The sequence below is a fragment of the Roseobacter sp. SK209-2-6 genome (genome assembly GCF_000169455.1).
In the GTDB taxonomy this organism is placed as follows: domain Bacteria; phylum Pseudomonadota; class Alphaproteobacteria; order Rhodobacterales; family Rhodobacteraceae; genus Pseudophaeobacter.
This window is the reverse complement of record NZ_AAYC01000003.1, coordinates 109,874-219,458: the sequence shown is the minus strand read 5'-3', so window position 1 is coordinate 219,458 and position 109,585 is coordinate 109,874. Positions and strand designations below refer to the sequence as shown.

The following is a 109,585-nucleotide window of genomic DNA, read 5'->3' as shown; positions in this document are numbered from 1 at the left end:
CTGCCCAAATTGTGCGTGCACAATCGGCACCGGGCTACGCAGAGACCCTGGCGGGGATTGACGCAGCTGCGATCACTTCGGTGGCCGATCTGCGAAACCTGCCCGTCCTGCGGAAGTCAGACCTGAGCAAGGCCCAGGGGGCCAATGCACCCTTTGGCGGCTTTACGGTCAAGCCTGCCAGCGGCTTTGCCCACATCTTTCAGTCTCCTGGCCCAATCTATGAGCCGGGTGGCGCGGATCATGATTGGTGGCGCATGGGGCGTTTCCTGCATGCAGTAGGGATCGGCCAGGGTGATGTGGTACAGAATTGCTTTGGCTATCATCTGACACCTGCCGGCATGATCTTCGAGAGCGGCGCCCGCGCCGTTGGTGCCGCGGTTCTGCCTGCTGGGACCGGCCAAACCGAGCTGCAGGTCACAGCAGCCAGGGATGTTGGTGCCACCGCCTATGCCGGCACCCCCGATTACCTCAAGGTGATCCTGGACAAGGCGGAAGCCATGGGTGTGAAGCTCGGCTTTACCAAGGCCGCTGTCGGCGGCGGGGCCCTGTTCCCCTCCTTGCGCCAGGAATATGCGGATCGCGGTATCACCTGCCTGCAGAGCTATGCGACGGCTGATCTGGGCAATATCGCCTATGAGAGCGCGGCGATGGAAGGGATGATTGTCGATGAGAAGGTCATCGTGGAAATCGTCACTCCTGGTACAGGCGTTCCGGTGGCACCCGGTGAAGTTGGAGAAGTTGTGGTGACAACCCTCAACCCCGATTATCCGCTGATCCGCTTTGCAACCGGTGACCTTTCAGCCGTAATGCCAGGGCTGTCGCCTTGCGGTCGCACCAATATGCGGATCAAGGGCTGGATGGGTCGGGCTGATCAGACCACCAAGATCAAAGGCATGTTTGTCCGCCCCGAGCAGGTTGCCGCCCTGGTCGAAAAGCATGACGAGATCGTCAAGGCCCGCGTCATCGCAGCCCGCGATGGCGAAATGGACACCATGACGGTGCAAATCGAAGCTCAGGCCGGTGATGAGGTCACCTTTGGGAAATCCGTGATTGAAGTGCTCAAACTCAAGGCGCGGATCGAGGTGGTGACCCCCGGCGCCTTGCCCAAGGATGGCTTGGTGATCGAGGACCAGCGTAGCTACGATTGATAAGAAACTCTGGCTCTGTGACTGGACCGAGCCAGAGAAGTGAATCCCCTGCACCTTTTTGGTGTCGTCTCGCCCTCAGGATGCCTCTGGCGCCTGGGGGTTCCTTTTTTAGCGGCAACCGCTGGTGGCTGGATGATACATCACATCTGTTCTTAGAACATATTTTGTACCCGACAAAACGGGGTCACCACGATGAGATATCGGGTGATGGAACAAGAGTGCTTTGCCGGGTTCTGGCGCAATCGTGAAATCCGAGAACACATGGCTAGAAAAGACATCGGCAAAGCGAGTTCCGCCGCCCTCAAATCCCTGGTTGAGGTAAATCAACAACGTGAACTGACTCTCTTGACCGTCTGCGGCCCGGTATGAGCCGTCCTGGTGCCAATCAAAGAACTGCCCTGGCTGGTATCGGTAAAGGCGGAATCTATCGTTCAGTCCCGCTGCGTCTCGCCCTTTGAAATTTCTGGGCACCAGATTTCGTGCATCCTGCCACAGCTGGGCAGAAAGTGTTGGAAGATCGCGGATCACCCGTGTGTTGTTTCGGATTTCCGAAACAACTTGGGTTCCTGTTTCGCTGGTGATCGGAGCAGAAGCAAAGCCAAGCGCCTCTGCTTGTTTGATCTGTTCAGCACAAAGATCAGTGGAAAGGAAATTAGGTATCTCGGACACAAGGTGTCCGAGGTTTTCGGGAATAGTCATGTTCAAGCTCTTGCAAAATGGACGGGAAAAAAGACGCTGATGCCCAAGCGATCAACGGTTCCACCCACGTAGACCTGCGGCGTGAACCGCAGTTTTGTTTGTGTATTGAACTACCATTTTTGTTAAATGCCAGAGTTGTGGGGGGCAATCAAGGATCAGGCCACCGAAAACTTGGCAGAAAGTTCCCCGCGGGATTTCGCTGGAATTTCCGACTGAAATGATCGAAATAGGGTGAAACAGCCAAGAGCCCTGCCAATGACATCGATAAGCGAGAGCCAAGACTATTCCCCAAAGGGAAGTAAGCGGGGACATAAGGCTGGCGGCAGTGCTTTTGCCTTTCTTGCCTGGTTCGTGGCTTTGTCTTGTGTGTTGCCAATGTTGGCAGTGGCGCTAGCAGCACTCACGGGTGGGACCGATACCATACAGCATTTGGTAGAGACGGTTTTGGCACGCTATGCGCTGACAACCGTTGCCCTTGTTGCGATGGTGTCTGTTGGAACGCTCCTCTTGGGGGTCGGGGCCGCCTGGCTGGTGACGATGACACGCTTTCCGGGGGTGCGGTTTTTTGAAGTGGTGCTGGTCTTGCCCCTGGCATTCCCGGCCTATGTTCTGGCCTATGCCTATACCTTTATCCTCGACCACCCAGGTATTGTGCAGACCACATTAAGAGATGTGACAGGCTGGGGCCCACGGGATTACTGGTTCCCGGAGATCCGGTCGCTGGGGGGAGCTGCCCTGATGCTGGTTCTGGTTCTTTACCCCTATGTTTATCTTCTGGCGCGGGCCGCTTTTTTGCAACAAACAGGCGGGGCTTTTCTGGCCGCCCGCGCGCTTGGGAAAAGTGCGTTTTCTGCCTTCTGGAGCGTCAGCTTGCCGATGGCGCGTCCAGCGATTGCCTCAGGGGTTCTGCTGGCGGTGATGGAGACGATCGCTGATTTTGGAACCGTGTCATATTTCGGTGTTCAGACCTTTGCGACGGGGATCTATACCAGTTGGTTCTCGCTGGCGGACCGCAGCGGTGCGGCTCAACTGGCGCTGTGTCTCTTGAGCTTTGCCCTGATGCTCGCGGTTCTGGAACGCTCCACCCGTGGCAAGGCCCGTTATCACCAGGCGGGAAAGCGACATACGACAATGCCGCCTGCCGAGCTAAAAGGAATTGGAGCGCTTGGGGCCTGGGTGCTCTGTGCCGTTCCAGTGGTGCTGGGCTTTGCGCTGCCGGTCTTTATTCTGTTCAATATGGGTCTGCAGTCAGAGCAGGACCTGTTCAGCCGCCGCTATATCGGTTTCTTGCAGAATTCGCTGTTGCTGGCGACGGTTGCGGCGATACTGACGGTGATCGCGGCGATTTGCCTTGGCTTTTACCAGCGTCTGCGGCCGGGCCGGGTGTCTTCCACCGCGGCCTATATGTCGCGCTTGGGCTATGCGGTGCCTGGCGGGGTGATTGCAGTGGGGCTGATGGTGCCCTTTGCCGCCTTTGACAACGTTCTGGACGCCTGGATGCGGGCCAATTTTGAGATCCGCACCGGGCTGTTGATCACCGGGTCTATCTGGCTCTTGGTTGGGGCCTATATGGTGCGCTTTCTGGCGGCGGCACTTGGCGCTTATGAGAGTGGTCAATCCACGGTGCATGCCAATATGGATGCGGCGGCGCGTTCGCTGGGGCAGGGGCCCATGGGCATGCTGCGCCGGGTGCATCTGCCGATGCTGACCCCCAGCCTGCTGACGGCGTTGCTGATTGTCTTTGTTGACGTCATGAAAGAACTGCCGGCCACGCTGATCATGCGCCCCTTCAACTATGACACCCTGGCGGTGCAGGCCTATCGGCTGGCATCGGATGAGCGGCTGGAGGGCGCGGCCGTGCCCTCGCTGGTGATCCTGGCCGTGGGTCTCTTGCCGGTGATCCTGATCTGCCGCCAGGTGGGGCGCCGCTAACGGACTGTCCGGCCCGGGTCTAACTCTGCCACCAGGCTTCGATCTCTTCGCGGCTGATCTGATCGGCAGGGCCGAGGGCCACCAGCTGGGTGGCCTCGGCCTCGCATCGCTTGGCTTCGACATTCTGGCCGACGATATGCAACGCATAGGCGCCGCCGCTGGTCAGGACAAAGCCCTTCATCCGGTAAAGCCCCTTGGGGCGTGATGCAAGCTTATCCCCCAAGGCGCGCCTGTCCACCGGATCGCGGCTTTCATGCTGCCAAGTCGCAAAGGCAGGATGGGCCGCGACGGGACGACCCTGAGGCAAGGGAATGACATCAAAGAGCAGCTCTGCCAGCGGTGCATGGTCCAACAGGCGTAGCCCCCTTGCCGGGATCTCTTCCAGCTCTGTGCGCAGATTGCTGTCCAAATCAGCGAGTTTGCTCACCAGTACCAAATCTGCGGCCTTGAGCTGCTGGCGCACCAAAGGGGCCACGGCCTCATCCGCCAGCAAGTCCTGAATGTTCTGCCCATCGGCGATAGAGACAATGCCGCCATAGCTGAGTTCTGGAACGCTCTGGATTGTGTCGGCGATTGAGGCCGGGTCGGAGACCCCACTGGCTTCGATCAGCACATGATCGGGGCGGTCTTTCTGGATAACAAGTTTACGCAGCGCCATCTGCAGGTCCTGATCCATGCTGCAGCAGACGCAGCCATTGGTCAGTGCAATGGTGCCGCCTTCCTCGCTTTGGATCAGGGCGTCATCGATGTTCACGGCGCCAAAATCATTGGCGATGACCATCAAGTTCAACCCGTGATCCTCTGCCAGAAGGCGGTTGATCAATGTGGTCTTGCCAGCTCCAAGATAGCCGCTGAGCACGGTTACAGGCAGTCTCAACATATCGGTGGTCCTTCTTTCACCCGCCAGGTCGGTCAGCGGCCCTCATCCGGCTGAGCTATAGGGAGAGACATTGCCAAGGTCTAGCCACAGCAGCAGTCCCCGGCCTGAACCGGTGGACAAGGCGTTGTGCCGTAAGAGCAGAACACGCAGCAATCCCCAGGGCGCGGCTTTGGCAGGGTCCCGCAGGAAGTGCAGTCATAGAACCACTGGCAGGCGTCCTGCGGCATTTTGCAATCTTCGCAATGGCCATATTCGGGACAGCTCAGGAGGGAGCGCGTTTCGATTTGCATATGCTCAGCATGCCGTGTTGAGCCCGCTCAGCCAAGAGGTTTGAAAAGATAGGTGGTGCTCTCAAAGATCTCTTCCTCTGGGTGGCGGCAAAAGCCGGGAACGACCCCCGCCACCTGATATCCCATGCTCTCATAAAGCTGCTGGGAGGGATCGCCGGTTCGGGTATCAAGCAGCAGCAAGGTCTTGCTGCGGATCCGGGCCTCCGCCTCCGCCGCTTGCATGAGAGCCCGACCTAGCCCGAGGCGTCGCGCTGCGGGATGCACCAGCAGCTTGGCGACATTTGCACGATGGGGTTGGTTCGGAGGGAGGTCCAGATCCAAGAGGACAGTGCCACGCAGCTGCTGGTCGACAAAGGCCCCAAAGAGGATAGCTTGGCCAGCTGCGACAGCTGGGAAGATCTTATCCTGCCAGAATTGGGTCGCATCCTTGGGCGCAAAGGGCCGTATGAATCCCACGCTGGCGCCGCCCAGAACCGTGCTATGCAGGATACCACTTAGGTCCTGCTTGTGCTTGCCCCATTCATCGGGTTGGATCTGGCGGATGACCTGGGACATGAAAACACCGTGGGTTGCTGCAAAAGAGTTTACTGTATCCGTAATCGTCATATTCGGCGCAGAGAAGCAGGTGGCAGTAGCCCAAAAAGAAAAGGCGCAGCGTGAGCCGCGCCTTGCCTGAATTTTCAGCTAACAAGCCTGAGTTTGCTTATTCCCAGCCCGCTTCGTTAAAGATCTTCTGCGCGGTGGGAATGTTCTTGGCAACTTCAGCCAGGCTTACATCGTCGGGTTTGAAGTGACCCAGGGCCGCGATGCTGGGGGCAAGACCCACGCCAGGAACGCCGGGGTATTCGTCATTGCCAGCAGAGAAGTATTCCTGTGCCTGGTCAGAGGCGAGGTACTCCAGGAATTTGATCGCGTTCTCCCGGTTTGGCGCATGCGCTGCAACACCTGCTCCGGAGAGGTTCATATGCGCGCCCTCGGCATCCTGCGCGGGGAAGATCCAGCCGATCATGTCGCGGCTGTCAGAGACACCTTTGACATGTTTGCGAATGGAGCGTGCGAAGTAATAGCTGTTGCCAACAGCGATCTCACATTCGCCAGAGACAAGGCCACGAAGCTGGTCGGTGTCACCCCCCTGAGGCGCGCGCGCCATATTGGCAACAACGCCATCAGCCCATTCGGCGGCTTTTTCTTCGCCGTGGTGTGTCACGATCGAGGCCAGCAAGGTCTGGTTATAGGTGTTGGAGGAGGAGCGGATGCAGACTTTGCCAGCATAGGCCGGATCTGCCAGATCCAGATAAGTGCGTGGCGGGTTTTTCAGGTCGTTTTTGTCATAGAAGATGATCCGCGCTCGCTGCGAGAGGCCAAACCACTGGTTGTCGCTGTCCTGCAGATAGGCGGGGACGCGAGCTTCCAGAGTGTCGCTCTCGATGGATTGCAGGATGCCTGCATTCTTGGCGCGCGCCAGGCGCGAGGTGTCTACGGTCAGCAATACATCAGCTGGGGAATTTGCACCCTCTGCCTGCATCCGGGCAATCAGCTCATCCGCCTTGCCTTCGATCCGGTTGATGGTGATGCCGGTGGCTTCTTCAAAATCGGAGTAGAGGCGTTCGTCAGTGTCATAGTGGCGCGAAGAGTAGAGGTTCAGCTCACCTTCTGCTGCGGCACTGGTTGCGAGGGCACCGACGAGGGCGCTGGCGAGGATGGTGGAGGTTTTCAACATTGCGAATCCGTATTGCTTGATGTCCAGTCTGGACGGGCGCGAGTTTCCGACTGAATTAGTCAATTATAGAAATGGACGGAAAAGGAAAGCAAAAACTGACAAAAAGCATCGGAAAGATTGCCGCAGTATTCATTTGGTGATTGCAGCAGGTCGGGTTTCACAGAGATGAAACAGGGATGATGAGGGGAAACGGGGCAATAAGCACAAAAAAACCGCATCCGAGGATGCGGTTCCTTCGAGTGGCGAGATCTTAGTCTCAGCCCTGGCGTGCTTTAAAGCGCGGCTGTGTCTTGTTGATGACGTAGACGCGGCCCTTGCGACGCACAATGCGGCAATCACGGTGCCGGTTCTTGAGCGAGCGGAGCGAGTTCTTGACTTTCATAGCCATTCTCCTGTTCTGCGGCGCGAACCAGCGCCTGGGTTTGCGGGCGTTTCGACCCCTAGGCCAAAACAGTGAATTCGATGGTGGGCGGTACAAGGATCGAACTTGTGACCCCTTCGATGTCAACGAAGTGCTCTACCGCTGAGCTAACCGCCCACTTTAGCCTTTACGTTTCCTGCCCCTTAGAAGCTAAAGGGGCGCGGGATGCCGCGCCGGTGAGGGGGTCTATAATAAGAGTCGCGAAGGGGTGCAAGAGCTTTTGACGCGAGAAATTTCCGCTCTATGTTGTTTTCAGGATCACAGAGGCAAAAACAGGTATGACAGAGACCGCATTTCAGGTGATTTCGCCAGCAAAATGGACCTCTGCGGTGATTTTTGCATCTCCTCATAGCGGCGATGACTATGATTCTGCTTTTCTGAAGTCCTCTATATTGGATGCGCATCAAATCCGCAGTTCCGAGGATGCCTTTGTGGATCAGCTTTTTGCGGAGGCACCGCGATTCGGCGCGCCTCTGCTGCGGGCCCTGAAACCCCGGGCCTATCTGGATCTCAATCGCGCCGCCGATGAACTGGATCCCGCCCTGATCGATGGGGCCCCTCGGCGCAATCAGAACCCTCGCATTGCATCAGGTCTGGGGGTGATCCCGCGGGTGGTGGCCAATGGGCGGGCGATTTATCGGGGTAAATTACCACGAGATGAGGCGGCCCACCGAATTGATCAGGTCTGGCACCCCTACCATCAGGCCTTGGCGAAATTGCTGCAAGAAGCCCGGCAAAGATTTGGCCAGGCGGTTCTGGTGGATTGCCACTCCATGCCGCACGAGGCGGTGACAACCCTGCCGACCCAAAAAGGAGGCCTGCCCGAGGTGGTGCTTGGGGATCGTTTCGGGTCATCGGCCGGGGCGCGGATCATTGACCACATCGAGGAGGCCTTTGTTAAAGCCGGGCTGAGGGTGGTACGCAACGCGCCCTTTGCCGGTGCCTATATCACCCGAACCTACGGGCGTCCTTCGCGCAACCAGCATGCGGTGCAGGTGGAGATCGACCGGGCGCTTTACATGGATGAAAGCCGCATCAGACCAAGTGCTGATTTTACCGCCTTTCAGTCCCTGATTACCGAAGTCACGCAGCAGATCACCTTTCTGGGTAGAGAAGAATTGCCCCTAGCGGCGGAGTAGCGATATAAGCGTATTCGAGTTCGCCTAGGTCTGCTTCGAGCCCGTCTTGACGATCTTCCGCAATGCGGCGAATGTCTGTTGTCGAGGATAATAGCAGGAACAAGACATCTGCTGACAAAATACATCATTGCCGGTACCAGGGCGTTTCAATCTAGGAGGTCATATGATGCGTATCAGTATTCTGGCACTTGCCATGTTTTCTGGTGCTGGAGCAGCAACGGCAGAGGTTGGTCAGTCTATCTCTATAAGGATCGACGCAGCGGGCAGTTTCAATTCGGAGACATATGTTTGCGAACAGGGAGAGCCATTCTCCGTTCAATATGTCAATTCGGGCGCAAATGCGCTCGCTATTGTCCCGATCGATGATGAGGTTCGGATTTTTGTGAACGTAGTTTCCGCATCAGGTGCAAAGTATGTCTCGGGTTCGCATGTGTGGTGGACAAAGGGCGATATGGCGACTTTGGAAAACGCAATGCAAGCAGGAAACATTGAGAACTGCCAGGTGCAAGATGCCGATCTGCCGGACTGACGAAGGGACATGAACTCTGCCCGAACCGCGGGCCATGCTTATGATCTTTTGCAACGCGCAGAACGCTGTTGGTCGGACTCTCATTTTTCAAGAGCGGTCATTGATCCTATCGAGACAAAAGGTAACTCCGTCCGGCAAACCGGTCGCGGGGGACTGCAGACAGGCGCTTCAGCGCAGGGCGCGGCCTTTTAGGATTGCGTCATTGCCGAAGCGTTTGCGGATGGCGTCGGTGGCACGTTCTGCCTCAGCGCGTTTGCCTGCCATGGGATCCAACAGGTCGCCGCTGGTGTCGGCCCGCGCCTCTGGGACAAGTTCGGAAATCCCGCAACCCAGCAGGCGGTAGGGCCCCTCATCCCCGACCTGATCCAGTAACTCGCGCGAACGACGGTAGATCGTGTCCGCCAATTGCGTCGGGCTGTGCAGCGAGATGCGCCGGGTGAGAGAGGAATGATTGGCGCGTTTCAGTTTCAGGGTCACCACGCGCCCGGCCAGGGCTCTGGCTTTCGCTCTATCTGCGACCTGTTCCGCCAGGCGCCAGAGATGCCCATCCAGTACCTCCATATGGGCGGTGTCTTCAAAAAATGTAGTCTCCTTGGAGATCGACTTTACCGGCGCATGGGCCGAGACCCGTCGCCGGTCCTCACCACGTGCCAGATGCCAGAGGCGTTCACCCATGCCACCAAAGCGTTGCTGCAGGTCCAGTTTCTCCCAGCGCAGAAGGTCGGAGAAATAGCGGATGCCCGCCTTGTCCAGGCTGGCCTGAGCGGCAGGACCGATGCCCCAAATCAGACGCACAGGCTTATCGTGCAAGAATTCCGATGTTTCAGCCTTACCAATCACCGAAAAGCCGCGTGGCTTATCCAGATCAGAGGCAACTTTGGCCAGAAATTTGTTGTGGCTGAGGCCAATTGAGCCGGTGATGCCCAACTCATCCTTCATGCGCTTGACCAGGCGGGCCAGCATCACGGCGGGCGGTTTGCCATGCAGTTTTTCCGTGCCGCTCAGATCCATAAAGGCCTCATCCAGGGACAGGGGCTCTACATCCGGCGTCAGCTCATCCATCATTGCCCGCACTGCGCGGCTGACTTCGACATAGACAGACATGCGGGGCTTGATCACCTCTGCATCGGGGCAGAGTTTCAGCGCTTGAAACATCGGCATTGCCGAGCGCACCCCACGGATGCGGGCAACGTAGCAAGCCGTAGAGACCACGCCGCGCTTGCCGCCACCAATGATCACCGGCCTGCTGGCTAGGTCAGGATTGTCGCGCTTTTCCACGCTGGCATAGAAAGCATCGCAGTCCATATGAGCTATGCTGAGAGAGAAGAGCTCCGCATGGCTTTTGATCCGCGGGCTGCCACACTGGGGGCAACGCCGTTGCGGAGCAATTTGTGTAAGGCAGTCGCGGCACAGGGCTTGCATGGATCCGACCAAACCGTATCAGTTGCGGAGGCTATGCCCATTTTACCCGGCATCCACAATATTGTCTTTACCGCTTTCCCCCTGCATATGAGGAAGCATGGAGTTCTCCGGTGCCAAACTTGCCCTGTTCATTGGGGATGACTTGCTTGTTGTTCAGCGGGACGACAAGGCAGAGATCCCCTACCCGGGGCATTGGGACCTTATGGGAGGTGGGCGCGAAGGAGAGGAAAAGCCTGAGGACTGCGCGCTGAGAGAGGCCTGGGAGGAAGTGGGGCTAAAAATTCCCGAAGGGGATATTTGTTGGTCCAGATCCTATTCTAGACCGCGGGGACTTGTTTGGTTCTTTGTCACCCGTCAACCGCCAGAACTGGTTAAGCAGATAAAGCTGGGGGATGAGGGTCAGTGTTGGTCTTTGATGGCACCAGAGGATTATTGCGGCCACGAGTTGGCGGTTCCACATCTGGCGCAGCGGTTGCAGGATTACCTGGATGAAGCAGGAACTGCGTAGCGGTTGAAATCTGATTGAAGGCTCCAAAGAAAATCCCCCGCGGGTTAGGCGGGGGCAGGAGACGAAACTCAGGAAGAGGTTTTCGTCTGGGGAGTGTCTTGCCCCTAGAATCCTTGATTTGGCGCGGTTTCGCAAATTTCGCGGCTGCAGCAATGGCGCGGTTTCCATAGATATGTGACATTCCTGTGACGTGACAATTTGGCACAGAAATCCATGTAAAACGTGGTTTTTCGTTCCACTTGAATAAGTTGACCTTACGTAAATTCAGCAAAAACGCTTTTGGCTGCCCTAAAAGATACATTAGGCACCATGTTTTTATTCCGCCTAAATTTTGTGCATTTTGGTTTGGGTATACCAAAATAGAGGCAGAAGCGGGCCGAATACCCGCACGAGCACCAAATGGGCTAGATCGGTTTATCCTCGATTAGGATGGCTTGCTTGCTGGTTTTGCAGCTCTTGCAGGATCGATTGTGCCGCTGTGCGGGGATCTTCAGCCTGCCAGATCGGTCGGCCCACAACGATGTGATCGGCGCCATCTGCAATGGCTGTTGCCGGGGTGGCGACACGTTTCTGATCACCGAGGGCAGCACCCGCCGGGCGCACACCGGGGGTGACGATCAGCTTTCCTGCGGCTTCCGGCAGGGCGCGGATCAGGGCGGCTTCCTGCGGGCTGGCAATTACCCCATCGGCGCCAGCTGCAAAGGCATTGCCCGCACGCTCCTGCACCAGATCGCGGATCTCACCTTCTTTGATCAGGGCGCCGTCCAGGTCGGCGCGGTCCAGCGAGGTGAGGATGGTCACCGCCAGGATCTTCAGATCCTTGCCCGCCGCACCTTCCTTGGCGGCTTTCACCACATAGGGGTCGCCATGCACGGTCAGGAAATCCAGGTCGAACTGCGCCAGCCCGCGCACTGCGTTCTCGACGGTGGCGCCGATGTCAAAGAGCTTCATATCCAGGAAGATGCGCTTGCCCTGCTCCTGTTTCAGCTCATTGGCCAGGGCGAGGCCGCCGCCTGTCAGCATGCCCAGCCCGATCTTGTAGAAAGAGACCGCATCGCCCAGTTGTTCCGCCAGTTTCAGCCCCGACAGGGCGTCCGGCACATCCATGGCAACAATCAGGCGGTCGTCGGCTGTGGTCTGGGTCATGGGGCGCTCCGGTTTTTGCTGCAGGGATTGGCGCTGTCCTACTGCGGCTATGGCGGAGGGGAAAGCAAAAAATCCCCGCAGCAGGGGCGCTGTTTTGCGCCATATCAGGGAATTTGCAGCAATTTTGGCGCATTATCATCTTGAAGAGGCGGCAAGACCTCCCAAATAATTCTGTGAGGCCTGAAACGGGGCGTGCCGCTAAGCGGGCGCCGCCAACTGAACCGGGCGCTTGATAAAGGAGAGTAAGATGGACTTGAACAAGTTCACTGAGCGGGCACGGGGATTCGTGCAGGCGGCGCAGACCATTGCACTGCGCGAAGGGCACCAGCGCATGGTTCCCGAACACCTTCTGAAAGCACTGATGGATGATGACCAGGGGCTGGCAAGCAACCTGATCTCCCGTGCGGGCGGCACTCCGGCCCGTGTGGTTGAGGCGGTTGAGGCCGCCGTTGGCAAACTGCCCAAAGTGAGCGGCGATGCTGGTCAGATCTATCTCGATAGCCAAACCGCGAAGGTGCTGGATGAGGCCGCGAAACTGGCGGAAAAGGCGGGCGACAGCTTTGTCCCAGTTGAACGGGTGCTGATGGCGCTCTGCATGGTGAAGTCCAAGGCCAAGGAGGCCCTGGCGGCCGGCGATGTCTCGGCGCAAAAGCTAAATGAGGCCATCAACGATATCCGCAAAGGCCGCACTGCCGACAGTGCCACCGCCGAGGACGGCTATGAGGCGCTGAAGAAATATGCCCGCGATCTGACGGAGGCGGCGCGCGAGGGCAAGATTGATCCGATCATTGGCCGGGATGAGGAAATCCGCCGCGCCATGCAGGTTCTGAGCCGCCGCACGAAGAACAATCCGGTGCTGATCGGTGAACCAGGTGTTGGTAAAACCGCGATCGCCGAGGGCATGGCCCTGCGCATCGTCAACGGTGATGTGCCTGAAAGTCTGCGCGATAAGCAGCTCCTGTCCCTGGACATGGGCGCGCTGATTGCCGGTGCAAAATACCGCGGCGAATTCGAAGAGCGCCTGAAAGCGGTGCTGACCGAAGTCACCGAGGCGGCTGGTGAGATCATCCTTTTCATTGATGAGATGCACACCCTTGTGGGGGCCGGCAAATCCGACGGTGCCATGGATGCGGCCAACCTGATCAAACCGGCGCTGGCGCGCGGGGAGCTGCACTGCATCGGCGCCACCACCCTCGATGAGTACCGCAAATACGTGGAAAAAGACGCGGCCCTGGCACGGCGCTTCCAGCCGGTGATGATCTTGGAGCCGACGGTGGAAGACACCGTCTCGATCCTGCGCGGCATCAAAGAGAAATACGAACTCCACCACGGGGTGCGCATTGCTGATGCGGCCTTGGTCGCAGCGGCAACGCTATCGAACCGCTATATCACCGACCGCTTCCTGCCCGACAAAGCCATCGACCTGGTGGATGAGGCGGCCAGTCGCCTGCGCATGCAGGTGGACAGCAAGCCAGAGGCGCTGGACGCGCTGGACCGTCAGATCCTGCAGATGCAGATCGAGGAAGAGGCGCTGAAGCTGGAAGATGATGCGGCCTCCAAGGATCGGCTGGAGACCCTGCAAAAGGAGCTTTCCGAATTGCAGGAGGAAAGTGCCGAGATGACCGCACAGTGGCAGTCCGAACGCGACAAGCTGGCCGGGGCCCGCGATCTGAAAGAACAGCTCGACAAGGCGCGTGCGGAACTGGAAATCGCCAAGCGCGAAGGTAATCTGGCCAAAGCCGGGGAGCTCTCCTATGGCGTCATCCCTGGGCTGGAAAAGCAGCTGGGCGAGGCCGAGGCCCGCGAAGAGCAGGGCGTGATGGTCGAAGAGGCCGTGCGCCCGGCGCAGATTGCTGAGGTGGTCGAACGCTGGACTGGCATCCCGACAACCAGAATGCTGGAAGGTGAGCGCGAAAAACTCCTGCGGATGGAGGATGAGCTGCATTCCCGCGTCATTGGCCAGAACGCGCCGGTGACGGCGGTGGCCAATGCGGTGCGTCGGGCGCGCGCGGGCCTCAATGATGAGAACCGTCCGCTCGGCTCTTTCCTGTTTCTCGGTCCGACCGGCGTCGGCAAGACCGAGCTGACCAAGGCGGTGGCGGAGTTCCTCTTTGATGACGACTCTGCCATGGTCCGGGTGGATATGTCCGAGTTCATGGAGAAACACGCGGTGGCCCGGCTGATCGGCGCGCCTCCGGGCTATGTCGGCTATGATGAGGGCGGGGTCCTGACTGAAGCGGTCCGCCGCCGTCCCTATCAGGTGGTCTTGTTTGACGAGGTGGAGAAAGCCCACCCCGACGTGTTCAACGTGCTGCTGCAGGTGTTGGATGACGGTATGCTGACCGATGGCCAGGGCCGCACCGTGGACTTCAAGCAGACGTTGATCATCCTCACCTCCAACCTCGGCGCCCAGGCGCTGAGCCAGCTGCCGGAGGGGGCCGATGCCTCGGATGCGCGGCGGGACGTGATGGATGCGGTGAAGGCGCATTTCCGGCCTGAGTTCCTGAACCGTCTGGATGAGACCATCATCTTTGACCGCTTGGCGCGCAAGGATATGGACGGCATCGTCGAGATCCAGCTTGCCCGCCTGGCCAAACGGCTGGCTGCGCGCAAGATCACTCTGGAGCTGGACAAAGGCGCCAAGACCTGGTTGGCGGATGAGGGCTATGACCCGGTCTTTGGGGCGCGCCCCTTGAAGCGTGTCATTCAGCGCGCGTTGCAGAACCCGCTGGCGGAGCTCTTGCTGAGCGGTGACGTGAAGGACGGCGATATCGTACCAGTGAGTGCAGGCGCCGAAGGCCTGTTGATCGGAGACCGATTAGGCACTTCGGAACGCCCCAAGCCGGATGACGCAGTGGTCCACTAGGATCATGTGTGGCTCAAAAATACATAGGCCCGCCAGAGATGGCGGGCTTTTCTTGTTGGATGACGGCTAAAAGGATCCGCTACGCTGGACGGTATTATGTCGGGAGCTTCTATGGAGGTCGCTACCCGCGCGATGTCCGGTAAAATCTTGCGGGAATGCCGCATCGCTTTGTCATTTTGTGCGTAAATCCTCCGCACTTTTTCATGTTCACTTTGGTTTTTGCGCAAAACCCGCGCGACTCTATGGATATTACTTCAACAAACGCAGGTGCAGAAAATCACAGGAGCCACGACATGTATGTTTACCAATCCATCGCTCAATCCCTTACCGACCATGGGCAGGATACGATGTTCGGGCTGATGGGTGATGCCAACCTCTTTATGGTGGATCACTATGTGCGTGAAGGGGGCGGCAATTTTGTCCCTGTAGCCTATGAAGGGAGCGCGGTCCTGATGGCGCTGGCTTATGGACGCGTGGCGGGAAAGGTTGGGGTGGCGACGGTTACCCACGGGCCGGCCCTGACCAATTGCATTACCGCCTTGACCGAAGGTGCCCGTGGTCATGTGCCTATGGTGCTCTTGGCAGGGGACACCGCGGTTTCGAACCCGCATAACCTGCAAAACATCGACCAGCGTGAGACGGTCAAGGTGACCGGCGCGGGGTTTGAGCAGATGCGCTCACCTGAGACGGCCTCTTACGATGTGGCCCATGCGATTTACCGCGCTCAGGTGGAAAAGCGCCCGATTGTTCTGAACATGCCTACAGATTTCATGTGGCAGGAGATTGAAGAGCATGTGAGCCATGTCTTCCCCGCTTTCAATGCGCCGGCCTATGTTCCCGAAGGCGATGATCTGGATGAGGCCGTGGGCATGATCGCAAGCGCGAAGCGCCCAATCATTCTGGCAGGCATCGGTGCCATTGGCGCCATTGCAGAGATCACCGCTCTGGCCGATCGGCTGCAGGCCCCGCTGGCCACAACACTGAAGGCCAAGGGGATGTTCAATAGCCATCCCTATAACATCGATATCTTTGGCACCCTGTCCACCCCGGCCGCCTATGAGGCGATTGGCAAAGCGGATTGCATCGTTGCCTTTGGGACCAGCCTGCATCAATTCACCACCGACAAAGGGGCGCTGATGAAGGGCAAGCGGGTGGTGCAGATCAACGATACGGTTGCCGAGGTCTCAAAGAACTTCCATCCGGATGCGGCTCTTGTTGCGGATGCCGGTTTGACGGCAAAGAACATTGTTTGGTGGCTGGATGAAGCGGAGATCCCAGGTAGTGGCTTTACCGCAGAATTGGACATGGAGGTGCTGACCGCCCATCCCAAAGGTAAGCCAGAGAAGGCAGAGCCTGGTTATGTGAATTTTGAGTATGCGCTCGACCGATTGGAGGAGACCCTGCCCAAGGAGCGTTTCCTTACCACCGATGGGGGGCGCTTTATGACCGAGGTCTGGTGCCGCCTTTCCGTGCCAGACGCCGAGAGCTTTATCGCGACAACAAATTTCGGCTCCATCGGGTTGGGACTACAAGTTGCAATCGGGGCAGGCTTTGCGGTGCCCAATCGGCCCGTTGTGCTGTTCACCGGAGATGGTGGTTTCATGATGGGTGGGATCAATGAGTTCAACACTGCAGTGCGCATGAAGCAGGATCTGATCGTTGTTGTTGCCAATGACAGTGCCTATGGCGCTGAACATATCCAGTTTCTGGACCGCAAGATGGACCCGGGTCTCTCGATGTTTGATTGGCCCTCTTTTGCCGAAGTTGCAACAGCGCTGGGCGGCAAAGGGGTCCAGGTCACTTCTACAGAAGAGCTGGAAACAGCAATCCAAGCGATAGAATCCCGCGACTGCCCGCTTTTAATTGAGTTGCGGCTAGATCCGAACGATGTGCCCCGTATGCGGCTCTGAGCCACTCTGTGGTTGGACGCACCTTGTTTCACAAGTTGAAGGTCAGAGGCGGGATGTAGTCCGCTAGATGACGCAATTTCGCTCGTTGACTTGTTTCGCCTTAATCTACGCTGCATTGCCCCTCAGGCGGGTTTGTTTGATCAACTGCGAACCTGCCTCTGGCCGAATTTGGATCGATTGCAATGGTCTGATTGGACCGTTGCAGTTAGAATTCTGGGGCCTGGCTTTAAATACTTTCACATTTTATCAGTATGTTAGTGTCACGGGCTGCCCGGCGCGGGGTCTTTTTCACTGCTTGAATAATACTCATCCGCGCGCTGGATCTGATGCAAACCGGCACCAGTTTTTGCGATTTGAAGGGGGAGGTGCCTTTGTTTTCAAACTGCTTGCTTGAGCTGTTGCCACAATTTGTGCACAAATGGGGCAAAATTGAGGCACGCACGTCTTTGAGAAAAGGGGTGCATCAAGTTGGAACACGGCCACGGCAAAGTACCGTCCGGTCCAGTTTGAAGGGAAACAGACGCAGTGTTTGCTCGCATAATAGGTGCGGCGGCCCGCGGAGTATTGGTTGCATTGCTGATTGCTTTGCCATCGTTGCTTTTGCCGGTGTCAGCCACGGATTCTCCTGAGATTATCGTCTTTATGGCGCTTCTTGGGGGTGCACTGACATTTGCTGAGTATTTCTCCAGCTTTCCCAGCTTTGTGGAGTTTCGCGCCGCTCCGCCATTGAACAGGATGCGCTTTGCGGCCTGTTTTGCGATGATCGTGACGCTTAGTCTGCTTGCACGCCACCCACTGGAGCCTACAGGGCTGACTGCCTTGATCCATGGCTTGGGTATGCAGCTGGGTCCCGTTCTGGCTTTTGAATACTCTCCTGTTCAGTTGATTGTTCTGATGATGCCAGAGGCGACCTCGGAACCCAGCCTGCTGATGGTGCGCAGCGCGGCGAGCCTGTCTTATGTGCTGGCGGCACTGACCATCGCTGGTTTTGCTCTGATCATCCGTATCGGCAATTGGCCAGTAGGGAATGGTGCCTTTAATGTCTGGGTCAACCTGCCATTGTTTGATCCCACGACAGGCGGCGATGTTGTCACCAGATTGCAGCGCGATGGCCGTATCAACATTATTGCAGGGATTCTCCTGCCCTTTGCTATTCCTGTTCTCTTTAAGCTTTCTTCCGGCGTGCTGGATTCTGCTTTGCTGACCAAGCCGCAGATGCTGGTCTGGCTGATCGCCGGCTGGGCCTTTGTGCCGGCATCTCTGATCATGCGCGGGCTTGCATTTCTGCGGATAGCAGAGCTGATCGCCCAAAAGCGCCGTGCCGCCTATGCGGACACGGATGCTTTGCAAACCGCCTGAACATGCGGCGAGTAGCGCGTATCTCTTTTGCTCCGCTACTGTTCCTCTTAGGCCTGATCCAGTCCCCTTCCCCGGCTGGAGCGGGGGAGGGGGTGCGTATCGCAACCTATAACACAGAGTTTTCCCGGCGTGGGCCTGGTTTGCTGCTGCGCGATATCGAACGCGGAACAGATCCTCAGGTGAAAGCGGTGTTGCAGGTTATTCAGGAGATCCAGCCAGACATCCTGTTGCTGCAGGGGGTAGATTGGGATTTTGAACTTCGGGCGTTGAAAGCGCTGGAGCGGAAACTGTCATTGGCGGGCCATCCTTATCCTCATCTGTTTATGGCTCAACCCAATCGGGGGATGCGGACCGGTTTGGATCTGGATGGGGACGGGCTGTTGAATGGTCCGGGAGATGCCCAAGGCTATGCAAGGTTTACTGGCAAGGGAGGCATAGCCTTGTTGTCTCGTTTGCCCATTGCGAATGCTGGGGTCACGGATCTGTCCACCCTACTCTGGAAAGACCTGCCAGGGGCCAGTCTTCCAAAGGGCAAGGATGGGACAGAGTACTTTTCAAAGGAAGCCTTGGATATTCTGCGCCTTGCGACCACGGCGCATTGGGTCATTCCCATCAACCTCACAAATGGCCAGGTTCTACAACTGTTGTGTTTTCAGGCCGGCACCCCCCTGTTTGATGGGGTCGAGGATCGCAATGGGCTGCGCAACAGAGATGAAATCCGGCTGTGGCAGGTCTTTCTGGATGGGGCTTTGCCGGGTCTTCCTTCACCACCCGACAGTCAATTTGTGCTCCTCGGGGGGGCAAATCTGGATCCTAGGCGAGGTCAGGGCTACCGATCCGCCATGCGTGATCTGTTGGAAGATTCGCGATTGCAAGACCCAGCGCCACAAGGGGAAGGCGGAGGTTCAGAGACCGTCGAATGGGCAAAGGCAGGCAGGATGCGCGTTTCCTACCTTCTCCCATCGCGGGATTTGACTGTTTTGGACGCTGGGGTGCTCTGGCCGCTTGATCCAGAGCACCCTGCTAATCGGGCCAGCCGTCACCGTTTGATTTGGGCTGATATTCAGATTGACTGAGGTCGATCTTTATTAGGCTACTTGCTGTGCCGAGCCGCCCCTTTGATTGGTCTGCGCTCCTGTGGCGGGAGCGGACAACAGATGCGATGGGACGCAACGCGCCAAAGCTTCTACAGGCGATGTTAATTGAAAGCCCGGCAAGATTTCTTGCAGGTGAGAGCCATCCAGCCAATGGGGGGTGTCCCAGAGATAGCGCATCTCCAGTAGACAACGACCCAGCGGCCAGAAAGGGCGGGTCAGGTGCAGGGGCAGCCATGACATTTCTTTCAAATGCGCGGGATTTTTCAGACGTTTATTTAGGGCCTGCAGCATCTCTTGCCCGCTGAGTGTATAGCCGGGGAAGGGGAGGTCGAGAAAGCGCGGCAGTTCAGTTCGGATTTCTGCCAACATGACAATGGCACGGGCAAGATCTGGCAGATAGGCCCAGGCATGCGGGATCTCCGGATTGCCGGGATAGGTGAATTTTCCTTTTGCCAGAGATTTCACCAGGATCTCTTCGAACCAATTGCCCGAGGGCTCTGTGTCCAGGAAATCACCGGCCCGAACCAGGATGACCTGGGCGGAGGAGGCACGATAGGCCTCTTCCATTTCGATGCGGATCCGCCCCAGAGGGTTCTGCGCCTCATGCGGGCTGTGCTCGGACCAGGGGGCGGGTGTTTGCGCGCCAAAAACATAGACATTCCCCGGTAGGATCACTGTCGCACCCTGTTTTTCCGCGGCTTCTATGACGCGCCTGTGTAGGCCCGGAACCTGGGCAGCCCAGTCAGGATAGAGTGGGTTCCAGCCGTTCACGATCAGGTCGACCCCGACGGCAGATCGCATTAGGTCATCCTTTCCGCGTTGAAACCGCCGGGTGTTCCAACCGGCTTGCTTCAGTGCCTTTTCTACAGTCCGGCCAAAACGGCCCGAGGCTCCAAGAATAAGTGCAGTTCCGCTCATATTGTGATCTCCTTGTTCAATTGAAATCAGGATTACGCATTCAAAATATTTTGTTTATTGCCAAAATTTTCAGATCTGCCATTCATTATTGAATGGATATTCTTAAAACCACCGATTGGTCGCTGATCCAAAGCTTTCTTGCTGTTGCACAAAGCGGATCTCTCACGGGTGCTGCTGAACAGTTGGGGCGTAGCCAGCCCACTCTTGGACGTCACATCCGAGCACTTGAGCAGGATCTGGGGCAACGGCTTTTCGATCGCCATGCACGCGGATTGTCTCTGTCTGAAACTGGCGTCTCTCTTTTGCCCATGGCCGAGGCCATGAAAGAACAGATGCAGTCCTTCTCGCTGCAAGCGGCGGGGCTCTCCAACCAGCTGGAAGGCACAGTGCGCCTTACTGCCAGTGTTTTTGCCTCACATCACCTTCTGCCCGAGATCATTGCCGAAATCCGGCGGCGAGAGCCCTTGATTGAGGTGGAGCTGGTTCCAACCGACAGCAGTGAAAACCTGTTGTTTCGAGAGGCTGACATTGCCCTGCGTATGTATCGGCCCACGCAATTGGATGTGGTGACTCGGCATGTGGCCGATCTGCGCCTTGGGATTTTTGCGGCCAAATCCTATCTCGACAGGCGCGGCCGCCCCAAGTTGCCAGAGGAGCTATGGAGCCATGAACTTGTCGGCTACGACCGCAACGATCTGATCCTGCACACGATGCAGGACATGGGATGGCCTGCCAAACGTAGTCATTTCAAGACCCGCTGTGACAATCAGGCGACCTATTGGCAATTGGTTCGTCTGGGCTGCGGTATCGGCTTTTGCCAAAGTGGGATTGCGCGGGCCGACCCGCTGGTAGAAGAACTCTTGCCCGAGATCTCGATACCACCGCTGCCGGTCTGGCTGACTGCCCATGCGGTAATGCGGCAGACGCCACGAATTCGCCGGGTTTGGGATTTGCTGGCAGAGGGGTTGAAACAGGCCGGAAAGGCGCATTTGCCCCATAAATCATGGCCTGATATTGACCCTGACGCGCCGTGAGGGTAGGCCCTCTGCAGCTTATTTTGAGGAGGCAAGCATGTCCAATCCATCGATCCTGATTCTGCCTGGTGACGGCATCGGCCCCGAGGTCATGACCGAGGTGCGTAAAGTCATTTCCTGGTTTGGTGAAGCGCGCGACATTCAGTTCGATGTCAGCGAGGATCTGGTTGGCGGTGCAGCCTACGACAAACATGGCAAACCACTGGCGGATGAGACCATGGCCAAGGCGCAAGAGGTCGACGCAGTCCTGCTGGGCGCGGTTGGCGGCCCGGCCTATGATGATCTGGATTTCTCTCTGAAGCCAGAGCGTGGATTGCTGCGCTTGCGCAAGGAAATGGATCTCTTCTCCAACCTGCGTCCTGCCCAGTGCTTTGATGCGCTGGCGGATTTCTCCTCATTGAAGAAAGACATCGTCGCTGGCCTCGATATCATGATCGTGCGTGAGCTGACCTCGGGCGTTTACTTCGCTGAGCCCCGCGGCATTTTTGAGGAAGGCAACGAACGCGTCGGCATCAACACCCAGCGCTACACCGAAAGCGAGATCGAGCGCGTTGCCCGTTCCGCCTTTGAGCTGGCCATGCGCCGGGGCAAAAAAGTCTGCTCCATGGAGAAGGCCAATGTGATGGAATCGGGCATCCTGTGGCGCGAGGTCGTGACACGCGTTTCAGCCGATTACCCGGAGGTGGAACTGAGCCACATGTATGCCGACAACGGTGCCATGCAGCTGGTGCGTGCGCCTAAGCAGTTTGACGTCATCCTGACCGATAACCTCTTTGGTGACATCCTCTCCGACTGTGCGGCGATGCTGACCGGCTCTTTGGGCATGCTGCCTTCCGCCAGCCTTGGCGCGCCAATGGCAAACGGCCGCCCCAAAGCCATGTATGAGCCCGTACATGGTTCTGCCCCGGATATCGCAGGCCAGGGAAAAGCCAACCCAATCGCCTGTATCCTCAGCTTTGCAATGGCGCTGCGCTACAGCTTTGACATGGGCGCAGAGGCGGATCGCCTGGAAGCCGCGATTGAGAAAGTTCTGGCCGATGGTGCCCGTACGGCCGACCTGCTGGGAGAAGACGGTGTTGACCCGATTTCCACCAGCGAAATGGGCGACGCGGTTGTCGCGGCTCTGCAGGCTAGCCTGTAAGAACGCTCAGTTTTCCTAGTCAGTAGATTGAGAAGGGGCCATTGGCCCCTTTTTCTTTGCCCCCGGCATTGTTTGAGAATTTTGACCTCGTCGCCCATAGGTTCAGCTGCGTTGGTGGGAGCTAAGTCCATTGGATTCATTGATATTATACCTGTTTTGGGCTTGCAAAGCTCCGCAACTGGTTTTAATCCACGCGCCACGGTCGGAGTGTAGCTCAGCCTGGTAGAGCACTGTCTTCGGGAGGCAGGGGTCGGAGGTTCGAATCCTCTCACTCCGACCAATTAAATCAACTAGTTAATCTTGTTCGATTTAGGCTTATTTCTGTTACGCGTAATGGTTTCAGGCTTTATCGGCGCTCTACAGCCTTCAAAGCCGACTCCTGGTGAGACGGTGAGTGGTGTCCATAGACCTTCTCAATCGTCTCAGCAGAGGTCGAAAAGAACCCCGCCGCATCCCAAACGGAGGCACCGTTTTGCAGAGCCCAGGTAATGGCCGTGTGCTTGAGAGTGTGCGGGGTCACGTCTTCGAGGCCAGAGTTGGAAACGGCAGTGTTGAATGATCGCTTCACATTGCCCACCCGTGCGCCCTTGAATTCGATGGCCCAAGTGTCACCGGATGCCCGCCAACGGCGAAGGTGAGCCGCAAGCTGCCGTGGGATTCGAGCTGGAGCCCGGCGCTTTTTCGTCTGACGCTCTTCACTCCCGCGGCGAAACATAATGCCACGTTCAAGGTCGAACCAGCCGCCAACGGTGTTGGGCTCGTAGCCCATGCGAAGAATCGCGTCTTTGCGCGTGCCGGTATAGATGGCGATGAGAATGAATTTTGCCAGGTGCTTCGACTTCTCGCCCCGATAGGCGGACCACAACAGCTTTGCCGCCTCGGAACGGGTGAGCCAGCGCTCATTGGGTTGCGGTTTCTCTGGCAAGGTCACGACTGGCGCGCTTGTCAGATAACCCTCTCTATGAGCATAATTGATGGCGGTTTGAAGCGTCCCTAGTTCGCGTCGTGCGGTGCTGGAGGCAATCGGTTGCCAGGCTATGGCCTCTTTTGTAATAGGGTCGCGCTTTGTGACCTTCTTGCGAAACTTAGCATAACGTCTGCAGGTCTCGCCCTTGATATGGCTCGCTTTTAGATCTGACCAAAAAGGTAGCAGCGCCTCTATTGCATAACCAATGCGCGCCGGATCAGCGACAGTCGGAGCATATTCTTCGGCATAGATCGCAAGTATCTCTCCGCAGGTTATGTTTGCCGGTTCATTGGCAGAATTTGAGCGTCCTTTGGTTGCGATGTAGGCTGCGAGGACCTTTTCAGCCTCTGCGCGGCTAGAGCAGCCCGTTGACTGGTCTGGCTCCCCTGTGTCTCGGATATACCAATTGGGGCGATGGCTGAACTTGTGGAGACGGGGCCCTTTGGCTGTTCTTGGCATCGTTTCACCAGTTTTGTGTAATCGTTTCGATCAATGCGAAGGGCTCGCCCCATACGAACAAGTAGACCATGATCCTCCGCGACCAAGCGAAGGCTTTGCTTGGGTACTCCTAGCTCACTTGCCGCCTGGTCAATTGTTGCAAGACTTGGTGTCATTGGCAAAAACCTCCATCACTTATTGTCGTCGGTGCCGCTACAGGTTCTTTCATTGAGCGTTGTGCCACGGCTTCCTCTCAGAAAATGTAGTGGGCAACTGCCAGCGCCAAGACGGCGCAGGCGATGGGTTTCAATTGATTTCGCTGGGCGCGCGCTGGGCGCATGAGGGCGCCGCTCTGAAGGCCCGCAAAGCGACCGAGAGGCGCGCGCCCCGGTGAACCCCCTTCACCCCCAACGTGAGTGGTGGGAAAAGCCCCGGCAGCGCGCAGGCCGCCGGGTGAGGTGCCCGCATCGATGCGGGGCAGGGGGGAACCGTGTTTACTCATGAGAAGACCTGCAGCAGGCCCAACCCATCCGCATAGGCGCGAAGATGGGTCTGAAACTCTGTGCTGAGGTAGCCGCGTTGCACCTCATCCTCTTCGCCGTTGATGCGGCGCTGCAGATTGCCCAGTTTGCGTACAAGGGTGACGGGGAACTTGGCTTTACCGGCATCCTGGGCAATAGCTTTCTGTTTCTTGTTGGGTTTGGAAACCTTGCCTGGGATCGCTGCTTCGGCGTACTGCGTGACGTAGCTCATCAGCTCGCGCTTGTTCCAAACCCAGGCCTTTTCCTTCACCGCCAGATCTTCGGCAGTTTCCTTCATGTGACTGGAAGCGCTCATGCTGCCGCTCCCATACCATGCATGCGGATCCGGGCTGGCAGATCGGCTATGGCGGCGCAGCGCCAGTTCTCGGCGGCTTCCAGTGCGGTGGCCCCGCGACCAATGATGCCGAACATGTCGATTTCATAGAAATGAGAGGTGACGCGCTGGGCGGGCAGGGTTGGGTCAATCCACGATCCTGCGCCCATCTGTGCGGCCGCGATGGTCACCAGATGGATCTTCTCTGCAGGCTTCTGTGCAAACGCGCCAAGAAACGCCAGAAGCGGATCCATTCCAGAGAGCCTTTCAAGACTGCGCAGTACCGTACCGCACCAAAGGCGCAAGCAATTGCCCAGATCCGCGTCTATCGCATCCACCCCATGCAGCGTGATGTGGGTGGCTTCGTCATTCTCGCAGATTGTTGCATCCAGGAGCCTGACAGCCAGGTCAGCGGCTTTCGTAGGTGAAACCAGCGTCAGCCATTCCAAGAGGGCTGCAGCGGACTGAGCGGCTCGAACCCCTTCTGTCTGATAGGCGGGGGTTGCTCCGGGGATGACTACTGAAGAGATACATAACTCCCGATCGTTCATGGGAACACCTCATTGGCTTGTTCTGACGAAATCGAATATTGCGAAAAACGCAACTTACATCAAGTAGAAAGTTGCGAAAATCGCAAATTATTGTACTTGGCAGAGTCGGGTAAAGGCTGTTGGTTGCGATTTTCGAAGGGCGATTGAAGGGGGGAACTGTTGTAGCTAGCTCGTCGGGAACAGGAGTATGCAATTGATGAGGATATTGAATCGCGCAACTCCGAGGTGACGAAGTGCATGAAGCAAACATAGTTCAACTAACCCACATATGCCTTTCAGGCCTGTTAGTCGGGGGCTTTGAAATTGAGGTGACTACATCAATTGAAGATTTTGAGGAACGGCTCGCTTGCGCGGAAAAGCTGCCAAATCACCCAATGATCTCCCCGTCTTGGCATGATTTCTCGCCAACAGAAGTGTTTGCTTTGGTTTTTAGGGTTGATGGCCAGGATATCGGGGGAGTTGCAGCGCGCTTCATCGATCTAGGCGAAAGCAGCCTAGCCGATCACTGGGCTCGAAGTTACAAGCGGCTCTACGGAGGTATGCTAGAGACCCCGGTTCACAACTTCAGTTCCATACCGAGGAATGAGATATCTGGAAGAATAGTATATTTGGGGGAGCTCTTCCTGAAGCAAGAGTTTCGCGATAGAAGCTTGAATTGGCGCGCAGTTTTCCACTACCTTTTCTCACTTTGCTTTCTACGTTGGCGGCCTGATTGGATCTATGGGTTTGTAAGGCAAAAGGATGTTTTAGATGGTAAAGCTAGCAGATACGGATTCACACGACAGCATGTTGGACCGCAAGAGTGGATAACAAGCAAGCCGAGGCGAAGCAGTAGTGAATACCTAGTCGCCGTTCCGCGAAGAGACTTCCATGATGCCGCAGCATTTTATGCAAGAAATCCAGCAGCACTCAACCTGAAGCAGGAAGTTGTCAGGCCGGAAAGCAGTAGCTAAGGACGAACCGGTTTCCATTGGGGCTTTCAACTGGTAGCTGCAGTCGAAAATATTCAACTTCAATCTCCGCACTCTCTGCTGGGAAGGGGATTCTCACTGAGATGGGTGGCGAAAGTGTGGGGGTGCCTTTGTTTGCAACTTCGTAATAGCATCTGACCAATTCTTGCTGTGAAGGCTTGTCGAAGGTTTCGACCAGCCTCCTTAAGGCGTCTGGATCGGTTGTTCCCAGTTTCTTTGCAGCCAAACTCTGCCTCCCCACTTCGTACGGAGTGACAATACTGTCCTCTGCTGAGGGGGTGTGGATTAGGTCAAAGTGGTCTTGTATTTGCTCGTGGCCAACGAGCTTACCGTCTTGCTGGTGCCACCAGCGCAATAGAAGTGAAACTATATCTTTGCTTTCAAGAAGATTAGGGTCTTGGCTTGCGGCGTGAAGGCGATCACGAGCAACACGCATTACATCTGTTAGTACGCGGGAGGCTTGCTTGCTTACTTCTTGCTGATAGGCGGGATCTGGTTTGAGGCTCAATTCGTCGCCTCGACCCATGAGGAATTCGAAGGATACTCCAAGCTTAGTTGCGAGCGCCATGGAGGTGAAAACTCCAGGGTCTTTGGTTCGGCCAGCAAGCACACCGGAAAGGTAGGATGAGTCCTTGCCAATTGATTTCGACAGCGGGCCGAGGCCTTCACCTGAGGCTTCAATCAACGCTCGCCAATGCTTGACTAGCTGCGATGTCATCATGCGGCTCACCAATGTTTATATTCAATATGGATACCGTTCTAGTTGACTGGATTGGACGCTGTCAAGAAAGTGACACAGGCTAGCGTTGTGTAGTTTTAGGAGTATTCGCTCCGTGCAAACGCTTACGCGCAATTCAATTTAGAAATGCGATGATGGGCAGAAAGATTTAGCATGAAAGTACGGGAGGCTATTGTAGCCCTCAGGAAGATCGATGGGTGCTCGGATCCAGTGGAGAGAGAAGACCTTTTGCGGATTTTAGCAAGAAGTCACGCTCTTCCGGAGATAATCGACTCCATAATTCTAGCAACTCTTTTACTTCCTCGGGGCTCGTCTGAGGCTGATCTGGATAGAAAAATTTCCAGATTAGAGGTGCCTCGTTAGCTTGTACTTGCCGGGCACCCTTCAAAATCTTGCTGATCTTATCAGGTGAAATACCTGTTTCGCGAGCTAGGCGCGCCTGCTCTCCACGATTGTCTTTCAGGTGGCTCTGAAGCCAGTTTCTATCGATGAGTTCCATAATCTACATAGTGCGATAATCGCAACTTGGCGTATATGGGGTATTTCGCAACATCTCTCTTGACCAAAGTTGCGAAAATCGCAATAAGATTGAGCCATGTTGAATCCAGCGGCTACAGTTATTGAAAGGTGCGGCGGCGTGAATGCCGTGGCCAAGATGGTTGGAAGGCACCCAAGTCGTGTACGCAGGTGGGCCTATTCCAAAGATAGAGGGGGGACCGGAGGGCTGGTGCCTACTGACCTCCAAAGCGTATTGCTCTTGGCCGCTCACAAACAAGGTCGAGACCTCCTTCCAGAACATTTCTTCAAAATAGAAGTAATTCAAACGATAAGTGAGGGAAGGTGATGCGTCACACAGCCTGCCACCAAGTGCAAATTCCCTCTGCTCGCCATAATTGTATGGTGGCGCGTTGGAAAAATCTTGCCCAAACGAAAGATACTGGAGCATCAGCTCGAAAGTGGTTCGCTGAACTGCTCTGGGTGGCCTTCCCCTCGCAATCCGAAAGAGAACTGCGTGCTGAGGCGTCAAGAACCCTGGGCTGCTCAGAGCGTCAGGTTGGAAACTGGCTGAACTGCGAAAACGATGCCTCACTTAGCGTCGTTGTCAGTGTCCTGATCGTGGCGGGCGCAGAAGTAGTGTTCCAAAAACTTGAGGGCGGAAAATGAGTGTGCGTTTGCGCCTTCTTGCAAGGTTTTATGAAATGCGTGCCAGTCGCGCCCAAGCTCGGCTCAACTACTTTCAGGCCAAAGCTGCAGCTGCATGGGCTGCATTCACCAGCGGAAGCCGTTCTAAATGACTTGGCTTCGAAATATCTCAAGGGCCTATTCGCGCTGGGCGGATCGCTTTGAGCTCGTCCTGCTTAAGTTGCGGGAGGGGTGGCGATGATTTTGAACCCGCAGCTTGATGAGGCTCTCGCGGCCTGTAGCGTTTGCCGTGAGCTCGAAGCCAGAGGGGGCAAGCTCAATTTGGATGTCTCTGGGCTGCAGCTAGATGACAAACCTATATCGCTTGTTTTGCACAGTTTGGCCCTCGAACTTCAGGCCTTTTGTGTTTCCCAAGGTTTCCTTCATGGCACGGCTGAGAGTCAACTGAATCTGGCTCATCGCGTAATCAATCGCTATCTTCGCCACCTCATCCTGGCCGCCCCAGTTGTTACAGTGAGCGCATCCAATGGGATCGCTCTTGCTCTTCGGTTTTCCTTTTCCCCGAGTGGATATGCGCTGCTTACAGTGGCCGCAAAGAACCGGGTGCTGCTCTCCTTCAACGGAGATTACGATGGTTGAATCATCATACATAGAAATACCTTTCGCTGCGTGTTGGACTACCGCGAAAGGTGCAGGCAATCAGTGCTTAATACAAGCACCGGTTGCCTGCGAAGGTCTCGATTTTGACGGGCGCCTGAAACTCTTCCTGCTCAAACTGCGGGAGGGGTGGCGATGAATTCCGCGGCCCCATCCCCCTGTTCATCAGCATCCCCGGAAAAACTGCTGTTTCAGAGTGTTCTGTTTCTGGCGTTGCTGGATGCAACCTCTCCCTCCACCGTGGCGCGCTATGCCGAAACACGCGACCGCGCAAAGAGGTGGTTCCAGGAGGGGCGAAAGGACTTCCGGTGGATTTGCTGGCTGGCGGGGTTTGATCCTGCAGAGGTGCGTGCTGCCTACATGGCTGGCCGCATCAATAGAGAAGCACTGCGTGGCGCGCTGGTAGGGCACCACGCAAGCCGTCGCCGGGCAGGAGGTGAGGGTATGAGCCAATCTGTGAGGGTTAGGCGAAGATCTGGGTATTCGACCATTCCGAACTCCGTCATTCGCAACACAAACCTCTCTGCTGAGGCGAGGCTTATGCTTTGCTACATCATGTCATGCAGCGAGGACTGGATTTTCTATCGCGCGAAGTCGATGGAGATCCTGGGCTGTGGGCGCGACAAGTATCAGAAGATCATTCGCGAGTTGCGTGAGTCCGGATATCTGGTCATTCACGCCAAGCGCGGTGAAGGCGGTCGCCTGGATGGTCAGGAATGGGAAATCATCGATGAGCCCGGCGCACAGGATGTTGGGGGAGGCGGACCCGAAGCGGCCCAAGATGTAGTTTCTGCGCCGTCTAACCGTAAGCCTGAAAATCAGGCCCCCGGTGCCGAGACCCTGAACGGCGTTCACCGGGAGCCTGAAAAAACCGCCCGCCGGTCAAAACCGCCCGCCGGTGAATCAGGCCCCTTAAGAAAGAACAACAAACAAAAAGAAAAACAAACAAGTTGCGCGGCTGACGCCCCGCATGATGGTTTTGATTTTGGATCTTTCTTTGATGAGGTTTGGCGTCTGTGCCCACGGCAGGACAGCTGGTCGCAAACCGAAGAGGCGGTGAAAGCCGTGATCGATGGTGGCGCTGTGCCAGCTGAAGTGCTGGGCGCAATCCGGGCCTATGCCAGCCGCACCGCGGGGCACGACCCATCCAGGATCAAGTACAGCCAGAATTTCTTTGCTGGTGGGTTCTGGGAGCAATTCGTGCCAAAGCGCGCTGCAAAGGTGGATCGCGCTGAGATCCTGCGCCGCCGGGCCGCTGACATCACCTCAGGCAAGACTTTCCTCATTCGCAGCATCTCTGCCCATGCGGCGGGGGAGTGCATCACCGCCGGGCTGGTGACGGCTGAGCAATGCCGAGAAGCGGGGATAAACCTATGACCTCACCCCATCTGAACCCAGAAGCCCATGGCATCGCCTTTGGTGCGGCAGTTGTGACCGTGGATCAGGACTTGGGCGATTGCATCGTGAGGGCGCCCCGCAAGGTCGGAATGACCGTTTCGCCTGTTAGCCGCCGGTTCAACAGCCTGGATGAGATCGAAGGCGCGCGCACACAGCAGCTGCGCCTAGAGGCGGGAGGGGACGCGGTAGCTGGTGACATCGCCCGCGCCCTCAAATTCGCAGCGCAACAGTTAGCCAGTAAGCAAGGGAAACGCAGATGATTGATTTCGAACAACTCCGCATCGCCAATGTTGTCCGCCAGATGGAATGGCCCGGCAATGAAGAGGCGGATCTAGCCTTTCGCGCGCTGGAAGTGGCTGACGAGGCAGGCGAGGTGATGGGCGCCATCAAGAAGCTGGAGCGCGCAAGGCGTGGCATTGCTGGCAGCACGCTTGATCTACAGGACGTTGCGGAGGAGCTGGGTGATACCATGATCGCGCTGGATCTATTGGCGAATGAGATCAAATGTGGGCCCGATGAATTCGCTCCAAGTGTCGAGCTGCAGGCGTCCCAATCCGTTCAGCCTGTAATGGAACAAGCGTTGATCCTGGATAACATGGTTGGCGATCTTTCGTTTGCGGCTTTTCTGCTCTTGGCAGCGATGTCCGCCGAAGGCGACGAACTGAAGCCGCGTGAACATGTAATTCAATGCATGAGCAGAGTTCTCGCGTCCCTGTCCGGTATTAGCGAAACCCTGGGCATAGATCTGGGGCAGGCGGTTGCTGCCAAGTTCAACAAGACCTCTGAAAGGTATGGAATGGCTACGCGGTTTGAAACTGCGCGACGTCCGCCATCGGGAGCGCTGCGAAATGACTGATCTGACCGAAGAAGAGAAAAGCGAAAACTACCGCGTCACGGCAGGAGAGCTGCGCCAGTTCATCGAGCGCTTTGAACGCCTGGATGCGGAGAAGAAGGATATCGCTGAACAGATGAAGGAGGTCATGGCTGAGGCCAAGGGGCGTGGCTATGACACCAAAGTCATTCGCTTGGTGATTGCCCAGCGCAAGCGCGACAAAGACGACATTGCCGAAGAAGAGGCGGTGCTGGAGATGTACAAAGAAGCGCTGGGCATGTGAGCCATGACAGAACGCATGACCGCAGAGCAGTATCGTGATGCACATCTCGCCAAAGGGCAGGGGGGAGATAAACGCAGGGTCCGTGGCGCCCAGCGCACCACCACGGCAGACGGCATCACCCATGACAGCAAGACCGAAGCGGAACGCTGGGAAGAGCTGAAGCTGTTGCAGCTGGCTGGCCAGATCTGTGGTTTGCGCCGTCAGGTAGATATCGGGCTGATAGGGCGGAACGGCCCAATTATGACAGACAGCGGCGAAAGGCAGCGGATTTATAAGGCTGATTTCGTCTATGTCGACAACGCGCTGGGCATCACGGTGATTGAAGACCGCAAAGGGCATGAAACGGATGTGTTCAAGCTCAAGAAAGCGATCCTTGCGGCCCAGGGGATGGAGATCCTTGTCACCAAGGCCAGGGGGTAGCCCATGGGCAAACGATCCAACTTCAAGCGCCGAAAGAATGACCTCTATCGGACCCCCTTTGATCCGGTGGCGCTGCATCCATTGATCAACCACTTTGCCGCTATGGCGCCCACCTGGTTGCTGTTTGATGCGGACTGGGCCTTTACCCTGCAGTCTGCCAAGTTTCGTCCTCTGTGGCGCCGCTATGTGGCAGTCGGCCGAGTGAAGTGGATCGCGGGTTCTGCCAACACTGGCAAGGACAATGCCGCTTGGTATCTCTTTGATCAGCGCTGCCGCGGCTATCACCGCAACCCTGAATTCGTTGGGCGCTGGGCAGCATAGGGCTGGTCGCCGGGTTTGCCGGGGAGCGGATCAAAGAAATCTGAAAAGTAGAAGAGGCAGGCAATGACCTACGAGATTGGGCAGCAGATCGATGCGCAGGAGCGTCGCGCGCTGATGGGTGAAGAGTTTCGGGACAGGGAAGGGCGCAAGATCAACCGCTGGTTCGTTCTCAAGGTGCAGCCCATGAAAGAGTTTGAGGTAGAGACATGGCTTGCGCATCAGGAGGGCGTGCTTGAGGCGTGGTTGCCAACCAACAAAGCATGGCGCAACCAGGCCCGCGGGCATCGGCGCAAGATCCAGTACCGCCAGAAGATCGCGCCTGGCTATGTCTTTGGCTGCGTAGAGCGTAGGGTAGCCTGGGATCTGCTGAAGCGCCGCTCAAACGGCAAGGTGCTTGGCGTGGTTGGCCACAATGGCCGTCCACTGCCTGTTCCAAAAGAGCAGATGCGCGCCATGAAGAAGCTGCCGAAGATCGTTCAAAAGATCTATGCCGATGCACAATCGGCCAAACTGGTCAGGCCCGGTGACAAAGCGCGCATTCTGGATGATGGCCCAATGTGTGATTGGGTCGTGGATGTGACCGAGGTTAACGGTGGGATTGCCAAGATCCTTGTGCCCTTGCTGGGAGAGCGGGAGGCGCAGATATCCATGGAGCAGTTGGAAAGGTTGTAGCCCTGGGCCCCTTGGAGGTGGGGCATTCCGTTCCTGAAATTCGAGCTAAGCAGAGCTTGGGCTTTGTAACGAGAGTGATGAGAAGCAATTACTTCCCAGAAATTGCTTTGGCTAGTTCTACAGCCTGATCCGTCGGCGTGTTGGCCTTGCCAAACTCAACTTTGTCCGCTGCCAAATCCGTTGCAAGCGCCGTCAGTGCGACTTTCTGCTTTTCATCTAACCCCGCTTGCAAAAGCTCTAAAGCATCAGCACGGGAATGATAAAAACCAGACATACGCAAAGAGTATCGATAAAGAGCGCTGAGTGTTGACAGTAGGAAGAGCAGGAGCACGCCTGGAGGGACCTGCACTGCTAGCGTGCGCCACCAATTATCAACCTCATTGTCACGTTGGACACGCCAACCCTCGAGGCATGATTGGGTCAATTCTGGATCGGTGTTTTTGCCTCTACAGGTCTCAAGAAAATCCTCGAAAGCTTGTTTGACCTCTTCTCGCTTTAATAGTTCTGGTTCATTCCAATGGGCATTAAGTTTTTTCTGTGTTTCACGTCCTAAGGCTGTCAGTACCTCTCTACGCGACTCAATCAATGAGAGAGAAAGGCGAGCGCCTTGGACAGGTGGCCATCCTTGAACATGCTTAGGTAGTTCACTATCAAGAAAATCAGCTAGCGTGCTATCACCACGCGTCCCATTTTCAATATGTAGGGCAGAAAGAGCTCCTTTTTTACTGGAGTCCACACGTACAATAATACCCTGCTGGCCAAAAAAAAGAAAATCAGATTCAACAGATATTGCCGCCTCAAAAGATGGCCAATTATCGGTGGGCAGATTTCGAAACGTGCGGCCTCCATCTTTTGAGCTGGTAAGGGTCGTTTTGCTAGGGAAAAACTTTAAATGGTTGATCTCGTAGGAAAGGATAATTTCCTTATTTGAAATGGTTTCAGCTTCAGAGCCAATGGACCTCCCGCCAATGGTTCTGTATCGGGGGTTCGTGCTTGTCAGCTTCGTCGGCGGAAAAGATGTTGGAAGAGCTTTGAGGGTTTTCCCGTTTGCCCAATCTGCGATGGTTTGCAATACCTGTGCGTTGTCCGTGATAGGGGCAAAACTCTGACCACCATCTCTCGAAAGAGTTGCAGGCCCATGGTTTCCAAACAGCAAAATATTCTGACCATCGACAACGAAATCGCGAAGGTTTGTCGTTACACCGGATTGTATCGGAAAAAAAGTTCCCCCCCATCAGTCGAACGGGTGATTGTTCCTCCAGCACCAAAGAGAATAATACTATTTTCTTGGGCAACGGAACCCAGGAGGCTGTCTCCAATCTCAGCCGACACGTACTCAAAAGTCTGTCCCCCATCAATGGAGCGGAAAATTGTACCAGAGTCACCAAACAGTAGAACCGTATTGTTGTCCCAAACGGCATCGTTGAACCTTAAGTTTGCGAAGAACAGGCCGTCACCCTGCCTGATTATGGTATCGATCAACTCATTTTCCCTAAAGCCGTTCGATGCAGTATGGAAAGTCGCACCTCCGTCTTTAGAGAGGGCAATTTGGGCAGAACGTCCAGTTAGAAGAATTTTTTCACCGTTAGTGAACGCATCAGTGAAATCCACTTCCGAACTGAATGGAATTTGCGAAAATGATCGGCCCTGATCTGTGGATCTCAATATTGTACCTTTGTCTCCAAATAATAAGATGTTTTTGCCGCTTTCCACCGATCCATTGAAACCTCTTGGTGCCCTTGAGACCCCAGTGACGTAGAGATCAAAATCGGTCGATTCCGATGCCGGAATCTGAACTGTGATTGAAAAGTGGTTGTTCTGAAGGTCTGATGAAACGGAGGAAAAGGTTTTTCCCCCATCGGTAGATCTTGTTATCTCTTCTCCACTACCAAACAAAATTATACTCTCGGAATTGACAATTGAATACTTGAGGTCGGATTGAACTTCCGAAGAGACCAGTTCAAAGGTACGGCCGCCATCGGTAGAGCGCGTAATGGAACCACCATCCCCAAACAAAAGGACGTTTTCACCATCTATGATAGCATTGTTCAATGTCTCTGAAACATCTGAGGAAACAAGTTCGGTACTAAGCGCCAGCATCTGCACAAGTCCCTCACTGGCTTCACTTCCATGAATAATCGCGTCTCGCTGTTGATCGAGCTTTTTATGCTCAGCCAAATGGGCAGCTTGTTGATTTTTTAGTGTCTCTCTAGTGCCATCCACATATTTCTCCCAATAAGGCAGGCCGAGGTAAAATAGGAGGCCAAGAAAGATCACCAACAATAAGCCGCGATAAATCCAAGTTGCGCGTTGGGTGAATTGATATCCACGAAACCGCAGCTGTCTTATTACGCCCTCATAGGGACCTTTTGCACCTCGCCACTCCGCATCTTTTGCTGCTCGGCAGAGATCTGTTCTCTGATCGAAATCGGCCAGTTGCCCGAATTTGTATGAATCGCTCAAAATATGATCCGCTTCGGAATGAAATACTCTGCGTGCAAAGCTGCCCGCTCTATAGACCTTCTAGGTCGATCTAACAGCAGACAGCGGCAAGAAGGCAAGAACGAACTGTTACTCTAGGCAAACCACTTTACTCGTCCCGGCAATTCAGATGTGCGCCATGAATAAGCTGTCGAAGATCGTTCAGAAGGTCTATGCTGATGCACAATCGGCCAAGCTGGTCAGGCCCGGTAACAAAGTGCGCATTCTGGATGATGGCCCAATGTGTGATTGGGTGGTGGATGTGACTGAGGTGAACGGTGGAATTGCCAGGATCCTGGTGCCCTTGCTGGGGGAGCGAGAGGCGTTGATATCCATGGAGCAGTTGGAAAGGGTTCAAGCTTGAGTTGCTCAGGAGGCTATCAGCCCAAAGCAGCCATTGCTTCGAAAGCAATTACTCTAAAGCGGACCTTTCTATGCTCATCTCTATGCTCATCGGCACAGGTTCTAGAGCAGACCTTGCGGACCTTCGCCGCAGTCGTATCACTGGCCTTAACGCTTGTGAGATTTCTCTCTGAACGCGGACGTTGTCTACTGCAGATTTCGAGCTTCAGCACTTTCGCGGCGAGAAAGTGTATCCCATAGCTTGCGCAGCAACGGTTTTGCTACAGCTAGGACTGGCATGGCAACCAAATGCCTCAAACTGACAGCTACAGTAATAGCAAAATACAGCTTAGGATGGCTTTGAAGCCTAGCAGTCCAGCAAACGTCCTTGACTGGAGAAATATATTTGAGGAAGCTCGAAGTGATTTGTTCCATCAATCACTGCTTCACGTGCGATCTCCAGATACTCACGGTGTGAAGACACTGTTACTTGTTCTATTCTCTCAGGGTCCCCCCTGGGGTCATTTATTACTGCAGGAAAAGAGGAGTTTCCTGAAAAATATCGGGAAAAATTTCCTTCGGAGCCAAAGAATATATCGTATTTCCTGAATGCATTTACGTTTCCTATTTTATTTTTACCAACTAAATCTACCCCATTACTCTCTACTCCTGACCAAGCTCGAAGAATTGGCAAGAGTTGATCATGCATTTTTGTCAACAAGGTAAAAACACCCGCGTGCCACTCTTGAAAGAACGTTTCCTGAAATTGATCAAAATCCATCAAGTGAACATTAGTTGACGCCCGGGATAGCTCTGCACCAGACTGGAAGCCCGCTTTGGAAATTATTAGGCCAAAATGCGCACCTGAATCGGAACATATCGTTCGAAAGCTATGAACCACTTGTTGAGGAACCGGTTGGTTCCAATACTTGCATTCACACAAAACAACGATTGGTATTGGTGCAGTCTTTTTCACCGCGTGGACATCAATATTTGCTGCACCTCGTACTGTACAGAGCTTGTAATTTCGATAACTTTCATAACCCATTTCAAAAAATGCTTGAGTTACGAGCTCTTCGAGCTCTTGCCAGTCTGCAGGAGGTTTGTCAAAAAAAGTTCGTCCCATATAATCCTCTAACAATCACTACTACTAACATATCTATCTATACGGATTTTACGATGGCGCAGCCATGGTCTAACGTCTTAGGGGCGTCGATTGCTCGGAGTAGTTCCGCTTAGGGTTGCGCAGTGGGGGAGGCATCACAAATGTTACCAAGAGCTGCTAGAGACGTGTGGCGCATGCGAGAGGATGCCCGGAAAGGGCACCGGAGCTCATTACGGTGGAAGGAATGAGAAAGCACAAATCCGCTAAGCTACGGCGTGCGCTAACGGCTACTAGGCAAGAGTTACCTCACGCTTACATTTTCAGGGTCAGACAACTTGTGTGACGTTGAACCTCGTTATTGGCTAAGTTTGTTTGCGATTGCTCGACTGGCGATTTCTCTGATTGGTGCTTGTTTGTATGGAGCTAGGGATGAGTGCTTGTACAGAGAAATAGAATATCACCAAAGCCGCGATTGCTAGATAGTATTCTATCCCATCTATTCGCTCCAATATCGATTTGTCCTTAAACACAAAGAAGAAAGGTGGGATAATTGCAGCGGTTCCAGTTGCCAGACCTTTCGACACAAACGTTCCTAGCTGCCAGTCGTCGTCCAGCTTGAAGCAATTGGTGAAGAAGTGGACAATCGGGCCGAGGAAAAAGAGTCCTGCCGCGATAACCACATAATTTGTGACATACCATTCAATCATAGGAATTTGCCAATCCATTCCAGCAGCGCGCGAACGGCGGGAATGTTGTGCAGCCCTGTCAACACGAATGCGGAATAAACTCCAAATCCAGCGCCTACAGATTTGAAAATAAGGCCAAAACTACGATCTAATAACTTCGAAAATAGCTTGAAAAACTTGTACGAAATAACGGTAACCTCAGGAACAATGCCCCTCGGTAAAGCCAGTACAGCCCCAATTCTATTAGTTCTCTCAGCAGCATTCGTATAGATCCTCGCCCGACTTTCATCAAACTCTTGAACAAGCTCATCTAGCTCAACAAAAAGGGCCTCATCAACGCCGTCATCACCGATTGCAACGCGCTTCTCTGCATCAGTCAAATGCTGAGCCAGATCGAAGTGGGATAGTAATATTCCAACTGTATCAGTTAGCTCTTGAAAGCCTGATAGTTGATCCTCAAGGAGATCACTTTTAATCGGCTCAATTGTATGAACGAGTTTATTAGACATCGCCCAAACGATCGGAATTCTGATGTGCTCTAGGTCAGTTGACAGAGAGGTGACTAGTCTTTGCAGTGTTGTTGTGAGGTCAGGAGGAAGGATGTTAGACTGCTTTAGGCTTTCGTCATCGATTGCCCGGAGCGAGAGATCAATCGCGTGCGACTGGAATGCCGCCAGGTACTTGGGAAGTTCGTTTGGCTTTGGGCGAGTCCCCAAAGGCACCGAAATAAGTCCCTTTCTAAAAAGCTCGTTCGTCAAAAAAAATCCTTGGCTATAGCAGGTTTGAACCACACTCGATGAGCCAACACTACTTGTCTAGTCCCAAAGTTCTGGGTCGCTACATCTTGCAACTGTTATGGAATTTAGAAAAGGACGTTCGACGACTGGCTCAAACATACTCCTTCGCCCTAAGTAGGCCTTGACCCAATTGCAGTGAAATGATGCTTTGTCCCGCGGAGCAGTCTTGCCGTGGCCCAGCGTTGAGCAGCCGCTTTGCGCCGTTTGTGACGTGCTGCGCAGGCGAGGAGCAAGTATGGGGTCAACTGTGGCTGTGGCGCCATACCGATCAACCGCTATGTCCACTCTGATGTCTGTTTCGGGCAAACAGCCAGACTTTGCAAAGAGCTCTCTCTTCGCGAATTCGGACGCAGAGGATTACCCTGGCTTTGCGAACAGCGTTCGAGTGGTCCGGCCGCGTCTGAGCTGCCGAAGATTGTGCAGTAGATTTATGTCGACGCGCAGGCTTCTAAGTTGGTCAAGACTGGAGACAAGGAGAATTCTGGATGATGGCCCTAAGTACGATTGGGTGGTTGATGTTGCGGAGGTGAATGGTGGGATCGCCAAGATCCTTGTGCTTTTGATTGGATGGCGCTTTGCGGAACCAACTGACAAGATGCCCTTAGGACATTCTGTGAAGTGTTACGCAGCCAGACGACGAATGCAGTTTGATACTAGGTGATTAGAGGATTTGACTCTCCTTTTGATTGATGGTGTTGTGGCTCTTGCAACAGAGTTTTGAATTTAATGTGATCAAATTGTTTAGAGAAAAGCACCTCTCACCAAGTAGCCATACATTGACCAGAAGAGGGGGTTGACTTATATGCCAACTCCAAGTGAGTTAGAAGCTCAGGGTCAGCTTGTAAAGATTGATGCTGCGCTTGAAGAATGGGAACAAGAGTTTAGGTGTTTGTATGTTCACCCTAGAGTAGAAAATTGGTTCACTTCTGAACTGCCGAATTTGGATGCGGATGGCTTCTGGGAGAGTGTGCAGTCCCCCGAAGACCAAGCTGAAGATCTGGTGTATCGATTTGTGTCGGGGGAAGACGACATTGCAGACTTGCCACCTCATTCAATGCAGCCAAAAGAGGCAGGCGTGTGGGAGCTGTGCACTTATGATTTACGTTTTTTTGGTTGGTTCTGGCGTAAAGGTGTTTTCATCGTTTCAGCTGTAGATACGGCATGCCGGTGCAAGCAACATAGCCTGTATGCAGGATACCGTGAACAGTGTGTTAGGGATCGAGAGGGCTTTGATCTTACGCCACCACCCTTTATTACTGGAGAAACCTCAGATGTCCTTTAAGTTTAAAGTTTCTGATAAAGAGCGGGCAACAGGTCGTTTTAAGGGCCGGGCCCATCGTGCGATCGTTCGGGCCGTTCGAGAAGCTAAGGAAAGCAGGGGGCTGACACAATCGGATATTGCCGAATCCATGGGAGTGGACAAATCGGTAGTTTCCAGAATCCTGAATGGCAAAGGAAATTTAACACTCCAGACCATTGGCGAGATTTCGTGGGTTCTAGGCCTACGTCCTGATCTAGTTTTCTCCAATGCGGCTCCAAAGGATTTCCCGGGAAACAACCACTACCAACAAGACCTACGGGTTGATCGACCTGGCTCTAGTGGGGCTAGTTTTTTTCAAACCTCTGAGTTTGCGGCCAATCAACCTGTACAATTACCAATGGATGGTCAGTAACTATGACCCATGATGTTCAAATTGTTTTCTGCGATGATATTAGGCGAGAGGACAATGGGAAGCTCCTATTTGTTGGGGTCTATCCCGAGGACCTAGTTCCCTCGGCTTTGCCTTCAAATATCCTCATGAGCGTTTGGATTTCTATAAAGGAACTGAGCGTTGGGGTTCACAAAATGCGCTTGAGGTTTGATTTTCCTAACGAAAAACACATTGAGGTTGATGGGCAGGTAAGCGTTAAAGAACCAAATAGGGTCACGTCATTGGTCTATGCAGGTTTGCTGGTTACATTGGAAAGGCCGGGCGAGATCAAGGCGTCATTGAAATTTGGTGACGGCCCCTACTTTGATATCGGGTCTCTGCCGGTTCGCGCTCCTTGGGAAAAGAAAAGTTAACCCCCGACAGCATCGCATTGCCTGCTTGATTTGTTTCCTTGCCATTGGCCTGTAGCTTGAGGCGTAGTCATTGGCAGCCGCATGTGCACTTGCGGGCCCAAGTTCTTTCATGTATCCAAATATTGAGGTGAGTAGCGCTGTGATGCGTAGATAAGCCTGATCAGCCCCATCGAAGTGGTCCAGTGTGAGTGTTAGTGCATGATCGGCCTGGTTTCCACCGGAACGATGGCTTCCGGAGCCGGTGGGCGATAGCCCAGAGCACTATGCGGCCGTTTTGTGTTGTAGTGATTTCTCCATTGTTCAATCAGGATCTGGGCTTCACGCAGGCTGTAAAATACCTCTCCATTCAGCAGCTCGTCTCTGAAGCGCGCGTTGAAGCTTTCACAGTATCCGTTCTCCCAAGGTGATCCTGGTTCAATGTAGGCCGTTTGGGCACCGACCGCTGCGATCCAATCTCGAACGGCCTGAGCAATGAACTCTGGGCCATTATCTGATCTGATGAAAGCAGGAACGCCACGCAGGATGAAAAGATCTGTCAGCGCGTCAATAACTTCTGCCGAGTTCAAGCGCCTCTTCACCCGGATCGCCAGGCATTCCCGGCTGTGTTCATCCAGAATGTTCAGTGTCCGGAACGCTTTCCCGTCATCCGTTCGATGGTGCACGAAGTCATAGGACCAGACATGGTCACGATATTCGGGCCGGAGTCGAACACACGACCCGTCGTTCAGCCAGAGCCGTCCTTTCTTCGGTTGTTTCATTGGAACTTTCAGCCCCTCACGCCGCCATAGGCGCTCAACACGTTTGTCGTTGATTTGCCAGCCGGCGTCTCTCAGAAGAGCCGCTATCCGACGGTAACCGTATCGACCATATTGGCGTGTCAGTTCGATCATGTCAGACACCAACCGGTCTTCGTCAGCACGTCCAACAGGCACCCGCCTCTGTGTGGAACGGTGCTGTCCCAGAACACGGCAGGCGCGACGCTCTGAGACGTGGAACTGGCGTCGCACATGATCAATGCAGTTACGGCGGCGCGAGGGGCTCAGAAGTTTCCCCGTGCAGCTTCCGACAGAATGAGCTTGTCCAATGTCAGATCAGAAACTGCCCGACGCAGCCGGTCATTCTCCTTCTGAAGTCGCTTTAGTTCCTTCAGTTGGTCGGTTCCCATACCGCCATATTGCTTGCGCCAGAGATAGAAGGTTTGTTCTGTAATCTGCACCTGTCGAATGGCGTCTACGCGCGGCATCCCTTGGCCGCAAAGCACCTCAACCTGCCGTAACTTCGTGACAATCTCTTCGGGCTTGTGTCGCTTGATTCCCATATCTGATCCTCCGTTTCCTAACTATACGGGCGGATCACTTCAGTGGGGGAGGATCAATGCCAACGAAACAACAACGTGAGCCAGACTTGGATGCGCGACTTCTAATTCTTTGCAATTTTCGATTTTTGTTGGGGCCGACAAAACCGGGAAGCCGCAACCTGACGCTTCGTCGGCCCCGTCACGGGTCATGGGTTCCCGCGACAAAGCCACGCGAGAGGAAAGAGTAACCTCGCGCGGCGATGCCGTCGCGGGCAAGGCCGTGCAGCTTGCTTAGGGCGTCGTTAGCGGCTTGCTGAGTTGTGATTTACCGGGGGGGCGGGCCTTGCAGATTGCTCAGGCTCCTGCAGTCCCGGTGCGTTTCGATCTCATTTCAAATGACTTTTTAGAAATGCAAAAGGCCGCCTGAGAAACTCAGACGGCCTTTTGTAGCGAGTAGAAACGCAGTGCCTGCGAGAGAGATCAGGTTGTGATCCTCAGACCCACGGACGGGACTGTGACATCTGCTCTTCGTAGGTCTGGATTGAGCTCTGCTTTTGCAGGGTCTGGCCAATGTCGTCGAGGCCTTCCAGCAGGCAGTGCTTTTTGAAGGCATCAACTTCGAACTTGATCACGTCACCATCCGAGGTGGTGATTTCCTGCGCTTCCAGATCCACGGTCATACGGGCGTTTTCGCCCTTTTCCGCATCCGCCATCAGCACATCGACCTGCTCCTGCGGCAGGACAATGGGCAGGATGCCGTTCTTGAAGCAGTTGTTGAAGAAGATGTCTGCAAAGGAGGTTGAGACAACACATTTGATGCCGAAGTCTGCGATGGCCCAAGGCGCGTGCTCGCGCGAGGAGCCGCAGCCGAAGTTGTCACCGGCCACCAGGATCTCTGCATTGCGGTACTGCGGTTTGTTCAGCACAAAATCTTCGATCTCGGTGCCGTCGCGGTTGTAACGCATTTCGTCAAACAGGTTCTTGCCAAAGCCGGTGCGGGCGATGGATTTCAAGAAAACCTTGGGGATGATCATGTCGGTGTCGATATTGACCAGCGGCATGGGGGCAGCAACGCCCTGCAGTTTTTCGAACTTTTCCATTGTGCTGGCTCCTTACATCAGCTCGCGAACATCGGTGAGTTTGCCGGTGAGGGCAGCGGCGGCGGCCATGGCAGGGGAGACCAGATGAGTGCGGCCCTTGTAGCCTTGGCGGCCTTCGAAGTTGCGGTTCGAGGTCGAAGCGCAGCGCTCGTTCTCGGCCAACTGATCAGGGTTCATCGCCAGACACATGGAGCAGCCCGCAAGGCGCCATTCAAAGCCAGCCGCCTCAAAGATCTCTGCGAGACCTTCCTCTTCGGCCTGGGCGCGAACCAGGCCGGAGCCCGGAACGATCATGGCACGGATGCCTTCCTTGATCTTCTTGCCTTTGACCACCTCCGCCACGGCGCGCATGTCTTCGATGCGGCCATTGGTGCAGGAGCCAATGAAGACGGTGTCTATTTCGATGTCAGAGAGTTTCTGACCCGGGGTCAGGCCCATGTATTCGATAGAACGGCGCGCCGCTTCGACTTTGCCGCCTTCGAAATCTTCCGGAGCCGGCACAATGCCGGTGATCGGCAGCACGTCCTCAGGGGAGGTGCCCCAGGTCACAACCGGTTCGATGTCTTCGCCGCGCAGGGTGACAACCTTGTCGAAATGCGCGCCTTCATCGGTGTAGAGGGTCTTCCACCAGGTCAGAGCGGCTTCCCACTGGGCGCCTTTCGGGGCGTGGGTGCGGCCATTGCAGTAATCAAAGGTGGTCTGATCCGGTGCGATCAGGCCGGCGCGGGCGCCGCCCTCGATGGCCATGTTGCAGACGGTCATGCGGCCTTCCATGGAAAGGTCGCGGATGGCTTCACCGCAATACTCGATCACATAGCCGGTGCCGCCGCCGGTGCCGGTCTCACCGATCACGGCGAGGGTAATGTCCTTGGCGGTGACACCCGGCTTCAGCTTGCCGGTGATCTCCACCTTCATGTTCTTGGATTTCTTCTGGATCAGCGTCTGAGTGGCCAGAACGTGCTCCACCTCGGAGGTGCCGATGCCATGGGCCAGCGCGCCGAACGCGCCATGGGTGGCGGTGTGGCTATCGCCGCAGACCACGGTCATGCCGGGCAGGGTCCAGCCGTTTTCCGGGCCGACGATATGCACGATGCCCTGACGCACGTCAGAGACCGGATAGTAATGCACGCCGAATTCGCGCGCGTTCTTGTCGAGGGCTTCGACCTGGATGCGGCTTTCTGCAGTCATCTGTGCGGGATCTTCCCGTCCCGCAGTCGTGGGCACGTTGTGATCAGGTACCGCGATGGTCTTATCCGGGGCATGCACCTTGCGGCCGGCCATGCGCAGACCCTCAAAGGCCTGCGGGCTGGTCACTTCGTGAACCAGGTGGCGGTCGATATAAAGAAGGCAGGTGCCATCTTCTGCTTCATGCGCAACATGCGCATCCCAGATCTTGTCATAGAGCGTTTTGGGGGACATGGGTCCTCTCCCGTATGTATTGGAAATGCTGGCTTTGGGCTGGGCGGCAGCCTTATAGCCGCGCCAGGACCGTGCGGGCGGCGCCAAAGAACCGCTCGCGCAGACGGGCGCGATCTTGCAGTTCGATATTCTGGGCCAATACGAAGGTCATGGCTGTCAGATACATCCCGACGGGCTGGTAATCAAGATTCGTTCTACCCAGAAGGCATTTCCAACACTGATCAGCTCGAGCTGCTGTCATGATGCGGGCTATTTGGTGAGCAATCGCCTTAACATTCGCAAGGCGCGGGCAGATCTGTCGGCGCGGGCCTGTGGGGTGGGTTGCGGCAACCGCCCAATCACGCGACGGATTTGTTGATCCCCTATGAGCAGATCAAGATAGAGCGACACCGCTTCGATGCTGTCCTCAAACGAGAGCAGATCCTCTTCCTTGGCGCGGAGTAATACCTTTTCCAATAAGGGGAAAACAGTTTCGCGCCCCGCTTGGCCAAGTGTGGCTCCCAGCTCACCAGAACCATCTGCGGCGGCCGCTCGGTTCAAGGCGACAGCCCGGTCCCCTGTCAGGAGGTCAAGGAGTTTAGGGCCCAATGTTGCAAGGATCGAAAGCGCGTCGGTGCGGGTCCGCAATTCCTCTTCCAAGTGTTCTTTCACTTCGGCGGCATTGCGGGTGACCAGAGCTTGAAACAACCCTTTTTTGTCTCCGTACCAATTGTAGAGGGTTTCATTGGAGGCTCGCGCCTGGCGCGCGATGCTGCTCATCGAGGTGCCTTCATAGCCCTTTGCCTCTAGGACCACATAGGCCGCTGTTTCGATCTGCGCCTGGCGCTGTGATCGTTTGTCCTCACGCATTGCTAGCTCCCCTAGGCTTGACAGAATCCGTAACTCAAATTACGGATTGGTACAACCGTAACTTCAATTACGCTTTTGGTGGAGGCTGAAATGACCAAGACAAACCGACAAACAACCGCGGCCCTGGCCGTTCTCATTTTGCTTCAGGGGGTCATGCTATCAGCGCTTTACGCGGGCATTCCCCCGCACCCGCCAGAGGCAACACCTCTGTTTGGGATTGCGCCCTTTATTGGGGCCGCTACCGCGATTGCCCTGGCCGCGATCCTTGTTGACCCACTGGCAAGCAGAGAGGGGCGGTGGCTAAGCCTACTCGCTGCCGTTCTGGGTTTGGTGTCCTTTGGGCCGCAAAAGTTTCTCGATGCTCAGTTTGGACTGATCTGGCCTGCGGTGATCCTGGGGCAGCTGGCCGCCTTTGTGATTGTTGCGAACTTGGTAAAGGCCCTCCGGTCGCAAGACGCGGGGGCGGTGCAGCTCTCACCCGAGGGTGGTGCCGCCTAGAGGCTTGCCTTCTTCAAGCGCTTACTTTCTTTGCGAAGGCGCTGTTGTTAACCAAACTTTGCGCCTTTCACAGTTCTGACCCTTTTCGCTCTTTGTCATGTTTCTTGATCTAAAGGAGCGCGGACGGCAAACTGCTGAAAAAGGGGGGATGATGGAGGAAGAGCAGGACCAGCCCAAGGATGCCATTGCCGAAAGCACCGCAGAGGCATTGGAATTTGGCCAACGTGTGGTTGCGCTGCTAAGTGAGGCAGGGGAAATCCTGCTGCGGCCTTGGAATGCCTATCAGGTTGGCATTGCAGTTGGTCTTTATCTCTTGGCAGTACTCTTGTCGCGCCCGATTGGAGCGGCGTTTCACAATTGGCTCCGCCATCGCAGCGGTTGGCCGCGCTGGCGGATGCGAGTGGCTCTGGTCCTGCATAAACGTATTCGCGCCATTCTCTTTGTTTTTTTGATCTGGGCCACGGTGCTGATCATGCAAGAGCTGACTTGGCCCAGTCGCTCATGGTTGCTAGGTGTCTTTGGCAATCTTGCACTGGCATGGCTGATCGTTGCCTTTGCAACGCGACTAGTGGGCAATAGCCTCCTGCGGAGCATGGTGAAATATGGCGCCTGGACATGGATCACCCTGCGCATTCTGAATGTCACAGAAGAGGTGGAGAGCCTGCTGGACGGCTTGGCGGTGCATCTCGGCGATACCCGGATTTCGCTTTTGTTGCTGGTGCAGGCGGCCGTCATCCTTGGGGTGCTCTTTGCCCTGGCGCGCTTCATCTCCGGCACCGCGGCCAATCGGATCAAACGGAATGCGGATATTTCGCCCTCAATGCAGGTGTTGGGGGTCAAGCTGGCACAGATCCTGCTTTATGGCGCTGCCTTCTTTATGGGCCTCAAGGCACTGGGAATCGACCTGACCGGGCTTGCGGTGCTGTCAGGTGCGATCGGCGTGGGCCTGGGGTTTGGCTTGCAAAAGGTGGTCTCGAACCTCGTATCCGGTCTAATCATCCTCTTGGATAAATCGATCAAACCTGGTGATGTCATCAGCCTGGGAGAGACCTTTGGCTGGATCAATTCCTTGGGTGCGCGCTATGTCTCGGTGGTGACACGGGACGGGCGGGAGTATCTGATCCCAAACGAGGATCTGATCACAAGCCAGGTGGTGAACTGGTCCCATTCCGACAACTATGTGCGTCTGGACCTGCGCTTTGGCACCGGATATGGCGATGATCCACATCAGGTGCGCCGGATCGCCATCGAGGCCGCTCAGCAGGTACCCCGAGTGCTGAGTAGCGATGGCAAAAAGCCGGTTTGCCATGTGACGGGCTTTGGCGACAGCAGCGTCGACTATGTGTTGCGGATCTGGATTGATGATCCCTCCGGTGGGCTGACCAATATTCGCGGCGCTGTCTTCCTGGCGCTCTGGGATGCCTTCCAGGCCGCGGGTGTCTCAATTCCCTTCCCACAGCGCGAAGTGCGATTGCTGAATGATCCCATGTCAGTCAGGGTTGCGTCTGAAGAAAATGGCGGATAAAGCACGGGCTTTGCATCGTCCGGGCTGGGTTTTATTGAAAATTCATCCTCTGCTTGCTACATTCTTAATAGGCCCTGCGCCGGGGTGTGTTCGGCGCGCCATATGGAGGACTGTGTCCTGTCGAGCGAACCTCTGGCGGCTGGTGCCGCAGAAACTGAGGCAGCGGTGAGCGCTGCCAAAACCCGTCCTACCAACACGGTGCTGTTGGAGCGGATCCTTTCTTCTCTGGATGATGACAAGGCCGAAGATGTTGTGCAGATCGATCTGCGCGGCAAGACGGCCATTGCGGATTTCATGGTCATTGCCTCTGGTCGGTCCACCCGGCAGGTTGCGGCGATGTCCGAGAAACTGACTGACCGCCTGAAGCAGGAATATGGTATCCTCAGCAAGATTGAGGGCAAGGATACTGGCGATTGGGTGTTGATCGATACCGGTGATGTCATCGTGCATATCTTCCGTCCTGAAGTGCGTGAGTTCTATCAGCTCGAGAAGATGTGGCAGCCAGGTGCGGGACCCTCTCCGGAAACCGCCTGAGACGGGTAAGGCTGTGGACGGTCCTTGTTGGACCGCTCCTGCTGTGAAAAGGGCGCTGTAACATGCGTGTGCATATCTGTGCGGTTGGACGTCTGCGTTCGGGCCCTGAGAAAGATCTCATCGATGACTATCTGACCCGCTTTGATCGCACCGGCCGCGCTTTGGGCCTGGGGCCTGCACGGGTGATCGAGGTCGAGGATAAGAAAAACGCAGGCATGGGTGCGGAAGCCACGCTTCTGCGCAAGGCTCTGCCCAAAGGCGCGGTGATCTGCACCCTGGATGAGCGCGGCAAGCTGCTCAGTTCCCCCGATTTTTTCCAACGTTTGGGCGATTGGCGCGACAGCGGGCGCCAGGATCTGGGCCTTTGTGATCGGCGGGGCTGACAGAATTGACCCGGCGCTGCGGGCTGAGCGGATTTCTCCATCTTCTTTTTGGCAAGATGGTCGGCCCGCATAGCTGGTGCGGGTGATGCTGGCCGAGCAGTTCTACCGCGCCGCTACAATCTGTCAGGCAGCCCCTATCACCGGGTATAAGATTTCCGGGAAGAATTCTGTAGGGGCGCACAGCCCTGATGGCTGGCTTAGCCCCTACAGTTGTTCTTATGCTCAGTCCTCAGCGGGCTCGATCATGTCAACGCGGGTTGCATGACGCCCGCCTTCAAATTTGGCATCCAGGAAAGCGTCGACAATGTCAAAGGCCAGGCCTTTGCCCACAACGCGCGCACCGATTGAGAGCATATTGGCGTCATTGTGTTCGCGGATCATGCGGGCCGAAAACGTGTCGGAGCAGACGCCGCAGCGGATGCCTTTGACCTTGTTTGCAGCCATCATGATGCCCTGGCCGGTGCCACAGACAATGATGCCAAACTGGCATTCACCCGAGGCAACGCGCTCTGCAGCTTCTTTCCCATGCTTGGGATAATGGGTGCTTTCGGCGGTGACAGGCCCAATATCGGTGACCTCCCAGCCCTTTGCTGCGACATGCTCGGCAATGGCCTGGCGAAGTGGGATATCAGCGTGGTCGCTGGAAATGACGATGCGTTTGCTGGTGGTCATAGGGTGGGTTCCCGTTGTCCATGGAGTATCGGCGAAATCACGGGACTGATGGGGCCTCTGCCCCGGCATGTCAATCCGCCCGAACGCGGCATTTTGGGGCAATGGAGCCGAAAGGACACCGGCAAGGCGAATTTGGAGCTACTCCAATGCGACTGTAACGCGCTGAGTGCCCCAGCCATCAACAAGACAACGCGCCTCGATTTGAACCTGGCCAATTCCTTCTGGCAGGCCGCGAACCGTCAGAGAGCGGGTAAAGGGCTGTTCGTTCACATGGGGATGGGCAAGAACCCTAAGGCCCAACTCTTTGCCCGACATATCAAGCACTCGCCAGCCATCCGCATAGTGGTCCCAACCGGTGTCGGGATGAGAAAGGGTAACATCAAAGCGCCAGGCATCGCCTTGTTTCTGGGCTGTCGCGGCCTCTATTCTGGCGGGATCCGCCAGAGCGGCTGAGGCAAGTGAGAGGCAAAGGGCGGAAGTTGAAATAAGCACGCGTGTTGTCATCGTAGCAACTTAGCAACCTTGACGCGGTTCATCAGTCACGATGCTGTGTTTGAGGAGGAAAGTTCTCAATGATGGTCAATTCGGAAATGGGACTTGCCAGATCTGATATTTTGGTAATATTATTTTACCAAAATTGGAAAATCGCAGGAGAGCTCCATGGAGATGCCCGTTCCGGATCCCGCCATCCTGTCCCGCAAAGCGCATCTTTCGCGTAGGCTTGGGGCAGTGCTGCCTGCGGATGCAATAATCGCCAGCGAAGCAGAGACCCGCGCTTATGAATGCGATGCGCTGACCGCTTACAAATGCCCGCCGCTGCTGGCCGTTCTTCCGCGCACAACTGCAGAAGTTTCCGATATTCTGCGTATCTGCCATGAGGAGGGGGTGCCAGTGGTGCCACGCGGCTCTGGAACCTCATTGGCTGGCGGGGCGCTGCCAACAGCGGATTGCGTCATCCTGGGGGTGGCGCGGATGAATGAGGTTCTGGAGACGGATTATGAAAATCGCATCATCCGTGTGCAAAGTGGCCGCACTAATCTGAGTGTCTCCGGCGCCGTCGAGGAAGACGAGTTCTTCTACGCGCCGGACCCTTCATCGCAATTGGCCTGCGCTATCGCTGGCAATATCGCGATGAACTCTGGCGGGGCGCATTGTCTGAAATATGGGGTGACCACCAACAACCTGTTGGGGGTCACGATGGTGATGATGGATGGCACTATTGTTGAGATTGGTGGTGCCCATCTGGATGCGGCTGGGCTGGATCTCATGGGAGTTATCTGCGGCAGCGAGGGCCAGCTGGGTGTTGTGACCGAAGCCACGTTGCGGATCCTGCGCAAGCCCGAAGGCGCGCGCCCTGTGCTGATCGGCTTTGACAGCAATGAAGTGGCCGGCGCCTGCGTCTCTGACATAATCAAGGCGGGCGTGCTGCCGGTTGCGATTGAATTCATGGACCGGCCCTGCATCCGCGCCTGCGAGGCCTTTGCCAAGGCGGGCTATCCCGATTGCGAGGCCCTGCTGATCATCGAGGTAGAGGGCAGCGAGGCGGAAATCGCGCATCAGCTGACCCTCATCAAAGGGATCGCGCAGTCCCACAGCCCGGTAGAGCTGCGCGAAGCTGGCGACGCGGAGGAGGCCGCCCGTATCTGGCTGGGTCGCAAATCCGCCTTTGGCGCCATGGGGCAGATAAATGATTACATGTGCTTGGATGGCACGATCCCGGTCTCCTCTCTCCCCTTTGTTTTGCGCCGTATAGGAGAGCTTTCGAAAGAGTTTGGCCTGGATGTGGCCAATGTCTTTCACGCAGGCGATGGCAATATGCATCCGCTCATCCTGTTTGATGCCAATAAGCCGGGCGACTTGGAACTCTGCGAAGAGTTTGGTGCTGAGGTTCTGAAGCTCTGTGTCGATGCAGGCGGTTGCCTCACTGGAGAGCACGGGGTTGGTGTCGAGAAACGCGATCTGATGCTCTACCAGTATTCTGCTGTAGACTTGGAGGCCCAGCTGAAAGTCAAAGATGTTTTTGACCCAAAGTGGTTGTTGAACCCAGCCAAGGTTTTTCCTTTGTCAGAGACGCAAAGCCGTCGGCAAGTATTGGCTGCTGAGTAATGGGGGCTTTGACCCCAAACCCCCAAAATATTTTGGAAAGATGAAGATGCTGCGACCCGAAAATGAGGATGACTTGGCCGAAGCCATCGCATCTGCCTCTGCGCCCTTGTGTATCCAAGGCGGGGGAACCCGTGGTTTGGCAGTTCCCGGTGAGATCCTGTCAACCACAGGCCTGTCAGGGGTTGAGCTCTACGAGCCCGGAGCATTGACCCTGGTGGTGAAGGCGGGAACACCGCTGGCTGAGGTGGAAAACCTTTTGGCATCGGAAGGTCAGAGGCTGGCCTTTGAGCCAATGGATCATCGTGGTTTGCTGGGCACCAAGGGTGAGCCAACAATTGGCGGAGTGATTGCGGGCAATATCTCTGGTCCTCGCCGGATTCAGGTAGGAGCTGCGCGGGACCATTTGCTGGGGGTCCGCTTTGTTGATGGCACAGGCCAGGTGCTAAAGAATGGTGGCCGGGTGATGAAAAATGTAACCGGCTATGATCTGGTCAAACTGATGTGTGGTGCTCACGGCACCCTGGGGGTGCTCAGCGAAGTATCGCTGAAGGTTCTGCCTAAGCCAGAGTGTAGTGGCACAATGGTTCTGTACGGGCTTGGGTGGACTGCTGCGCTGAAGGTGTTTTGCGATGTTCTCAAGTCGCCCTACGACGTGACAGGGGTGGCAAGATTACCAGGGCGCGATGGCGATTACGATAGGACATTCGTTCGGGTCGAAGGGTTCGAGGACTCGGTGAAGTACAGACTCAATAAACTGTATGAGATGTTCTCAGATTTTCCAGTGGAAAAGTTGACCATGAATAGCGAAACAAATGTACGGATTTGGCAGTCTGTTCAGGATGTTGATCCCTTCCATGATAAGCCTGGAGATGTATGGCGAACGTCTGTCAAACCTACGGACATGATCCGGGTGACCGGGATGTGGGACTACAAACATGTTGTTGACTGGGGCGGCGGGCTGATTTGGAGCCTCGTATCTGAAGGTGTAGACCTGCGCGAGAAACTGACAGATGTGCCAGGGCACGCCACGCTGGTACGGGCCAGCGACGAGACACGTACGCAGCTGGGCGTGTTCCAACCTCAGCCTGCACCTCTCGCGGCGATTTCGCATGGTCTGCGCCAGAAATTTGACCCCAAGGGGATTCTGAACTTGGGGTTGATGGGATGAGTACGAAAGGCAAGCGTAGGCAAATGAGGCGCTGGCGGGCGCGTTGGGACACCCGACCCAAGCCGCATCTACCCTGCCACTGCTGTGACTGTCTGACGATCTGCGAACGCGGGCGCTTTGAGATCTGCCCGGTCTGTTTTTGGGAAGATGATCCGGACCAGACACCAGAATTTGACGAAGGTGGTGCCAACCAGCTGGGCCTTGATCAGGCGCGGCGGATTTACCAAGAGATCGGCGCCGGGAAGCCAAATATATTGTCCCATGTTCGCCCACCCCGCCCTGAAGAATTGCCGCTGGAGATGTGAAGTGCAGACAAATTTCACCAAGGAACAGCTGCAAGATCCTGGAATCGAACGGGCAAATGAGATCCTGCGCGCCTGCGTGCATTGCGGATTTTGTACAGCGACTTGCCCGACCTATCAGGTTCTGGGGGATGAGCTCGACAGCCCGCGCGGGCGGATCTATCTGATCAAGGATATGCTGGAAAATGAGCGGATCCCGGATGAGAAAACCGTCAAGCATATCGACCGTTGTCTAAGTTGCCTCGCCTGTATGAGCACATGCCCCTCTGGGGTGCACTACATGCATCTCATTGATCATGCCCGTGCCTATGTCGAAAAACACCATACGCGCCCACTCACGGACCGCGTGCTGCGCCAGCTTTTGGCCTGGATCCTGCCCTATCCCGGGCGCTTCAGGCTGGCCCTTTTGGGGGCCAAGCTGGCGCAGCCCTTTAAACGACTTGTCCCTGATGCGCGGCTCAGGGCGATGCTCGATATGGTGCCGCGCCAGATCCCTCCGATCAGCCGCAATGACGACCCGCAGAGTTTTGCCCCAGTCGCACCGCGCAAAAAACGTGTGGCTCTGATGACGGGCTGTGCGCAAAAGGCGCTGAACACCGATATCAATGATGCCACCATCCGTCTGCTCACCCGGTTTGGCTGCGAAGTGGTTGTGGCACAGGGCGCAGGCTGCTGTGGCGCGCTGACCCATCATATGGGGCGCGAAGACGAGGCCCATAGGTCTGCGGCGGCAAACATTGCCGCCTGGAACGCCGAGATCGAAGGGCAGGGGCTGGATGCAATTGTTATCAACACCTCTGGTTGCGGCACCACGGTGAAGGACTACGGGCATATGTTCCGCAATGATCCGCTCGCGCAAAAAGCGTCCCGCGTGTCCGGGTTGGCTTTGGATGTTTCAGAACTTCTGATGCAGTTGGACATTCCCAAAGGGGAGGCGCAGGAGGTGACTGTTGCCTATCATGCGGCCTGCTCCTTACAGCATGGGCAACAGGTCAAGACCCATCCGAAGACATTGCTGAAACAAGCAGGTTTTAAGGTTGTAGAACCAGCAGACAGCCATCTCTGCTGCGGCTCCGCCGGGACCTACAACTTGATGCAGCCGGAAATCTCAGGGCAATTGAAGGCTCGCAAGATCAAGACCCTGGAAGCAAAACAGCCGGATGTGATCGCTGCAGGCAATATCGGCTGCATGATGCAGATCGGCTCTGGGAGTGAAGTACCAGTTGTGCATACGGTTGAGCTCTTGGACTGGGCGACCGGGGGTCCCGTCCCACGAGCTCTGACTGAAGCCGGAACTGGCATAGAAGCGATCCCGCGCCTGCGATAGCCTGCTGCATTTTTCGCTCCTTGTTTTTGAACTACGTAATCTGCAGGCTTGCCCTAATTTTGCCGAAGCTGTTGGGTAAGCAGGCCCTAGGGTGTTCTCACGGGCGGTGCAGGGAGATTGGTTTGCGGATTTGGATTTTGGCAATGCTGGCGGTTTTGTTGCCGTTTGGCCTGCGGGCAGAAGACAGTCGCTTGCAGGCATTGGAAACCACCGATGCAGGGCGTGAATGGGAGGCCGTGGGGCGCCTGGACGTCAATGGAGAGGGCTTTTGTACTGGTTCTTTGATTGCGCCAGATCTGGTTCTGACAGCGGCCCATTGCCTTTATGATACACGCACCGGTGGACGGCTGGAGCCGCAATCGATTGAGTTTCTTGCAGGCTGGCGCAATGGTAGGGCCTCCGCCTATCGCTCTGTACGCCGGGCCATTGTGCATCCGGGCTATGTCTTTGATGGAGAGGTCTCTACCGGCCGAGTGCGCAATGATCTGGCGTTACTCCAGCTGCAACGCCCGATTCGGAATACCACAGTCATTCCTTTCCAAACCGATAGTCGCCCTCGAACCGGGGCTGACATCGGAGTGGTCTCCTATGCACATGACCGATCAGAAGCACCATCAATCCAAGAGGTCTGCGCTGTTCTAGCCAAACGAGAGGGCGTTCTTGTGATGTCCTGTGATGTGGATTTCGGATCGTCCGGCGCACCGGTCTTTTCCTTTGAAGGCGGCAAGCCACGCATCGTTTCTGTAGTCTCTGCTAAGGGAGAGGTTGCCGGGCGCAGGGTGTCGCTTGGCGCTGCTCTGGCCGAAGAGCTGAAACTGTTGCAGGCTCAGCTCAGCGGTGTTCAGGTAGGTGGACGCCTGCCTACTGGCGTGGGGCGCGTGCGTGTCGGCGACGGGCAGCGCAGCTCTGGTGCAAAGTTCATCCGCCAATGAAGCTCTCTCTGCTCGCTGTAGCGACTATTCTCGGGGTGACCTTTGGCGGGGCTGCCTATGCGGATGGGCGTGGGTTGCGCGCCCTTGTTGATCGTGAAGATCTGTTGGGTTGGGAGGCTGTTGGCCGTCTGGATCTTGCCGGGCAGGGATTTTGCAGTGGCACTCTTATTGCGCCGGATCTGGTGTTGACGGCGGCGCACTGCGTCTATGACCAGAATGGCGTTCTGCGGCAGGCGGATCAGATCCGCTTTCGGGCTGGGCTGCAGGACGAGAAAGCAATTGCAGAACGGCAAGCCATACAGCTGGCGGCGCATGAAGCCTATGAGCCCGGTATTGGGCCAGATGAAATAAACATCACCTTTGATGTCGCGCTGATCCGGCTCGAAAGCCCCATAACCAGCGCAGAAGCGGATCCCTTTATCCTGCATTCAGGTCGTGGCTATGGAGAGGAAATTTCGGTCACATCCTATGGCGAGGGACGCGAAACTGCACCATCTCGTCAGCGTCGTTGCAATATCCTGGGCGAGTACCACGAAATCATGATGATTGATTGCAATGTCACCTTCGGGTCCTCCGGAGCGCCTGTGTTTTCGCAGGTTGGTGGGCGCGGCCGGATCCTATCCCTAGTCTCAAGCGGCGGCAGGTTTCGGGGACGTCAGGTTGCATATGGAATGAAATTGCCTGAACGCGTGGCGGAATTGAAAGCCAAACTGCGGCGCAACTCCGCAGTGGCGCCGGGCAAGAGCATCAAGCGGATCAGGGTTGGATCCGGAGGCGGTGCCTCTGGCGCGAAGTTCGTTCGCCCCGGCGGCTGAGCGCCCCTTGAAAGCGGACATACTGCGCATATCTCTCTTCTATCGGGTTGCCGGTTGCGGGACCCGTAAATGAAATTGCCCGTCCCAAGTGGGAGGGCACCAGATGAAATCGCTCAGATATGAGGATGAGATATGCGTACCTTTGACTTTGCACCGTTGCATCGTGCCACCATTGGTTTTGATCAGATTGCTGACCTGATGGATCGCGCCCTGACCCAGGATGTCGCACAGCCCAGCTACCCGCCCTATAACATCGAAAAAACCGCCGCAGATGCCTATCGGATTTCGATTGCCGTCGCCGGATTCTCCGAGGAGGATCTGAATGTCGAGGTCAAGGAAAACGCCTTGGTGGTTTCCGCTCGTAAAAAGGAAGAGGCGGCAGAGCGCAGCTTCCTGCATCGCGGCATTGCAACCCGCGCCTTTGAGCGTCGCTTTACCCTTGCAGATCATGTCCGTGTCACCGGAGCGAGCCATGCAGATGGCATGCTCCACATTGAATTGCAGCGCGAAGTGCCTGAGGCGCTGAAACCGCGCCGGATTGAAATTTCTGCGGGCACGACCAAGCCTGAAATGGTAGAAGCTAAGCCGGTGAACTGAACCGGCCCGGCGTTGTTGGACGTATTAAGCCCTCCGGTGCTGCCGGAGGGCTATCTTTTTTCTGGGTTCTGACCCTAAGTTCTGTTTTCGCCCGCTGTGGTGTCCTTTGATGCGACATAGTCTCCCAGCAGAAGGAACTGGAGATAGATCCAGCCTTCAAGCAAGCGCTGGAACAGGCCCTGTGCCTCTGGCAGCAGGACTATTGCAAAGAACAAGCAAAACCCCACCCCAGCGGCAGGCAGCGCGAAACGGCGCAGCAGGGAGGTCGACCGAGTCGTCAAGCCGAGGATAAGCAGGGCGATCAAAGCCAGTGGGTAGGCCGATGCTGCTATGATCATATGGGCCATGTGAACAGTCGTGTTTGCCTGGTCGCCGCCGGGGCTTTCGCAACCGGCATCGCAGGGCAGAAAGGCGGCGAGAAACAAAAGAATTGCATAGGCTAGCAGAAGCAGCAGCGCAAAACGCCTTGTTCTGCTAGCTCCAAGACGCCTGTTCAGAATGACCAGGAAAGCCAGGAACCAGATCTCTGTCGGGACGAAAACGGCGTAGTTCGTCCAAGCCGCATATGGAGCCCCAGTGGACCCGAGAGCACTCATGAATTGGCTGATATGCGAATAGTCCGGGGTCAGTGTGCCGGCGATACCAACACCAATCGCCAGCCACATCCCGCTAATGAATGGTAGGAGAATGTGGGCACGCAAACCCATGCCACGCAAGTAGGATTTCTGCAAAAAGCTGCTCCTGAATCTGGGTATTTGCAATCACTTTAACCTTTCCATTTGGGTGCCACGGCATCTTTGTTCAACTGGGGAAGGCGCTTTCGATGTCAGCAGCTGACATGGGATTAGGAATTCTCCCTATCTCCTGACTCAAGGTGGAAGAAGCTACCAATCGCCTCAAGGCACAACTTTTGGTATAGTGTTTTGCCGAGTGCATTGTTGAATTGGTATTTAGGAGAATGAGATGGCACAGCATTTTGTTGCGTTTTGGAATGTCGAGAACCTCTTTGGACCGGAGGATCATCCGCAACGTATTCCTTGGGTTGCGGAACGGATGGCGAGGGATCTCGAGGGCTGGAGCGAAGCACTCTATGCCCGTAAACAGGACCGTCTGGCCCATGTGATCACCCGGATGAACGAAGGCGCCGGCCCGGATATTCTGGGGCTCTGCGAGGTGGAGGACCGTTTTGTCTTAGAGGATCTGAAGCATCGCGTTGGAGAAGAACTTGGGCGCAACTACGGGATCGTGCATGCGGATAATCAGCATGACAAACGCGGGATCGATACCGCCTTTCTGTTTGATCAGGGTCGCTATAGCGTTGATCCTGCTCATATCTTCAGCCACTTCGTGATCCGCCGGACTGGCACGCGGGACATTCTGCAAGCGACATTCCGGACTGCGGATGACCGGGAGGTGATCCTCCTTGCCAATCACTGGCCGTCCCGGTCGGGCGGGGCAGAGAAAAGCGCGGGCTTCCGGGCCACCGCGGGGGAAACGCTGGCCTACTGGCATCAGCGCATCCGCGAAGAGGCCCGCGACAAGGAGCGCGCCTGCATTCTGGCGCTGGGGGATTTCAACGACGATCCCTTTGACCCCTCGCTGCGGTTCAATGCCAATGCCACCCGCGAACGCGGCGATGTGGAGCGGGCAGAGAGCCCGAAATTCTACAATTTCACCTGGGAGTATCTGAGTACGGAGGCGGTGGATAGCCAAGGCAACCCGCGGCTGCTTGACGGCTCGCTTTACTACAAGAATGACGGCAACCTGTTTGACCAGATCCTAGCCGCGCGCCCGCTGCTGGACCGTGGTGCTGCAGGGTTCAAGGCCGTTGCGGGCAGTGCTGGGATCTTTGCCTTGCCAGAGATGGTCAGCCACCGCACCGGCCAGGGTCCGATCCGCTTTGGGCTGCCTAAAGGGGACCCGGCTCGCAATATCAACGAGGAGGGGTTCTCGGATCACTTCCCGGTCAAGATCCTGCTGGAGGACGGATAGGTGCCCGGTCTATCCCGCACGAGGGGACCCAAGCGAGGGGAATAATGCGCCGAGATAAAAACGCCCCGGCCTTTCGTCGGGGCGTCCTTATTCTGTGAGGTCTTAGTCCGGGGTAGGGCCGCAGGATCAGACCGACATGCAGATGTATTTCATTTCCAGATAATCTTCGATGCCGTGGTGGCTGCCTTCACGGCCCAGGCCGGATTGCTTTACCCCGCCAAAGGGGGCAACTTCGGTGGAAATGATGCCGGTGTTGACGCCAACGATGCCGTATTCCAGCGCCTCTGCGACCTTGTAAACGCGGGAGAGATCCTTGGCGTAGAAATAGGACGCCAGACCAAAGATGGTGTCATTGGCCAGAGCGATGACTTCATCCTCGTCCTCGAATTTGAACAGCGGCGCCAAGGGGCCAAAGGTCTCATCGGTGGCAAAGGCCATGTCCTGGGTGGCGCCGGTAACGATGGTGGGTTCAAAGAAGGTGCCGCCGAGTTCCGAAGGATTTCCGCCCAGGATCACCTCTGCGCCTTTGGAGGTCGCATCGGCAATGTGTTCCTGCACCTTGGTGACGGCCTTAGCGTTGATCAGGGGGCCAAAGTGAATGCCATCTTCCAGGCCGTCGCCCACTTTCATGGCGGCGATGGCGTCTTTCAGTTTGGCGGCGAAGGCATCATAGACCCCGGCCTGGACATAGATCCGGTTGGCGCAAACGCAGGTCTGGCCGTTGTTGCGGAACTTGCACATGATGGCGCCTTCGACGGCGGCGTCGAGATCGGCGTCGTCAAAGACGATGAAAGGCGCGTTGCCACCGAGCTCCATCGAGCATTTCATCACGGTGTCGGCGGCTTGGCGCATCAGGATGCGGCCCACTTCGGTGGAGCCGGTGAAGGTCAGCTTGCGCACCGCATTGTTTTCGCAGAATTCCTTGCCGGTCTCAGCAGCATTGGCCGAAGGCACCACGCTGAAGACACCTGCGGGAATACCCGCACGATCCGCCAGAACCGCCAGAGCAGTGGCTGAGAGTGGTGTCAGCTCTGCTGGGCGGGCGACAAAGGCGCAGCCAGCGGCCAGCGCCGGGCCTGCCTTGCGGGTGATCATCGCATTGGGGAAGTTCCAGGGCGTGATCGATGCAGCCACGCCGATGGGCTGTTTCAGCACGGTGATGCGTTTGTCGCGCTGATGGCCGGGAATGGTCTCACCATAGATGCGCTTGGCTTCCTCGGCAAAGAACTCGATGAAGGAGGCGCCATAGGCGATCTCGCCGCGGGCTTCAGCCAGGGGCTTGCCCATTTCGGCGGTCAGGATCACTGCCAGGTCTTCCTGGTTCGCCATCATCAGGTCGAACCATTTGCGCAGCACGGCGGCGCGTTCCTTGCCGGTCCATGCGGCCCAGTCCTTTTGTGCGGCCTCTGCCTGGGCAATGGCACCGGCCACCTGGGCGCGGCTGACATCCGCGACCTGGGCGATCACATCGCCGCGGGCGGGGTTGGTCACCTCAAAAGTCCCCTCACCATCGGTGAAGGCACCGCCGATATAGGCGCGGGTCTCCAGCAGGCTGGGGTCTTTGAGCAGGGATTTCAAGTCAGTTGTGGTATCAAGCATGGCGGGCCTCCCGGGTATCTGTCGCGGAATGCAAATCAGGTGCTTCTCTATATGTCCAGAAATTCTCATGAGTCCAGAATTTGATCAAAATAAAAGATAACAAGTTAAATTTTAAAGTTTGAAATAAGAACATTTGACAATGCTGGGGTGAGATAGTCACCTGTTGCGAAAATAAGGGAGTACACTCATGGAATTGGACGATGCCTATGCAAACGGAGCCTATATAGCGGCCGCGGAAGACTACCCGCCGCGCTGGGCGGCATCGGCCCAGGATTTCCGCAATAGCCTGCGTGATAGGGCGCGGCTGGATATCCCCTATGGTGAAGGCCCCCGGCACCGATTTGACCTCTTTCTGCCGGAAGGCAGTCCGAAAGGAGTCTTTGTCTTTGTACACGGCGGCTATTGGATGGCCTTCGACAAAAACTCCTGGTCGCATTTGGCGCGGGGTGCGGTTTCTCAGGGGTGGGCGGTGGCGATGCCGTCTTATGATCTTTGCCCTGATGTCCGGATTGCGGATATTACCCGCCAAATCACCGCAGCAGTGGCGCGTATCGCCGAAGAGGTCTCTGGCCCGATAGCGCTGGCAGGCCATTCCGCTGGCGGTCATCTGGTTGCGCGTATGCTGGACAAAGCGCTGCTGGCGCCGGAGGTCGGGGAGAGGATAAAGACGGTGATCCCGATTTCACCACTGTCCGATCTGCGCCCGCTCTTGCGCACCTCGATGAACCAGAAGTTCAAGATGGATTCTGCGGCCGCAATTGCGGAAAGCCCGGTCGATATGCAGGACCGTTATGAGGCTGAGGTCACCGTCTGGGTCGGCGGGGAGGAGCGCCCAGCCTTCTTGGATCAGGCGGTCTGGCTGACAGAGGCCTGGGAGGCAGATCATGTGATCGCGCTGGGCAAGCATCATTTCAATGTGATTGATCCGCTGGCCGATCCGGAAAGTGACTTGATCGCTTTGATTGTGAACTGAGATTTACCCTGCGTTGCGTCGAGCATCTCTGTCCCTTTCTGGAGTTGGGGCAGAGATAGGGGAAATTTCGGGGAATATTTTTCTTGCCAGAATCCGGAATTGACCCCATGTTCCGGCCAAGGGCCAGGCGATGGCGTCGCCGCATGCAAGGCATGCCGCCCTCTAAAAATCCAAAACAGTCCTGAACGCCGGGACCTTTCTTGTAAGAAGGAAGGGTCTAGTATGACTTCACGTCCTGAAATGTATCGTTTTCACAATGGTGAAAAAGCGCCACTGCAATTTGCTGTCTCCGAGTATGAGGCTCGCATCGCAGGTCTGCGCAAGATCATGGCCGAAAACGGGGTGAGCGCCGCTGTCTTCACCTCGATGCACAATATCTCTTACTATTCGGGTTTCACCTACTGCGCCTTTGGCCGTCCCTATGGCATGGTGGTGACCGCAACCGAAGCGGCGACAATCTCGGCAGGAATTGACGCGGGCCAGCCCTGGCGCCGGTCCTTCTGCGATAACATCACCTATACCGACTGGCAGCGTGACAACTTCTGGCGTGCGATCAAATCGGTTTCCGGCGAAGGCGTTGTGGTTGGCTACGAAAGCGACCACCTGACCCTGCTGCAGAAGGCCAAACTGGAGAGCTTCCTCAGCCCCTCCAAGCTGGTGGATCTGTATCAGCCCACCATGGTTCAGCGCATGGGCAAATCCGCAGCTGAGCTGGACATGATCCGTGCCGGTGCTGCGGTCGCGGACGTCGGTGGCTTTGCTATCCGGGATGCGGTGAAAGAAGGCGCGCGTGAGATCGATGTGGCAATGGCTGGGCGTGACGCGATGGAGCTGGAAATCGCAAAGCGCTTTCCGGATGCGGAATATCGCGACACCTGGGTTTGGTTCCAATCCGGTATCAACACCGATGGTGCCCACAACCCGGTTACCTCCCGCACCCTGCAGCGCGGCGACATCCTGTCCCTGAACACTTTCCCGATGATCTCTGGCTATTACACCGCCTTGGAGCGGACTATGTTCGTCAAAGAGGTGGACGCAGACTCCCTGCGCATCTGGGAAGCCAACGTGGCAGCGCATGAGCTGGGCATCTCGCTGCTGAAGCCCGGCGCGAGCTGTGCGGAAATCACTCACCAGATCAACGCCTTCTTTGAAGAGCAGGATCTGCTGCAGTATCGGACCTTTGGCTATGGTCACTCCTTTGGGGTGCTGTCGCATTACTATGGTCGTGAAGCTGGCCTTGAGCTGCGCGAAGACATCGACACAGTTCTGGAGCCCGGCATGGTCATTTCGATGGAGCCAATGTTGACCATCGCTGACGGTCAGCCCGGTGCGGGCGGATATCGTGAGCATGACATCCTGATTATTCACGAGGATGGCAACGAAAACATCACCAAGTATCCCTATGGCCCCGAGTTCAACGTCGTTGGCTAAAACTAGGTAGTTTGAAAATCAGAACAGGCGACACGCTTGCCTGTTCCCCTCTTTCTTTGCCCAATGTCCGAACAGGTTCAACCGAAAGGGGTGAGGATTTTGCTCTCTTGGGGTATGCTTTGGGATTGTGGGCGACGTTTTTTGTCGCATATGACTGCATTTGCGCCATACTCGGCGCCTTCCCGGCTGTTTTTGTGCCCTGCCTCCCCTTGCGTTCATCTTGAAACAACTTAGAAGTATCAGCCAAGCCGCTGCAAAAATGCGGCTCTTGGTGCTGCGAGGCACTGTTATGATTCAGAGTGCGAAATTGGTTTTTTGCACTCACCAGAGAGAAGTCAGCTGCAGCCATGGGCGAACCCGCAGAAAAGAAAAAAACAGAGTTTGCACTCATTCAGCTTTTGCCCAATTTGATGACTGTAGGCGCGATTTGCGCCGGACTTTCAGCGATCCGTTTTGGGGTGCAGGGGCATTACGTGCTGGCTGTGCAACTGATACTTTTGGCTGCTATCCTCGATGGGCTGGATGGTCGTTTGGCCCGCGCCCTGGGAAGTGACAGCAAAATGGGAGCCGAGCTGGACTCGCTGGCCGACTTCCTGAACTTCGGTGTTGCGGCGCCATTGGTGATCTATTTCTGGGCACTGCAAGATATGAGCAGCGCCGGATGGATCTCTGTCCTTGTCTATTCGGTCTGCTGTGTGGTGCGCTTGGCGAGGTTCAATGTCGCGACCAAATCGGAAGATGAAAATCCAGAAGTTCCAGATGGTTACTTTGTTGGAGTTCCTTCACCAGCAGGGGCTTTGCTGGCCATGCTGCCGATGTTTTTCTCATTTGCTTTTGACGTGGAAACGGGCCTGCCTCGTATCCTGATCTGCATTCACATGATCGTCATAGGCTTGCTTATGATAAGCCACTTACCCACATGGTCACCTAAGGCCGTGCGGATTTCGCGTGAAAACGTGAAGTATTTCTTGGTTGCCTGTGCTTTTGCTGGGGCTGCTGTTTTGACCTACGCGTGGACAACCCTGGTTGTCCTCTGTGTGAGTTACCTGGGTCTGGTGATCTGGGGATTGATAAAACGACCGTCGGGCTAGATCCGACAACAGGGGGGAAGATTTGGATATCAAGGCTGTTGAAGCATCCTATGCCCGGTGGGCACCAGTTTATGACAAGACTTTTGGCGCGGTAACCCGCGCAGGCCGCCGAAGAACTGCTGAATACATCAACAATCATGGCGGATCAGTATTGGAAGTTGGGGTCGGGACCGGACTGGCTCTTCCGCACTATGCTTCGAATGTCCAGGTGACGGGCATCGACTTTAGCGAAGAGATGTTGGCAAAGGCCCGGCTTCGCATCGAGGAGCGCGAGCTCACCAATATCAAGGAATTGCGGCAGATGGATGCCCGCAGCCTGGATTTTGCCGACAACAGTTTTGACATGGTTGCCGCCATGCATGTGCTCTCTGTTGTGCCAGAGCCTAAAAGGGTCATGTCCGAAATCGAGCGGGTCCTAAAACCCGGTGGTCGTGTTGTGATCTCGAACCACTTCAAAAGCACCCAAGGGGTCCTTGCTTCGATCGAAAAATTCACCGCTCCCTTTGCCGACGTGCTTGGCTGGCACTCCGATTTCGCCATCGAAACGGTGCTGCAGGAGGAGCGCTTGAAGCTCGAATTGCAGCAATCATTGCCTCCCTTTGGCATGATGACATTCCTGGTTCTGCGAAAGCTGCACACGAACTAGGCTGCTTGCACCTCGTAATACGGAGACAGGGGCCCCGAGGCGGTTCTTTGGGTCCTCTTTTCCGAACTGTGGTTAAAGGCGCTGTTACGCCTCTGGTGGCGTGCTTTGCCGTTGGTCTGCAAAAGCAAGATTGTATTCCGCTGCAAACACCCTATGTGCTGGAGAAGCTGGATGGCTTTGCGGTGGAAAGTGGCCTGCGTCAAAGGCAGGGGTTGACCCGGACGCAGCGGAGTTGCATCCAGCGAAGGAGTGCAAGCTGAAGCCCATGTCAGCCAGTTTGTGCTTCTGTAAAGCAAGCGTATTGGCGAGAGGCGGATTACAATGGGCTATATCAAGTGGTTTTTTCTGATCACGGTCTGGACCGTCTTTGCAGGGTTTTTGCACTATACGCTGCCTCAGTACGACGTGGTGCGCATTGTCGGCACCTTTGAAAAACGCATGGAACTTGGAGGTTGGACCAATATCTTTTGGTCCACTCCGGATAGCCAGGCAGAGGTTCTCGCCAATCGCGATGTCCAATTCATCGAATCCTTCAGTGGCGGCGATGACGCAATCGTTTTCCGCAATGAGGATACAGGTTGGAACTGGCCGCCTTATTTCAAGTTCGACACCGCGAACCTGCATGCTGAAGCCAATAACGCGATTTCCACGAAGGATGATCCGGAATGGGTGGCGATACTGCACTATGGCTGGCGGAACCAGTATCTGTCGATTTTCCCCAATGCGATCAGCATTACCCCGGTTGCTGGGCCCGAGGATAAACCGCTCAACTGGCTGAGCCCGCTGATCCTGATCCTTCTGGCGGCTGTGTTTTGGGCTATCTATGTGCGTTGGCGTCGGTTCCGGCGCAATCGGATTGATCCCGTGATTGAAGACGTCGAAGATGGCCTTTATGCAGCGGGTGACGCTATTTCGGACAGCGGATCACGCCTACGTCGTTGGTTCGGTGGCAAGAAAAACCAGTAATCCGCCCAGTAATCCGCTAGGTCAATCAGCGAAAAGAAAAGGCGTATTTGCCACTTCCAGGGCTTTGTCTTTCGGAAGGCTGAAGAACCGCATTACGCTTTCTGCATTCTCTTCCGGGGTGTTCACTTCCTTGATCGCGCAATAATTGCTGTAACCCGCATCTCTGATGCGGTCCGCTTCATGCAGTATGTCATTGCGGATTGTCGGCAGTAGGCGATCCATCGTTTGCTGCGGGGTGTGGTTGCCCGCCAGGCCAACGCGATGGGCATGGCCTGTCAGATACTCATCGGTAAAGCTGCACTCTACCTGCATGGTTCTGATGGTTGATCGATCAGAGTTGAAGTCATTCAACAGGTCCAAGGCGGAAGGATCGAGGCAGATGACCAGCCGGTCGGTTTCAAAGTACTCAAACAGCATACGCATCAAGGCCCGGCGGTGCCGAGTACGTTTTTCCAGGGTCGCCTGAATACCGCCCAGATCCGGCAGTGAGGTGCCTTCTTCATGGAAGAGATACTCGATCGCTGGAATATTGGTGCTCTTGCGCAGCTGTGTAATCAGCCTTTTGGCAACATGCCATTTTTTGCAGACCAGGATCATCAGTTCCCGTTCCCGCCCCAATGTGCTTTCGGTTTCCCAAAAACGGGGGGCAAAGCGGCGGCCAATTCGACCCCGCTGCACAAGGAAACGGTACAGACTGCGGCCTTCGCTTGAGATCTGGAACCTTACGCCGGTTGCCGCGTAGAGCTTACCCAAGCGTAGCTTTAGTTCTTTAGCGTCAGGACTAATCTTGCGGGCAAAGAGGAAATCCTGCCCCAAAAGCAAATCATAGTGGTCGTTGTAGAAATTCACCGGCATGCCATAGTCGGTGAACATCAAGAAGGTAAGGGTGCGGCTGTCAATCTCCGGTCCAGGAACCAAATGTCGGACAAGGGTTTGAAAGAAGGTTTCATCCGGGATCCAGGACCCTTTGAAAAATCGCATTACATCAGAACGCTGCTTGGTGAACTCGAGAATTGCCTCAATGGTTTGGCGCCGGAGGCACCACCACTGGCTGCCAATCTGTACCTGCAAATCCGCAGGGATTTTGCGCGTGAGGCCCAGTTTTTTCTGCAGGTTGAAACTGGCATAAAAGAGCGCCTTGTGTTTGCGCTCATTGAAGAAATGGCGATAGATCAGCCGTTCTTCCTTCATGCCGGTTTTGATCCAGTCACTTTCGAAGAAGTCGAAACTTTCGATGAAATCCTTGTCGTGATCGTCCAGAAACTGATGCGCATATTCGGCAGTCTTGATCGCCATGCAATCGCCTGAAAGCATGTAAAAATGGGTCGCCCGTGGAAACTCCTCTGCGGCGGTATTCAAAGTCTGCAAGGTGGCCTGCACCAGGGACCATTCGCCCCAACCACATTTGATGCGTTTTTTCGCAAAGCAGACATTTGGATTGCTGCGCAGGGTGTCGTGGATCATATCGAAATCGGCCTGATCCGCACGACCGTCAAAGTGGATCGACATATAGTCGCCCGCAGCGGTCAGCTGCTCAGCCTGCTGGATGATCGCCTCCGGATCCTTGTGGCAGAGCAAGATATACGCGATTTTTGCCATATCGGAGACGGAGCACCCTGTTTTGGTTTGATTGTTTACTTGATAAAGGGGGGAGCGCGTTGAATAAACCAGATTATTTGTATTTTGTGCTCTGATGTGGCTTGTTGCGCAGGACGCAGGAGCGGAGGGAGAAGATATGGGATTTCCGGGCACTTGGATGACCGAAAGCGAAAGCGTCATTTATCGGGTCGTGCCCAAATGCGCTTGCTCGACCATTGGCCAGATCCTTTACTACTCTGATCATGGCACCTTTTTCGAGGGTGATATCCATGATGCCAAACAGGGGTTGCACAAATGGGCGCTGGACCACAGCCAGGGGCCTATTACGCGCAATGTGCAGGGGCAGCGGACCTATGCTTTCACCTGCGTACGAAACCCCTATACGCGCGTGCTCAGCTCTTTCTTTGACAAGATCTGTGGTATTCAGCGCAATGGCCGCCGCTATCGTGGCAATCTGGTCCCCAAATTGGTCTATGACTATGGGATCGAGGTTGGCGGCGAGGACGGCAAGCAAGAGTTTGACCAGATCAAATCCTTCCGCCGTTTTCTGCTATTCGTACGCGATACCATTCGCTTCCGCCGCCCGATGGATCCGGACATCCACTGGTCGGCCATGTCTGGCCATGTTTCGACCTTCATCTGGAATGGGGGACGCTACAACAAGATCTTTTGGACCGAAACTTTCAACGATGGCATGCAGGAGGTGTTCGATGCGATTGAGACACCGCATGCGGTGGATCTGACCCAGATCCCGCGGTTTAACGAGAGTGAAGGTCATGGACCCAAGCGGGCTCACCCGGTTGAGGATTACTTTGACGATTTGTCGATGCATCTGATCTATGAGATCTACAAACGTGATTTTGAGTTGTTCAAATATGATTTCGAAAACCCCGGCAACAAGATGCCGATTGGGGAAATCGACCTAGACGAAGTCCATGCCAAATTGGGTGGGTGAACTCGTGCACAGGACAAAACAAGAAGAAGCTAGGGGTGGCAAGTCAGTGCTACCCCTATAGTTCTTTGCTCTTAGCGCCAGAATTCCTGCGGCCTCTCAGAGAGGGCGCAAGGGGAATGTTCTAGGACCTGGTGAGAGATCGTTCCGCCAATACATAGCACTCTGGCGCGATCTGCTCCCGAAACTCGGGATCATGGCTGACCAGCAGGATCGCTTGATCCAGGCAGGATAGGATATCTACCAGCCGTGCATAGTTGTCGGGGTCCAGCGCATTTGTAGGCTCATCCAGGATCAGCACTTCCGGCTCCATTGCCAGTACCGTGGCAAGCGTCACCAGTCTCTTTTCACCACCAGAAAGTTTATGCGTGACCCGATCCCGCAAATGCAAAAGGCCAAGGCGTTGCAGTACCTCGTCAACAATGGCGAGTGCGTCCTCTTTGGTCTTACCCAGGTTCAAAGGGCCAAAGGCAACATCTTCAGCGACCGTGGGGCAGAACAACTGGTCATCGGCATCTTGAAACACAAAGCCCACTCGGCGGCGCATTTCGTGAAAATCGGCCTCAACACGGCAGGGTTTGCCAAATGCGGAAATGCTCCCGCTGGTGGGGGTGAGCAGCCCCATGATGATCTTCAGGAGGGTTGATTTGCCAGCACCATTGGGACCGACAATCGACAGCCTCTCTCCTGCCTCCAGTCGCATAGAGACGCCTTCCAGCACCGTTTCAAGCCCCGGGTAGGCAAAGGTAATATCGTTCAGCTCAAGCAGCGACATAGGTGACCTCTGCCCAGATCAGGGCAGCAAGTGCTGAGGAAAGCGCCAGGACGAACAATAGGTCAGCGCGGCGAAAGCGGAAGTCCTCCAGCAACATGATGCGCCCGGAAAAGCCCCGGCATTTCATCGCGGCAAGTATACGTTCTGAGCGCTCGATTGCGCGCACAAGCATCATGCCCACCAGATAGCCAAAGCTGCGATAGGTGTGCCAATTGGTGCCGGGGCGAAAGCCGCGCAGCTTCATCGAGGTGCGCAGTCGCTGATACTCTTCGCGCAGCACGTCGATATAGCGGATGGTGAACATCATCAGATGCACCAGTCGCTCTGGGGTTTTCAAGGCAAAGAGCGCATGCCCCATGGTCACCGGCTCCATAGTGCCGACCAGGGTCATGACGGCCAGGATGACGGCATTGGCGGTCAGGGCAATCTCGATGGCGCGCCGCAGTCCCTCCCAGCTAGCCTCGAGCCCTAAGACAGTGAACATGGGTTCACCGGGAATGGTAAAGGGCAGCATCAGCAGCATAAAGATGATGAAGCTGTCCATCATCGCCATGCGTTTCAGTGTTTTGCGGGGCGGCAGGCCTGAGAAAGCCAGTAACGACAGAGACAGGCAGAGTGCTGCGCTCAGAACCAGTAGATTGTTGAGTGAGACGATTACCACTGCATAGATGCCGGTCATAACGATGCGCATCCGTGGATCGAACCCAGAGATCTTGGCCTGAAATGCACCAAATCCTGTTAGTGGCTTTTCGCTGCCTGTCAGGACATAGGTCATGTGTCGTTGCCAATTTTGCGTCTTGCGGCGAGGTAGAAACCCAATCCGAAGAGACCAAGGATATAGCCGATGCCGCCCAGGACCGACTGGAAGTTCGATTTGTTTTTGAAGGCGGTCAGTTCCTGGCGCAGCGGGCGCAGCTCAGTGCGCAGCATTTTCGCCAGTTCAGCACGCGCCTGATCAGAAAGACCTGAAGCATCAGTTGCAGCGGCAGCGCTGGTTGTTGCTGGGGCCTGCTCGATTGGCTCAACACCAAGGATTTCTGCAACCTCGGCGGCCTCCATCACAATCTCTGCCTCATGACCTGCGCCCAGATCGCCACGGAAGACATGGGTCACCGGCTTTGATGGGGTAAACAGAAAGAACCCGTCGGTATCAGTTTTCGTTTCGCCCAGCTTTGTACCATCCGTGTCAAAAACCTCGATCAGCAGGTCCGTTGCCATGTCTCCGTTCGAGAACCCTACCTCTCCTTCGATATCCGAACCAGAAGGAAAGACAGAGGAAATCACATTGTGTGCCAGGGCGGGCAGGGGCGCCAGCAGGACAAGGGCCACGAGGCAAGAGCGGATCATGCGAGGCTTCCTTTTGTGTCGATAAACAGCTCGGGCTTTACCCGCCGGGCCAGGAAAATGGCCGCCCCGGAGAGGAGTGCTTCGATAATCATCACAGGGATATGAGAGAAGAACACCAGTTTCGCCGCCAGGATAAACTCGTCCCCCGAGAGCATCAGCGAAACTGCAACCGCCAGGGTGGTCGCGGCGATGGCCAGGCCACCACCGATGCCGCCCCAGATAGCCCCATGCAGGGGGGAACCGCGACTGACTAGGGGGCGGAACATCAGTCCAACGATCACAGCGGGCAAGGCGATATTCACCGCATTGACCCCTAGCACGGTCAGACCGCCAAAGCCAAAGAAGACCGCCTGTAGCAAAAGCCCCACAAAAAGAGCGGGAAAGGCCGCCCAGCCCAGCACCAGACCTGCCAGCCCGTTCAAGATTAGATGAACCGAACTTGGCCCGATCGGGATATGGATCAGAGAGGCCACGAAGAATGAAGCCGAAAGAACACCCGCCGCCGGAATACGCTCCAGCGGCAGGCTGCGCAGCCCCATGGCAATACCGCCGACAGCGGCAACAGCGCCGCCGATCACAACCGGGTTTGACAATGCGCCATCTACGATATGCATGGGGCCAGCCTCATTTCAGATCAGTCTCACTTCAGGTCAGCCTTATTTCAGGTCGGTCGCTTCGATCCAGATCACCGCGTCCTGGCTGAGCTCTTTACCCTCGTGCTCGGTCGCGGGACCAGAGCCCAAGGCGGCAAAGCCCCAGTAACCCGCTTTGGGGATGCCAAAGGAGAAGACGCCATTATCATCGGCGATGGCCACAATGGCTCCGCCCGGCATTTCGCCCACAGTAGGATTGGTGGTGGCAAAGGTCTTCAGATTGGGCTCGGAAGCCATGAATTCGATCTCGATTTCCGCGCCGGGAACCGGCTTGCCGTCGGCCAGGACCTGACCGGAGAAGGTGGAGCCCACGATGACGTTATAGGGCTTATTCAGCGGCAGGATCTCTGTGGCCAGGCCAACGGGCTGGTCCCAATCGGTGGGCAGCGTGTTGCGGTTCAGAACAGATTTGGTGATCTGCTGGATATAGATGTCCTCGCTTCCCTCATAGTAAGGCGCAGGCACAGTGACGAGCACATAGTCACCGGAGCGTTTCACCGGGATTGATGCGGTATAGGCGGCGGATTCGTTTTCCGCGCCTTTGAAGGTCGCAGGCGCCAGCCGGTCGGTCAGATCGGTCTTCTCGCCATTGTGAATCATGTAGAACTCTTCCGGCTTACCCATATCCATGGCATGGCCATTGGCCATCGGGTGCCAGAAAATCAGCCCGACCGGCACATCGCCGGGGCGTTCGATCATCGAGTTCTCAGTGTAGTGCAGCAGGAAATGTGCAGAAGCCGCAACCGGGCTCAGCATTGCTGCGGAAGTGGCCAGCAGAGCGGCCATAGCATTCAGTTTCATATCGTCCTCATTCGACGATGCAGGCGTACCTGCATTCAGGAATGAACAACGGGGAGTAGTGGCACGGGTTAGCCTTGTGGCAATCGCGCCAGACGCTCACCCCGGCGTCCGGTGGAAAAGAGTAAAAACCCCGCAAGCGGAGCTATCGTTCTTTGTGTCCGGCAGGTCTCCTGACTCACGGGTCTTGGTTCAGCTGGCCTTCCCGGGAGAACCCCAGTGGCTTGTTCAGCGTCACTCACCGCTCACAGTTGCGGGGGCAGTCACGGATTTGGTCCCTTTTGGGTACGCCGCACCGTGTTCCCTATTTCTTCCACTGCGCATTGAAGCACTCGTAGAACCAGTCACTTTGGCTAAATGGCAAACGGCAATTCGTGAGTCAAGCATCTCTTATTTGCTTGATGGGCATTGGCCAACCTCGGAGCCTTGGAAAAACCCTGGCTGATGCCGACGCCGAATTCTAGGCGCTCTGGCGCGGGCTCTGGGTTGTTGTGCAGGCGAGGGCAGGCATGGCTGAAACCAGCGCTGGAGTGCGGGGAAGCTGTGATAAGTCTCGCCGTTTTAAGCTGCGGCGGGCCAGGGCACCATAGGCCAGACGGGTCTTTGCCCGCCCCTGGGCACCCGCAAGCCCATATACGGGCGCGAGTTCGGGAAAGAGCTCAAACAGCTCTCGGGTATCGGCTGCAGTCAAGCCGCGAATGGCATCTGGGCCTGGCCAAAATGTTTCAGTGGCTATGCCTTCAGCAAAGACCACCTCATGTTGCTCTGTCATGAGGTGAACATAGGTGACCTCTTGGTTTTTATGAGCCACCTGGGAGCAGTTCTGATCGACCTCTGCCAGGAACTTGGCGGAAAGGAAGCTTTCCTCCAAGGAAGAAGCCTGCTCAAAGCTGTGTCGATTGACCAGTAGTCGATGCTGCGGAGACAGCAGCATTGGGCGCTCTGGTGACAGAATGCCGCCCGGTCGCACACAATAGGGCCTGAGGTGCGGTTTACGGGCTAGTTCTGCTGGGCTGAGCGTACGTTTCCCGACCCAGATGACCGGCTGAAAGCCGTTGTCAGCGGTTTGTAAGAGATCCCCAACCTGAATTTCCCCGGCAGGGACCGCACCGCGCATGGTTGCCAAAAGAACCTCTGGGGTGAAACACGGGATCCCGGCGGAATGGAGTTGTGCCTGGGTCGAGATGCTTGCTGGTGCGACACCCTGTAGAACAAGTTGTTCGCCGTTTGGGAAAGTCAGAACCGCATTGCCAGACCCATCGTCGCTGACCGCGACATCGTTTGTTCGTACCGAACCGCCTGCGCCAGTCCCTCCCAGAAGGTCTGAAACGTCAATCTGATCATTGAAATAGCCGTCAAAATCATCATCGCCGATGTCGAAATCGGTAACGGTGTCTGCGCCGCCAGCATCGGTAAGGATAAACTGGTCAAGGCCGAGGCCACCCGTGATGGAATCGCCTCCACCACCAAAGGTAATTGCGTCATCTCCAGCCCCGGCATCGATAGATACGCCTAGCGTGTCGGCGGAAGCATCCACTACATCAGATTGACCGGTCAGATTCAGCTGTTCGATTTCAGAGAAGGTTATGGTGTCAGTGCCATCGGTGATAGTGCCGGCCTCGTCGCCGGTATAGGTGACCGTCAGCCCGCTGGTGACTGCCGTCAGATCCACCAGGTCGACATCGACGCCTGCTTCGCCGCCCTCCAGCGTGTCGTTGCCGAATCCATCGGTCATCTCAAAGGTGTCCGAGTCGGCATCGCCATACATCAGATCTGCATCGGCGCCGCCGCGCAGAATGTCATTGTCGTCACCACCAATCAGCGTGTCAAAACCCGCATTGCCTTCCAGGGTGTCATTGCCGCCGCTGGCAATGATGCTGTCGTCGCCAGCCCCACCAACGAGGCTGTCATCGCCTTCAGAGTTGCGCAGGGTATCATTGCCCTCACCACCGATCAGCGTATCATTGCCCAGTCCAGTGGTCAGGCTGTCATCGCCTAGTCCGCCCTCGATGTAGTCATCGCCATCGCCGCCGGACAGGGTGTCGCCACCCGCTCCACCGATCAGAGTATCGGAGCCAGTCCCCCCTTCCAGAACATCGTCGCCACCGCCGCCATCCAGGCTGTCGTCACCTTCGTCCCCCATCAGGGAGTCATCCCCGCCCTGACCATAGACAATGTCGTCACCATCTCCGGCCATGACCGTGTCATGACCCTGCTCAAGCGGGGTGGTAACCGGGTCATCAATTAGGCTGCCAGAAAGCGTAAAGCCAGAGTAGCCGTCACGGGTTTGCAGGGTGAATTCAATCGAGGAACGATCCTCGAATTGAGCAGAGAACCAACCATCTTGATCGGTGTAATCATTCATCTCTGACCCGGTGGCCACAACGCTATTGCCGTCGGTCGAGGTTGTGATGGAGGTATCGTCGGATACGCCATAGGAGGTGAAGCTGTTGCCATCAACGATGATGGCCTCCGCATCCCCGGCGCCACTATTGTCATCAATATCATTGAAGGTGGCGGTCGAGTTCAGAAAAACCGGCTCGCCGGTCTCCGGATTGAAAAACTCCAGCCGGAAAGTGGCGCGATCACCGGGGCTATCGCCTTCCAGTAGAACTTCAGCCCCTTCGGTATAGCCAAATTCTACCCACATGTCGGGATTGGATTTCTCCACCAACACCAATCGACCAGAGATCTGGGTGCCATCTGCCAGAGTGGCAACATTGCTGAAAACGGCAAAGTTTCCGGCTGATCCGAGGTCGCCATCATGCGAGACGCTTTGAAGATTTCCGAGCTCTAGCGAGAGGGGGCTGGCATCGACCCCCTGATCAAAGCCGTCCCCCATATCGCCATAGATGACGTCGTTGCCTTCGCCAGCATCAATGATGTCATGGCCTTCTTGACCAGCAACCGTGTCGCTGCCGCCGCCCGCATCGATGTAATCGTCGCTGGTGCTGCCGCCCATCTGATCATCATCATCAGAGCCATATTCAGCGGCTTTTTCGGCTTCCTTCTCAGCCTTTTCAGCGGCTTTTTCAGCTTTGTCCGCTGCTTTTTCGGCGTCTTTTTCCGCCTTTTCGGCGTCCTTCTCTGCGTCTTTAGCGGCTTTTTCGGCATCCTTTTCTGCTTCTTCAGCCACTTTGGATGCGTCTTTTGCATCTTTTGCGACTTCTTTTGCTTCTTCCAGTAGCTTTTCTGCGGCTTCTATGGCTGCATCGTCATCGTCATCGTCATCGTCATCGTCATCGTCATCGTCATCGTCGCCTTTGGCCGCTTTAAGCGCGGCTTTGGCCTCTTCGACCAGCTCGTCAGCTTCATCGGAAATCTTCTCAGCTTCGTCCGCCGCGACCTGAGCCGCCTCATAGAGTTCATTGGCCTTTGCAGCGGCAGCACTTGCTTCCTCGGCGGCTTTCGCTGCCTCTTCGGCCTCATTGGCCGCTTCCAGAGACTCATTCAGAGCTTTCTGAGCCTTTTCAATGGCTTCTTGCTTTTTATCACTCATGGCAGCTCTGGTCTCTCACTGGCTTTGCACAGAATCTCAGAGAGACTAAAATGAAATACTTTAACCACGCATAAATCAGAAAATTTGAATCAATTCCTCTAGGATCGGGACCCATTGATTTCCACCTGGCATTGATTTCCACCTGGCGTCGTGATTCACAGTTCGAAACTCGAGCGGTGAACATGTCTGATCTTTTCTGGCTGGGCGATGCGCAGATGGCGCGTCTTGAGCCCTATTTTCCGAAGTCCCATGGAAAACCACCTGTTGATGATCGGCGTGTCTTGAGTGGGATTATCTTCATAAACCGCAATGGCTTAAGATGGCGCGATGCACCAGGGGAATACAGCTCGCACAAGATGCCATACAACCGCTGGAAACGTTGGAGTGACAAGGGTATCTTTGCCCAGATGATGGTCAGTTTGGCAGCCGAAAACGGCGAAGAAAAGACAGTGATGATCGACGTGACCTACCTCAGGGCACATCGTACAGCGACCAGCATGGGCGTTAATAAGGGGGGCGCGGCCGCCTGATAGGCCGAACCAAAGGTGGCAAGAACACCAAGCTGCATGCCATCTGCGACAGCCAGGGGCGCCCACTGAACCTGTTCATCACCGCTGGACTGGTGAGTGACTACATCGGGGCAAGGGCAGTGATCAGCAGTTTGCCGAATGTCGACCGGCTGCTTGGAGATCGCGGCTAGGACGCCGATTGGTTCCGGGAAGCATTGAAAGACACAGGGATACGCGCCTGCATCAGCCCGCCTTCGTCTGGGTTTTCTCACCCAAGAATTCACTCGTGGGTCCAGCCGAAACCCGCGGCCGCGAGGCAGCACGCCAATATCCATATCCCATGATGCCAGCTCCGGCGAAGGTATTGCCCAGAGTGACAAAAATCAGATTATGCGCAGCTCCTGCCGGGGAGATGCCTTCTGGATAGTCAGAAAGCAGGGCGACGGAGAAGACAGTCATATTGGCTACGCTATGCTCAAAGCCCGCAGCAATGAATGCATAGAGGCACCAAAAAATCACGATACATTTGGTTACGTCATCTTTAGCTCGGGCTGAGCACCACAGAGCAAGACAAACGAGCCAGTTGCACAAAATTGCTTTGGCAAAGAGCTCAAGTCCGGAACCCTGCATTTTCTTGGCTGCGACCTTGTAAAGCAAGGCATCTTCTCCGGCCCCTAAGATCAATCCGCCACCACCAGCCACAAACAGCAACGCCAGCAGCAGAGCTCCAACCAGGTTGCCAGCCCAGCTTGCCCCCCAACAGCGCAACAGATCCCCTATTCCGCTAATACCGGTCAACAGCCCATGGGTCATGTACATTGTATGCCCGGTGAAAAGTTCTGCCCCGGCAAAGACCACAAGCGTGAGCGCAATGCCAAAACTGCCTCCCATGACAATTGGGCGGATGGCACCATCGACTCCTTGCCCCAAAGAAAAGATCAACAGGATACCCGCTCCAACAAAGGCACCTGCCTTGAGGGCAAGCACCAAAAAGGCCATGGGATCGGATCTCAGATTCTGCCCTTTCTTCTGTGCCAGCTGCGCAAACCCTAGAACAGTATCAGCATAGGTCATCACATCATGCTCCGTATTTTATGCACCCGGTGGCGGCATCAGGCAGCCAACGCGGGTATCCAAACAAAACCGGAAAAGCCCAGATGCAGGCCAAAACGGCAGCGAGATAGAGAAAGGCAAAGCCCAGATTCTGTTGAGCGGAGACCAAATAGGAATTGCATATCCTGATCGGGGCATGGGTATAGAGGAAGCCAAGAACCCCTAGCATCGAAAGGGCGTTAGCTTTCAAGAAGCCTCGCAAAATTGGCCCAAGCCAAGGCCAGCAAAGGCGCAGAGGCAAACCCAATAGCAAAGGCAGTGAGATGTATTTGGACAATTCTCCGGCTGGGGTCAGGGCCCAATCCACATTGCGCGGCAACATCCAGAACAAAAAGGTAGTTAACGCCAATAAGAGAAGCGGAATAGCCCAATCCTGCCGGACCCTCAGATCATGGGCCGCCACTATTCCCGCCAAGACCAATAGCGGCATCTGCACAAGCACATGCTGGATCGGGCTTTCAATCGTTCCTACCCGCAAAGCGACGGCCTCAGTAATTGCGAGGACGGTAAGCCCTATCATCTTCATGACCGCCTCCGGTCAAAATGTGCAAGCACTGCCGCTACCGCATCGGTGTCATAGACCGCGGAAAACTCGCCTTTTGTAGAAATCACGTGGATTGCAGCGTTGTGCTGAAAGCCCCCCCATTCGTCTGGAATGACAACAACATCAAACAGATCCAGAAGAATCTCTAATGCACCCGGTTCTGGTCGGGCTATGGTCCAATTTGAGCCATCCGCTTCATGGGCGTCTCCGTAGATGGCCATTTGTTCTGGCGTGTCGCGCGTGGGGTCAAAACTCACAGAAATGAGCCTCACGTTTTCCCCTCGCGCGTGCAGCTGATCACGGATACCCGCAAAATCCGTAGCCGCAATCTGGCAAATGTCCCCACAGACCGTGTAGATGAACTCAACCAATACCACCTCACCTTTTTGCGGTAGCAAAGGTACCTGACGGCCATTCATATCCTCCAGCATAAGATCAGGAACCGGACGAGGCGCACGTACAACATCCAGCCGTCTGGCCGCCTCACTGGTGAAGGCCTGGGCCCCATCCGTGGTTTGCCACAAGATCCCGCCGCCTAATGCAGCGGCGAGAATAGAGGGGAGGAACCTGATCAACATCAGCCGTCGTTCCGCCCTAAACCGACAACAAACCGCACTACAAAAACCAGTGTTGCCAGCACAACAAGCACGCCAAACAAAGTACCGATACGGTCGTGGGTCAGCCATTGTTCGTAGTGCACGGCCCAACGGCGTGGGATCGAAGCTGCGCCAGAGAACAGAAACACTGCGACAAACCCGGCTGCGCCCGCCAGATAAGTGCCAAAGGCAGCCTGGTCCAAGGTTCCCATCTCGGAGATGGTCTTGCCACGCACCAACCAGGCCATAAAGCCAAAGGCCATAGCGACCTCGCCCAGAAGCAGATAGGTATGAAAATGGCCGGGCACCCACATGGTGTTATGCATCACTTTGTTGACGCTGATCATCCCGTCGATGGATGCCGGAATGGATCCCACAGACCAGCCAGCCACTGACAAGACCAACAGAGAAGAGGTCAGGTCCCAAGTCATTTTTGACCCGCGCACATAGAGAAAGGTGGAGAAGGCCGTGACCGCGATTAGGGGAATGCCGCTGAAGTAGGAAACAAGCTGTCCCACGACAAGCATCCAAGGCGGCATCACCACGTCTTGAAGCAGGTGGTGCCAATAGACAGCCATCACAAAGATCAACACCGCGTTCCAAGCAAGTGCAAACACCCGGTTCGATTTCCAGGGCCTGCCTGTGTACTCCGGCAAGATCTCGTAAACTGCAGTCACCGCCATGTAGATCGAGGCATTGATGAAAACATGGCCAAAGAAATATATCAGGTTCTTGGCCAGAAGCGCATTGACCTCAAACCCTGGCACCAAGAGATGCACGAGGCTTGCGACCAGAACCGCTGCGCCCAAGATGATGCCGATCGAGTTAAAAATGGTAACGGCAGCGGCGGCTACGATTGTTGGCGGTGGCGGGTTGTCATCCTCGCGACCAAGGATCAGGTTCCATCCCAGCGCACGCACTAAGCTGCCATAGCGAGCGTGGATCTGTCGGCCAAGCTCCAGATAGTAGAGCAAGAAGCCAACTCCAATTGCCACATACCCCAGCATGAAGGCTGCCGCAGCCTCTGCCTCCCACGCGCCGCCGGACAGGGCGGGGAGCGGGAACAGGAAGGTCCAAGCACCCCCAAAACCACCGACAAAGATAGCGCCAAGGATCAAGACGACACCCACTAGGAACAGGCCAAGAAAGGCCCAAAAAATACCAACAGTCAGCACCACATGGCGACCACTGAAGTACCATAGGATAGCCGCGCCAGAGAGCGCTGCTGTGCCAACCATGCCAGCGCCATGTGCCGTCAAAATCTGGTAAAACAGGGCCGGGTCCAGCTCTATCCACTGGCCCTGGGCCGCCCGCATGATCAGGCCAAAGACCATCATCAGCATGAAGACCGCACCAGAGAGGATCATCGTGACTTTGATCGCGCCAGCCTGGGGTACCGTTACAACGGGGGCTCCCGCGCCGGGTTCTATTGCTATGCTCATTTATTCCTCCACCACTACAACTTCGAATTCGTTGACCATGTCGTGATGCGCCACTCCGCAGAACTCCATGCACAGGACTTGGTAGTTGCCTGGTTCCGTGAAGGTGTAGGTGATTTGAGTGGTGTATCCGGGGATCGCCTGCACCTGCGTTAGCAAGGTCAAATCTTGGTTATAGATTCCCATACCGTGGGTGACGTCTTCGGTTGTCACGTTGAAATTGACAGGCTTGCCGAGCGGAATTTCTGTGGTGTCGATGTCCCACCACCACTGACCACCGCTGACATTTACCTCTAATGCGTCGCTGGTGCTGGCTAGCGCATGTGGCCAGTTGCGGAGAGACCCAACCGAGACGATCACCCCAAGGATTGTAAGAGCCCAGATTAGCCCTGTTCGTTTAGCATTGGCTTTGGGTCCGGGTCCTGGCCCACGCGATGCCCTCGCCGCCAGGAAGAAGATAGTCGACAGCAGGGCCATCAGTATCAGCGAAATCAAAAGAACAACTGGCTGCATGTGCCATCTCCATAATAGGTATTTTATTTGCCTATTATTGCGAGTCCTAAAACCTGTCAATAAAATACGTATTTCCAATACGTGTTTTTTGTGAGAAGAGAGAAGTATGCAGATTTCCAAGTTCTCAGACTACGCCCTACGCATCCTGATTCACCTGGCCACCCATGAGGACGGCTTGATGTCGACACGTGAGATTGCTCAGATGCAGAAATTGCCTTTCAATCATCTTGCCAAGATTTCCCAGTGGCTCACGCATGAGGGCTATGTTGAATCCCTGCGCGGTCGAAACGGTGGGATGCGTTTGGCCCTGCCGCCAGAGGCCATTTCAATCGGTGGGCTTTTGCGTAAATCTGAACGTGGCACACCACTGGTCGAGTGTATGAAGGAAGATGGAGGATGTTGTGTGATGACGCCTGCCTGCGGCTTGCTTCCGATTTTGAACGAGGCGCAGGAGATGTTCTTTACCACTTTGGACAGTAAGACTTTGCACGATGTGCTGAGCGGCAATGGAGGAATGCGGAATTTGCTCCGCGCCTTGGAGATCAACAAAGGCGTTGCCTAACAGCCTACAGAGCGAAGGCCGCCAGTCCTTTGCGCTCTCTCCTTACGTAGATTTCCCCTACTTTGCTGCACCAACAACTTCACCTGGTAACGGCTGGCTGCCCCAAGCTTCAAAAGCAACCGACAGGTGCCAAGCTTTGAACCCAATGTAGCCAACCAAAAGGAAAAGTATCAACAGGTACATGTTCCGCCGAAATTTCGGGTCTTCCTCAGCTTGGGGCATCTTCGGCACTCCACAAAAGATACAGAGTCAACATTCGGATTTGGGGATCATCCAGGCGACCTTCCCAGGCCGACATGACACCCTGCCTGCCGTAATAGACGCTATGATAGATATCATTACGGGTACCACCGTAGATCCACTGGTCGTCTCCCAGGTCCGGGGCCCCGTTTTCATAGCCGCCACGACCATCATCACCGTGGCAAGCGGCGCAGTTTTCTTCAAAGACGACCTCACCCGCCTCTACTGCCAGCGCATCATGGTCCTGCCCAGAAAGGGCCAGCACAAACTCGACCACTTCTGTGACTTGCGGTTTTTCCAACATCTCATCAGCACCAAAAGCCAACATCTGAGCCATACGGGTTTCGTCATGCGTGGCATTGATGCCATAGCGGATCGTATACTCAATCTCCTCTGGCGTTCCTGACCAGAGCCAATGATTGTCGGTCAGGTTTGGGAAGCCCTCCTGGCCGGTCAGCTCTGCTGTGTGGCAAGCTGCACAATTGTCCTCGTAAAGCTTGGAAATGGCCGCTCCATAGCGTGCCTCAAGCGAGGGATCTTTGGCCAAGGACGCGATATCTCCCGACTGAAAAGGAGCAAAAGTTTGCCTCCTCTCAGCTTCAGCCTCTTTCAGTGAAGACACGACTTCCAAACGCGAGGAATAACCCAAGATCCCTTTTGCATAGTCGGTCACCGTAGGGAAGGACGGATAAAAAACCCAATACCCAGCCGCGATGGCAATGCTTCCCCACAGCGCCCAGCGTGCCGCCCAGGGTACCGGGGTGTCCAATTCTGTGATGCCGTCCCACTCATGCCCTGTCAGGTTGGTTCCTGAGACCGGGTCCTTTTCCTTTAACGCCATGGCTGTTCCTCCCGCCCGTCCAGCGGAGATTGCGCTGCATCGTCATAGATCTGCCGCCGCGAGGGCCAATAGACCCAGAACACAGCCGCCAAAAACACGGTCATCAGATAGATTGCTCCCCAGGTTTTTGAGAAAACCAACACTGCATCATGTGTCATCGGGAGCTCTCCTGAGGGTTCAGTGTTTCGAGATCAGCAAGGGTGCCGAGCATTTGAAGGTAGGCCACAAGGGCATCCATCTCGGTCAGGCGTCCAGGTGCACCATCAAAATCGCGCACCTGCACATTGTCCCCATAACTGTCCTGCAACTCGCCTTCGTAGTTCTGTTCAAAATCCGCCTGCCGGGCCGCATCCTTTTCCGCATTTTCGATCTGGGCTTTCGTGTAAGGCACACCTGCCCGGCTCAGCGCTTTAAGTGACGCTGGTAGATGACCGGTGGCGAGCCGTGCCTCCGATAAGAAGGCATAGCCGGGCATAATTGAGCCCTCGACAAGCTCCCGCGGGGCTTCCAGATGCGCCACATGCCAAGCGTCAGAGTATTTTCCGCCGATCCTTGCCAAATCTGGCCCGGTGCGTTTTGACCCCCATTGAAACGGGTGATCATACATGCTTTCAGCTGCTAGACTGTAGTGGCCATAGCGTTCGACATCAGATCGAAGCGTGCGGATCATCTGGCTGTGGCAGGCATAGCAGCCTTCGCGCACATAGATATCGCGCCCGGCCAGCTCTAGCGGTGTATAGGGGCGCATGCCCTCTACCTTCTCCACGGTGTTCTCAATGGTGAACAACGGGGCAATTTCCACAAGCCCTCCAATCGAAGCCACCACGAGGATTGTCATGGCAAAGCCCAGCGAGTGGCGTTCAAGTTTCTGATGATGCGTGCTCATGACGTGCTACTCCGCAGGTTGCGAGGCCAATGGCTCGGCTTGCTGGGTTTTGACTTTTTCGGGGCCGCTCACGGTCATGTAGATGTTGTAGACGCCGATACAGGCGCCAATCAGATAGAGCAGCCCGCCAATCGCGCGCGCAACATAGTAGGGATGCATTTCCACTACACTATCGAGAAAGGAATAGAGGAAAGCGCCATCTGCATCATAGGTCTGCCACATCAGTGATTGGGTGATGCCACTGTTCCACATCGCGCCGACGTAAATTAACGTACCGATGAGGGCGAGCCAGAAGTGCCAGGCCTCCAGTTTCAGCGAGTAGACGCCCTCGCGCTTCCAGACCCAAGGCACCAATTTATACATCGTGCCAAAGGTAATGAAAGCGACCCAACCCAAGGCCCCAGCATGGACATGGCCGACGGTCCAATCGGTGTAATGGCTAAGAGAATTCACCGGTCGGATCGCCATGAAAGAGCCTTCGAAGGTTGACAGGCCATAGAACAGGATCGCCACCATCATGAAGCGTACTGCGGGATCCGTTCTCACCTTATCCCAAGCGCCGTTCAGGGTGAGAATGCCGTTGAAGACCGAGGCCCAGCTTGGCACCAAAAGGATGATTGACATGGTCATGCCCAGGTACTGCACCCAATCCGGCAGAGCGGTGTAGTGCAGGTGATGCGCTCCGGCCCAAAGATAGAGAAAGGTTATCCCCCAAAAGCCGACAATGGACATCCGATAGGAATAGACTGGCCGGTTCACTGCTTTGGGCAGGAAGTAATAAAGCATACCGAGGAAGCCAGCCGTCAGCAAAAAGCCCACTGCATTGTGACCGTACCACCATTGGGTCATTGCATCCTGGGTACCGGCAAAGAGAGAGTAGCTCTTTGGATATGCAATAGAAACAGGGACCGCGAGATTGTTCACCACATGCAACATCGCAATGACGACAATAAAGGCTAGGTAATACCAGTTTGCTACATAGATATGGGGCTCTGCCCGCTTCGCCAGAGTTCGCAGGTAAAGGGTGAGGTACCCAATCCAAACGATCAACAACAAGAGATCCGCATACCACTCTGGCTCTGCATATTCTTTGGATTGGGTGATCCCGGAGAGGTAGCCAGAAGCAGAGATCACCATGAACAGATTGTAACCCCAAAAAATGACCCAGGGCAGCGTCTCACTGGCCAGACGCGCACGTGAAGTGCGCTGAACCACAAAGAAAGACGTGGCAATCAGAGCATTGCCACCAAAGCCAAAGATAACACCAGAGGTGTGTACGGGTCTGAGCCGCCCAAAGTTGGACCAGGACATGTCACCGTTTAACGACGGAAAGGCCAGTTGCCACGCCAGAATATCTCCAACCGTAAAGCCGATGATGCCCCAGATAAGAGCCGCAATTATTCCGAACCGGATAACCCGATCATTGTATTCCAGCGGTATCTTGACGGCCCCACCACAAGCTCGGCCCAGCATCCAGAGCAGCCCCCAGCCCGCAGCGGCGGCGATTAACCAGCCATGCATCACATAGGCTATGGGAACACCCCAGCCTAAAATTGCCAAGCCAGCCATGAGGACGAAGAATAGGGCCGAAAAGATTACAAGGTCTTCGATGGACAGATTACGCTGCATCTGGAGCCTCCTGCCGGTGAAACTGGACTTCGAACTCCACGTTGTCCATCGCCTCGATGGAATGTACCTCCTGCGGCGCAAAGACTGCGACTTCGCCAGCGGTGATAACAAAATCTTCTTTATCCTCACGCCGTAACAAAAGCTCTCCACTTTGGACAACCAACAGCCCCCAGACTCCGGCTTTGGTGCTGTGGTCTTTGCGCAGTTTGTCAGGCAGGGTTTCATGCGTGAAACGCGAAGTTGCGTAGTGCACAGCATTTTTTGGAAGCATGTCAGTCATTTATGCATCTCCATGAAACAGATCCGCATAGGCGTGCCAGGTTGCATAGCCAAGCAGAGGAAAGACAACCGCGAGTCCCAACAATCCTGTAAGAATGCCCGCAGCGGTCAAAAAGGTGATGGTGCCTCCCCACCAGAGGCTCAGCCAAAAGTTGTGAGTAGTGGCGTTGAAACTAAGCCCCATGGCAGAAAACCCGTCGATTTCTCGGTCGACAAGCATCGGTAACGAAAAAGCAGAGATCGCAAAGCCAAGGGCAGCAAAGAGCCCCCCAGTCAGTGACCCGACGATTACTAAACTCCACCCCTGATGCGTGCTGAAAAGAAGCTCCAGCGTCTCTGTAAAACCCGCAAAGGGTCGTAGGCCAAAAGCAATGGCAAAAAGAACCGTGGCAGCACGTATCCACGTCAGGGCAAAGATCATTAGAACCCCGCCAACAAGCGCAATCTGCCCTTTTGAAGCCACACCTTTCCGGCCGCGCGAAATTGAATACAGGCCAATTGTTGCAAGGGGGGCCACCAAAACGCCACCTGCCAATAGAGGCAGTAGCATCCAACCTGTATCTGTCGCAGAAAGTAGCCAGATGATGACCCAGCCTGCCACGACCAGCGCCGTCCCGTAACACAGAGAAAACGCTAAGTTCGCACGTAGATCCTGCCATCCGGCAGTCAACCAGCGCAGCACAATCAGCCTGGAGTCGCCCTGGATAATGCGGGCTTTACTGTAGACGCTTGCAGTCATTACCGTCTCTCATGGTTAGTGGTGAGGTCAGGTCGCTCTCGGACCTATTCTGCGGTCATTCAGGTGAGTATCGGTGGCGAGCCTCCGGGTCTGCGAGAGTTCTCGATACCGGAACACATTCCCTTGCCGATGCGATCAGCCAATTGGAAAAATGCAGCGGCTGTTTCTGGTCTAAGTTCGCGTTGAAGCGTCGCTCGAAACAGGGCTAGCCACTGTGAAAAATGCGCGGGTTTGATTGCAGAATTGGCCAAGTGGACTTGCATCGGATTGCCGCCATAGCCGGGCTCTCGAAGGATTGCCCCACGCCAAAAAGATGCAATTTTTGCCTCATGCGCCGGCCAATCCTCGATCGCAGCATTAAAGACCGGGCCCAGCACCTTGTCCGAACGGACGCTGGCATAGAACTGTTCAACAACCCGGCCGATTTCGGCTGGGGTGATATCAAATAAACAAGGCCTCAGTCGCGTCGAATCTTCCACTAGAATCGCTCCATATTTGAGTACCACATACATGTTTTATATAATAGGTATTTACAAGTCCTATTTTATTTTGTGCACCAGACTGAGACTCGGAAATCTGTAACTATCCAATCCCCTGAGGAAAATCGCTACATAGGAAAAGCCAGCGCACCGCCACCGTTTCAGAGACCGCGTTGGTGATAGGACTCCGCATAGGCCACGCTACGCAGTTCAAAGCCCTGGTCCAGAGGCGCATCTACCCCTTGAGGCATCTGCGCGGGATCAAACACCCTGCGCAGGCTTCCAGCTTGGGCATCAGGTAGATTGATTTGGATGCGACCCAGCAAAAGTTCGGTTCTTTCTTCCAGCCAAGGTACCGTAGGATCCCCGACCTCATCATCTACAGCCGCAACCACTAACTTGAGCGACCATTCTACAGATCCGTCCATTACAACGTGCACCATCCGATCATAAAGGAAATCATCAGACAGGTTTTGCATCTCCTCATCGGACAATCCAATACGCCTGGAGTAGCCCCCTGAAAGTGGTCCACCAACTGGGTAGATTGTCCCACAAATTGGAGGATCAGCGATGGCTGGGAAACGAGAGAAACCCGAAGAGTTTGTATCGAAGCTTCGTCAGGTTGAAGTTCTGCAGGGACAAGGTGCGACGATTGCCGATGAGGCTGCTCACTACCACACGGCGCGAATGCCGCAAAGTATGATCGCATTGAGAGACAGCCCCCTACACGACGATGGGGCGAACACCCAGCATTGATCGGTGAATGCCACGTAAGCAGAAAGCCGAGCTATTGGGCTGCGAATAAAGAAGGCCCCGAAAGGGGCCTCGTTTGATCCAAATTGTCCAATTGGCTTATGTGGGTTTTCTTCAAGATACTCTCGAGATTCTGAACTCAATGCCAAAGCCGGTCAATCGACGACGCGGCAGGATTAGGCTCTGGACCCATTGATTTGGTTGCGGTCTCCGCGCGATCTTGATTCAAGCTCCCAAACTTTAGGGGGCGTGATGAGCAATCTTTTCTGGCTGACTGACGAGCAGATGGCGCGGCTCCGGCCATACTTTCCGAAGAGCCATGGCAAGCCACGCGTCGATGATAGGCGTGTTCTGAGTGGCATTATCTTCATCAATCGCAATGGCTTGCGTTGGAGCGATGCACCAAGGGAATATGGTCCGCCCAAGACACTCTACAATCGCTGGAAACGGTGGAGCGACATGGGCGTGTTTGCTCGGATCATGGAAGGGTTGGAGGCGGAAGCCGCTGATCACAAGACCATCATGATTGATGCCACTTACCTCAAGGCTCACCGCACGGCTTCCAGCCTGCGGTTAAAAAGGGGGGCGTGGCAGGCTGATTGGCCGAACAAAGGGGGAGATTAACACCAAGCTGCATGCGGTCACTGACACCAACGGTCGTCCGATCCGCTTCTTTATGACGGCCGGTCAAATCAGCGACTACACCGGAGCCAGGGCTTTGGTCAGCAGCCTGCCATCAGCCGATTGGCTGTTGGGAGACCGCGGTTATGACGCGGACTGGTTCCGCGAAGCCCTTGTAGATAAGGGGATCAAGCCCTGCATTCTAGGGCGGAAGTCACGCGACAAAACCATCCGATATGACAAGCGGCGCTACAAACGACGCAACCGGATCGAGATCATGTTCGGACGCCTGAAGGACTGGCGTCGTGTCGCCACCCGCTATGACAGATGCCCAAAGGTGTTCCTATCAGCCATAGCACTTGCAGCCACGGTCTTGTTCTGGCTGTAAATCAATGAGTCTGGAACCTAGCTAACGACACGAGTTTCGATGATTTGTTTGATCAGGAGCTCGATGAGAAACGTTGGTTGATGGAATGCTGGAAAAGCTTTCAAATCTTCCCGACAAGCTCTGATCGATCGGCGAAGGGCCACCCGCCTCGCAGCTTTCTTTTCACAATAGAGAAAAGCCGAAGTCTGGTTATGACGTCGGCTTTCGAACACCCTATTTGATATGGAAGACTATGTTGACCGTGCAGCAAGCGCACGGTCGACGTAGTCCTGAATATCAGCTTCGATCCAGCGCGAAGATCCTCCAGTTTTTAGGGGTTTCGCCAATATACCTGCCTTAATGTCACGGTAAATGCTCGCCCGTGATCGCTTCAACCGATTGCAGAGGTCCTTCACCGTAAGAAGTTGGCCTTGCTGTCCCATGAACTGTCCTTTCACACGTCGCTTGGTGACAGGAATTTCGGTTCAAGGAGAAACAAACAAAGTTGGTTTGATTGCCACCTACGAAAACTTCTGACTGAGCCTTTCCTCGAAAACGAGCATTGGAATTAGATAGGCATGCAGTCGTTTATGGTTGAGAAGCGGCCTATGCTGCTGAAAGGTACACAACCATGAAAGCCATTCGCTGCGTAACCCCAGTGTAATCCAACAACTCAAGAAGTGATCGCTCAACAATAAGGATCTAAATAAGTGAAGTTTATTCAGGGAGTTAGATGGTGCCCGGGGGCGGAATCGAACCACCGACACGAGGATTTTCAATCCACTGCTCTACCCCTGAGCTACCCGGGCACGGGAAGGCTGTTCGCCTTGGGTGAGGGCCTTCTATGCTGTCAGTGCGACGGTGTCCAGAGGCTTTTTCAAAGAAAATACTAATGCTTCAAAGTCTGAGTGTTTTTGCCTTGTCCAAGAGCCTCTTCCGTAGCTTCCAGAGCCTTTTCAAGGTCTTCGGGGTCTTGGCTTGGCAGCGTGTAGCTGCCGTTTAGCCATTTCGCCAGATCGAGATCGGCACAACGTTTTGAGCAAAATGGGCGATAGGCTTTCTGGCTTTCGGCATCACAGATTGGGCAACTCATGAAAGCACCTCAGTCAGCGGGATTCGGCTACGTTTTCGCTGCAACTCGAAATGCCCAAGGTTGGTCCAGCCCAGCATGACCGTATCGTCACCTTCGGCTTTGAGGGCCCCGCGCAAAGCGCTTTCAAAAGATCGACGTTCTTTCTTTGGCATCGGTGCAAGGTCGATCACGATTTGACCGGCAAGGCCACGATTGCGCAGTGCCCGCGGGAGTGCTCTGGCGCAGGCCAGATTGGCCTTTAGGCCTGCGGCCAAGGAGGTGTCTTTGCCGGTGTTTACATCCACCGCTACTAGGGCCCGGGTTGGTTCGACAAAGATGAAAGCTCCGCCAGAAAGAGGCTCGCGGCTGGACAAGGCAATGTCGAGTGCATCGAGTACGCCGTTGCGCTCGAACCCGCCGGGTTCTTGCTCGATTGCAGCGGGCTCAACCCAGTCCCGCCATGCGCGCAGATGAGGGCCGTCGCCTTCTGTCAAAACCTCTGGCTCCCCGATCTCATCTGACATGATTTCCGCGGCGAGATTGGCCATTGCGGCGATGTCTTCTGCAATGTCCTCGGAAGGGGCGCCGGAGCAGGCAGAACGCAGGATCATGCTCTGTTCAGCATCGCCCAGGCACTCATGGGCGATTTCCAGCAGTCTGTCGCGCTCATCCTCATCGCGGATAGAGCGCGAAATGTTCAGCCCAGGCGCACCCGGGGTGGCGATGGCATAGCGGCTCTTGAACAGAAGTTTCTGTGTGACGGGAATTGCTTTGCCGGGTTCAGCGTAACCAGTGACCTGAACCAGAAGCATTTGTCCCGGAGCGAGGCCTTTTACCTGGCGCAAAAAAGCGGGTCCGTCCGGGGTGCTCAGGAACATGCCACCCTGACCCTTGACCGGGCGGTCTGCCTTGGCGCGGTAGATGGTTCCTGGTAGAGGGGCGTCCCCATCGATCAGGAAATCCTCTAGCTTGCCATCCACCATCAAGGCTGCGGCTTCGCGCCCCTGGATATGGTCGAGAATGATCGTGCGGCCTTTCATGCGGCAGTCTCCTGATAAAGCGGCAGGCCGGTGGCCCGGAGTAGATTTGCGGTTTCAGCAAGGGGAAGACCGACAATGCCGGTAAAAGAGCCACTGATCCATGGGACAAAGGCCCCGGCCGGACCCTGGATCGCATAGGCGCCTGCCTTTCCCTGCCAGTCGCCAGTCGCCAAATAGGCATTCAGCTCTTCATCGGAAAGCGGTTTCATCTTGACCTGGCTGACCACAACCTTGGTCCGGATCTGTCCCTCATGTGCGACAGCGACGGCGGTTATGACTCTATGGCGTCGACCGGATAGCGCCAACAGGAACTCGGCGGCTTCGGCAGCATTCTCTGGTTTGCCCAAAATGCGCCGCCCCAGCGCGACAGTGGTATCTGCGCATAGAACGATATCTTGCGGGTCAGCAGGAATAGCGGCGACTTTTTCGCGGGTTACCCTGGTGCAATAGTCGCGCGGTAGCTCCCCTTTTTGAGGGGTCTCATCAATATCCGGCGGGCTGACCCGGTCCGGTTTGATGCCCAGCTGTGCCAAAAGTTCCAACCGCCTTGGGCTGCCTGATCCCAGAATGAATGCCATTTTTCGGCCCTTCTTCACTTTATCTCTGTCATAGGCGGGAATGGGAGCGCAGGAAAGAGCAGCTGCGAGCATCACCTTTGCAAAGATATTTCCGCCGGAGGCAGCGGCCGAAGGGCCGCAAAACAACAAAAGCCCGGCTGCTTGGCCGGGCTTTGTCTGCGAAACGAATCACCTGCTCATTTGAAGCGATAATTGATCCGGCCTTTGGTGAGGTCATAGGGGGTCATTTCCACCTGGACCCGGTCGCCTGCCAGAACGCGGATGCGGTTTTTACGCATCTTGCCTGCCGTATGAGCGATGATTTCATGGCCGTTTTCCAGCTCGACCCGAAACGTCGCATTGGGCAGGAGTTCCTTCACGACACCGGGGAATTCGAGCGTATCTTCCTTGGCCATGTTTTCTCCATCGTTGCTTTACCCCGCTCGATGGCGGGACACGGGGCCTAAATGAGCGCATTTTCCCAATTTTTCAAGGGTGCAATCACCGCATGGGGTGAATTGTCGGTGTTTTTGCCTCTCTCTCCTGTTCCGGCCAATGGCTGCGGTTGCGCACAGCCCCGGCTTTGCGCACCTGGACAATGCTGTTCAGGTCAACCTCTGCATAGGTCCACCCGGGATTTTGCATTTCCCCCTCGCTCAGCACCCCAGTGGCAGGGAAGCCCAGATCAGGTGGCGCAAAGATACCGCCGGTGCCGGTATTCATGTCGACGGCCTCTGACCAATCCGCGGGTCCGACGATCGAGGACATCACGGTCACGCATTGTCCTTCCAAAGCGCGGGCCATTGCCCCGATGCGGACGCGCCAATATCCGGATAGGGCTTCGGTGCAGGAAGGCACGAGAATGACATCGACTTCTGCCAGGGCGCGCCCCAGCAGAGGGAACTCGCTGTCATAGCAGATCAATACACCAATTTTGCCAAGCGCTGTGTCAAAGATCTTCAACGGGCCACCTGAGCCGATATGCCATGGGTTGCGTTCGAACACGGTCATGATCTGTTTGTCTTGATGTCCACGTTGGCCGGTTGGGCTGTAGAACTCGGCCCGATTTACAGGCAGGGCATACTCTGCCTCGATGGGGGCCGATGCGCCGAGGATATGAACGCGATATTCTGCCGCCAACTTGAGGTGCAGTTCGGCTGCTGCTTCCATCCGCTCAGAGGTTGCATGGATTGAGGCCTGTAAATCCATGGCGACCTCTTTGCCTGAGAGGGTGGACAGCTCCATCGCGCCATATTCTGGAAACACCAAGAGGTCAGCGCCCTGGGTTGCTGCGGTGGAGACCCAGCTGGCGATCTTGTCCTCATATTGTGCCCAACTATCGAGCCAATCTAGAGGGTAGGCGGCGGTGGCGATCTTCATGCAACATTCTCCCAGGTCCGGTTCTTGCCGAATATGCGGGTGTTCGACCGGTTTTCCTAGCCATGCTTTTGTCTGCCTTGTCAAAATTATACAAATGTATAAAAAGAATGTGCTCGTTGTTTTCACTCACCAACCCGATGGAGTAAACCTTGTCTGCTCGTTCTTATACATTCAGCCATGCGGTCACGCGCAAACCCTGCAAAGCCGTGATCGAAGGGCTGCGCGCTGTTGATACTGGTACGCCAGACCTTGCCCTCTTTGAGCAGCACCATGCGGACTATGTCCTTGCCCTCAAAGCTACCGGGGCTGAGGTGGTGACACTTGAGGCGTTGGAAGAATTTCCAGATTCCGTCTTTGTAGAGGACGCTGCTCTTTGCTTGCCCGAGGGGGCAATTGCCATGCGTCCAGGCGCACCAAGCAGGTTGCGCGAAGCAGAAGCTATGGCCCCGATTCTGGCACAGATCTACGGCAGCGTTCAGACAGTCGAGGGACCCGGCTTTATTGATGGTGGCGACATTCTGGTAACCGAGCGCGAGATCCTGGTGGGGACCTCGGCCCGAACTGATAGCACGGGCATTGAAGAGTTGCGCCAGATCGTGACTCCTTGGGGCTACACTGTGCGCGAGTTGAAAACCCCAGAAGGCGTTCTTCATTTCAAGACGGATTGCTCTTTGCTGGACGAAAACACCATTCTTTCGACTGAACGCCTGGCAAAGTCTGGCTGTTTTGAAGGTTATGAGGTCATCCTGACAGCAGAAGGCGAAGAAGCCTGCGCCAATGCAATCCGCTTCAATGAGCTGGTGATCATGCCGGATGGTTTCCCGGAAACAGAGGCGCGTCTGGTTGAGGCTGGATATAATGTGCGCAAGGTCGGCAATACAGAGGCCGCTAAGCTGGATGGGGGTATGTCTTGCCTATCACTTAGGTTTACCCCCGAAATTGCCTGTTAATAGCTCTCGCGAGCAGCTGCCAATCCCGCTATCTCGCGGATTGAGCTGGATCGCGCGGGGTGAAACTGGCATGAGATTGTAATTCGAAGACTGATTGCCCGGTGACCGTGCGAAAACGGTCGCCTCACATGGAATTAAGCTATCCCCGTGTCCTTCGTGACACGGGGATAGGGAAAACCTGCGCTTAGCTCCTGTACCTCAAGATATTGGGTGTAATATCAAAACAGCAGATAGCTGAGGCACCCAAGGCCCCCCTTCGGATGGCACAAGCTTCTGCAGAAGAGCGGGAATAGGGAGCGCCATGTACCGAATTCGCCTTTTTGCTATACGCCACTCGCGAAGCTTTGAATGGATTTACAAGCGCGTTGAACAGGTCATGGTCGCGCTGGATCCGCTGCTGAACAAGATTGGCTATGATCGGGTTGAGCGCCCGATTGCAGTAGTTGAAAAAGGCGTCAAATCGCTGCTGTTTGATTGTCAGATGTGCGGCCAATGTGTCCTCTCTTCGACCGGGATGTCCTGCCCCATGAACTGTCCCAAACAGTTGCGCAATGGCCCCTGCGGCGGTGTGCGACCCGGTGAGTTTTGCGAAGTGAAACCAGAGATGAAATGCGTCTGGGCTCTGGCCTGGGATGGCGCCTCTCGCATGAAACATGGGGATCAGATCGCCTCTGTTCTGCCACCGGTCGAGAGAAACCTGCAAGGGTCGTCTTCATGGCTGCGAGTCAGCCGTGAGAAAGCCGCTCAGCTACGCGCAGCCCGCGAAAAACGGCGCACAGCAATTGCAGAGGCCTTTCCCGATGCGCGGCGGAATGAGCCATCGACCGCCCCCCTGGCAGAAGAACCTGAGCGCGCGCAGACGGGGGAGAAGTGATGGAACACAATTCGTCCCAACCCTATGCCCCACCACCCGAAGGGCATGTTTCCCATAGTCGCCTGGAACGGGTTCTGCGCTCTGGCCGCTTTGCTATCACCGCCGAGCTGAACCCGCCCGATAGCGCGGATCCCGCCGATGTTTTTGATGCAGCACAGCCACTGGGAGAGGTGGCTGACGCCATCAATGCGACGGATGCATCGGGTGCCAATTGCCATATGTCTTCGATCGGGATCAGTGCCCTGCTGACCCGGGCGGGGTACTCACCTGTCTACCAGATCTCCTGCCGGGACCGTAACCGAATTGCCATTCAGGGCGATGTCCTGGGGGCCGCCGCAATGGGGGTTAGCAATGTGCTCTGTCTGACAGGGGATGGTACCGGGGCAGGGGACCAACCCGGGGCCAAGCCGGTTTTCGATTTTGATTCCATCTCGCTGTTGCGGACGATCAAAACGATGCGGGATGAGGGTAGATTCCTCTCTGGGCGCAAGATCACCAAACCGCCACATCTGTTCCTGGGGGCGGCCGAAAACCCCTGCATTCCGCCCTATGATTGGAGGCCGCAAAGGCTTGCAAAGAAGATCGAGGCGGGTGCTGAGTTTATCCAAACCAACTATATCTACGACATCCCCTTGTTTGAGCGTTTCATGGAACGGGTCAGGGATCTGGGTCTGGACCAAAAGGTCTATATTCTCGCGGGCGTTGGCCCACTTGCCTCGGCGCGGGCCGCGCGTTGGATGCGTTCGAACGTGCCGGGAATCCAAATCCCGGATAGTCTGATTGAGCGGATGGAAAGGGCGGAGAAACCAGGGCAGGAGGGCAAGAAAATCTGCGTCGAACTGATCCAGAAGATACGAGATATTGCCGGTGTCTCGGGCGTGCATGTTATGGCCTACCGCAAGGAGCATCTGGTCTCTGAAATAATTCAGGACTCTGGTGTTTTGGCGACCCGTAAGCGAAGATAGTGCCGGTCGAACGTAGGAGTGGGTGGCAATCCTTCTTATTGACTGCTGCTTAAATGACGTGTGGCCATGGCAAAAAGTTCCGCTTGGCTGGCGACGCCAAGCTTGGCATAGGCATGGTGACGATGCACTTTGACGGTGCCAACTGTGATACCCAGGTAGGCCGCAGCGGTAGGGCTGGAATGCCCCTGCAGAACCAACAGCACAACCTCCATTTCACGCGGGCTGAGGCGGCCATTGCCAAAAGTCTGCATGCGTTGCTGCCAGTCCGCTGTGTTTTCTTTTTCCTGAGAGGTGACCGCCTCTCCCCAATGCCTCAGCGCAGCCGAGGAAATGAGCGTGAAAACCGCGTTGAGGCGCTGTGCATCTTCAGGCTTGAACTTTGGCTGCCGGGCAAAGCGGGCGAGCGAGATCACAATCCAACGGTTCTGATCTTCCTTTATGAGGATACCGATTTCGTCGCTGATGCTGATCTTGCGATAAAAGGTCTTGTAATACTCAGAGCGAAAAAAGGTTTCCGGGGCGAGGTCCAGCAGCCGGTAGGCCCCAGGTTCGGCGTTGTTGCGGCAGGCTTGGTAAAGTGGATCCAGAAGATAGGGGCCACTGGCATAGAATTCCACACTGATGGCGGCCTGCATTTCATCCAGATCCTGATAGAGGCAAATGGGCGCGCTTGTTCCCGAAAACCGCGACAGGATCATAGATTCGAATTGGCAGCAGGTCTGAAGTAGGGCTCGAAACACCTCTGGGAAATCATCGCGCCCCAATTGTTGGATGATTTGGGCAGAGGCCGAAATCCAGTCCGCGCTGGGAACTTCAGGAAGTTGTGCCATACTCTATAACCTTAGATATATATCTAAGGTCAAGTTTACGGGCATAGGGGAAGGGGTCAAGCTGCTCACTGAATATACTCAATTCAGGGAGCTTCCTTATGTCCACATCTTCGAGCGTGAATCCGGAACAAGGGGACCTCGCCTTTACCCGTAGCAGTGATCGCGGAGTTATCGCTGAGGCGAGCTATGCTGGAGCGCTCAGCTTTATGCGGCGGCGCTATACCAGAGATTTATCCGGGGCAGATGTCGCGATCATGGGGGTGCCCTTTGATCTTGCGGTCTCCAGCCGTTCGGGAACCCGGCTTGGACCGAGGGCGGTGCGCTCAGGTTCCAGTCATATCGCCTGGTCTCGGCCCTGGCCCTGGGAGATCGACCCCTTTGAGGCCCTGAGCATCGTGGACTATGGCGATTGCGAGTTCGATTATGGCTACCCGAACAAGGTGCCAGAAGAGATTGCGCAGGCTGCACGTGATGTTCTGACGACGGATACTGCGTTGCTCTCTATCGGTGGGGATCATTTCATCACCTATCCGCTGTTGAAGGCGCATGTGGAAAAGCACGGCCCCCTAAGTCTGATCCAGTTTGATGCCCATTCCGACACCTGGGCGGATGAAGAAGGGCGCATTGATCATGGCACAATGCTTTGGCATGCGATCCGCGAAGGTCTGGTTGATCCGGCGCGTTCAGTACAAGTGGGGATCCGTACCCACAACCCTGACCCGATGGGCATGAATATCATCGATGCCATTGAGGTTCACAAAACGGGGCCTGCAGCGGTGGCGGAGAAGATCCTCTCCATTGTTGGGGAGAACAAGACCTATGTCACTTTCGACATTGATGCGCTGGAACCTGCTTCCGCTCCGGGAACGGGCACTCCGGTGATTGGCGGGCTCTCCCCCTATCAAGCGCAAGAGATCATACGCTCGCTTGCGGGGATCAATGTGGTGGGCATGGACCTGGTCGAAGTTTCCCCAGCCTATGATGTATCAGAGATCACAGCGATTGCCGGGGCGACCCTCGTTAATGATCTGCTCTGTCTCTATGCCTCTGGTCCTTCAGGCCGCCGCTGATACCCTCCAAGGGAGAAAATAAGACATGAAAACAGCTATCTCACTCCAGGCTGCACTTGTTGCAGCGGTATTGGCGGCTCCGGCTACCGCAGCGGAGCTCTCGATCTATAACTGGGCTGACTATTTCGGCGAAACCAGTGTTTCCGGGTTCGAGGAAGCCTCTGGCACCAAGGTCACCTTGGACTACTTTGACAGCAATGAGGTTCTGGAAACCAAGATGTTGGCAGGGGGATCAGGCTATGATGTGGTTTTCCCGGCGGCTTCCAACGCAGAGCGCCAGCTGCAGGCCGGTGCGCTTTTGCCGATAGATACCTCGCGTTTGCAGAACTACGGTAATCTGGATCCGGAAATTCTTGCAGCATTGGATAAGGTTCCTGGCGGTCGTCAATTGGGGGTCCCCTATACATGGGGCACGATTGGCCTTGCCTATGACCCTGTCAAAATCTCAGAGCAGTTGGGCGACTTGCCTGTCGATAGCTGGGATCTTTTGTTCAAACCTGAATATGCTTCCAAGCTGAAGAACTGTGGTGTGGCAGTCCTTGATTCCCCGGTGGAAATGCTATCGGTGACGCTGAACTATCTGGGTAAGGATCCCTATTCCGAAACCAAGGCGGAACTTGCGGAAGCCAAGGAGCTTCTTGCGGGAATGGCGCCGAATGTGACCTATTTCAGCAATCAACGCGCCGCAGTTGACCTGCCTTCGGGCAACCTGTGCCTGGCGGTGATGTATTCCGGTGATGCCGGTCTGGCCCAGGCCCGCGCGATAGAAGCCGAGAACGGTGTGGAGATTGCCTATGCCATTCCACGTGAGGGGACGCTTATGTGGATTGACCTGATGGCCATCCCGGTGGACGCGCCCAATCCCGATGAAGCCTACCGTTTCATTGATCATATGTTGCAGCCAGAGGTGATTGCCGAAGTGACCAACACGGTCTTCTTTGCAAATGCCAATGCAAAATCCGACGAGTCTATTTTGCCGGAGGTTCTCGCCGATCCTGGCGTCTATCCTAGTGCTGAAACCATGAATGGTCTGTTCCCGGATAAGAGCCTTGGGCCCAAAGCCCTGCGTCAACGGAGCCGCACCTGGACTGCGATCAAATCTGGCATCTGATCCTGGCGATCCTTCGCCAATGCGCAAAGCGGGTCTAAATAGGGCTGCTTTGCGTGAATTGCCCATCACACCCGTCTGAGTGTCGGATTCTGCAACCAAATTTCGCTAACCTACAGGTGCAGAGGCTGGGATTTGGCAACACTCCTTGAAAAAGGAGAGCGCCTAAATGACTTTGCCTGCCCCTCAGTTCCGTAGCCGTGCCGGTGGTCGCCATGCGCGTCGAGCTCTGCGTCGCACCCCTGATTTCACAATGTTGCCAGGTCTTACGCGGAACTTGCCACTGTGCGAAGTGCTGGATGGCGCCCAGGTCGAGATGATCGACCAAGCTTCCATGGACATTCTGGAGAACACCGGGGTCCAGTTTCGAGATCCGATTGCGCTGGAGGATTGGAAGCGGATCGGAGCCAAAGTTGAGGGTATGTTGGTCTTCTTGGACAGAGGCCTGGTTCGAGAATTGATCGCAACCATTCCCAGTGATTTCACCTATCACGCGCGAGACTCGGAAAAAAACCTGCGCCTGGGCGGCAGGCATTCGATCTTTGTGCCCATGACCGGTGCGCCCTTCCTGAGGGACCTGGAGGATCAGCGTCGCAATCCGACGCTGGAAGACCTCGCGATGTTTCATAAATTGGCGCATATGATGCCGGCTCTGCATTCCTCTGCGCATCACATCGTGGAGCCCTACGACCACCCCATCAGTCAACGCCATCTTCGCATCACATATTCTTCGATGAAATATTCGGACAAGACCTTCATGGGGATGACCACTAGCCCCAAGAACGCGGAGGATGTCTTGGATATGTGTGCAATACTGTTTGGGGCGGACTTCCTAGAGGATCACCCAGTGACCACTGGCAATTGCAATGGAAACTCGCCGCTGGTTTGGGATGAAACCATGTTGGGGGCAATGCGGGCCTTCTGCCGACGCAATCAGCCGGTTCTGTGCTCGCCCTTCGTATTGGGTGGCGCGAACACCCCGGCTTCGGTGCCAGCAACAGTGGCGCAGCTCAATGCCGAAGCGCTGAGCGCTCTGGCCTATACCCAGGTGATCCGCGAGGGAGCCCCAGCGATTTATGGGCATTACCTTTCGACTGTCAGCATGCGGTCTGGCGCCCCAATGGCGGGCACGCCGGAGATTTCGCTGATGAACTTCATGATCGGACAGATGGCCCGCTTCTATGATGTGCCCTGGAGAACCTCTAATACCCTGGGCGGTGCCAAAACCTTTGATGCCCAAGCCGGCTACGAGAGTGCAACCACGCTGCAATCTGTGATGCACGCAGGCGCAAATTACATCTGGCATTCCGCAGGATGGAATGAGGCCGGGATGCATTGTTCAGTTGCAAAGTTCATCGTTGACGCCGAACAATGCGCGATGGCCTACCGGATGGCGGAAGGTCCCAAATGGGAGGATTTTGATCAGGCGATTTCAGCGGTGCCGGATATCGGCCCAGGCGGTCATTATCTGGGGCATCCACATACACAGGAGAATTTCCAACAGGCCTTTTTCATGCCCGAGATGTTCGACAATAATTCAATCGAACAATGGGTTGCAGAGGGGGGGGTGGAAATCACCGAACGAGCCCTTACCCATGCGAAGAAACTCTTGTCTGAATATCAGGAGCCAAAACTTGACCAGGCCAAGGAGGAGGAACTGCTAGCCTATATCGCGCGGCGCGAGCGCGAGATCCCTGCCGCAGATGAGTTGAACCAGGTCTATTAGCTTTCACCTTCAACGGATCCGTTACTCCCTCCCGTTGATCACATCTTTGGAGACGTTCAGGTGCTTTGGTTGCTCACAATCTGGACGCTAGATTACCCATCAGGCAGGGCATCCAGTGCCGGTGATAGGGTAGCGGCGCTGACCCCACGCATGGTCAAGGATCTGCGTTTTGGGACCGATGCGGGTGAAAAAAGCAGATTGTCTAGATTGCAAATTTCTGCTGTCCTCCCAAAAGAGCGCTTTTGCGATGTGTCGGCATTTTCTGCTGCTCATGGCTAAGGATTTGGCCTGACAGGGTCGCAGCCTTTGCAAAGCGGACGAGCCATTCACCATTTGCCAGCCGGTCAGACTATGTCAGAAACCCAGCATTTCGCATTTCTCCTAGTCGAGGAGTTCTCGCATCTTGCGTTCTCCTGCGCGGTGGAGCCTCTGCGTATTGCAAACCTGGTGAGCGGGCAGGACCTCTATCAATGGTCCTTTGGGTCAGCGAACGGAGAGCAGGCGATCTGTTCCAACGGATCGGTCACGTTGGTGCACTACAGCTTTGATGCGATCCCGAAATGCGAACAGCTCTTTGTGCTTTCGGGAATAAACATGAAGAACCACGTCTCCAAGCCTCTATTGGCGGCATTGAGGCGAGAGCGCGTGCGTGGCACCAAAATTGGAGCTCTGTGTTCGGGGGCCTGGGTCCTTGCTGAAGCCGGGTTTCTGGAAGGGATGCAGGCAGCGATCCATTGGGAATATCACGACAGTTTTATGGAGACCTTTCCGGATGTGAATCTCGTGCGCAGCGTTTTTGTCTCCAGTGAGAAGCATATGACCGCCTCCGGAGGGACAGCAACAGCGGATCTGATGCTGCATCTGATTGAAACGCAGCATGGCTATGACCTCTCAGTCGCGGTTTCGGATCAGATGGTTTACAATGCGGTGCGCAATGCAACGGCGGAACAGCGGGTCTCTTTGCAGTCGCGCAACGGCATGCGCAATGCCCATCTGGCCCGGGCGATTCAGATGATGCAGGACCATATCAGCGAACCGGTTTCGCCCGCCCTGATTGCAGAAGAGATCGGCATTTCGACACGCCAGCTGGAGCGCCTCTTTGGCAAATACCTGAATGCCTCGCCCAAGAAGTACTTCATGGAAATGCGCCTGGAACGAGCCCGAAATTTACTTATTCAGAGCGAATCTTCGGTGACCGAAATCGCGCTTGCCTGCGGATTCGAGAGCCCAGGACATTTCTCCAGGGTCTACCGCGCCGCATTTGGCATTCCCCCGGTGATGCAGAAGGGAAAGATCACCTGAAGGGCATTCTAGCAGGGGCGAAACTACTGCAGGAGCGACAGGCTCAGTTCGATCTTGCATAGAATTTTTTGACGCAATGCCCCGGTTTATTTTGCAGGTCTTGGAGGCAGTCCGCTCCTAGTGTGGGCCTGGGAATTTTGCAGCTCGGGGCTGTGGTTAGAAGGAAGCCGAATATGAAAACCCACGCACAAGCCGTTGTCATCGGTGGCGGGCTCGCCGGATGCTCCATCCTCTATCACCTGGCCAAACTGGGCTGGACCGACGTCATGCTGATCGAGCGGGATGAGCTGACCTCTGGTTCGACCTGGCACGCGGCGGCCAACATTCACGGGCTGCACGACAACAACAATATCACCCGCATCCAGCACTATACTATGAACCTCTACAAGGAGCTGGAGAAGGAAACGGAGCAGAGCTGCGGGGTGTTTCAGCCCGGGTCGCTCTATCTGGCCCAAACCGAAGAGCGCGAGCATCAGCTACGCCTGCAGGAAGCCAAAGCGCGCTTCTACGGGCTGAACTTCCACGAGATCAGCCGCGAGCAGGCCAAGGAGTTGCACCCGCTGGCGAATTTCGATGATGTGCGCTGCATCATGTATGAACCGGATGGAGGCAATGTGGATCCCTCTGGCGTGCCCCATGCCTATGCTGCAGGTGCCCGCGCCATGGGCGCCACCATCGAACGCTTCTGCCCGGTGATCGGCACCGATCAGCAGCCGGATGGCTCCTGGATCGTTCGCACTGAGAAGGGCGATATTCATACCCAATGGGTGGTGAATGCGGCGGGTCTCTGGGGCCGCGAAGTGGCAGCGCTGGCGGGGCTCACCCTGCCGCTGCAGCCCACTGAGCATCAGTATTTCGTGACCGAGAGCATTGACGAGGTTGCCAACCTTGGTCGCCGCCTGCCTTCGATCGCTGACCGGGACGGAGAGTATTACTTCCGTCAGGAAGGCAACGGGCTGCTGATCGGCGCCTATGAAAAGGACATGAAGTTCTGGGCCGAAGAGGGCACCCCGTTGGACTTTGCCCATGAGCTGTTCCCCGATGACCTGGACCGGATCATGGAAAACGTGATCCGCGCCACCGAGAGGGTTCCGGTTGCGGCCACTGCCGGCGTCAAGCGGGTGATCAACGGGCCGATGATCTGGTCGCCGGACAGCTCAGCCCTCTGGGGACCGGTGCCTGAGCTGAAGAACTACTTCCTCTGCGGGGGGCTGATCCCTGGCTTCTCCCAATCCGGGGGGCTTGGCCTTCTGGCCGCGCAATGGATGATCGAGGGCGAGCCGCAATATGACATGTTCGCCTGGGATCTGGCGCGCTTTGGCGACTGGGCGGACAAGAAGTTCACTCAGGCGCGGGTGCGCGATCAGTATCAGCACCGCTTTGCCATCCACTTCCCGAATGAGGAACGTTCTGCCGGCCGCCCGGCACGGGTGCGCCCTGCCTATGAGATGCAAAAGGAGATGGGCGGCGTCTTTGGCCTCAACTGCGGCTGGGAGCATCCCCTGTGGTTCGCGGAAAGGCCCGGCACCAAGGAAACGGTGGGTTTCACCCGCCAGAACTGGTGGGAGCCCGTGGGCCGTGAGGCCAAGATGCTGCGAGAGAGCGTCGGCGTGATCGATATCTCCAACTTTGCCAATTATGTGGTCAAAGGGCCAGGCGCGCATGACTGGCTGGACCGTCTGGTGGCCAACCGGGTGCCCACCGAAGTGGGTCGCTCCTGCCTGACGCCGCTGATCTCGGTTCGCGGCGGAGTAGCCGGTGATTTCACCATCACCAAGGTTGAAGACGACAAATACATGATGATCGGCTCTGGTATGGCGGAGCGCTATCACCAGCGGTTCTTCAATATGGTGGAGCTGCCGGAAGGCACCACTTTTGAGGTGGCGACCAACCAGATCGCCGGTTTCAATGTGGCAGGTCCCAAGTCGCGCGACATGCTGCAGCGCCTGACCAATGCCGACCTCTCCAACGAGGCCTTCCGCTTCATGCGTTCGCGCGTGATCGAGGTCGTCGGGGTCGAATGCCTGGCGCTGCGCGTCTCCTTCACCGGGGATCTGGGCTGGGAGCTGCACTGCGCCGAAGAGGACCAGCCGCGCCTCTATGGTGCCCTAGTCGGGGCCGCCAAGGAATACGGCGGCGGCCCGGTGGGCGGCCGTGCCTTGGGCAGCTTGCGGATCGAGAAAGGCTATGGCTCCTGGGGCCGCGAATACAGCCAGGAGTACTACCCGCAGGAAGTTGACCTGGAAGGGCTGATCAAGCTCGACAAGGACTTCCTGCACAAGGAAGCCTATCTCAAGGTGAAGGACAAAGCCTGCCGCGAAGTGCTGTCGATGTTCGAAATTGAAGTCACCGAAGATGCGGATGCCAGTGGCGGCGAGCCTGTCTTCCTGGCGGATGGCCAATCCGTGGGCCGGGTTACCTCAGGCGGATACAGCTACAGCACCGGTAAATCCCTGGCGCTGGGCTTTGTGAACCCAAAGATCGCGCAGCCGGGCGATGCGGTTGAGGTCTTTATTCTGGGTAAACCCCACAAAGCGCGCATCCTGCAGGAACCGGTTTTTGACCCAAAAGGTGAGCGTCTTCGCGGTTAGTCAAAGGGGAGTGGTCCCTGGGGGTTCTGGGTGGTCCCCTTAGGCCGCCTCAGCCGCTTTCAGCATCCAGGCAAAAAACGCTTTGACCGAAGGGGTCGCGGTTTTTTCGTTGCAACGAGTGAAGTAACACCAGGGGCTTTTGATCTGCAGATCAAAGGGTTCGATCAGAAGACCGCGCTCCAGATATCGTTGGACGACGGAGCGCGGAAGCATGATGCACCCCAGCCCCTGCACCGCGAGTTCCAGTGCCAAGCTGGGCCCGCTGGTGCGTAGCCCTCCCTTTAGGTTTAACCCTTTTAGGCCCAACGCCTCTTCTGCCAGGCCCCAATAGATGGGTCGCCCCAGGATGTGGATGAGATCCGCGTGATGTAGCTGGTCAGGCCTGGTCAGCAATTCTCCGTCTGGGCGATAGTCCGGGGCGCAAACCAGAGTGAGCGTCTCTTCCCACAAAAGATGCAGATCAGCTGGGGTGTCATCCACGTGGCTTACGATGATGGAAATATCGGAGACATTGGTTTCGACATCATTCCAGACTGTGCCATGGACGGTTAGATCGATATCGGGATGAACCCGCCGGAAAGAGCCTATCACTTCTGCCAACCAGCTTTCCGCCAGGCTGACCGGGCAAGAGACTACGACTTCACGTTTGTGGACCTGCAGGGTCAGTGATTGGGTAGCCAGGTCAATCTCTTGTAGCGCGTGGCGAACGGATTGCAGATAGGCCGTGCCGACATCCGTGAGAGAGAGTGACCGTGGGTGTCGCACAAACAGGGGGCGACGTAGAAAATCCTCAAGTGAGCGAACATGATTACTGACTGCCGCCTGAGTGCAGTTCAGCTCTTCGGCGGCACTGGTGAAACTCAGATGTCGCGCGGCGGCTTCAAAGGAGCGCAGGAAGGAGAGATGGGGCAGGTTCATCATGATGGCGATAGTAGCGGAAGTCCGAGGTGGGTAAAGTCCAGAGCCATAGCCGAAGATGGCGTGAAGTCCGGTCCATTTGCGTCATCTATAGCGGGTGGCACAAAAATATTCCTTTGCCTCAGCCCCGGTTTTGTTTGCGTGTTGGAGCAGATCCGGCAGCCTAATCTTTGCCGGGACGATCTAGGCCAGAGAGCAAAATCATGACTGCGACTTTTCAAAACCTTGCTGATTTCACATTGCGACGCCAGGCAGAGGATTTCCCAGAAAGCACCCAGGAGGCGGCCGCACTGATGCTGTTGGATACTCTGGGTATCGTCATTGGTGCCGGGCCAATGGAAGCAGGTATCATCGCGCGCGAGACTGCTTGCCTGCTCTATGCCAGTCAAGACGACAGCCACAGTGCCCGGATGCTCTTTGATGGGCGTCGCGTTAGTCTAGCAGGCGCCGCTTATGCGGCGGCGACCCAGACCGATAATCTGGACGGGCATGATGGCTATAATCCCACCAAAGGACATATCGGAGTTGTAGTGATACCGGCCCTGGCCGCGCTGGCGGAGCATTGTCCAGGGCTGACAGGCAGAGAGGCCCTGGCGGCAGTCATTGTCGGCTATGAGGTTGCTGGCCGCGCCGGGATTACGCTGCACAATACAGTGAGCGACTATCACACATCCGGTGCTTGGAACGCCTTGGGGGTTGCCGCGATGGCAGCGCGGCTGCGTGGCTTTAGTGATGAGCAGCTTCGCCAGGCCATCGGGATAGCTGAGTTTCATGGGCCCCGCAGCCAAATGATGCGCGAAATCGCCAATCCGACGATGTTACACGATGGTTCAGGCTGGGGGGCTATGGTCGGCATGTCCTCAGCGGTCCTGGCGGAGCGAGGCTTCACCGGAGCCCCTGCAATCACAGTGGAGGATAGCGCGGCAGAGGCCTATTGGCAGGATCTTGGCCAGTTCTGGCAGATGGAACATCAATATGTGAAACCCTATCCGATCTGCCGTTGGGCTCATGCGGCCATCGATGCCTGCAGGATGCTGATCCGAAGCAACGGGCTACATGCGACAGATATTGCTGCTTTGCATATCAACACCTTCCACGAGAGCGCCTGTCTATTCAGAGGTATGCCTGAAACCACCTCACAGGCGCAATACTCGTTGCCCTTTGCAGTTGCCAATATGGCGATCCATGGTCGCATCGGAGTCGAGCATATCTCGGAAGAAGGGCTAAGTGACGCCCGCGTCGCGACCTTTATGAAGCGGATCACGATAGCTGAGGCAGAACGGCATTCCAGCCGCTTCCCGGAAGGGCGATTTGCGGATGTGACGATCACGCTCCAGGATGGCAATACTCTGGAATCTCGTGATGTCCATGCTCGTGGCGGGCCAGAGGCCCCGCTGGAGCGCGAAGACGTGCTGGCCAAATTCATGGAGTTCGCAACACCCTCCTTGGGGGTTCCGCGTGCGGCGGCGATCCGTGACAGGGTGTTGGGGCTGACAGACAGAGAGGCCAGCTTCGCGGATCTTGCTGATCTTCTTTATGCCCCTCCTCATGCGGCACCCTCTCCTGTGTGAGGCATGGCATAGCTTTAGGGGGGCAGGCCAGGAATGCGTTCAGCGCTGAGGCGTTTTGGGATTGTCTGCCCTCAACAATCTCGTGAAGTTGAGCAGCCCCATCAGGAGAGAGTTGTTGAAGCTGGGGGAAGTCGGCTAGACTGCAGGTTCAGACTGCCAGCGCACGAGGACCCTGATGAACCAGCAAGCCAGCATCCTGAGGACTGGTCGCAAATTTGACCAGGTCCTGAAAGGGGCGCGTGAAGTTTTTCTTGCAGATGGTTTTGAAGGCGCCAGCGTTGATGATATCGCGCGTGCTGCAGGTGTGTCGAAGGCGACGCTTTATAGCTACTTCCCTGACAAACGCCTGCTTTTCATGGAGGTTGCACGCAGCGAATGTGCCCGGCAAGCTGATAAACCAATGGATCTGAGTGGGGCCTGTTGTACACCGCGCGATGTTTTGCGCGCTGCCGCTGCACATATCCTTTCTGTTTCATTGTCAGAATTCGGGATCCAGATGTTTCGGATCTGCGTCGCGGAATCGGACCGGTTTCCAGATCTCGGACGCGAGTTCTATGAAAGCGGGCCAATGTTGATACGCGGAAAGATCCGCGACTATCTGGAACATGCGGTAAGCAAGGGCGAGCTTGAGATCGAAGACTTTGACCTAGCGGCAGATCAGTTCGCAGAGCTTTGTCGCGCTGATCTGGTTCCACGACTTCTTTTCAAGATCGACATTGAGTTTTCTGAAGAGGAACGAAGCCGCGTCATCGAGGGGGCCGTGGGAACCTTCCTTGCCCGCTATGGTGTGGCTGCGGGTTGATTCCCTATGCCTTTGCCTTCGGAAGGGCGCATTCTTCGCCTGAGGTGTCGCTTCCCTTTGTTGTCTGGATCAGGTTGGCAAAGGCCTGCAAACACGCAATTTAGCTACATGTCTTTTCCAGATTTTTCAAAGTCGTAATCAAGCGATCAGAACCGCAAGATCTGGCTAATTTTCCTATTAAGTAAGGTGTCGTCCCATTGGGGCGGAGAATTGGGAAGCCGGTGTGAATCCGGCACTGCCCCCGCAACGGTAACATCGGGCAAGGGCGTAGCAAGAGCCACTGGGACGAGGACCCCGGGAAGGCGCTGCGGCCGGTCATTTGACCCCGATGAAAGTCCGGAAACCAGCCTTGCCTTGATAGTCAAACCGCGGGTGGCGGTGGGGACAAAGGAAAACAGGCTGCCAGTCCTCCCTTGGCGCAGCTTGCCGGCGTCCTCATGTCTTCCGCTCCAGCCAGGCCGCATAGCACGGCATGAGAGCCAGTCGAATGATGTACAATAAAATCAATGATATGTTGGCGCGGCGCCAACCAGGTTATTCCCTGGAACAGGGATTTTACACTGATCCTGATGTGTTTCAGGCGGATCTTGAAATGATCCACTACCGCGAATGGCTTTTTGCTATCCCCGCCTGTGAGCTGGAGAAACCCGGCAGCTATGTTACTCATCAAATTGGTGCCTATGGCGTGATCCTGGTGCGCGGCAGCGACAATCAGATCCGAGCTTTTCACAACAGCTGCCGTCACCGGGGCTCAGTTCTGTGCAAATCGAAAAAGGGGAACAATCCCAAGCTGGTTTGCCCCTATCATCAATGGACCTATGAGTTGGACGGCTCGCTTCTCTGGGCGCGGGACATGGGGGCAGATTTCGATCCCAAGCAGCACGGGCTGAAGCCAGTGCACTGCCGCGAGTTGGCAGGGCTGGTCTATATCTGCTTGGCGGACCAGGCACCGGATTTCGACGCTTTTGCAGATCTCGCCGGGCCCTATCTGGAGCCGCATGATCTGGCCAATGCCAAGGTCGCGCATGAGAGCAGCATCATTGAAAACGGCAACTGGAAGCTGGTCTGGGAAAACAACCGCGAATGCTATCACTGCGGCGGCAACCACCCGGCGCTCTGCCGTAGCTTTCCCGATGACCCCAGCGTTACTGGCGTTGAAGAGGGCGGCGAAACCCCGGCGCATCTGCAGGCGCATTTCGACCGCTGCCAGGTGGCGGGGCTGCCCTCACAGTTTCACATCAGCACAGATGGCCAGTTCCGTCTTGCACGGATGCCTCTGAAAGAAGGCGCCAAGAGCTATACCATGGACGGCAAGCCCGCGGTCAGCCGCTGGCTGGGCCGGGTGCCCTTTGAAGATGCGGGCACCTTGCTAAAGTTCCACTATCCGACCACCTGGAACCACTTCCTGCCAGATCACTCCCTTGTTTTCCGCGTGACCCCGGTTAGCCCGACAAAAACCGAGGTCACCACCAAATGGCTGGTCCACAAGGATGCGGTCGAGGGCCGGGACTATGACCTCAAACGCCTGACCGAGGTCTGGGAAGCCACCAATGACGAAGACCGTCGTGTGGTCGAGGACAACCAGATGGGCATCAACTCACCTGCTTATGGCCCTGGCCCTTATTCGGCCCTGCAGGAAAGCGGCGTCATCCAGTTCTCCAACTGGTACTGCGAGACCATGGCCCGCGCTCTGGCTCCTGAAACACTGGCGGCGGAGTGACTGGCATGAGAGATCTTCAAACACGCGCGCCCTGGCAGGACAGCGAGATGCTGGAATGTGTCTCTGTAGTGCCGGAAATGCCCGAAACAGCCAGTTTCTCCTTCAAGGCCCCATCGGGGGCCTTCTTTGACTACCAGCCCGGCCAGTTCCTGACCCTGGAAATCCCGGCGCCGGATCAGCCCGGCGGTGTGGTGCACCGGACCTATACGATTTCCTCATCGCCCTCGCGCCCGCGCTCAATCACCATCACCGCCAAGGCGCAGAGCGACAGCATCGGCACCCGCTGGATGCTGGACAATCTGCAGCCTGGAATGCGAATCAAGGCCCTGGGGCCGGCCGGGCTCTTCACCAATGCGGAAAGCCGGGCGAAGAAATTCCTCTTTATTTCCGCTGGGTCTGGCATCACCCCGATGATGTCGATGACCACCTGCATGTGGGACGAAGGCCAGGACCTGGATGTGGTTTTCATCAATTGCGCCAAGCGCCCCTCGGAGATTATCTTCCGCCAACGGCTGGAGCACATGGCTAGCCGGATGCCGGGTCTGGACCTGAAATTCGTTGTTGAGGAGGCGGATCCCTACCGGCCCTGGAGCGGCTATCAAGGTTATTTCAATCAGCTGATGCTGGGCCTGATGGCGCCGGACTATCTGGAGCGCGAAGTCTATTGCTGCGGGCCTGAGCCCTTCATGCAGGCGGTGCGGGATGCGCTGGCGGGTCTTGGCTTTGATATGGAGAACTACCACCAGGAGAGCTTTGGCGCACCGATCGAGCGAGAAGCCGATCAGCCGGATCTGGATGATGTCATCCCCGATGATGATGCCAAAGCTGAGATCACATTCGCGCTTTCTGGCGTTACAGCCAAATGCGCCGAGACCGACACGGTTCTGGCGGCTGCCCGCGCCTCTGGCCTCAATATCCCTTCCGGCTGCACCTTTGGGGTCTGCGGTACCTGCAAGGTGAAAAAGACCGAAGGCGAAGTTCATATGGTGCACAACGGCGGCATCTCTGAGGATGACATCGAGGCGGGCTATATCCTGGCCTGCTGTTCTAACCCGATCGGTAAAGTCGCGGTCGAGATCTAGTGAATTCTTGCTGTCCCGGATCCATAGGTCTGGGGCGGCAACGCTAAAAAGGCGCTGGTTGCATTCCTCCGACGCCCTGTCAGAGCCTGTGCAATTTTAGGTAGAGTTTTGGCATTAAGCTTTTAAAAGCAGCGCTTGAGCGCGGCGATGTAAATGCTGAATTAAACAAGTTTCGCTCTGATTGCCGGCAAGGAAACAGGCGAACAGGATGCCTCGGGATGGCGCACGACGACCCCACAGATCCAGGCCGGATCAATACTGGCACTTCTTTCGCATGCGCGACGCTTGCGGCCTCTCTCCTGGCCGTCGGCTTTTTCTTTATTGCCTGGGCCGAAGATAGATCGGTGAGTGAGCAGGAGCGGCTGCAACTCATCGAGATGACAAACAGTTTTGTTTCGGTATTCTCCCAAAATCGAGGAGAAGGTGCTCCAGTTCCGGCAACTTTTCGACGACTTGGCATTGAACATTTCACCGCAGCAAATGAGCGAACGAGCAGCCAGTACGACACATCGGTCCGGATGCCAGGGCTGCCTGGGTTCGAACTTGGCCTGGCGGAAAGCGACCCACGCCTCACTGCGGTCATGAGCGCTTTTGCAGCAAATCCCGAACAGTCTGCATTTCACGAAAGCAGGTTTGAAAATGATCGGCTAGTGGGCCGCACAATTGTGCCGTCTATCGCCAGTAGCGAAAGCTGTGTGACCTGCCACAATGAGGTGCTGCGGCAAAACAAATACCAGATTGGCGATGTCATGGGCACCTATATTGTCGAGCGTGACCTGACGGATAAATTCTGGAAGAATCTTCAAAATGCGATATTGCTTTTTGCCTTTTCGCTTATTGTAATCTGGCTTTTGGCAACGCGTGAGCGCAACCGGAATGTGAAGCTCATTCGGCTGGAGGCGCGCATTGGCCTTGAAAAAATGAAGAGTGAGGCTGAGGCGAAAGAAAAGTTCCTCTTGTCGCATGACACCTTGACCGGCCTGCCAAACCGCAAACTCTTCAACGATCATTTGAATGAAGCGTTCGAAGGTGCACAAAGCGATACTCTCAATGCTGCCTTGATCGATCTGGATGGCTTCAAGGGTGTGAATGACACTATGGGCCATGCTGCGGGGGATGCGCTTTTGGTGGAGGTCGCGGCACGTCTCTCAAAATGCGTGGAAACCGAGAAGGGGTTTGTTGCCCGGCTGGGTGGAGATGAATTTGCGATTATCTGGGAGGCACAGCAGGGGAGCGATGATCCAAGCCAATTGGCCGAAATGATCCTGAAGGAAATGAAAGCGCCTTTGCTGTTTGAACAGTGGGAGATCTTACCCAAATGCTCAATTGGCATTGCTGAGTTGAAAAAGGTCAAATCGGAATTGGCTTCGGATCTACTGAAGGCCGCGGATGCTGCTCTCTATTTGGCTAAGGAACGCGGCAAAGATACCTTCCAAATCTATGACAAGGACTTGGACAACTCGATCAATCGGCAAAACACAATCGCGGCTGGCCTGAGAGAGTCTATCCAGGACCGGCAAATGCGTATCGTTTTGCAGCCTAAGGTATGTCTGCATGATGGGCGTTTTAAGGGGTTTGAAACGCTGTCCAGATGGTGCCTGAACGGCGAGGAAATATCGCCGGAAGAATATGTGAACATTGCCGAGAACACGGGCGCGGTTCGTGACCTGGACCTTAGCGTTCTGGAAGAGGCTGCAAAGTTCTCTGTCGCCTTGGAGGCAGAAACAGACGAAGCGGTTCCCATCGCCGTGAACCTCTCTGCAAATAGTTTCCGCACGGGGCCCTTACAGGAAGAGATACAGGATATTCTCTGGTCAACCGGATTAGCACCCAATCGCCTGACCGTGGAGATCACGGAAACCGCAGCCATCGAAAACTGGGAGCTTGTTCACAAGACACTGGGGCATCTGCGCCAGATCGGTACAAGGACCGCTTTGGATGATTTCGGGACGGGTTACTCTTCGCTGGCTTATCTATTGCGCATGAAGTTTGACGAAATCAAAATTGATGGTGAGTTTGTTAAAGAAATCGAGTTCGAGTACGACCGCCTTCAATTGTTGCAGCATATCTCTGCCATGTCCGAGAGTTTGGGGATGGATCTGGTTATCGAGGGAATAGAGACCCAGGAACAGGCCAATCTTTTGAACTTCGGCAAGCGTTTGGTCGGGCAAGGGTACCTCTTCTCCAAAC

Annotated in this window: 115 protein-coding genes, 3 tRNA genes, 2 pseudogenes and 2 riboswitches (2 of these 122 cut by a window edge); of the genes and pseudogenes, 59 read left to right on the top strand and 61 right to left on the bottom strand. The window is 55.7% G+C overall.

What is annotated here, in order from left to right; genetic code table 11:
• Positions 1 to 1,148: the 3' portion of a phenylacetate--CoA ligase family protein gene (locus tag RSK20926_RS06825; protein ID WP_008205335.1), read on the top strand. The gene continues 70 nt to the left of window position 1, outside the view; the window shows 1,148 of its 1,218 coding nt (coding positions 71–1,218); its start codon lies off the left edge, out of view; it ends in the stop codon at positions 1,146 to 1,148.
• Positions 1,149 to 1,256: 108 nt separating this feature from the next.
• Here RSK20926_RS06825 and RSK20926_RS06820 read toward each other — a convergent pair whose 3' ends face one another.
• Positions 1,257 to 1,817 carry a 2OG-Fe(II) oxygenase gene (locus tag RSK20926_RS06820; RefSeq protein ID WP_037254223.1) on the bottom strand — a complete coding sequence of 187 codons (561 nt, stop codon included), beginning with the start codon at positions 1,815 to 1,817 and terminating at the stop codon, positions 1,257 to 1,259.
• 285 nt (positions 1,818 to 2,102) lie between these two features.
• Between RSK20926_RS06820 and RSK20926_RS06815 the strand changes: the two genes are divergently transcribed.
• A complete protein-coding gene (locus tag RSK20926_RS06815) occupies positions 2,103 to 3,779 on the top strand; it encodes an ABC transporter permease (protein ID WP_037254108.1) in 1,677 nt (558 codons plus the stop codon).
• Positions 3,780 to 3,798: 19 nt separating this feature from the next.
• Here the strand turns inward: RSK20926_RS06815 and RSK20926_RS06810 are convergent, their stop codons facing one another.
• The 3 genes from RSK20926_RS06810 to RSK20926_RS06805 all read right to left on the bottom strand — a co-directional run bounded on the left by RSK20926_RS06810 (position 3,799) and on the right by RSK20926_RS06805 (position 5,504).
• A complete protein-coding gene (locus RSK20926_RS06810) occupies positions 3,799 to 4,659 on the bottom strand; it encodes a CobW family GTP-binding protein (protein ID WP_037254105.1) in 861 nt (286 codons plus the stop codon).
• Between the two features lie 80 nt (positions 4,660 to 4,739).
• A complete protein-coding gene (locus RSK20926_RS23335) occupies positions 4,740 to 4,949 on the bottom strand; it encodes a GDCCVxC domain-containing (seleno)protein (RefSeq protein ID WP_008205329.1) in 210 nt (69 codons plus the stop codon).
• Between the two features lie 27 nt (positions 4,950 to 4,976).
• On the bottom strand, positions 4,977 to 5,504 hold the full coding sequence (locus RSK20926_RS06805) for a GNAT family N-acetyltransferase (protein WP_008205327.1): 528 nt from the start codon (positions 5,502 to 5,504) through the stop codon (positions 4,977 to 4,979).
• Between RSK20926_RS06805 and RSK20926_RS23330 the strand changes: the two genes are divergently transcribed.
• Entirely contained in the window at positions 5,491 to 5,625 is a 135-nt protein-coding gene (locus tag RSK20926_RS23330; RefSeq protein ID WP_269724391.1) for a hypothetical protein, read from the top strand. The genes RSK20926_RS06805 and RSK20926_RS23330 overlap by 14 nt on opposite strands.
• 27 nt (positions 5,626 to 5,652) lie before the next feature.
• On the opposite strand, the gene RSK20926_RS06800 is transcribed toward RSK20926_RS23330, so the two are convergent.
• The 3 genes from RSK20926_RS06800 to RSK20926_RS06790 all read right to left on the bottom strand — a co-directional run bounded on the left by RSK20926_RS06800 (position 5,653) and on the right by RSK20926_RS06790 (position 7,207).
• Positions 5,653 to 6,669: a Fe(3+) ABC transporter substrate-binding protein gene (locus RSK20926_RS06800; RefSeq protein WP_008205325.1), complete on the bottom strand. Its 1,017-nt coding sequence runs from the start codon at positions 6,667 to 6,669 to the stop codon at positions 5,653 to 5,655.
• A gap of 256 nt (positions 6,670 to 6,925) precedes the next feature.
• Complete coding sequence (gene ykgO / locus RSK20926_RS06795) at positions 6,926 to 7,051, bottom strand: type B 50S ribosomal protein L36 (protein ID WP_008205324.1); 126 nt, start codon at positions 7,049 to 7,051, stop codon at positions 6,926 to 6,928.
• A gap of 81 nt (positions 7,052 to 7,132) precedes the next feature.
• Positions 7,133 to 7,207: transfer RNA gene (locus tag RSK20926_RS06790), tRNA-Val, on the bottom strand.
• 161 nt (positions 7,208 to 7,368) lie between these two features.
• On the opposite strand from RSK20926_RS06790, the gene RSK20926_RS06785 reads away from it, so the two are divergent.
• Positions 7,369 to 8,229, top strand: a complete 861-nt coding sequence (locus RSK20926_RS06785; RefSeq protein ID WP_008205321.1) for an N-formylglutamate amidohydrolase — start codon at positions 7,369 to 7,371, stop codon at positions 8,227 to 8,229.
• Positions 8,230 to 8,395: 166 nt separating this feature from the next.
• Positions 8,396 to 8,758 (top strand): MliC family protein, encoded by a 363-nt coding sequence (locus RSK20926_RS06780; RefSeq protein ID WP_157133063.1) that lies wholly within the window; start codon positions 8,396 to 8,398, stop codon positions 8,756 to 8,758.
• Positions 8,759 to 8,926: 168 nt separating this feature from the next.
• Here the strand turns inward: RSK20926_RS06780 and RSK20926_RS06775 are convergent, their stop codons facing one another.
• Complete coding sequence (locus tag RSK20926_RS06775) at positions 8,927 to 10,180, bottom strand: DNA polymerase IV (protein ID WP_083805746.1); 1,254 nt, start codon at positions 10,178 to 10,180, stop codon at positions 8,927 to 8,929.
• 97 nt (positions 10,181 to 10,277) lie between these two features.
• Between RSK20926_RS06775 and RSK20926_RS06770 the strand changes: the two genes are divergently transcribed.
• Positions 10,278 to 10,688: an NUDIX hydrolase gene (locus RSK20926_RS06770; protein ID WP_008205317.1), complete on the top strand. Its 411-nt coding sequence runs from the start codon at positions 10,278 to 10,280 to the stop codon at positions 10,686 to 10,688.
• A gap of 414 nt (positions 10,689 to 11,102) precedes the next feature.
• Here the strand turns inward: RSK20926_RS06770 and pyrF are convergent, their stop codons facing one another.
• A complete protein-coding gene (pyrF, locus tag RSK20926_RS06765) occupies positions 11,103 to 11,834 on the bottom strand; it encodes an orotidine-5'-phosphate decarboxylase (RefSeq protein WP_008205316.1) in 732 nt (243 codons plus the stop codon).
• A 247-nt stretch (positions 11,835 to 12,081) separates the two neighbouring features.
• Here pyrF and clpB point away from each other — a divergent pair, with 247 nt between their 5' ends.
• The 4 genes from clpB to RSK20926_RS06745 all read left to right on the top strand — a co-directional run bounded on the left by clpB (position 12,082) and on the right by RSK20926_RS06745 (position 19,045).
• Positions 12,082 to 14,700, top strand: coding sequence for an ATP-dependent chaperone ClpB (gene clpB / locus RSK20926_RS06760; protein ID WP_008205314.1), 2,619 nt, complete (start codon positions 12,082 to 12,084; stop codon positions 14,698 to 14,700).
• A gap of 293 nt (positions 14,701 to 14,993) precedes the next feature.
• Positions 14,994 to 16,610: a thiamine pyrophosphate-binding protein gene (locus tag RSK20926_RS06755; protein WP_037254103.1), complete on the top strand. Its 1,617-nt coding sequence runs from the start codon at positions 14,994 to 14,996 to the stop codon at positions 16,608 to 16,610.
• A 525-nt stretch (positions 16,611 to 17,135) separates the two neighbouring features.
• The gene (locus RSK20926_RS06750; RefSeq protein WP_037254101.1) at positions 17,136 to 17,969 is read left to right on the top strand and encodes a hypothetical protein; all 834 of its coding nucleotides are present in this window, start codon (positions 17,136 to 17,138) and stop codon (positions 17,967 to 17,969) included.
• A gap of 2 nt (positions 17,970 to 17,971) precedes the next feature.
• On the top strand, positions 17,972 to 19,045 hold the full coding sequence (locus tag RSK20926_RS06745; protein WP_008205310.1) for an endonuclease/exonuclease/phosphatase family protein: 1,074 nt from the start codon (positions 17,972 to 17,974) through the stop codon (positions 19,043 to 19,045).
• Between the two features lie 12 nt (positions 19,046 to 19,057).
• Here RSK20926_RS06745 and RSK20926_RS06740 read toward each other — a convergent pair whose 3' ends face one another.
• On the bottom strand, positions 19,058 to 19,984 hold the full coding sequence (locus RSK20926_RS06740; protein ID WP_008205309.1) for a sugar nucleotide-binding protein: 927 nt from the start codon (positions 19,982 to 19,984) through the stop codon (positions 19,058 to 19,060).
• 92 nt (positions 19,985 to 20,076) lie between these two features.
• Between RSK20926_RS06740 and RSK20926_RS06735 the strand changes: the two genes are divergently transcribed.
• From RSK20926_RS06735 to RSK20926_RS06725, 3 genes are all read left to right on the top strand, one after another.
• Entirely contained in the window at positions 20,077 to 21,018 is a 942-nt protein-coding gene (locus RSK20926_RS06735; protein ID WP_008205308.1) for a LysR family transcriptional regulator, read from the top strand.
• Between the two features lie 37 nt (positions 21,019 to 21,055).
• Positions 21,056 to 22,159: a 3-isopropylmalate dehydrogenase gene (gene leuB / locus RSK20926_RS06730; RefSeq protein WP_037254099.1), complete on the top strand. Its 1,104-nt coding sequence runs from the start codon at positions 21,056 to 21,058 to the stop codon at positions 22,157 to 22,159.
• 203 nt (positions 22,160 to 22,362) lie between these two features.
• Positions 22,363 to 22,439: transfer RNA gene (locus RSK20926_RS06725), tRNA-Pro, on the top strand.
• Positions 22,440 to 22,505: 66 nt separating this feature from the next.
• Here the strand turns inward: RSK20926_RS06725 and RSK20926_RS06720 are convergent.
• The 7 genes from RSK20926_RS06720 to RSK20926_RS22790 all read right to left on the bottom strand — a co-directional run bounded on the left by RSK20926_RS06720 (position 22,506) and on the right by RSK20926_RS22790 (position 28,474).
• Positions 22,506 to 23,585: a tyrosine-type recombinase/integrase gene (locus tag RSK20926_RS06720; RefSeq protein ID WP_008205306.1), complete on the bottom strand. Its 1,080-nt coding sequence runs from the start codon at positions 23,583 to 23,585 to the stop codon at positions 22,506 to 22,508.
• Positions 23,586 to 23,817: 232 nt separating this feature from the next.
• Positions 23,818 to 24,066: a hypothetical protein gene (locus tag RSK20926_RS06715; protein WP_008205305.1), complete on the bottom strand. Its 249-nt coding sequence runs from the start codon at positions 24,064 to 24,066 to the stop codon at positions 23,818 to 23,820.
• Positions 24,063 to 24,401, bottom strand: coding sequence for a hypothetical protein (locus RSK20926_RS06710; protein ID WP_008205304.1), 339 nt, complete (start codon positions 24,399 to 24,401; stop codon positions 24,063 to 24,065). The genes RSK20926_RS06715 and RSK20926_RS06710 overlap by 4 nt, the downstream gene beginning before the upstream one ends.
• Complete coding sequence (locus RSK20926_RS06705) at positions 24,398 to 24,970, bottom strand: hypothetical protein (protein WP_008205303.1); 573 nt, start codon at positions 24,968 to 24,970, stop codon at positions 24,398 to 24,400. The genes RSK20926_RS06710 and RSK20926_RS06705 overlap by 4 nt, the downstream gene beginning before the upstream one ends.
• 930 nt (positions 24,971 to 25,900) lie before the next feature.
• Positions 25,901 to 26,671: a hypothetical protein gene (locus RSK20926_RS06695; RefSeq protein ID WP_157133062.1), complete on the bottom strand. Its 771-nt coding sequence runs from the start codon at positions 26,669 to 26,671 to the stop codon at positions 25,901 to 25,903.
• Between the two features lie 190 nt (positions 26,672 to 26,861).
• The gene (locus RSK20926_RS22795) at positions 26,862 to 27,179 is read right to left on the bottom strand and encodes a hypothetical protein (protein ID WP_157133061.1); all 318 of its coding nucleotides are present in this window, start codon (positions 27,177 to 27,179) and stop codon (positions 26,862 to 26,864) included.
• 986 nt (positions 27,180 to 28,165) lie between these two features.
• Positions 28,166 to 28,474, bottom strand: a complete 309-nt coding sequence (locus RSK20926_RS22790) for a hypothetical protein (protein ID WP_157133060.1) — start codon at positions 28,472 to 28,474, stop codon at positions 28,166 to 28,168.
• Between the two features lie 141 nt (positions 28,475 to 28,615).
• On the opposite strand from RSK20926_RS22790, the gene RSK20926_RS06680 reads away from it, so the two are divergent.
• The 7 genes from RSK20926_RS06680 to RSK20926_RS06650 all read left to right on the top strand — a co-directional run bounded on the left by RSK20926_RS06680 (position 28,616) and on the right by RSK20926_RS06650 (position 32,406).
• Entirely contained in the window at positions 28,616 to 29,857 is a 1,242-nt protein-coding gene (locus RSK20926_RS06680) for a helix-turn-helix domain-containing protein (protein WP_008205298.1), read from the top strand.
• Positions 29,854 to 30,138, top strand: coding sequence for a hypothetical protein (locus RSK20926_RS06675; protein WP_008205297.1), 285 nt, complete (start codon positions 29,854 to 29,856; stop codon positions 30,136 to 30,138). The genes RSK20926_RS06680 and RSK20926_RS06675 overlap by 4 nt, the downstream gene beginning before the upstream one ends.
• Positions 30,135 to 30,734 (top strand): MazG-like family protein, encoded by a 600-nt coding sequence (locus RSK20926_RS22030; protein WP_008205296.1) that lies wholly within the window; start codon positions 30,135 to 30,137, stop codon positions 30,732 to 30,734. Before RSK20926_RS06675 ends, RSK20926_RS22030 begins: the two co-directional genes overlap by 4 nt.
• The gene (locus RSK20926_RS06665; protein WP_008205295.1) at positions 30,727 to 30,993 is read left to right on the top strand and encodes a DUF2312 domain-containing protein; all 267 of its coding nucleotides are present in this window, start codon (positions 30,727 to 30,729) and stop codon (positions 30,991 to 30,993) included. The genes RSK20926_RS22030 and RSK20926_RS06665 overlap by 8 nt, the downstream gene beginning before the upstream one ends.
• A gap of 3 nt (positions 30,994 to 30,996) precedes the next feature.
• Complete coding sequence (locus RSK20926_RS06660; protein WP_008205294.1) at positions 30,997 to 31,413, top strand: DUF1064 domain-containing protein; 417 nt, start codon at positions 30,997 to 30,999, stop codon at positions 31,411 to 31,413.
• Between the two features lie 3 nt (positions 31,414 to 31,416).
• The gene (locus RSK20926_RS06655) at positions 31,417 to 31,734 is read left to right on the top strand and encodes a hypothetical protein (RefSeq protein ID WP_008205293.1); all 318 of its coding nucleotides are present in this window, start codon (positions 31,417 to 31,419) and stop codon (positions 31,732 to 31,734) included.
• Between the two features lie 63 nt (positions 31,735 to 31,797).
• Positions 31,798 to 32,406: a transcription termination/antitermination NusG family protein gene (locus RSK20926_RS06650; protein WP_008205292.1), complete on the top strand. Its 609-nt coding sequence runs from the start codon at positions 31,798 to 31,800 to the stop codon at positions 32,404 to 32,406.
• A gap of 88 nt (positions 32,407 to 32,494) precedes the next feature.
• Here RSK20926_RS06650 and RSK20926_RS06645 read toward each other — a convergent pair whose 3' ends face one another.
• A complete protein-coding gene (locus tag RSK20926_RS06645; protein WP_008205291.1) occupies positions 32,495 to 33,478 on the bottom strand; it encodes a hypothetical protein in 984 nt (327 codons plus the stop codon).
• A 125-nt stretch (positions 33,479 to 33,603) separates the two neighbouring features.
• Positions 33,604 to 34,869 carry a WD40/YVTN/BNR-like repeat-containing protein gene (locus RSK20926_RS06640; RefSeq protein WP_008205289.1) on the bottom strand — a complete coding sequence of 422 codons (1,266 nt, stop codon included), beginning with the start codon at positions 34,867 to 34,869 and terminating at the stop codon, positions 33,604 to 33,606.
• Between the two features lie 157 nt (positions 34,870 to 35,026).
• On the opposite strand from RSK20926_RS06640, the gene RSK20926_RS06635 reads away from it, so the two are divergent.
• Positions 35,027 to 35,251: a hypothetical protein gene (locus tag RSK20926_RS06635; protein ID WP_037254095.1), complete on the top strand. Its 225-nt coding sequence runs from the start codon at positions 35,027 to 35,029 to the stop codon at positions 35,249 to 35,251.
• A gap of 345 nt (positions 35,252 to 35,596) precedes the next feature.
• Here RSK20926_RS06635 and RSK20926_RS22405 read toward each other — a convergent pair whose 3' ends face one another.
• From RSK20926_RS22405 to RSK20926_RS06625, 3 genes are all read right to left on the bottom strand, one after another.
• Positions 35,597 to 36,355: a restriction endonuclease gene (locus tag RSK20926_RS22405; protein WP_008205285.1), complete on the bottom strand. Its 759-nt coding sequence runs from the start codon at positions 36,353 to 36,355 to the stop codon at positions 35,597 to 35,599.
• A gap of 341 nt (positions 36,356 to 36,696) precedes the next feature.
• Positions 36,697 to 37,041, bottom strand: coding sequence for a hypothetical protein (locus tag RSK20926_RS06630; RefSeq protein ID WP_008205283.1), 345 nt, complete (start codon positions 37,039 to 37,041; stop codon positions 36,697 to 36,699).
• A complete protein-coding gene (locus RSK20926_RS06625; protein WP_037254091.1) occupies positions 37,038 to 37,778 on the bottom strand; it encodes a hypothetical protein in 741 nt (246 codons plus the stop codon). Before RSK20926_RS06625 ends, RSK20926_RS06630 begins: the two co-directional genes overlap by 4 nt.
• 832 nt (positions 37,779 to 38,610) lie before the next feature.
• Here RSK20926_RS06625 and RSK20926_RS22785 point away from each other — a divergent pair.
• The 3 genes from RSK20926_RS22785 to RSK20926_RS06610 are packed head-to-tail and all read left to right on the top strand — an operon-like array spanning position 38,611 to position 39,882.
• On the top strand, positions 38,611 to 39,099 hold the full coding sequence (locus RSK20926_RS22785) for a hypothetical protein (protein WP_157133059.1): 489 nt from the start codon (positions 38,611 to 38,613) through the stop codon (positions 39,097 to 39,099).
• Positions 39,089 to 39,490: a helix-turn-helix transcriptional regulator gene (locus RSK20926_RS22025; RefSeq protein WP_157133058.1), complete on the top strand. Its 402-nt coding sequence runs from the start codon at positions 39,089 to 39,091 to the stop codon at positions 39,488 to 39,490. Before RSK20926_RS22785 ends, RSK20926_RS22025 begins: the two co-directional genes overlap by 11 nt.
• Positions 39,491 to 39,492: 2 nt before the next feature.
• On the top strand, positions 39,493 to 39,882 hold the full coding sequence (locus RSK20926_RS06610) for a DUF6941 family protein (RefSeq protein ID WP_008205276.1): 390 nt from the start codon (positions 39,493 to 39,495) through the stop codon (positions 39,880 to 39,882).
• A gap of 191 nt (positions 39,883 to 40,073) precedes the next feature.
• Here the strand turns inward: RSK20926_RS06610 and RSK20926_RS06605 are convergent.
• From RSK20926_RS06605 to RSK20926_RS06580, 5 genes are all read right to left on the bottom strand, one after another.
• A protein-coding gene (locus tag RSK20926_RS06605; RefSeq protein WP_085979690.1) for an IS3-like element ISRosp5 family transposase occupies positions 40,074 to 41,200 on the bottom strand; the annotation gives its coding sequence in 2 pieces (ribosomal slippage) (positions 40,074 to 40,936 and positions 40,936 to 41,200; 1,128 coding nt in all).
• A gap of 473 nt (positions 41,201 to 41,673) precedes the next feature.
• On the bottom strand, positions 41,674 to 42,279 hold the full coding sequence (gene leuD, locus RSK20926_RS06595) for a 3-isopropylmalate dehydratase small subunit (protein WP_008205273.1): 606 nt from the start codon (positions 42,277 to 42,279) through the stop codon (positions 41,674 to 41,676).
• A 12-nt stretch (positions 42,280 to 42,291) separates the two neighbouring features.
• Positions 42,292 to 43,698, bottom strand: coding sequence for a 3-isopropylmalate dehydratase large subunit (gene leuC / locus RSK20926_RS06590; RefSeq protein ID WP_008205271.1), 1,407 nt, complete (start codon positions 43,696 to 43,698; stop codon positions 42,292 to 42,294).
• Between the two features lie 52 nt (positions 43,699 to 43,750).
• Positions 43,751 to 43,849, bottom strand: coding sequence for an isopropylmalate isomerase (locus tag RSK20926_RS06585; protein WP_232281858.1), 99 nt, complete (start codon positions 43,847 to 43,849; stop codon positions 43,751 to 43,753).
• A 98-nt stretch (positions 43,850 to 43,947) separates the two neighbouring features.
• The gene (locus RSK20926_RS06580) at positions 43,948 to 44,547 is read right to left on the bottom strand and encodes a TetR/AcrR family transcriptional regulator (protein ID WP_008205268.1); all 600 of its coding nucleotides are present in this window, start codon (positions 44,545 to 44,547) and stop codon (positions 43,948 to 43,950) included.
• 90 nt (positions 44,548 to 44,637) lie between these two features.
• On the opposite strand from RSK20926_RS06580, the gene RSK20926_RS06575 reads away from it, so the two are divergent.
• From RSK20926_RS06575 to rlmH, 4 genes and pseudogenes are all read left to right on the top strand, one after another.
• On the top strand, positions 44,638 to 45,045 hold the full coding sequence (locus RSK20926_RS06575; protein ID WP_008205266.1) for a hypothetical protein: 408 nt from the start codon (positions 44,638 to 44,640) through the stop codon (positions 45,043 to 45,045).
• 148 nt (positions 45,046 to 45,193) lie between these two features.
• The gene (locus RSK20926_RS06570; RefSeq protein ID WP_037254210.1) at positions 45,194 to 46,570 is read left to right on the top strand and encodes a mechanosensitive ion channel family protein; all 1,377 of its coding nucleotides are present in this window, start codon (positions 45,194 to 45,196) and stop codon (positions 46,568 to 46,570) included.
• A 102-nt stretch (positions 46,571 to 46,672) separates the two neighbouring features.
• Entirely contained in the window at positions 46,673 to 47,104 is a 432-nt protein-coding gene (rsfS, locus tag RSK20926_RS06565) for a ribosome silencing factor (protein ID WP_008205263.1), read from the top strand.
• Between the two features lie 62 nt (positions 47,105 to 47,166).
• Positions 47,167 to 47,637 (top strand): annotated as a pseudogene (gene rlmH, locus RSK20926_RS06560) (23S rRNA (pseudouridine(1915)-N(3))-methyltransferase RlmH).
• A gap of 72 nt (positions 47,638 to 47,709) precedes the next feature.
• Here rlmH and rpiB read toward each other — a convergent pair.
• Positions 47,710 to 48,159 carry a ribose 5-phosphate isomerase B gene (gene rpiB / locus RSK20926_RS06555; RefSeq protein ID WP_008205261.1) on the bottom strand — a complete coding sequence of 150 codons (450 nt, stop codon included), beginning with the start codon at positions 48,157 to 48,159 and terminating at the stop codon, positions 47,710 to 47,712.
• A gap of 138 nt (positions 48,160 to 48,297) precedes the next feature.
• Positions 48,298 to 48,663 (bottom strand): hypothetical protein, encoded by a 366-nt coding sequence (locus tag RSK20926_RS06550; RefSeq protein WP_050773045.1) that lies wholly within the window; start codon positions 48,661 to 48,663, stop codon positions 48,298 to 48,300.
• 156 nt (positions 48,664 to 48,819) lie between these two features.
• Here RSK20926_RS06550 and RSK20926_RS06545 point away from each other — a divergent pair, with 156 nt between their 5' ends.
• From RSK20926_RS06545 to RSK20926_RS06515, 7 genes are all read left to right on the top strand, one after another.
• Entirely contained in the window at positions 48,820 to 50,265 is a 1,446-nt protein-coding gene (locus tag RSK20926_RS06545) for an FAD-linked oxidase C-terminal domain-containing protein (protein WP_008205260.1), read from the top strand.
• A gap of 40 nt (positions 50,266 to 50,305) precedes the next feature.
• Positions 50,306 to 51,433, top strand: a complete 1,128-nt coding sequence (locus RSK20926_RS06540) for an FAD-binding protein (protein ID WP_008205258.1) — start codon at positions 50,306 to 50,308, stop codon at positions 51,431 to 51,433.
• 23 nt (positions 51,434 to 51,456) lie between these two features.
• A complete protein-coding gene (locus RSK20926_RS06535; RefSeq protein ID WP_050773044.1) occupies positions 51,457 to 51,738 on the top strand; it encodes a CPCC family cysteine-rich protein in 282 nt (93 codons plus the stop codon).
• Position 51,739: 1 nt separating this feature from the next.
• Positions 51,740 to 53,062 carry a glycolate oxidase subunit GlcF gene (gene glcF / locus RSK20926_RS06530; protein WP_037254089.1) on the top strand — a complete coding sequence of 441 codons (1,323 nt, stop codon included), beginning with the start codon at positions 51,740 to 51,742 and terminating at the stop codon, positions 53,060 to 53,062.
• 143 nt (positions 53,063 to 53,205) lie between these two features.
• On the top strand, positions 53,206 to 53,994 hold the full coding sequence (locus RSK20926_RS06525) for a trypsin-like serine peptidase (RefSeq protein WP_008205254.1): 789 nt from the start codon (positions 53,206 to 53,208) through the stop codon (positions 53,992 to 53,994).
• A complete protein-coding gene (locus RSK20926_RS06520) occupies positions 53,991 to 54,809 on the top strand; it encodes a trypsin-like serine peptidase (protein ID WP_008205252.1) in 819 nt (272 codons plus the stop codon). The genes RSK20926_RS06525 and RSK20926_RS06520 overlap by 4 nt, the downstream gene beginning before the upstream one ends.
• Positions 54,810 to 54,941: 132 nt before the next feature.
• Entirely contained in the window at positions 54,942 to 55,406 is a 465-nt protein-coding gene (locus RSK20926_RS06515; RefSeq protein ID WP_008205251.1) for an Hsp20 family protein, read from the top strand.
• Between the two features lie 74 nt (positions 55,407 to 55,480).
• On the opposite strand, the gene RSK20926_RS06510 is transcribed toward RSK20926_RS06515, so the two are convergent.
• Entirely contained in the window at positions 55,481 to 56,113 is a 633-nt protein-coding gene (locus tag RSK20926_RS06510; protein WP_157133057.1) for a DUF998 domain-containing protein, read from the bottom strand.
• Between the two features lie 256 nt (positions 56,114 to 56,369).
• Between RSK20926_RS06510 and RSK20926_RS06505 the strand changes: the two genes are divergently transcribed.
• Entirely contained in the window at positions 56,370 to 57,398 is a 1,029-nt protein-coding gene (locus RSK20926_RS06505; RefSeq protein ID WP_008205248.1) for an endonuclease/exonuclease/phosphatase family protein, read from the top strand.
• Between the two features lie 126 nt (positions 57,399 to 57,524).
• Here RSK20926_RS06505 and RSK20926_RS06500 read toward each other — a convergent pair whose 3' ends face one another.
• Entirely contained in the window at positions 57,525 to 58,997 is a 1,473-nt protein-coding gene (locus tag RSK20926_RS06500; protein ID WP_008205247.1) for an NAD-dependent succinate-semialdehyde dehydrogenase, read from the bottom strand.
• Positions 58,998 to 59,184: 187 nt separating this feature from the next.
• Between RSK20926_RS06500 and RSK20926_RS06495 the strand changes: the two genes are divergently transcribed.
• Both RSK20926_RS06495 and RSK20926_RS06490 read left to right on the top strand, forming a co-directional pair.
• On the top strand, positions 59,185 to 59,970 hold the full coding sequence (locus RSK20926_RS06495; RefSeq protein ID WP_008205246.1) for an alpha/beta hydrolase: 786 nt from the start codon (positions 59,185 to 59,187) through the stop codon (positions 59,968 to 59,970).
• Positions 59,971 to 60,192: 222 nt separating this feature from the next.
• Complete coding sequence (locus RSK20926_RS06490) at positions 60,193 to 61,401, top strand: aminopeptidase P family protein (protein ID WP_037254087.1); 1,209 nt, start codon at positions 60,193 to 60,195, stop codon at positions 61,399 to 61,401.
• On the opposite strand, the gene RSK20926_RS23010 is transcribed toward RSK20926_RS06490, so the two are convergent.
• The gene (locus RSK20926_RS23010) at positions 61,385 to 61,792 is read right to left on the bottom strand and encodes a hypothetical protein (RefSeq protein ID WP_198136567.1); all 408 of its coding nucleotides are present in this window, start codon (positions 61,790 to 61,792) and stop codon (positions 61,385 to 61,387) included. The two genes, RSK20926_RS06490 and RSK20926_RS23010, sit on opposite strands and share 17 nt — an antisense overlap.
• Here RSK20926_RS23010 and pssA point away from each other — a divergent pair.
• The 3 genes from pssA (at position 61,749) to RSK20926_RS06470 (ending at position 64,104) form a co-directional block, all read left to right on the top strand.
• Complete coding sequence (gene pssA, locus RSK20926_RS06480; protein WP_008205243.1) at positions 61,749 to 62,492, top strand: CDP-diacylglycerol--serine O-phosphatidyltransferase; 744 nt, start codon at positions 61,749 to 61,751, stop codon at positions 62,490 to 62,492. The two genes, RSK20926_RS23010 and pssA, sit on opposite strands and share 44 nt — an antisense overlap.
• A gap of 22 nt (positions 62,493 to 62,514) precedes the next feature.
• Positions 62,515 to 63,138 carry a class I SAM-dependent methyltransferase gene (locus tag RSK20926_RS06475; protein ID WP_008205241.1) on the top strand — a complete coding sequence of 208 codons (624 nt, stop codon included), beginning with the start codon at positions 62,515 to 62,517 and terminating at the stop codon, positions 63,136 to 63,138.
• Positions 63,139 to 63,459: 321 nt separating this feature from the next.
• Positions 63,460 to 64,104: a DUF1523 family protein gene (locus RSK20926_RS06470; protein WP_008205238.1), complete on the top strand. Its 645-nt coding sequence runs from the start codon at positions 63,460 to 63,462 to the stop codon at positions 64,102 to 64,104.
• Between the two features lie 21 nt (positions 64,105 to 64,125).
• Here RSK20926_RS06470 and RSK20926_RS06465 read toward each other — a convergent pair whose 3' ends face one another.
• Complete coding sequence (locus tag RSK20926_RS06465) at positions 64,126 to 65,703, bottom strand: DUF5928 domain-containing protein (RefSeq protein WP_008205236.1); 1,578 nt, start codon at positions 65,701 to 65,703, stop codon at positions 64,126 to 64,128.
• Positions 65,704 to 65,839: 136 nt separating this feature from the next.
• Here RSK20926_RS06465 and RSK20926_RS06460 point away from each other — a divergent pair, with 136 nt between their 5' ends.
• Positions 65,840 to 66,658: a sulfotransferase family protein gene (locus tag RSK20926_RS06460; protein WP_037254201.1), complete on the top strand. Its 819-nt coding sequence runs from the start codon at positions 65,840 to 65,842 to the stop codon at positions 66,656 to 66,658.
• Positions 66,659 to 66,779: 121 nt separating this feature from the next.
• Here the strand turns inward: RSK20926_RS06460 and RSK20926_RS06455 are convergent, their stop codons facing one another.
• The 6 genes from RSK20926_RS06455 to RSK20926_RS23325 all read right to left on the bottom strand — a co-directional run bounded on the left by RSK20926_RS06455 (position 66,780) and on the right by RSK20926_RS23325 (position 73,727).
• Complete coding sequence (locus tag RSK20926_RS06455; RefSeq protein ID WP_008205232.1) at positions 66,780 to 67,430, bottom strand: energy-coupling factor ABC transporter ATP-binding protein; 651 nt, start codon at positions 67,428 to 67,430, stop codon at positions 66,780 to 66,782.
• Positions 67,417 to 68,205 carry a cobalt ECF transporter T component CbiQ gene (gene cbiQ, locus RSK20926_RS06450; RefSeq protein ID WP_008205230.1) on the bottom strand — a complete coding sequence of 263 codons (789 nt, stop codon included), beginning with the start codon at positions 68,203 to 68,205 and terminating at the stop codon, positions 67,417 to 67,419. Before cbiQ ends, RSK20926_RS06455 begins: the two co-directional genes overlap by 14 nt.
• A complete protein-coding gene (locus RSK20926_RS06445; RefSeq protein ID WP_008205228.1) occupies positions 68,202 to 68,777 on the bottom strand; it encodes a phage holin family protein in 576 nt (191 codons plus the stop codon). Before RSK20926_RS06445 ends, cbiQ begins: the two co-directional genes overlap by 4 nt.
• Positions 68,774 to 69,391, bottom strand: coding sequence for a cobalt transporter CbiM (cbiM, locus tag RSK20926_RS06440; protein WP_008205226.1), 618 nt, complete (start codon positions 69,389 to 69,391; stop codon positions 68,774 to 68,776). The genes RSK20926_RS06445 and cbiM overlap by 4 nt, the downstream gene beginning before the upstream one ends.
• A gap of 42 nt (positions 69,392 to 69,433) precedes the next feature.
• Entirely contained in the window at positions 69,434 to 70,231 is a 798-nt protein-coding gene (locus RSK20926_RS06435) for a DUF4198 domain-containing protein (RefSeq protein WP_008205225.1), read from the bottom strand.
• 143 nt (positions 70,232 to 70,374) lie between these two features.
• A riboswitch (cobalamin riboswitch) is annotated at positions 70,375 to 70,588 on the bottom strand.
• Between the two features lie 100 nt (positions 70,589 to 70,688).
• Complete coding sequence (locus RSK20926_RS23325; RefSeq protein WP_008205220.1) at positions 70,689 to 73,727, bottom strand: Hint domain-containing protein; 3,039 nt, start codon at positions 73,725 to 73,727, stop codon at positions 70,689 to 70,691.
• Between the two features lie 182 nt (positions 73,728 to 73,909).
• Here RSK20926_RS23325 and RSK20926_RS06425 point away from each other — a divergent pair.
• Positions 73,910 to 74,424: pseudogene (locus tag RSK20926_RS06425) on the top strand (IS5 family transposase); the annotation flags it as partial.
• Positions 74,425 to 74,479: 55 nt separating this feature from the next.
• Here the strand turns inward: RSK20926_RS06425 and RSK20926_RS06420 are convergent.
• Genes RSK20926_RS06420 through RSK20926_RS06400 form a run of 5 tightly spaced genes read right to left on the bottom strand, consistent with a single transcriptional unit; the run spans position 74,480 to position 78,441 of the window.
• A complete protein-coding gene (locus tag RSK20926_RS06420; RefSeq protein ID WP_008205216.1) occupies positions 74,480 to 75,310 on the bottom strand; it encodes a formate/nitrite transporter family protein in 831 nt (276 codons plus the stop codon).
• 4 nt (positions 75,311 to 75,314) lie between these two features.
• Entirely contained in the window at positions 75,315 to 75,875 is a 561-nt protein-coding gene (locus tag RSK20926_RS06415) for a hypothetical protein (RefSeq protein WP_008205214.1), read from the bottom strand.
• Positions 75,872 to 76,471 carry an SCO family protein gene (locus RSK20926_RS06410; protein WP_008205211.1) on the bottom strand — a complete coding sequence of 200 codons (600 nt, stop codon included), beginning with the start codon at positions 76,469 to 76,471 and terminating at the stop codon, positions 75,872 to 75,874. Before RSK20926_RS06410 ends, RSK20926_RS06415 begins: the two co-directional genes overlap by 4 nt.
• Positions 76,471 to 77,931 carry a cbb3-type cytochrome c oxidase subunit I gene (locus tag RSK20926_RS06405; protein ID WP_008205210.1) on the bottom strand — a complete coding sequence of 487 codons (1,461 nt, stop codon included), beginning with the start codon at positions 77,929 to 77,931 and terminating at the stop codon, positions 76,471 to 76,473. Before RSK20926_RS06405 ends, RSK20926_RS06410 begins: the two co-directional genes overlap by 1 nt.
• Positions 77,932 to 78,441 (bottom strand): cytochrome c oxidase subunit I, encoded by a 510-nt coding sequence (locus RSK20926_RS06400; protein WP_037254082.1) that lies wholly within the window; start codon positions 78,439 to 78,441, stop codon positions 77,932 to 77,934.
• A gap of 106 nt (positions 78,442 to 78,547) precedes the next feature.
• Between RSK20926_RS06400 and RSK20926_RS06395 the strand changes: the two genes are divergently transcribed.
• Positions 78,548 to 79,003 (top strand): RrF2 family transcriptional regulator, encoded by a 456-nt coding sequence (locus RSK20926_RS06395; RefSeq protein WP_008205206.1) that lies wholly within the window; start codon positions 78,548 to 78,550, stop codon positions 79,001 to 79,003.
• A gap of 208 nt (positions 79,004 to 79,211) precedes the next feature.
• Here the strand turns inward: RSK20926_RS06395 and ccoP are convergent, their stop codons facing one another.
• The 8 genes from ccoP to RSK20926_RS06355 all read right to left on the bottom strand — a co-directional run bounded on the left by ccoP (position 79,212) and on the right by RSK20926_RS06355 (position 84,590).
• Entirely contained in the window at positions 79,212 to 80,084 is an 873-nt protein-coding gene (ccoP, locus tag RSK20926_RS06390; protein ID WP_008205204.1) for a cytochrome-c oxidase, cbb3-type subunit III, read from the bottom strand.
• Positions 80,075 to 80,242: a cbb3-type cytochrome c oxidase subunit 3 gene (locus RSK20926_RS06385; RefSeq protein ID WP_008205203.1), complete on the bottom strand. Its 168-nt coding sequence runs from the start codon at positions 80,240 to 80,242 to the stop codon at positions 80,075 to 80,077. The genes ccoP and RSK20926_RS06385 overlap by 10 nt, the downstream gene beginning before the upstream one ends.
• Positions 80,239 to 80,970 (bottom strand): cytochrome-c oxidase, cbb3-type subunit II, encoded by a 732-nt coding sequence (gene ccoO, locus RSK20926_RS06380; protein WP_008205202.1) that lies wholly within the window; start codon positions 80,968 to 80,970, stop codon positions 80,239 to 80,241. The genes RSK20926_RS06385 and ccoO overlap by 4 nt, the downstream gene beginning before the upstream one ends.
• Before the next feature lie 6 nt (positions 80,971 to 80,976).
• Positions 80,977 to 82,599, bottom strand: a complete 1,623-nt coding sequence (gene ccoN / locus RSK20926_RS06375) for a cytochrome-c oxidase, cbb3-type subunit I (protein ID WP_008205201.1) — start codon at positions 82,597 to 82,599, stop codon at positions 80,977 to 80,979.
• A complete protein-coding gene (locus RSK20926_RS06370; RefSeq protein ID WP_008205200.1) occupies positions 82,589 to 82,879 on the bottom strand; it encodes a DUF1971 domain-containing protein in 291 nt (96 codons plus the stop codon). The genes ccoN and RSK20926_RS06370 overlap by 11 nt, the downstream gene beginning before the upstream one ends.
• On the bottom strand, positions 82,880 to 83,617 hold the full coding sequence (locus tag RSK20926_RS06365; protein ID WP_008205199.1) for a DUF2189 domain-containing protein: 738 nt from the start codon (positions 83,615 to 83,617) through the stop codon (positions 82,880 to 82,882).
• A 59-nt stretch (positions 83,618 to 83,676) separates the two neighbouring features.
• Positions 83,677 to 84,129 carry a group III truncated hemoglobin gene (locus RSK20926_RS06360; RefSeq protein ID WP_008205198.1) on the bottom strand — a complete coding sequence of 151 codons (453 nt, stop codon included), beginning with the start codon at positions 84,127 to 84,129 and terminating at the stop codon, positions 83,677 to 83,679.
• A 128-nt stretch (positions 84,130 to 84,257) separates the two neighbouring features.
• Entirely contained in the window at positions 84,258 to 84,590 is a 333-nt protein-coding gene (locus tag RSK20926_RS06355; RefSeq protein WP_157133056.1) for a hypothetical protein, read from the bottom strand.
• A 76-nt stretch (positions 84,591 to 84,666) separates the two neighbouring features.
• Here RSK20926_RS06355 and RSK20926_RS22020 point away from each other — a divergent pair, with 76 nt between their 5' ends.
• On the top strand, positions 84,667 to 84,852 hold the full coding sequence (locus RSK20926_RS22020; protein ID WP_008205196.1) for a hypothetical protein: 186 nt from the start codon (positions 84,667 to 84,669) through the stop codon (positions 84,850 to 84,852).
• Positions 84,853 to 85,101: 249 nt separating this feature from the next.
• A protein-coding gene (locus tag RSK20926_RS22400; RefSeq protein WP_085979701.1) for an IS5 family transposase occupies positions 85,102 to 85,858 on the top strand; the annotation gives its coding sequence in 2 pieces (ribosomal slippage) (positions 85,102 to 85,427 and positions 85,426 to 85,858; 759 coding nt in all).
• A 230-nt stretch (positions 85,859 to 86,088) separates the two neighbouring features.
• Here the strand turns inward: RSK20926_RS22400 and RSK20926_RS22395 are convergent.
• The 7 genes from RSK20926_RS22395 to RSK20926_RS06310 all read right to left on the bottom strand — a co-directional run bounded on the left by RSK20926_RS22395 (position 86,089) and on the right by RSK20926_RS06310 (position 89,886).
• Positions 86,089 to 86,280, bottom strand: coding sequence for a helix-turn-helix transcriptional regulator (locus RSK20926_RS22395; RefSeq protein WP_083805743.1), 192 nt, complete (start codon positions 86,278 to 86,280; stop codon positions 86,089 to 86,091).
• A 291-nt stretch (positions 86,281 to 86,571) separates the two neighbouring features.
• Positions 86,572 to 86,646: transfer RNA gene (locus tag RSK20926_RS06335), tRNA-Phe, on the bottom strand.
• 80 nt (positions 86,647 to 86,726) lie between these two features.
• A complete protein-coding gene (locus RSK20926_RS06330) occupies positions 86,727 to 86,930 on the bottom strand; it encodes a DNA gyrase inhibitor YacG (protein ID WP_008205193.1) in 204 nt (67 codons plus the stop codon).
• Complete coding sequence (locus RSK20926_RS06325) at positions 86,927 to 87,949, bottom strand: ribonuclease E/G (protein ID WP_008205191.1); 1,023 nt, start codon at positions 87,947 to 87,949, stop codon at positions 86,927 to 86,929. The genes RSK20926_RS06330 and RSK20926_RS06325 overlap by 4 nt, the downstream gene beginning before the upstream one ends.
• Positions 87,946 to 88,527 (bottom strand): Maf family protein, encoded by a 582-nt coding sequence (locus tag RSK20926_RS06320; RefSeq protein WP_037254185.1) that lies wholly within the window; start codon positions 88,525 to 88,527, stop codon positions 87,946 to 87,948. Before RSK20926_RS06320 ends, RSK20926_RS06325 begins: the two co-directional genes overlap by 4 nt.
• Before the next feature lie 176 nt (positions 88,528 to 88,703).
• Positions 88,704 to 88,922 carry a translation initiation factor IF-1 gene (gene infA / locus RSK20926_RS06315; protein ID WP_005620785.1) on the bottom strand — a complete coding sequence of 73 codons (219 nt, stop codon included), beginning with the start codon at positions 88,920 to 88,922 and terminating at the stop codon, positions 88,704 to 88,706.
• Between the two features lie 85 nt (positions 88,923 to 89,007).
• Positions 89,008 to 89,886, bottom strand: coding sequence for a carbon-nitrogen hydrolase family protein (locus RSK20926_RS06310; RefSeq protein ID WP_008205185.1), 879 nt, complete (start codon positions 89,884 to 89,886; stop codon positions 89,008 to 89,010).
• Between the two features lie 149 nt (positions 89,887 to 90,035).
• Between RSK20926_RS06310 and RSK20926_RS06305 the strand changes: the two genes are divergently transcribed.
• The 3 genes from RSK20926_RS06305 to RSK20926_RS06295 all read left to right on the top strand — a co-directional run bounded on the left by RSK20926_RS06305 (position 90,036) and on the right by RSK20926_RS06295 (position 92,675).
• Entirely contained in the window at positions 90,036 to 90,836 is an 801-nt protein-coding gene (locus RSK20926_RS06305) for a dimethylarginine dimethylaminohydrolase family protein (RefSeq protein ID WP_008205184.1), read from the top strand.
• Between the two features lie 301 nt (positions 90,837 to 91,137).
• A complete protein-coding gene (locus RSK20926_RS06300) occupies positions 91,138 to 91,710 on the top strand; it encodes a methylenetetrahydrofolate reductase C-terminal domain-containing protein (protein ID WP_008205182.1) in 573 nt (190 codons plus the stop codon).
• On the top strand, positions 91,710 to 92,675 hold the full coding sequence (locus RSK20926_RS06295) for a methylenetetrahydrofolate reductase (RefSeq protein WP_008205181.1): 966 nt from the start codon (positions 91,710 to 91,712) through the stop codon (positions 92,673 to 92,675). The genes RSK20926_RS06300 and RSK20926_RS06295 overlap by 1 nt, the downstream gene beginning before the upstream one ends.
• Before the next feature lie 35 nt (positions 92,676 to 92,710).
• Here RSK20926_RS06295 and RSK20926_RS06290 read toward each other — a convergent pair whose 3' ends face one another.
• Positions 92,711 to 93,505, bottom strand: coding sequence for a response regulator transcription factor (locus tag RSK20926_RS06290; protein ID WP_008205180.1), 795 nt, complete (start codon positions 93,503 to 93,505; stop codon positions 92,711 to 92,713).
• Positions 93,506 to 93,603: 98 nt separating this feature from the next.
• Between RSK20926_RS06290 and speB the strand changes: the two genes are divergently transcribed.
• The 5 genes from speB to RSK20926_RS06265 all read left to right on the top strand — a co-directional run bounded on the left by speB (position 93,604) and on the right by RSK20926_RS06265 (position 101,302).
• Positions 93,604 to 94,575, top strand: coding sequence for an agmatinase (speB, locus tag RSK20926_RS06285; protein WP_008205179.1), 972 nt, complete (start codon positions 93,604 to 93,606; stop codon positions 94,573 to 94,575).
• Between the two features lie 25 nt (positions 94,576 to 94,600).
• Complete coding sequence (locus RSK20926_RS06280; RefSeq protein ID WP_008205178.1) at positions 94,601 to 95,686, top strand: polyamine ABC transporter substrate-binding protein; 1,086 nt, start codon at positions 94,601 to 94,603, stop codon at positions 95,684 to 95,686.
• Positions 95,687 to 95,852: 166 nt separating this feature from the next.
• Complete coding sequence (locus RSK20926_RS06275) at positions 95,853 to 97,409, top strand: trimethylamine methyltransferase family protein (RefSeq protein WP_037254070.1); 1,557 nt, start codon at positions 95,853 to 95,855, stop codon at positions 97,407 to 97,409.
• A 351-nt stretch (positions 97,410 to 97,760) separates the two neighbouring features.
• Positions 97,761 to 98,711, top strand: coding sequence for a GlxA family transcriptional regulator (locus tag RSK20926_RS06270; protein WP_008205175.1), 951 nt, complete (start codon positions 97,761 to 97,763; stop codon positions 98,709 to 98,711).
• 173 nt (positions 98,712 to 98,884) lie between these two features.
• A complete protein-coding gene (locus RSK20926_RS06265) occupies positions 98,885 to 101,302 on the top strand; it encodes a GcvT family protein (protein ID WP_008205174.1) in 2,418 nt (805 codons plus the stop codon).
• A gap of 39 nt (positions 101,303 to 101,341) precedes the next feature.
• Here the strand turns inward: RSK20926_RS06265 and RSK20926_RS06260 are convergent, their stop codons facing one another.
• Positions 101,342 to 102,223, bottom strand: coding sequence for a LysR substrate-binding domain-containing protein (locus RSK20926_RS06260; RefSeq protein ID WP_008205172.1), 882 nt, complete (start codon positions 102,221 to 102,223; stop codon positions 101,342 to 101,344).
• 200 nt (positions 102,224 to 102,423) lie between these two features.
• Between RSK20926_RS06260 and RSK20926_RS06255 the strand changes: the two genes are divergently transcribed.
• The 5 genes from RSK20926_RS06255 to RSK20926_RS22015 all read left to right on the top strand — a co-directional run.
• The gene (locus RSK20926_RS06255; protein ID WP_008205171.1) at positions 102,424 to 103,791 is read left to right on the top strand and encodes an MmgE/PrpD family protein; all 1,368 of its coding nucleotides are present in this window, start codon (positions 102,424 to 102,426) and stop codon (positions 103,789 to 103,791) included.
• A gap of 175 nt (positions 103,792 to 103,966) precedes the next feature.
• On the top strand, positions 103,967 to 104,593 hold the full coding sequence (locus tag RSK20926_RS06250; protein WP_008205169.1) for a TetR/AcrR family transcriptional regulator: 627 nt from the start codon (positions 103,967 to 103,969) through the stop codon (positions 104,591 to 104,593).
• 167 nt (positions 104,594 to 104,760) lie between these two features.
• Positions 104,761 to 104,960, top strand: a riboswitch (cobalamin riboswitch).
• Between the two features lie 123 nt (positions 104,961 to 105,083).
• Positions 105,084 to 106,313, top strand: coding sequence for an aromatic ring-hydroxylating oxygenase subunit alpha (locus tag RSK20926_RS06245; RefSeq protein WP_008205165.1), 1,230 nt, complete (start codon positions 105,084 to 105,086; stop codon positions 106,311 to 106,313).
• A gap of 5 nt (positions 106,314 to 106,318) precedes the next feature.
• Positions 106,319 to 107,395 (top strand): hybrid-cluster NAD(P)-dependent oxidoreductase, encoded by a 1,077-nt coding sequence (locus RSK20926_RS06240; RefSeq protein WP_008205164.1) that lies wholly within the window; start codon positions 106,319 to 106,321, stop codon positions 107,393 to 107,395.
• A gap of 218 nt (positions 107,396 to 107,613) precedes the next feature.
• Positions 107,614 to 109,585, top strand: the 5' portion of a protein-coding gene (locus RSK20926_RS22015) for a putative bifunctional diguanylate cyclase/phosphodiesterase (protein ID WP_008205163.1). It continues 86 nt past the right edge of the window; 1,972 of the gene's 2,058 nt are visible here — the first part of the coding sequence; it begins with the start codon at positions 107,614 to 107,616; its stop codon lies beyond the right edge, outside the window.

What these genes read in the sequence shown, in the direction of transcription:
- RSK20926_RS06815 (WP_037254108.1), top strand. Translation starts at nt 2,103, where the DNA reads ATGACATCGATAAGCGAGAGCCAAGACTATTCCCCAAAGGGAAGTAAG.
- RSK20926_RS06810 (WP_037254105.1), bottom strand. Translation starts at nt 4,659, where the DNA reads ATGTTGAGACTGCCTGTAACCGTGCTCAGCGGCTATCTTGGAGCTGGC.
- RSK20926_RS23335 (WP_008205329.1), bottom strand. Translation starts at nt 4,949, where the DNA reads ATGCAAATCGAAACGCGCTCCCTCCTGAGCTGTCCCGAATATGGCCAT.
- RSK20926_RS23330 (WP_269724391.1), top strand. Translation starts at nt 5,491, where the DNA reads ATGACCTGGGACATGAAAACACCGTGGGTTGCTGCAAAAGAGTTTACT.
- RSK20926_RS06805 (WP_008205327.1), bottom strand. Translation starts at nt 5,504, where the DNA reads ATGTCCCAGGTCATCCGCCAGATCCAACCCGATGAATGGGGCAAGCAC.
- RSK20926_RS06800 (WP_008205325.1), bottom strand. Translation starts at nt 6,669, where the DNA reads ATGTTGAAAACCTCCACCATCCTCGCCAGCGCCCTCGTCGGTGCCCTC.
- ykgO (WP_008205324.1), bottom strand. Translation starts at nt 7,051, where the DNA reads ATGAAAGTCAAGAACTCGCTCCGCTCGCTCAAGAACCGGCACCGTGAT.
- RSK20926_RS06785 (WP_008205321.1), top strand. Translation starts at nt 7,369, where the DNA reads ATGACAGAGACCGCATTTCAGGTGATTTCGCCAGCAAAATGGACCTCT.
- RSK20926_RS06780 (WP_157133063.1), top strand. Translation starts at nt 8,396, where the DNA reads ATGCGTATCAGTATTCTGGCACTTGCCATGTTTTCTGGTGCTGGAGCA.
- RSK20926_RS06775 (WP_083805746.1), bottom strand. Translation starts at nt 10,180, where the DNA reads ATGCAAGCCCTGTGCCGCGACTGCCTTACACAAATTGCTCCGCAACGG.
- RSK20926_RS06770 (WP_008205317.1), top strand. Translation starts at nt 10,278, where the DNA reads ATGGAGTTCTCCGGTGCCAAACTTGCCCTGTTCATTGGGGATGACTTG.
- pyrF (WP_008205316.1), bottom strand. Translation starts at nt 11,834, where the DNA reads ATGACCCAGACCACAGCCGACGACCGCCTGATTGTTGCCATGGATGTG.
- clpB (WP_008205314.1), top strand. Translation starts at nt 12,082, where the DNA reads ATGGACTTGAACAAGTTCACTGAGCGGGCACGGGGATTCGTGCAGGCG.
- RSK20926_RS06755 (WP_037254103.1), top strand. Translation starts at nt 14,994, where the DNA reads ATGTATGTTTACCAATCCATCGCTCAATCCCTTACCGACCATGGGCAG.
- RSK20926_RS06745 (WP_008205310.1), top strand. Translation starts at nt 17,972, where the DNA reads ATGCGGCGAGTAGCGCGTATCTCTTTTGCTCCGCTACTGTTCCTCTTA.
- RSK20926_RS06740 (WP_008205309.1), bottom strand. Translation starts at nt 19,984, where the DNA reads ATGAGCGGAACTGCACTTATTCTTGGAGCCTCGGGCCGTTTTGGCCGG.
- RSK20926_RS06735 (WP_008205308.1), top strand. Translation starts at nt 20,077, where the DNA reads ATGGATATTCTTAAAACCACCGATTGGTCGCTGATCCAAAGCTTTCTT.
- leuB (WP_037254099.1), top strand. Translation starts at nt 21,056, where the DNA reads ATGTCCAATCCATCGATCCTGATTCTGCCTGGTGACGGCATCGGCCCC.
- RSK20926_RS06720 (WP_008205306.1), bottom strand. Translation starts at nt 23,585, where the DNA reads ATGCCAAGAACAGCCAAAGGGCCCCGTCTCCACAAGTTCAGCCATCGC.
- RSK20926_RS06715 (WP_008205305.1), bottom strand. Translation starts at nt 24,066, where the DNA reads ATGAGTAAACACGGTTCCCCCCTGCCCCGCATCGATGCGGGCACCTCA.
- RSK20926_RS06710 (WP_008205304.1), bottom strand. Translation starts at nt 24,401, where the DNA reads ATGAGCGCTTCCAGTCACATGAAGGAAACTGCCGAAGATCTGGCGGTG.
- RSK20926_RS06705 (WP_008205303.1), bottom strand. Translation starts at nt 24,970, where the DNA reads ATGAACGATCGGGAGTTATGTATCTCTTCAGTAGTCATCCCCGGAGCA.
- RSK20926_RS22795 (WP_157133061.1), bottom strand. Translation starts at nt 27,179, where the DNA reads ATGGAACTCATCGATAGAAACTGGCTTCAGAGCCACCTGAAAGACAAT.
- RSK20926_RS22790 (WP_157133060.1), bottom strand. Translation starts at nt 28,474, where the DNA reads ATGTATGATGATTCAACCATCGTAATCTCCGTTGAAGGAGAGCAGCAC.
- RSK20926_RS06680 (WP_008205298.1), top strand. Translation starts at nt 28,616, where the DNA reads ATGAATTCCGCGGCCCCATCCCCCTGTTCATCAGCATCCCCGGAAAAA.
- RSK20926_RS06675 (WP_008205297.1), top strand. Translation starts at nt 29,854, where the DNA reads ATGACCTCACCCCATCTGAACCCAGAAGCCCATGGCATCGCCTTTGGT.
- RSK20926_RS22030 (WP_008205296.1), top strand. Translation starts at nt 30,135, where the DNA reads ATGATTGATTTCGAACAACTCCGCATCGCCAATGTTGTCCGCCAGATG.
- RSK20926_RS06665 (WP_008205295.1), top strand. Translation starts at nt 30,727, where the DNA reads ATGACTGATCTGACCGAAGAAGAGAAAAGCGAAAACTACCGCGTCACG.
- RSK20926_RS06660 (WP_008205294.1), top strand. Translation starts at nt 30,997, where the DNA reads ATGACAGAACGCATGACCGCAGAGCAGTATCGTGATGCACATCTCGCC.
- RSK20926_RS06655 (WP_008205293.1), top strand. Translation starts at nt 31,417, where the DNA reads ATGGGCAAACGATCCAACTTCAAGCGCCGAAAGAATGACCTCTATCGG.
- RSK20926_RS06650 (WP_008205292.1), top strand. Translation starts at nt 31,798, where the DNA reads ATGACCTACGAGATTGGGCAGCAGATCGATGCGCAGGAGCGTCGCGCG.
- RSK20926_RS06635 (WP_037254095.1), top strand. Translation starts at nt 35,027, where the DNA reads ATGAATAAGCTGTCGAAGATCGTTCAGAAGGTCTATGCTGATGCACAA.
- RSK20926_RS22405 (WP_008205285.1), bottom strand. Translation starts at nt 36,355, where the DNA reads ATGGGACGAACTTTTTTTGACAAACCTCCTGCAGACTGGCAAGAGCTC.
- RSK20926_RS06630 (WP_008205283.1), bottom strand. Translation starts at nt 37,041, where the DNA reads ATGATTGAATGGTATGTCACAAATTATGTGGTTATCGCGGCAGGACTC.
- RSK20926_RS22025 (WP_157133058.1), top strand. Translation starts at nt 39,089, where the DNA reads ATGTCCTTTAAGTTTAAAGTTTCTGATAAAGAGCGGGCAACAGGTCGT.
- RSK20926_RS06610 (WP_008205276.1), top strand. Translation starts at nt 39,493, where the DNA reads ATGACCCATGATGTTCAAATTGTTTTCTGCGATGATATTAGGCGAGAG.
- leuD (WP_008205273.1), bottom strand. Translation starts at nt 42,279, where the DNA reads ATGGAAAAGTTCGAAAAACTGCAGGGCGTTGCTGCCCCCATGCCGCTG.
- leuC (WP_008205271.1), bottom strand. Translation starts at nt 43,698, where the DNA reads ATGTCCCCCAAAACGCTCTATGACAAGATCTGGGATGCGCATGTTGCG.
- RSK20926_RS06585 (WP_232281858.1), bottom strand. Translation starts at nt 43,849, where the DNA reads ATGACCTTCGTATTGGCCCAGAATATCGAACTGCAAGATCGCGCCCGT.
- RSK20926_RS06580 (WP_008205268.1), bottom strand. Translation starts at nt 44,547, where the DNA reads ATGCGTGAGGACAAACGATCACAGCGCCAGGCGCAGATCGAAACAGCG.
- RSK20926_RS06575 (WP_008205266.1), top strand. Translation starts at nt 44,638, where the DNA reads ATGACCAAGACAAACCGACAAACAACCGCGGCCCTGGCCGTTCTCATT.
- RSK20926_RS06570 (WP_037254210.1), top strand. Translation starts at nt 45,194, where the DNA reads ATGATGGAGGAAGAGCAGGACCAGCCCAAGGATGCCATTGCCGAAAGC.
- rsfS (WP_008205263.1), top strand. Translation starts at nt 46,673, where the DNA reads ATGGAGGACTGTGTCCTGTCGAGCGAACCTCTGGCGGCTGGTGCCGCA.
- rpiB (WP_008205261.1), bottom strand. Translation starts at nt 48,159, where the DNA reads ATGACCACCAGCAAACGCATCGTCATTTCCAGCGACCACGCTGATATC.
- RSK20926_RS06550 (WP_050773045.1), bottom strand. Translation starts at nt 48,663, where the DNA reads ATGACAACACGCGTGCTTATTTCAACTTCCGCCCTTTGCCTCTCACTT.
- RSK20926_RS06545 (WP_008205260.1), top strand. Translation starts at nt 48,820, where the DNA reads ATGGAGATGCCCGTTCCGGATCCCGCCATCCTGTCCCGCAAAGCGCAT.
- RSK20926_RS06540 (WP_008205258.1), top strand. Translation starts at nt 50,306, where the DNA reads ATGAAGATGCTGCGACCCGAAAATGAGGATGACTTGGCCGAAGCCATC.
- RSK20926_RS06535 (WP_050773044.1), top strand. Translation starts at nt 51,457, where the DNA reads ATGAGGCGCTGGCGGGCGCGTTGGGACACCCGACCCAAGCCGCATCTA.
- RSK20926_RS06525 (WP_008205254.1), top strand. Translation starts at nt 53,206, where the DNA reads ATGCTGGCGGTTTTGTTGCCGTTTGGCCTGCGGGCAGAAGACAGTCGC.
- RSK20926_RS06520 (WP_008205252.1), top strand. Translation starts at nt 53,991, where the DNA reads ATGAAGCTCTCTCTGCTCGCTGTAGCGACTATTCTCGGGGTGACCTTT.
- RSK20926_RS06515 (WP_008205251.1), top strand. Translation starts at nt 54,942, where the DNA reads ATGCGTACCTTTGACTTTGCACCGTTGCATCGTGCCACCATTGGTTTT.
- RSK20926_RS06510 (WP_157133057.1), bottom strand. Translation starts at nt 56,113, where the DNA reads ATGGGTTTGCGTGCCCACATTCTCCTACCATTCATTAGCGGGATGTGG.
- RSK20926_RS06505 (WP_008205248.1), top strand. Translation starts at nt 56,370, where the DNA reads ATGGCACAGCATTTTGTTGCGTTTTGGAATGTCGAGAACCTCTTTGGA.
- RSK20926_RS06500 (WP_008205247.1), bottom strand. Translation starts at nt 58,997, where the DNA reads ATGCTTGATACCACAACTGACTTGAAATCCCTGCTCAAAGACCCCAGC.
- RSK20926_RS06495 (WP_008205246.1), top strand. Translation starts at nt 59,185, where the DNA reads ATGGAATTGGACGATGCCTATGCAAACGGAGCCTATATAGCGGCCGCG.
- RSK20926_RS06490 (WP_037254087.1), top strand. Translation starts at nt 60,193, where the DNA reads ATGACTTCACGTCCTGAAATGTATCGTTTTCACAATGGTGAAAAAGCG.
- pssA (WP_008205243.1), top strand. Translation starts at nt 61,749, where the DNA reads ATGGGCGAACCCGCAGAAAAGAAAAAAACAGAGTTTGCACTCATTCAG.
- RSK20926_RS23010 (WP_198136567.1), bottom strand. Translation starts at nt 61,792, where the DNA reads ATGAGTGCAAACTCTGTTTTTTTCTTTTCTGCGGGTTCGCCCATGGCT.
- RSK20926_RS06470 (WP_008205238.1), top strand. Translation starts at nt 63,460, where the DNA reads ATGGGCTATATCAAGTGGTTTTTTCTGATCACGGTCTGGACCGTCTTT.
- RSK20926_RS06465 (WP_008205236.1), bottom strand. Translation starts at nt 65,703, where the DNA reads ATGGCAAAAATCGCGTATATCTTGCTCTGCCACAAGGATCCGGAGGCG.
- RSK20926_RS06460 (WP_037254201.1), top strand. Translation starts at nt 65,840, where the DNA reads ATGGGATTTCCGGGCACTTGGATGACCGAAAGCGAAAGCGTCATTTAT.
- RSK20926_RS06455 (WP_008205232.1), bottom strand. Translation starts at nt 67,430, where the DNA reads ATGTCGCTGCTTGAGCTGAACGATATTACCTTTGCCTACCCGGGGCTT.
- cbiQ (WP_008205230.1), bottom strand. Translation starts at nt 68,205, where the DNA reads ATGACCTATGTCCTGACAGGCAGCGAAAAGCCACTAACAGGATTTGGT.
- RSK20926_RS06445 (WP_008205228.1), bottom strand. Translation starts at nt 68,777, where the DNA reads ATGATCCGCTCTTGCCTCGTGGCCCTTGTCCTGCTGGCGCCCCTGCCC.
- cbiM (WP_008205226.1), bottom strand. Translation starts at nt 69,391, where the DNA reads ATGCATATCGTAGATGGCGCATTGTCAAACCCGGTTGTGATCGGCGGC.
- RSK20926_RS06435 (WP_008205225.1), bottom strand. Translation starts at nt 70,231, where the DNA reads ATGAAACTGAATGCTATGGCCGCTCTGCTGGCCACTTCCGCAGCAATG.
- RSK20926_RS23325 (WP_008205220.1), bottom strand. Translation starts at nt 73,727, where the DNA reads ATGAGTGATAAAAAGCAAGAAGCCATTGAAAAGGCTCAGAAAGCTCTG.
- RSK20926_RS06420 (WP_008205216.1), bottom strand. Translation starts at nt 75,310, where the DNA reads ATGACCTATGCTGATACTGTTCTAGGGTTTGCGCAGCTGGCACAGAAG.
- RSK20926_RS06415 (WP_008205214.1), bottom strand. Translation starts at nt 75,875, where the DNA reads ATGAAGATGATAGGGCTTACCGTCCTCGCAATTACTGAGGCCGTCGCT.
- RSK20926_RS06410 (WP_008205211.1), bottom strand. Translation starts at nt 76,471, where the DNA reads ATGTTGATCAGGTTCCTCCCCTCTATTCTCGCCGCTGCATTAGGCGGC.
- RSK20926_RS06405 (WP_008205210.1), bottom strand. Translation starts at nt 77,931, where the DNA reads ATGAGCATAGCAATAGAACCCGGCGCGGGAGCCCCCGTTGTAACGGTA.
- RSK20926_RS06400 (WP_037254082.1), bottom strand. Translation starts at nt 78,441, where the DNA reads ATGCAGCCAGTTGTTCTTTTGATTTCGCTGATACTGATGGCCCTGCTG.
- RSK20926_RS06395 (WP_008205206.1), top strand. Translation starts at nt 78,548, where the DNA reads ATGCAGATTTCCAAGTTCTCAGACTACGCCCTACGCATCCTGATTCAC.
- ccoP (WP_008205204.1), bottom strand. Translation starts at nt 80,084, where the DNA reads ATGGCGTTAAAGGAAAAGGACCCGGTCTCAGGAACCAACCTGACAGGG.
- RSK20926_RS06385 (WP_008205203.1), bottom strand. Translation starts at nt 80,242, where the DNA reads ATGACACATGATGCAGTGTTGGTTTTCTCAAAAACCTGGGGAGCAATC.
- ccoO (WP_008205202.1), bottom strand. Translation starts at nt 80,970, where the DNA reads ATGAGCACGCATCATCAGAAACTTGAACGCCACTCGCTGGGCTTTGCC.
- ccoN (WP_008205201.1), bottom strand. Translation starts at nt 82,599, where the DNA reads ATGCAGCGTAATCTGTCCATCGAAGACCTTGTAATCTTTTCGGCCCTA.
- RSK20926_RS06370 (WP_008205200.1), bottom strand. Translation starts at nt 82,879, where the DNA reads ATGACTGACATGCTTCCAAAAAATGCTGTGCACTACGCAACTTCGCGT.
- RSK20926_RS06365 (WP_008205199.1), bottom strand. Translation starts at nt 83,617, where the DNA reads ATGACTGCAAGCGTCTACAGTAAAGCCCGCATTATCCAGGGCGACTCC.
- RSK20926_RS06360 (WP_008205198.1), bottom strand. Translation starts at nt 84,129, where the DNA reads ATGTATGTGGTACTCAAATATGGAGCGATTCTAGTGGAAGATTCGACG.
- RSK20926_RS22020 (WP_008205196.1), top strand. Translation starts at nt 84,667, where the DNA reads ATGGCTGGGAAACGAGAGAAACCCGAAGAGTTTGTATCGAAGCTTCGT.
- RSK20926_RS22395 (WP_083805743.1), bottom strand. Translation starts at nt 86,280, where the DNA reads ATGGGACAGCAAGGCCAACTTCTTACGGTGAAGGACCTCTGCAATCGG.
- RSK20926_RS06330 (WP_008205193.1), bottom strand. Translation starts at nt 86,930, where the DNA reads ATGAGTTGCCCAATCTGTGATGCCGAAAGCCAGAAAGCCTATCGCCCA.
- RSK20926_RS06325 (WP_008205191.1), bottom strand. Translation starts at nt 87,949, where the DNA reads ATGAAAGGCCGCACGATCATTCTCGACCATATCCAGGGGCGCGAAGCC.
- RSK20926_RS06320 (WP_037254185.1), bottom strand. Translation starts at nt 88,527, where the DNA reads ATGGCATTCATTCTGGGATCAGGCAGCCCAAGGCGGTTGGAACTTTTG.
- infA (WP_005620785.1), bottom strand. Translation starts at nt 88,922, where the DNA reads ATGGCCAAGGAAGATACGCTCGAATTCCCCGGTGTCGTGAAGGAACTC.
- RSK20926_RS06310 (WP_008205185.1), bottom strand. Translation starts at nt 89,886, where the DNA reads ATGAAGATCGCCACCGCCGCCTACCCTCTAGATTGGCTCGATAGTTGG.
- RSK20926_RS06300 (WP_008205182.1), top strand. Translation starts at nt 91,138, where the DNA reads ATGTACCGAATTCGCCTTTTTGCTATACGCCACTCGCGAAGCTTTGAA.
- RSK20926_RS06295 (WP_008205181.1), top strand. Translation starts at nt 91,710, where the DNA reads ATGGAACACAATTCGTCCCAACCCTATGCCCCACCACCCGAAGGGCAT.
- RSK20926_RS06290 (WP_008205180.1), bottom strand. Translation starts at nt 93,505, where the DNA reads ATGGCACAACTTCCTGAAGTTCCCAGCGCGGACTGGATTTCGGCCTCT.
- speB (WP_008205179.1), top strand. Translation starts at nt 93,604, where the DNA reads ATGTCCACATCTTCGAGCGTGAATCCGGAACAAGGGGACCTCGCCTTT.
- RSK20926_RS06280 (WP_008205178.1), top strand. Translation starts at nt 94,601, where the DNA reads ATGAAAACAGCTATCTCACTCCAGGCTGCACTTGTTGCAGCGGTATTG.
- RSK20926_RS06275 (WP_037254070.1), top strand. Translation starts at nt 95,853, where the DNA reads ATGACTTTGCCTGCCCCTCAGTTCCGTAGCCGTGCCGGTGGTCGCCAT.
- RSK20926_RS06270 (WP_008205175.1), top strand. Translation starts at nt 97,761, where the DNA reads ATGTCAGAAACCCAGCATTTCGCATTTCTCCTAGTCGAGGAGTTCTCG.
- RSK20926_RS06265 (WP_008205174.1), top strand. Translation starts at nt 98,885, where the DNA reads ATGAAAACCCACGCACAAGCCGTTGTCATCGGTGGCGGGCTCGCCGGA.
- RSK20926_RS06260 (WP_008205172.1), bottom strand. Translation starts at nt 102,223, where the DNA reads ATGATGAACCTGCCCCATCTCTCCTTCCTGCGCTCCTTTGAAGCCGCC.
- RSK20926_RS06255 (WP_008205171.1), top strand. Translation starts at nt 102,424, where the DNA reads ATGACTGCGACTTTTCAAAACCTTGCTGATTTCACATTGCGACGCCAG.
- RSK20926_RS06250 (WP_008205169.1), top strand. Translation starts at nt 103,967, where the DNA reads ATGAACCAGCAAGCCAGCATCCTGAGGACTGGTCGCAAATTTGACCAG.
- RSK20926_RS06245 (WP_008205165.1), top strand. Translation starts at nt 105,084, where the DNA reads ATGTACAATAAAATCAATGATATGTTGGCGCGGCGCCAACCAGGTTAT.
- RSK20926_RS06240 (WP_008205164.1), top strand. Translation starts at nt 106,319, where the DNA reads ATGAGAGATCTTCAAACACGCGCGCCCTGGCAGGACAGCGAGATGCTG.